The organism is Mucilaginibacter sp. CAU 1740 (assembly GCF_039839285.1).
Lineage (GTDB): Bacteria > Bacteroidota > Bacteroidia > Sphingobacteriales > Sphingobacteriaceae > Mucilaginibacter.
Window position 1 is genome coordinate 1 of sequence record NZ_JBDOQS010000009.1, and the last position, 115,343, is coordinate 115,343.

A 115,343-nucleotide genomic window follows, 5' to 3' on the forward strand; every position below is an offset into this window, starting at 1 on the left:
ATTTACTCAGATAATTCCGCTTTAAGGTTAGATCATTATTGATGTTCCGCATAATTGAATTAACGTTTTTTATTGCTTGTTAATTCTGTTACCGAATTATCTAACCTTTACAGCAATGACGTGATGTAAAAATGACGTTTTCTTTAAGCAAATGTTCGTAAGTTTGGCTTGCATCATGCCATCCTATGAATCCTAAAAAGACCATCCTCGCCATTTCCGGCAGCTTACGTTCCCGCTCATCAAACCATAATATCCTGAAGTTTTTAGGTAGATCGGTACCTGATGAGATTCATTATTTTGTGTACGATAGATTGGCCGAGATCCCTCCTTTTGATCCGGGATTAGATAATGAACGCCCGCCGGAAGCTGTTTCTGAATTAAGACATTTTATGAAAAATGCAGCCGGCATAGTGATTTGTACTCCCGAATATGCTTTCGGCGTTCCAGGTCAGTTGAAAAACATGTTAGATTGGATGGTTTCGAGTGGATCGTTGGTTGATAAACCGGTTGCTTTGGTTACCGCTTCCTCAGTTGGAACGAACGCTCATGCATCGCTGTTATTAACGCTTGGAGCACTTTCGGCTAAGGTTAGTGAGGATGCTACTTTGCTTATTCCCTTTATTAGGAGTAAGATGGACGCGGAAGGAAATGTGACGGATGAGGAAACGAAAAAAGCTTTACTCTCTGTTATAAAGGCATTTTTAAATGAGATAAATTGACACTCTTATTTCAGTAAATTAAAAAACTAATTACCTACGCCTTATAAACAATCGTCATTATAAGGTACGAAGCAATCCCCAACTGTACAGGACGGATTTGCTTGGCCTCTCTGCTTATTGGGGATTGCTTCGTACCTCGCAATGACGTGGAGAATATCCCCCTGCCAATTTGACAATACACCAACAATTGGAACAAGCATTGATGAAGCAGTATCAACAAACATTAAATCAACCATATTAAAATATAGTTATGCAAGAAAAAGGCAGCATTTCGATCCACACCGAAAACATTTTCCCGATAATTAAGAAGTTTTTATACTCTGATAACGAGATCTTTTTACGCGAGCTGGTATCGAACGCGGTAGATGCTACCCAAAAAATTAAGCGCCTGGCCTCATTAGGCCAGTATAACGGCGAACTTGGCGACCTACGTGTTGAGGTTGCATTTGATGCCGACAAAAAGACAATCACCATTAGCGATAATGGCTTGGGTATGACCGCCGAAGAGATCAAGAAATATATCAACCAGATCGCTTTTTCGGGTGCTACCGAGTTTATGGAGAAATTCAAAGAAGCGAAAGACGCGAACGAGATTATCGGTCGTTTTGGCTTAGGTTTCTATTCGGCTTTCATGGTGGCTGATAAAGTTGAGATCCAGACTTTATCGTACCAGGAAGGTGCCGAACCGGCTTTCTGGGTATGTGATGGCAGTACCGAATTTGAAATTGGCGATGGTATTTTAGAAGAGCGCGGCACCGAGATCACCTTGTTTATCAATGAAGAATCGGCCGAGTTTTTAAGCGAGCACAAGCTACAGGAGATCCTGGATAAATATTGCAAATTCCTGCCTGTGCCTATCAAATTCGGCACTAAAACCGAATCTGAAGAAGACGGCGTTGACGAAGAAGGTAACCCAAAATACACTTCGGTTGAGGTTGATAACATCATCAACACCACCAACCCTATCTGGACAAAAGCACCGTCGGAATTAAAAGACGAGGATTACCTTGACTTTTACAAACAGCTTTACCCTTTCAGCGAAGACCCGTTGTTCTGGATCCACCTTAATGTTGATTATCCTTTCAACCTTACTGGTGTATTGTATTTCCCTAAGCTGAAAAACGATTTCGAGTTCCAGAAGAACAAGATCAAATTATTTAGCCGCCAGGTATTTATTACCGACGAGGTAAAAGATATTGTTCCGGAGTTTTTAATGTTATTGCATGGCGTTATCGATTCACCGGATATTCCGCTGAACGTATCACGTAGCTTCCTGCAAGCCGATAGCAATGTTAAACGCATCAGCAGCTACATCACCAAAAAAGTAGCTGATAAATTGGCAGAACTTTATAAAGCCGACCGTAAAGCCTACGAAGAAAAATGGACCGACATTGGTTTGTTTGTAAAATACGGCATGGTAAGCGAAGAAAAATTTGCTGAAAAAGCTAAAGATTTTGTACTGGTTACCAATACCGAAAAACAAAATTTCACCCTGCCTGAATACAAAGATAAAGTTGAGGCTACTCAAACCGATAAAGACGGTCAGCTGGTTTACATTTATACCAACAACCCGGCAAAACAGGATTCGTTCATCCAATCGGCCACTAAAAAAGGTTACGATGTGCTGGTACTGGATTCGCCTATCGACAATCACTTCATTAGCCATTTGGAGCAAAAGCTTGACAAAACTTCATTAAAACGTGTTGATGCCGATGTTGCTGATAAACTAATCAGAAAAGATGATGCGCCTGAAACTGTATTAACCGAAGAACAAAGCACCAAGGTTAAAGACATTTTTAACAAAGCCATCAACAAACCGGCCTACAATGTACAAATTGAAAGCTTAAACCCTGATGAACTGCCTGTAACCATTACAATGGACGAGTTTATGCGCCGTATGAAAGATATGGCAGCTATGGGTGGAGGTATGAGCTTTTACGGCAACATGCCTGATAACTACAAAGTAATTGTAAACGGCAACCACAAACTGGTAAACCGTATTTTACAGGAAGAAGACGAAGCCGTACAGGCTCAGCTTTCAAAACAGGCGTTCGATCTGGCCCTGTTATCGCAAGGTTTATTAACCGGTGCCGAATTAACAGAGTTTGTTAAACGCAGCGTAAGTTTGATATAATAATCAAAAAAGTTCCCCTCTTGAGAGGGGGCGCGATGGGAAGCGCGAGAGCAGGGGTGTGTTATACCAGCGATATGTGCTACATACATGCTGAATAACACACCCCTCCGCCCCTCTCAAGAGGGGAATCGCACAGCCCTCGCTTTTTCCATATTTTTATCAGAAAGCCACTCTTTTCAGGGTGGCTTTTTTGTTTAAAAGATTGTTTAAATTTGAGTGTAATTAAACCTAAACAACTCGTTATCGTCTAACCAATTAAACATTTGTATCATGAAAATCCTAACCAAAATAGCCTTTGTGGCTTCGTTTATATTTATTGGTATCAATATAAGTTATGCGCAAACCAAAGCTGAGAAAAAAGCGGCAGAGCGCGCCAAATTCAAAGAGATGGTTGAGGCGCAAAACTTTATATTTAACGCCACTTATGCCATGCCCATGCGTGGAGGCAGCAGGGCGCTTACTTCAAATTACGATCTGACAATTGGCAAAGATACCGTTGTAGCATTCCTGCCTTATTTCGGCCAGGCCTATGTTGCACCCAACCCAGGCACCACCGATGGCGGCATTAAAGTAAACACCACAAAATTCAGCTATGTATCTAAACCCAAAGGGAGCGGTTGGAATATCACTATCAAACCCAAAGACAAAAATATAGCCGATTGGCGCGACGTGCAAACATTTAACCTTACTCTTTCGCAAGACGGTTACGGTACTTTGCAAGTGATCAGCACCAATCGCGACGTAATTTCATTTAATGGTTATATTGAAGCGAGGAAAAAATAAGTTCTAAGTTTTAAGTCAGAAGCATTAAGTCATTTTGATCTGTTTTGCTTTTAAGACTGTTCAATCAATCCCGCGTTATCCTTTAATTCCACTCCGGATAGCTGTCGTCTAAACGCTTCGCTGATCAGATAAAAGATCTTTTTCGCGGCTTTTTTATAAGTAAGTCCTTTAGGGCGAATGTTTGACACGCAATTACGCGATTCGTCGGTCAAGCCCGGTTTTGGATTGTAGGTCAAATAAGCTCCAAGACTATCGGCCGCACTGAGGCCGGGGCGCTCGCCTATCAGTATTAGCGATAGCCTGGCGTTTAAGCCATGACCGATATCATCGCCAATGGCTACCCTACCCTGTTCAACCAAACTTATGGGGGCAAGCTTGAAACCGCCATTAATTAGTAATGGAATAAGCGCATCCAACAATCCTTTGGTGTTTTCGTTTACAGCTGTTGCCGAGAGGCCGTCTACAACCATAATAGCGACGTCACTATCAGCGCGGTAATCCTGTAATTGTATTATGGAGGCGTGATTAAGTTTACGCCCCAGATCGGGCCTTTGCAGGTATTGACGTCTATCGGTAACCTGGCTATGCAGATGTAGAATTGGCAACTCAAAATGCTTTAGCAAGGTTGTTAGCTTATTAAGATCCAATTCTGAATAAACAGCATCCCGTGCATGGGCATGGGCCAGTTTAAATTCTAAAGATTGTTTGAGCGGGATACTTGTTCCCACACGACCAATAGCTATCCGTGCCGAAGTAAACTCCTGCAAGGCTTTTAATGGTTCAATTTCGTGTGGAATGTTACGTTTCATTTAGTCTTCTTGAATCTCTATCAATCACTGTTTATTATAACCTTTACTATTTTAGGAGGAGTTTTTTAATTCCCTCCTTGGGGAGGGGTGCGTTGGATTGTGTAGTGGCAGGGAGGGGTTTATCCGCTATGTATATCGATTGGCATAGCGTTGAACCCCGCCCTACACCCTCCCAAGGGAGGGAATCGCACATTCCCTCTCTCTTTTTAGCTTCTCATCAAAATCCATCCAACAACCCATGCTCCCTAACCGGCAACATATTTCCTTTATCATCAAGAATCCCCTGCCTAACTAACCATCGCTCAAATTCGGGCGCGGGTTTTAATCCCAATACTTTACGCAGGTACAAGGCGTCATGAAACGATGTTGACTGATAATTCAACATAATATCATCCGAACCTGGGATTCCCATTACAAAGTTACAGCCTGCCACACCTAAAAGCGTAAGCAAGTTGTCCATATCATCCTGATCGGCCTCGGCATGATTGGTATAACAAACGTCAACACCCATAGGCAAGCCTAAAAGTTTCCCGCAGAAATGATCTTCTAAAGCCGCACGGATAATCTGCTTGCCATCATACAAATACTCCGGACCGATAAAGCCTACCACCGTATTTACCAGCAAGGGGTTAAACTTTCGGGCTACAGCATAAGCCCTAACTTCGCAAGTTTGCTGATCAACTCCAAAATGCGCGTTAGCCGAAAGCGCGCTGCCCTGCCCTGTTTCAAAATACATTACATTATTGCCAACAGTTCCGCGTTTTAATGATAGTGTGGCCTGGTAAGCTTCCTCAATCAAACCTAAATTAACACCGAAACTCGAATTGGCTTTTTCAGTGCCGGCGATGGATTGAAAACACAGATCAACCGGTGAACCTTCATTAACCAGTTGCAGCGTGGTAGTGATATGGCTAAGCACACAGGTTTGTGTAGGGATCTCGAACCGATGCCGCAACTCATCCATCAAAGTGAGCAAACTACTCACCGCCGCCGGACTATCGGTTGCGGGATTTATACCGATAACAGCATCTCCGCTGCCAAATAAAAGCCCGTCGATTATACTGGCGGCTACACCGCGGGGATCATCTGTTGGATGATTGGGCTGTAAGCGCGTGCTGAAATGGCCCTTTAAGCCAATGGTATTGCGAAAACGGGTAACCACCTCGCATTTTGCAGCCATAGCCATCAGATCCTGGTTGCGCATCAGTTTGGATACAGCGGCAACCATTTCGGGAGTTAAACCCGGGGCTATGGTTGTTAAGGTGCGGCAATCAGTTTCGTCGCTCAATAACCAATCGCGCAGTTCGCCAACTGTTAGGTGGCTGATGTGACTGAAGGCCAAAGCATCATGTTCGTCAATAATGAGGCGGGTTATTTCATCCTGTTCGTAAGGGATAACAACCTCATTCAAAAAGTTTTTAAGCGGAACATCGGCCAAAGTAATCTGCGCGGCAACACGTTCCTCATAACCATCGGCACATAAACCAGCCAGCTCATCACCCGAGCGATAAGGCGAAGCCTTGCCGAGCAACGTTTTCAGATCGGCAAACTTATAAACCCGGTGGTGTATGGTGTGGCGGTACATTGTTTTGTCATTTACTGCGTGTCATTATTATTATCATTTGCTTCGCGTCATTTGGTCATTAGGTCATTTTTCAGGTCATTGTCAACAGACGAAATACCTCGTGCTAAGCCAATGACCAAATGACTTAATGACTTAATGACTAATCGAATGACTCAATGACATCTTCTTCATGAGGTGCATTCATCATATCCTCGTCCAGCGCTACTTTGTGTTTTCCCATCGCAACAAAAACTATTAGTACTATTGCCAAGCCTCCTGCAAAAATCAAACTCATATCAGGATTAAAATATATTGAGGCGAAAAGGCATACTATACAAATAACCAAAGCTATTGCCGGGAACACCGGGTAAAACGGTGCTGTGAACGGGCGGTTTAAACGCGGTTCTTTTTTACGTAATATAAAAATGCTCAGCATGCTCATAATATACATTACTACCGCGCCGAGTACCGATAGCATAATGATCTGATCTGTTTTAAAATTGTATATAAAAATACAGCTTACAGCGCCGCTAACCACAAGCGCCCAGTGCGGCGTTTTAAATTTATGGTTGATATTAGCCAGCACCCGCGGCAAATAGCCGCTGCGCGCCATAGCGAAAACCTGCCTTGATGAGGCCAGAATGATGCCATGCAAAGAGGCTATCAAACCAAACAAACCAATGCTGGCAAATACTTTGGTAAGGCCGTTGCCTTTTCCCAACACAATCCCAATGGCTTCGGGCAGCGGGTAATCTAAATGGCTTAGCTTATGCCAATCTGTTAGGCCGCCGGTTATTACCATTACGCCTAAAGCCAATACTACCAAAGTTATTATGGCCGATATATAGCCACGCGGAATATTCCGTTTAGGATTATCTACTTCTTCGGCAACCATAGCCACACCTTCAATGGCCAGGTAAAACCAAACAGCATATGGCAAAGCCGCAAACACGCCCGACCAGCCAAAAGGCATTGGGTCGGCAAGGTAATTGGCAGTTTTAAAATGCGGGGATACAATGCCCAGGTAGAGCAATAGCTCTATTACGGCCAGTATGGTAATAAACACCGAAAACGTAGCCGATTCCTTTACGCCCAGCATGTTGAGAAAAATAAACACCGCAACAAAGCCAACAGCGGCTTCCGTTACTGGTATGCCGGGATATAAAAAATGCAGGTAACTACCTAAGGATACAGCAACAGCAGGCGTGGCCACCAAAAAATCGACCAAAGTAGCATAGCCGGCAATCAGCCCGCCAAATGGCCCCATGGCGCGGTAGGCATAGGCGAAAGCCCCGCCGGCATGCGGTATGGAGGTTGTAAGTTCGGTATAGCTAAAAATAAAAGCAATATACATTAAGGTGATAACCAAGGTAGCTATCAGCAAGCCGACTGTACCAGACACAGCCCAACCCAAATTCCAGCCAAAATATTCGCCCGAAATAACTAAACCTACAGCAATGGCCCATAAATGAACCGGTTTTAAAACTTTTTTTAATTGTTCTGTAGATTTTTCTGCCATAAACCGCCCGATTCAAATAATAATTATTGCCTTAAATTACTTAAACGAGAGGTTAAATCAAAATCAGCGCACATTATGGAATTGTTAACAGGCAATATTTCAAAATCACGCCGGATTTATTACACTATAAGTCAATTTAATACCGTCATCTCAGAACAACAATTAAAATTATAGGTTCAAAACAATCGATTAACAAAAACAGCCGGTAATTTTAACCGGCTGTTTTTTTATATCAAAGAAATTTAGAGGTACTGTATTTATACCATCAATTTATTTTTCAAATACCCCATACTGGCAGTGATACTTGCGTAGGCATCTTTAGGCATATCATGTTCTACAAAAAAGTGTTTCATTCCTGCCGATTTTGCTGCCGCGAAAATTGGCTTGAAATCAATAGTACCGCCACCAACTGGCTGAATATTTTCGCGTTTGGCATCCAGATCTTTCACATGCCACAGCGGGAAACGGCCTGGATGCGCCTTGAACATTTCAACCGGATTTTTACCCGCTTTAACTGCCCATGCCAAATCGAGTTCCATTTTTACATTTTGGGCATCAGTTTCGCTCAGCAACAAATCGTAAGGCACTTTACCATCAACGGCCTTAAACTCCATATCGTGGTTATGATAAGCAAACTGGATCCCTGCTTTTTTAGCAGCTTCGCCGGTTTTGTTCAAAACCGATATAGTACTTTTTATTTCATCTAAAGTAGCAGTAGGCGAATTGGCGCATACCAGGTATTTTACACCACCTTCTGCAACTTCGTCAACCACTTGTTGCATGTTATCGCGCAGGTTCAACACAGGCGGCAATACCATTGGCTTACCATCTGCCCCTACCGGCATTTTTGCTCCGGGAGGAAGTTTAAATGGCGCGCCTAATACGTGGTGCGACACCCAGCTTAAGCCCAGGCCGTTTGCCATAGCTTTAAACTCTTTAGGTTTCATGCCATAATAGCCGCCCTTTTTACTAAAGGCCGATTCTAATTCTTTATAGCCGATACCTGCTATTTTAGTGAGCGTACCTTTTACGTCTTCATCAATAATGCCGAAAAAGGTAAATAGCTGTAACCCTATCGGATGATGCTCCATCGGGGTTAAAAAACTTGCCGCCTTGCCAGATAAGGCCACGCCGCCAAGAGCAAGCGCGCCGGCACCTTTAATAAAATTTCTTCTGCTGTAAGTCATGCTTTGATAATGGTTAATAATTAACTGGTACAGTAAAGCTAATTATTAATTATCAGCATTTTAAATTTAATGTGTCTTTTTTACACATTAAATTATCTGGATCAAGAATTTACAGAATTTGAGGATTTGCCGAATGTTTGTCTGAACCGGGATTTGGGTAGATTTTGGGGATGAGTGGGATTATAGAGATGTTTGAAATAAAAGATTATTAAGATGCTAAGCAAATTCAAATTCGGGCGAAATCAACGTAATCAAAAAAATCAACGGTTCTGAATGAGGGCGTTGCCTGCGGCCGGGCTATCCGCTCATACGCCTACAGGCCTTAGCCACAAGGCCGGTATCCGCTCCTATCCCTAACGCAAACGTAGTGCTAACCAACTATATCCGGCAAACTATTGTGCTTCATGGATGATACAATAAAGGCAATAATAGCTATGATCAACCCAAACATGAACACATTATAAGCTGCCCTTAGCAGCCGGTATTTACGCCCAAGTACTACGCCCTGGGTATGGATATCTTTGATCAGCGTTTCGTACAGGTATTCTTTATCATTTAAAACCTGCTTCATGCCTATGGCAAAATCATCCAGCTTCATCCGGTAAAAATTACCGAAAAAGAGCAGGTTAGCCTTCTTATTCTCCAGATCTTTTGCGCTGAACTTTCCGCGGGGGATGGATGGCCGGGTTGATAAAATGGCCAGGATCATGGTAACCAAACTCACGGTAAGTAAAAGGTACGAAGGCACTATCAAAAACGAATTATCCTTCAGTTTGCGCAACACCAAACTAATAATAGCCGATATAATGATGGAGTTAACCGTGATCAGGATCTGCGCTTTATTATCGGCCATATCGCTCAGGCGCTGATCGGTACTGGAAGTAACTTTTAAAAGTGTTTCAATACCTAAATCAACCTCGGCGGGTTGCGGTGTATTTGGTGGTAAAGCATCCTGATCTGCCATTTGGTTTTGATTATAAGCTGATAAATTTAGATTATTTACCTGAACCTAAATTTGTTGAATTGAAAAATTACCCGAATGCCAAACAAATTTGATAAATTCCTTAATTCCATAAATCCCGGTTCAGACAAAATATCCTGACAATCCTCTAATCCTAAAAATCAGGGTTCCTTCTACTCAACATACAAACAATTAGCGATCAACCCAGTCCACCCGGTTTGGTGAGATGCGCCCAGCCCTTTGCCTGTATCGCCATCAAAAAACTCGTAAAACAAAATATGATCTTTAAAATGAGGATCAGTTTGCAGCTTAGTGTTTTTGCCAAATACCGGTCGCTCGCCGTTTCCATTTTGCATAAACAGTTTTGAAACGCGGGCGTAAAGTTCGTTGGCCACCTCTTTCAAGTTCATGAAATTACCCGAGCCTGTTGGGCATTCAATTTTAAAGTCGTCGCCATAATATTGGTGGAAACGGTGCAGGCTATCGATGATCAGGTAATTGATCGGCATCCAGATCGGCCCACGCCAGTTGCTGTTGCCGCCGAACAGACCGCTGTCGCTATCTCCCGGCACATAGCTTATCCCAAACTCAACGCCATTTACCGAAACATGGAACGGATGTTTTAAATGGTACTTTGATAACGAACGAATGCCGTACTCGCTCAAAAATTCGTTTTCATCCAGCATGTATTTTAGCAGCGATTTCATGCGGTAGCCCCTTAGCAAACTAATGAGATGCTTGCCTTCATGCCCCTTTTCGTTCCAGCGGGATACGAGGGAGGCAAGATCTGGCCGTTTTTCGGCAAACCATTTTAGCCTGTCCTGAAAAATGGGGTTATCGATAATATCCTTTTCTTCCAGTACTTCGGTGGCAAACAGCGGGATCAAGCCAACAATACTCCTTACCCGCATTTTTACCGAACCGTCATCCGGAAAGCGGATCTGATCGTAAAAAAAGCCATCCTCATCGTCCCAAAGCCCTTCATCATCCTCGCCAAAGTTCGACATCGCTCCTACTATGTAAATAAAGTGCTCAAAAAATTTAGATGCGATATCAGAATAAGCTTTATCCGTTTCGGCCAATTCGGTAGCTATGCGCAACAGGTTGAGCGAATACATAGCCATCCAGCTGGTACCGTCGGCCTGCTCCAGGTGCTGGCCCCAAGGCAGATGCGTGTTCCTGTCAAATACCCCCACGTTATCCATCCCAAGGAAACCACCTTCAAAAATATTATTTCCGGCTTCATCCTTACGGTTTACCCACCAGGTAAAATTGAGCATCAGTTTATGGAAAACCCGCTCCAAAAAGTAAGTATCTCCTACTCCGTTGTTGGCCTCCTTATCGGCCTCGTAAATATTCCATACCGCCATAGCATGTACAGGAGGATTAGCATCACCAAAATCCCATTCGTAGGCAGGCAACTGACCGTTAGGGTGCATGTACCAATCGCGTGTAAGCAATACCAGCTGATTTTTAGCGAAAGCCATATCTACCGTAGCCAGCGGCAGGCAGTGAAAAGCCAAATCCCAGGCAGCAAACCATGGATACTCCCATTTGTCAGGCATGGATACAATATCGCGCGTGTTCAAATGTTTCCATTTGCTATTACGGGCGTTTTGTCTTTCGGGTGGCGGCTTGGGCATTCCCTTGTCGCCACTTAACCAATGGCGCACATCAGAATAGTAAAACTGCTTGTTCCACAACATCCCCGCGAAAGCCTGGCGTTGAATGAGCCTACGGTCGGCACTCATAGTTTCGCCGTGGATATCATTATAAAACTGATCGGCCTCGGTTAGGCGGGTGGAAAAAATTTGATCAAAATCTTCAAAGCTGTATTTAGCATCTTCAGAGAGACGTAAACGTAAGGTAACGCTTTGCCCCGCGGGGATCACCAAATCATAATTCACGGCCACTTTGGTACCTACTTTTTTGGGATTAACAGAGTCGGCACCATGAATCAGATGATCGTTTATCCCATCTTTATAATACTTGCGTCCGTCGTCGTAATCATACAACCGGCGTGAATTGGTTTCATTATTACAAAAAAGTAATTCGGCCTCGCCATCGATGTGCAGCCACATCTGGCCAAGTTCCTTCTGAAAAATGCTGATCACCTTATTCGAGTGGGCCGTAAGATCGGGTTTACGCGAATCATATCCCCAGCCCCAGGTATTGCGAAACCATAAGGTAGGCATCACATTTAAAGGCGCATCTTTGTCGCTACGATTGTGGATGGTGATCTTAATTAAAACGTCTTCCTGCGCGGCTTTAGCATATTCGGTAAAAACATCAAAGTACTCGTTATTATCAAATATACCAGTGTCCACCAGTTCAAACTCCGCATCTTGCCTGCCACGTCGTTTGTTTTCATCAACCAGCCATTTGTATGGAAACTCGTTTTGCGGATACTTGTACAAGGTTTTCATGTACGAGTGCGTTGGCGTACTATCCAGGTAGTAGTACATTTCCTTCACATCCTCGCCATGGTTACCCTCGGGGTTGCTCAGGCCGAAGTAGCGTTCTTTTATAATGGGGTCTTTTTTATTCCATAGCGCAATGCCGAAGCAAAGATATTGCTGCCTGTCGCAAATACCGGCTATCCCCTCCTCGCCCCAGCGGTAAGCTTTGCTGCGGGCCATATCATGGGTAATGTAGTTCCAGGCATCGCCATTGGCGCTATAATCCTCGCGCACGGTACCCCATTGGCGGTCACTTACATAAGGGCCCCACTTTTTCCAGCTTGTATCTTTTAACCTTGATTGTTCTGCATTCATAGTATAGATGGCAAATTACACTGTACATCAGAGTAAGGTAAGTGTTTTGCAAAGTAGATTTTATTGAGGAAAGTTACGGGTATTAAGGATAGGTTTTTACGGTGCGATGAAGAAAGGGAGGGAATTTATCTTTTTGTCTGAATCAGAATTAACAGAATCTAACCGTGACGTATGAATTCTGAAAATCTTCAAATTCTGTAAATTCTGATTCAGACAACTGTTTACCGCAAACTTAAAACTGCAAACTGAACTATGCCCAGGCCTTCCTCAAAAACCTTAACCAGTTGCCATGCATCATATTTTGAATATCCTCATCGGTATAACCACGTTTTTTAAGCAGATCAGGAACTTTTTGCAGATCGGCAATAGTTTCCAGGTCATAAGGGCATTGCTCACGACCAAATGCGCCATCTAAATCGGTACCCATACCTACGTGTAAAGCGTTACCTGCTATCTGGCAAATATGATCAATATGATTAACCATCACCTCCATATTGCAGTTCATGCCTTTTGGTGTTGATACTCCCCTCACCCAGTTAGGTACCATCATCCAGGCATCGAGGGCGGCACCTATCACCGCACCACGTTCAATCAATACTTTGATCATTTCATCACTGTACTGGCGGTTATGGTTTACCAGTGCCCGGCAGTTGTTATGGCTTGCCCAAACGTGGCCGTTAAAATGATCTAACGCTTCCCAAAAGCTATCATCGCATAAATGGGTGGCATCTAAAATAATATTGAGGCGCTCCATTTCTTTCAACAACTCATGCCCTTTCGGCCCCATGTAACCCGTAGCATCTGTACCCTGAGCATATCTGCCCGGTCCATAATGCGCTGGACCAACAGCCCTTAAGCCATAATTATACGCCCATTCCAAATGCTGAACCGTCACTATCGAATCGGCACCTTCCAAACTTAAAATATAACCTACCGGCTTTTTATCGTTCGGCGTACCATCATCCCATAATTTCAGATGCTTTTCAAGCGATGTGAGATCATTAACCTGCACCATTTCGCCGGCATCTTCCATGGCTTTGTACCAAGCAACCTGCCCCTGCGTTTGTGCCCAGGCCTGCTCAGGAGAGTGCCAGCCAGGTAGCGGGTTATCAAGAGCTACATAACGGCCTATCTGGGTAGCAACCACCAAGCCTATATCACCCTTACGCAATTCCGGCAATGAAACGGTAGCCTTAGCGCGATCTGGTTTATCGGTCAAACCTTCTTCGCGTTGGTTTATTTCGGCGAGGGGACGCGTAAGGTCGCGGTTCCACTCGAGGGCATTCATACTTAGATCAAGGTGGGCATCAACTACAAACATTTTTTAGGGGGATTAAATGGTGATCTTACGGTCGCGGGCTTTGTTGAGCCATTCGCCACTGATATTTTCTTTTTGAATAGTATAAGCGCGCTCATAAAGCGCTACGGTTGGGCAAACGTGGTGCGGAATACCGTACAACACATCGCCAACCTGGTATTTATGATCTTTACCGGCTTCAACAACCAAATGTTCTTCGCTTTGGCTTACCGGGTAAAGTTCGGGCGCGTTTAAAAAGTATATGCGTTTGCTCAACTCGTTCTCGGCCGAGATGGATTTATGGCCAACATCCAAACAAAGTTTTGTAGGGCCAGGCAGGGAAATAACCCGGGTTATTACCAGCGCGGCTGGCAAGAAATCCTGCTCGGGCATGCCTAACTGATAGCCCTTATCCCAATAAACAAATGTACCGGGACTACACTCTACATATGGCCTTTTAGCGTGAATAGGAAAAGTTGGTGAACCTCCGGCCACTATGATCGGCTCAGGATAACCTTTTTGTTTAAGGCTTTGCTGAAGTTTTAAAACCGGATCAAACGCGAAATTGCAGCGCTCGGCACGTTTTTGCAGGTCGACATCATGAATATGACCATCGTATGCATGCAGGCCTACCGGGTTGATGCCGGGCAGCACTTCACAATCCATATACAACTGCAAAGCGTCGAAACCAGCCGGGATGCCTGTACGGTTCATGCCTACATTCAGATCGAGGTAAACATCAATCTTCAGTTTATACCTTTCAGCAGCATCCGAGATCTCTTTGGCAGATGTTGAATTATCAACCAAACAAGCAAACCGTGTTTTAGGATAAGCGTGGATGAGCCTGATAAAACGGTGCAATTTAGGACCTTCGGGTTGATAAGCCAGCAAAACATCCGGTGCTTTACTGATAGCCAATAACTCCGCCTCGGCAATAGTTGCACATTTAAACTTGCTGATACCGGCTTCCAACAGCAGAGCAGTTACCTCGGCATTTTTATACGTTTTAACGTGCGGGCGAAGGCGTGCTACATCATCTATCATACCGGTAATTGCTTCGATATTGGTTTTCACTCTATCGGGATAAACTACCAGCGCGGGGGTATCCAGTTTGTCGAGGTCCTGAATGTTATACCAATTTGCAGACATGGGTTAAAATTATTCAAAATGTAGAGACGCATCACATGCGTCTCCCAGAGGACAATCCGCATACACACTGATCAATCTATCGTGATTTGCATGCGGGAGACGCAATTATGCGTCTCTACAGAAAAAACTTTTTATTCTTGTTCTAATTCAAACAGCGCTTCGATCTCAACCGGGATATTATCCGGTAATGAACCAAAGCCTACGGCACTGCGTACGCCGATACCGTTTTCTTCGCCCCAAACTTTGGCAAAAAGTTCGCTTGCGCCGTTAATAATGAATGGATGTTTCTCAAAATCGGGCGTACAATTTACCATACCCAATACTTTGATAACACGTTTTATTTTATTGAAGCTGCCGATGTTGGCTTTAATTGTTGATAGCATGGTTAAACCTACCTGACGGGCGGCTAATTTGCCATCCTCCTGGTTAATGGTATCGCCAATGCGGCCGATGATCAGACTGGCATCATCCTGAACCGGGCCGTGACCCGACAGGTATAAATATTTACCATCAACTAAACAAGGTTTGTAAACGCCAAGTGGTTTTGGTGCAGGCGGCAGGTTTAAACCCAATGCCGCGAAGTTTTCTTCGGGAGTGTTCATGAACGTAAAACTATTGTTTTTAGATAAAAAAGTACTAAATTTTTAACACGAATTTTTATCTATCGCAGAGAATTTATACGAATTACACGAATGAAAGCGGATGATATGAAGCACCGATCCCCAACGTCATTGCGAGGTACGAAGCAATCCCCGCCTGTACAGGGCGGATTTGCTTAACCGCTCTGCCTCTTGGAGATTGCTTCGTACCTCGCAATGGCGTTTTCTATATGTTTTTGACAACGTCTCAGAAATTCGTGTAATTCGATTCAATTCGAAAAATTGGTGTCTATATAAAACAAAAGAAGCCGGGGATCTCACTCCCGGCTTCACCAATTCAACTAAGTAAAATATATATTCTCAAAATTTAAAAGACACACCAAAATTGATGGCATAATCAGCAAAAGCCGCGTCGCCGATTACATATTGGCCTTGTATGGCCGAGTTTTGTTTATCGGTAACGCTTTGTGTACGATCGCGCCTTAAGGCAATTGGTACGCTTGCAAATACATTAAAACGTTTAAAGGCGTAGTTAACTGATGGCTCTACCGAAATGATATATCCCGGGCGACGGAAAGCATCACTCTTACCGATCAAATCATGCACCGGGATACCTTCTATACGGCCACCTGCCGATAATGTTAATGCTTTTAAATCACCGCCAAAAGTATAGTTAACCCCTAATCTTGCCAGGTACTGATCCGGCACACTCGAAATGGCTTCGTTTGCCAGTGTGGCGCTCAGCGTTTCACGGTAAGTGCGGGTATTGTTGGTATTACGCGGGTTGCTTAGGTAATACAAGTTGGTATAACCGCTAAAGTTGCTATTAAAGTTAAGGTAGCCATTAAACTGTGCAATAAAACCAACGCCGCCGTCACCCAACTGGATCGATTGATCAACCGGGCGTTTTGATGGGATCACGTTATAAAAGTTTGACATGTAGTTGTCATCGCCGGTAGGCAACTTGATACCCAAACCAACCTGGATATTTCCTTTTGTTGCAGTATGGCTATCAAACAACCAACGGCTGGCAATGATCCGGCTATCGCCAAAACCATTTGAATATGATTTATGGCGCTCCTTACCGCCATGCTCATATAACGATGAGCGGGTATTGATCAAATAAGGAACACCTATTGATACCGACCAAAAACGGTCGAAATTGCGGGTAAGGTTTAGATCATACGTACTTTGATGGTTGATCACCTCGTTACCGAGAACCAAACGTTGTTTCTGTTCATCGCTGCCTTTAAAGTGACGGAAAGATTTAAAATACCTGAACGAAGCGGTTAACTCCCAGCTTTGTTCTGATACCGATGAATCTTCCATCGGGTGCTCGATGGTCATTAAACCACCGGTACCTTTAATGGCCACGCAACCTTGCGCGTTGGCCTTTTGCCCGGCGGCGAATATAAAGATGGCGACAGCGCCAATTGCTTTCAGCGTAAAGTTTTTCATAATGTTATTTGTAGGAAGTTTTTGTAGCATTTTGATTGTTTAGATAATAACATAGCAAGGCAGGGTATTTTTCGCCCCTGCAAAACGTGTTAACGAGATTAGTTGAAAGATCAGTAAGCCTTCAGATCCGACGTTTGTTTAAAGGGCCACAGCATAGATAGGGCGGGCGCTTTCTTTACTGCAAACCATAAGGCCAGCAGTACGCCATAACTTCCGCCGCGTTCTATCCACTCAAACATTTCGTATTTTGGATAAAAAAGCTCACTTGTTATTTTCCATATAATAAATACAAGCAGTATATTTTTAAAAGGACGAATAAGTACCATTATTGCAGCCAGCACTTCCAGCAAACCCACCGCCTGCGCAGTTTGGGCAGCATCGGCAAAGCCTAAAGCATGATATTGATTAAGCAAACCTTGTTTTTGAACCAGGTTTAACCAACCATGACCAATCAATAGTAAAAAACCGAAAGCGCGCAAGTAAGCCGTTACTTTGGTAAGGGTGGCGGGGTCAAGTTCTACATGATCGTCCATACGGGCAAACAATTGCTTAAAGTTCATTTTAAACCCACCCTGTAAAAGCAACAAGGCAAAGGGCGCGCCGTAGTTTCCGGCGCGTTCAATAAACTCGGCAAATGGCTCGCCAGATAATGGTCTTAATGATGCAGTGATCAGTCCCCATATCACAAGCCAGCCTGCTACTGCACGGGTTGGATAAACCAACATAGAGATACCCATCAGTATATCAATTGCACCAACCGGGCGCATCAGGATATAGGCCATATCCTTCCCTATCCCAAATACGGCAAAGTAATTACACCATATTTGTTTAGTGATGATACCAAACGCCCCATGACCAATAAAGCACATGGCTACTGCAAGGCGAAGTGTAAAGTATATTTTTTGATCGGTAGTTAAGCTGCGCATTTTTTATTATTCGTCCTCAAAGTCAACATCCTGTTATTTGGCATCTGCGCCATCGGCTTTACCCCTGTTAACGGCGTATTGGCCTACTTTATTTCCGGTTGTTAAACCAACTTCGCAATCGCTGCGGTAGTGGATGGCACCGTATAACCTCGACATGGCAGCCTGGTGCGCCAGATCGTTAAATTTACTGCCTCTATCTGGCAATAAATAAGTTAACACCGTTGCAGCCGCGCCACTAAAATTAGAGTGGCCAGAGGTGTAAGCCGGAAAGTTAGGCACACCTGTAAGTGTTTTAATAATAGGGTTAGCCTGCGATGGGCGTTGGTTAAAGTAAAAATATTTGGTATCCCAGCACACTATCGCGGCATCCATTTCGGCCATGTTTAATAGCGCAAAGTTACGTGCCCAGCGCACTTCACTGTATTTTTGTTTAACAAATTCATCGGCAGCAATAGCATTCCAGTGACCCGGCGGCGTGTAAGTACCAATACCATCAGCCCAAAAAGCAACCAGTTCTTCATGGTCCCGGCTATGGTCTTTACTAAATGAAAGCACCTCTTCGGTTTCCTTTTTAAACTCGGCCGAATTGGTAGCATATGGTGGCCCCGGCCTGATAGCAACAACAGTAAGCGTATCAAACAAAAATGGGATCACTTTTGAAAACAATGGCAGCATCGGCGGCCTTTTTGGTGTTTCTAAACTCACCCAAAATTGTTCGCCTTTAGCAGCTGTGGTTGTTTCAAAGCTTTTCCAGATATCAGGTGTACCAATGGCTTTACCGGCGCGATCGGCACGGGCACGGGCGGCAAATAACAATGCTACCTGCCTGCCTAATGATTCGCCTGCTGCAAATTCGGCACGGGTGTTAGCACCTGATGCTATCCTGTAAAAACGCTCATCATCCACCTTTTGCTGAATGTAAGCGATCTCGGTAGGGAATAAAAGTTTCATGATCTCTGAAGTAGCACCAGATACCACAGCGTCTTCGCTTGGGTATGATGGCAACTCAGAAGCAGGGATCAAAGCTTTTACATTCGAATCATTTTTGTAAGGCGCTGTACGTTTATACTGGTTTTTAAAATGCCAGGCCGCAATCAAAGCATCGTACTGGGTTGCACTTACATAAGCGTAAGCACGGGCCGCGTAAGGTGGATTTGAAAACGGGAACTCCGGATAATTGAATGGATTAGCCGAGTTTGGTGCCGGATAAGTACCATCTGCATTTTGATACGGAGGTAGGTTGTGCTTAGCCACCAATTCGCGCAAAATCTCGTTCCAACGCAAAACCGAACCGGCGCTCCAGTATTGAATTACTTTTTGCTGGGCATCGCTAAGGTTACGCTGATAAGCTTTGATCTCGTTTAAATCGGCCACGTAAGCAGGCGAAGTAACGGCATCTGGCGCGGCTACGGTAAAAGCGTTAAAATCAGAAATTAAAACCGGTTTCCAGGTATCGGCAGTCAGATCCAAACTTGATGGTGCCAGTGCCGGGTACAGTGCAGTACGATCTATAATATCTTTTTTACACGACGTTAAAGCGATCGCGGTTAAAAGAGTACCTGTAAATATGTTTAGTAATGTTCTTTTCATTTTATAATTCTTAAAAAATTGCCCCTCTTACTTTTTCTCACCTTTGGTATTGAATACATAATACACGCTAAGGTATCCTGAACGTGTTTGCCCAACGTTACGGCCGCTTAAAACATAGTTGCCGCCGGCAGTAACCTCAATGCCCATTGGTGTACTGTATTTAAACAAGGCTCCTACTACATTCGAGTTCATTTTATTGCTCGGGAACGGCATATCATTTTTACGGATATCAAAACCGCCTATAGTTGTCATTTTGGTGAAAGTGGCTTCCGCATTAAATCTCAAACTGCGGTAACCGGCACTTGCTAAAAAGTTGGTATAGTTAGGCATTTGAACCTCGTTGGTATAATGCATTTCGGTGGTGTAATATGAAGTTCTGTCGATAGAAATATTGCTGCGGCGTACATACTGACCGGCACCGGCTACAAACAGCCTGCCTATCTGATAGTTCAATAAACCGCGGATACCTACGTTTTTACTGTGTAAACCAACAGAAAGCGGAAGATAATCGGCCTCATAATTGCTCAATGGCACCGAGCCTGTAGCTATGGCATGAAAACTGAAAAGGCCCCGACCTATTTCTTCTTTCACAGCCATCCATTTAATAGCAAACATCAAGTCCTGGAATTTTTTCTCGCCCCTTAAGGTACCTGCCGATGCATTTGTGGTTACAAATGGCACCATCATGATCAGGTTAATGCGGTTTGATAAACCGTAGTTACCGCCCACTGTGTAAGTGTTTGTACTTACAGTACCAAGGTTTGGGTTATCCCTTTTAAATGTACCCTCCCAGTAGTGGTCCCAACTCCCATGGGAATACACCGCGGCGGCACAAAAATAATTTTTAGGGATCATCAAAGCATCGGCATCAGTTTGGGCTTTGGCAAACTGCGATACAACAAGTAAAAAGCAAATAACAATACTACATCTGTAAAAGTACAGTGACATAAATTTCAATTTAAATGATTAAGGAAACAATTGATATAAAAAACTATGAGCAGCCATTGGCTAAAACTATCGCTTTAAGCTTTATATGCTAACACCAGGCATCATTATGTTTACCGAACCGGGGGGTATGGCACCTCCGCAGTAGCAGATAAAACATAAAACACATAGCATTACAGCACACTAAATAGCTGCAAAACAAATACTCACAAAATTTACAGGTAGATTAAATTTAAGCGGTCGGGTTTGGCGGTTTGCCTGGCGACTCGATAAAGGGTGAAGTAGGAAGGTAGAGTAGAGTATTGGGTTTTACCTTTAGCATAGAGCCATAGGTAACAAACTGGTAATGCATAACCTGGAAGCTATAATCAGTAGTAGCCCCTACTTTTTTCATCGGCGCTTCATGGCCGCCTTTTTTACTCAACGGAACATCACTTATCTCTTTGGCAATAATAAGATTAGCAGTAACCAACCGGGTTTTAACCGCGTTGGCTATACAAATGAACGACATGGTATCGCGGGTAACCTTATAGCGCAAATAGTTGTAGTAAACACCTTTTAGCTGCAACTGCCCCTGATCTTTCACATAACCGTTCCAGGTAGTGATATTGGGCAAATGCACCGGAATTTTTATCTCCACAAGCTTGGTAGCATCTACCTTGTTCTCGTAGATCTCTTTAACAATTTGCACTTCTGATTGGTGAATAAAATACTGAAATGCCAAATTGTACCCGCCCAAATTGAACAGATGCACATTTAACAATAGTATGGCGATAAGCCTTTTCACCGTATGGAAATATTAATTGGGTGTATAACTGGGAGTAAATATATTGTAACAATGTTGTTAAAGCAAATAAAATTAAAAATTGTATAACTAACACTTTTCGCTTGCTTTTACTGGTAGTTAAAGCTTTTTATTGGATTATATTTACCAATTAAATAATTATTCACCCAAAAATGGACCTGATAAAACAACCCTGGCCATGGTATGTAGCCGGCCCTTTAATAGGCCTCGTTGTGCCTGCCCTGCTTACTATGGGCAACAAAACTTTTGGCATATCATCATCATTAAGGCACATCTGCGCAGCATGCCTGCCCGCCAATATTCCGTTTTTTAAATACAACTGGAAAAAGGAAAGCTGGAACCTGTTTTTTGTTGCTGGGATTGTTTTAGGCGGATTTATAGCTGCTCAACTTTTAAACGGCAACCATGCGGTTAATATCAACCCGCAAACCCACACCCTACTGCAACAGCAGGGAGTTGAAAACTTTGATGGTTTATTACCTGCCGATATATTCAGTTTTGAGCAGCTATTTACCGTACGAGGCTTAATATTTATGGTGCTTGGAGGCTTTATGGTAGGCTTCGGTACACGCTACGCCGGCGGGTGCACTTCCGGCCATGCCATAATGGGCATCTCTAATCTGCAATGGCCATCGCTGGTGGCAACCTGCTGTTTTATGATAGGCGGCTTTATCATGACCTGGTTTATTTTACCTTATCTTTTACAGTTATAATATGCGCAATATCAAATATTTGTTAGCCGGTTTACTATTCGGTATAATACTGATAAAAGCAGAAGTAATTTCCTGGTTCAGGATCCAGGAGATGTTCAGGTTACAATCATTCCATATGTACGGAATAATTGGCAGCGCCATAGTTGTAGGAATGATCTCTGTGTTGATCATCAAACGTTTCAATATCAAAACTATCCATGGCAAACCTATCATCATCCCTGATAAAAAGTTTAACTGGGGCAATGTTTATGGTGGATTGATCTTCGGACTTGGCTGGGCCATTACGGGGGCCTGCCCCGGTCCGCTGTTTGCGCAGATAGGTAGTGGCTTTTTAGTTACATCTGTTACGCTGTTAAGCGCTATTTGCGGCACCTGGGTGTATGGTTTGCTGCGCGATAAGTTGCCGCACTAAATTAGTTGTGGTGCGAAGCATGCATGTTGAATATATTTAGATAGGTGTATTAAAATGATCCAACGGAAAAAGATATCTGTATCAAACATCATTACTATTTTACTGGCGGCTTTACTGCTGCTGGTTATTTTTAAACCGGAAGCTAAGAGTTATCTCATTCGCGGGCTGATGGCCGTAGGAGTTTTCAATCCAAATACTAATGGCCTTACTGCCGGTACAAAAAAGTACGCCAATACTCCCGATCTGCAATTTAAAAACGCCGATGGCAAACTGACTTCGGTAGGCGGTTTTTATAATAAAGTTGTATTTGTAAACTACTGGGCATCCTGGTGCCCTCCCTGCATAGCCGAAATGCCATCTATTAACCAGTTATATCAAAAGTATAAAAGCAGCGGGCGGGTAATGTTCATTATGGTTGATGTTGATAACGATTTGCCGAAAGCCAAAGCATTTATGCAAAAAAACAGCTACGATTTGCCGATATATACACAAGCCAGCCCCGTACCCGATAGCCTAATGAATGGCACCATCCCTACTACCTTTGTTTTTGATAAACAAGGCAACCTGATTTTTAAACATGCCGGGGTAGCTGATTATAGCAGTAATGCCTTTGATGAATTTATCAGGAATCTTGAATAGATATCTGAACCGGGGTTTGGGGAGATTTTTGGGATTTATAGGATTTTTGTCTGAACCGGAATTTATTGAATTAAGTAATTAATAGAAGGTTAGCAAATTTTTAAATTCCAGTTCACAAAAAAGCTGGCATGCGGTCGTGGAGACACGACCGACGGGGTAGAAATCCTGGTTCAGAAAAAATCATCCCATACCTCGCCAAACAAGCATTAGCGAAATCAACGTAATTACTCCAAAAATCAACGGTGAATTTTTTATTGTTCTTTTAACACTTATTAATATTTTTTTCTTTTCTTTACTGCTCATTCTGTTAAACCTAAGTTTCAATGAAAAAGAACCCGCTTTTAAACCTTGGCGTTATCGCTTTGTCATTCCTCGGCTCGTCGGTATTCGGGCAAACTGGTACACTTAATATCAGTACCGATTCAAAAACAACCATTAGTAAACACATTTACGGTCAGTTTGCCGAGCACCTTGGCCATGGCATTTATGGAGGTTTTTGGGTAGATAAAAACCTGCCTGTAAAAAAACAAGACAGGATCCGCCTGGACATTGTCGACGCGTTGAAAAAGATCAAGATCCCTAACCTCCGCTGGCCCGGCGGCTGCTTTGCCGACGAGTACCATTGGAGAGACGGTATTGGTCCGGCAGCACAACGCCCTCGCATGGTAAACACCAATTGGGGGGGTATTACCGAGGATAATAGCTTTGGCACACACGAGTTTCTGCAGCTTTGCGATCTGTTAGGTTGCGAACCTTATGTGGCCGGTAACGTGGGTAGCGGTACTGTTGATGAAATGTCGAAATGGATTGAATACTTAAACTCAAACAGCAGCAGTACCGTTGTGCAGTTACGTGCCAAAAACGGTCATCCTGCACCATATAAGGTAACTTTTTGGGGTGTTGGTAACGAGAGCTGGGGATGCGGCGGTAACATGACGCCCGAATATTATTCAGACCTGTTTAAACGCTACGCCGCTTTCGCCAAAGATTACCCTGGCGCTAAGCTCAAAAAAATTGCCAGCGGACCTAATGCTGACGATTATCGTTGGACAGAGGTTTGTATGAAAAACATCCCTAACTGGTTAATGTCGGGCCTGTCACTACATTACTATACCATCCCAACCGGTAACTGGGGCAAAAAAGGTTCGGCAACGGCGTTTGACGAGAAAGAATACTTTGGCACCATGGTTAACTGCTTAAAAATGGAAGAGCTGGTTACCAAACACTCGGCTATTATGGATAAATACGACCCAGAGAAAAAAGTGGCTTTAGTGGTTGACGAATGGGGTATCTGGACAGATCCTGAACCGGGAACTAACCCAGGCTTCCTGTACCAACAAAACAGCCTTCGCGATGCTTTGATAGCAGGTACAACCTTAAATATTTTCAATAACCATAGTGATCGCGTGCGGATGGCGGCTTTGGCGCAAACAATCAACGTATTGCAGGCATTGATCCTTACGGATAAAGAGAAAATGATCCTCACCCCTACCTATCATATATTTGATATGTACAAGGTGCACCAGGATGCTAAATATCTTCCTATTAAATTAAACGTACCGGATTATGAAGTTGACGGCAAAAAGATTGAAGCTGTAAACGCCTCGGCATCGCAGGATGCTGCAGGTAAAGTACATATCTCGCTGGTAAACCTCGATCCGCATAATACCATTACCATTACAACCAGCTTAAGCGATGTTAAATGGCAAACAGTAAGCGGCCAGGTATTGACTTCGGCTAATCTTACCGATGTAAATACTTTTAAGGATACTAACAAAATTCATCTAAGCGCATTTAGCGGCGCTAAAAAAGATGGTGATAAACTGGTAGTTGCCCTTCCGGCAAAATCAGTAGTAACACTCGAATTAAAATAATACTCTTTTCCCTACAAACAGCAAAGCCGGGTTATGTGATGAACATCCCCGGCCTTTGTTTTTTTATTAGGTCGATAAGCTTACTTATAAACGACCTTTTTAATAACTTTCAACCTTCCGCATCAGGCTTTCAGCTTGTAAATTTATGCTGATTTTTTGCTGTTGCTGATCAATGCCGATTCGTAAACCGTGCTGATGATATCGCCTGCAGAGAATGTACCTAAAAAGTCCCAATCGATATGGTTGTAAACAACCTGTTTTGACGGCTCGATAACATAGGTAGCCAATAGTGGCGCGTTTTCATCAATACCAGAGAACCTATCCCATACTGGATAATCATCAGAGAAAACACGGAATTGTTGTGCCAGCTCTTTATGCTCGTCGTGATAAAAATTTAATGAAAGGCTGTGCTCCCAGGCCAGTTTATCAAGCACATCAGTACGCTCATCGCTTATAATTAATAAACTGCCGCCGCTTGCTTTTATCTCGTGATGTAAAGCGTTAAGCTGTTTAAGCTGCGCTAAGCCTTGCTCGCCCCAATGGCGCGAGTAAAACGAAATTACCAGTGGCTTGCTCAACAGGTTGCGTAAAATTAAATGCCCATGAGTTTCGGCACCATTGTAAAATTGCTGCCAGCGGCTGTAATCGTTGCTTAATTTAAACTCCGGAACATAGTTGCCCGCTTTTACAGGATTAAGTGTTTTCAACTTACGGAACAACTGATCAGGTTCGGCAACAACTTCAAGCAGATCGAAAAAAGGGTATTTATTTTTATTTGTAGTTTGCATTTTAAAATAGAATTATGTGTTGTTAATTGTGTTTTTCAGGTGGTTGACGGGTTCAGATAGCCTGGCAACAACAACGGCACAATCCATAAATTACCTGGTAACGCATTAGCAGGCCTTGCGTAGGGGCTTTTGTAGCTTTAGTGTTATAGGATGCAATCATTATATATATTTTTAAAAGAGATCAGTAAAATTGAATGAAAACCGGAGGTGGTGAGATGAGATCAACTACAGCAACACAAACACATTAGTCCCTTAACCCTTGTACCGGTTAGAAGCCTGCGATTTTGTATTTTTATACTGTTGTTCATTAGCTGTTTTGAATGTTCAAAGCAAATATACTATAATATCTGTAAACTTAGTAGTATTTATTAAAAAATTATTTCGCCCCTTCTTCCATTTTCATATTCAATACTTTTATTGCTGTTAAAAGCGCTTTTCAATCACAAACAAAACAATAACATTAACAGGTGTGTTGCGTATAACAATTCATTTATATCTATGCAAAACAGGCTAAAACCACTATATCTACTCGTATTCTTTTTAAGTATTTTAGCCTTTAACGCTTGCAAAAACTCAACAAAAAAGCATCATCAATCCAAAGCCGATTCCCTTAAAAAGAAAATGGCTAAAGACTGGACCAAAACCATCCCCGGTAACTTCAGTACCCAAACCGAGCTTGTTTTTGATAGCACCCGCATAGCTACCTTCCTGCAAAACCACCCCGAATTGGTTACCTACGAGAAAGACCTGCGCAATTTTTACCGCAAGCGCAAGTTCGCTTACGCCTGGTACGAGAAAGGCATTTTAATAGAACAAGCCGGTAACCTGAACGACAGGCTGATGAACCTCCGAAACGAAGGTGTTTACAAAGCCATCCCCTATCAAAAAAACCTCGACTCGCTGATATTTGACGGCCATGCAAAAGCTAAAGCCCAAAAGCCAGACGTTAATACCGAATTGATGCTCACCGCGCAATACTTCGCTTTTTCAAAACTCGCCTTCCAGGGCATGAGCGATTCGGTAAGCCGGGCTGTAAACTGGTTCCTTCCACGTAAAAAGATAGCTTACGATGATTACCTGGATACTTTATTAAAGAAACCATCCAAACAAACCGCTTTAAATGAGCCTATTTATCGCCAATATGAATTACTAAAAAACTTCCTGGCCCGATATCGCCAACTGGACACCAGCGAAAAATGGGAACCGATAAAACTTAGCAAAAAATTAAAGCCCGGCGATTCATCGGTTATTATATCCCGCATCAAAACACGCCTTTATAAGTTAAATGACTTTAAAGGTGATACTTTAAGCAGGAAATTCGACGATGAATTTAAAGAGGCGGTTACGAGCTTTCAACAAAGGCATGGCCTTGCAGCTACCGGCATACCCGGCACAGCAACCCTCGCCGAAATGAATGTACCGCTGAAAACCCGGATCAAACAGATCATCGTGAACATGGAACGCTGCCGCTGGCTGCCCGTGAGTTTAGATACTGATTATTTAGCCGTAAACATCCCCGAGTTTAAACTACACGTTTATCATGGCGATAGCCTGCTATGGAGCTGCAATGTAGTAGTTGGCCAAAAAGTGCATCAAACCGTTATATTTTATGGAGAGATGAAATACGTGGTTTTCAGCCCCTACTGGAATGTGCCGGAAAGCATTGTGCAGAACGAAGTACTGCCAGCCATGAGGGCCAATAAAAACTACTTGGCCGAGCATAACATGGTAATAACCGGTAAGGAAAATGGTCTGCCCGTAATTCAGCAAAAGCCGGGGCCATCCAACTCTTTAGGTCTGGTTAAATTCCTGTTCCCTAACAGCTATAATATATATCTGCACGATACCCCTTCAAGGTCACTTTTCGGTGAATCATCACGGGCGTTTAGCCATGGCTGCATCCGCGTTGGCGAGCCGGCCAAACTGGCTTCGTTTGTGTTAAAGTATGATAGCACCTGGACCGCGGCCCGTATCAACAAAGCCATGCACCTGGGCAAAGAGCAAACCGTAACGCTTAAAAAGAAACTCCCGGTTTTTATAGCCTACTTCACCGCGTTTACCGATCGCGACGGAAAACTCAACTTCAGAAAAGATATTTATGACCGTGATGACCAACTGGCCTCAATGATCGTATCGGGCGGCGGTCAGTATTAAAACTCTTTTCTTAGTCCCCTGGAAAAATCCATTCTAAAAAGTACCGAAAATCTAAAAACTAAATCGATTTACGCAATCGATTACTTGTCAGTTTCACAGTTTTAAATACTGTTAAAGAATATTTATAAAATATTTTTTACGGGCTTGTAGGCAATCGCTGAAATTTTATTGTCCTCCCTTTAAATCACGCGTGCGTCCCGATGAGGCGTAATTGTCTTAGCACCGTGATCCGTTAACCAAACTATATGACATTAATTGATAAACCCGGTAAACTGTTGCCTATGTAAAAAAAACTTACTCTCCCGCCACAGGCTATGATCACCCCGGAGGGGTTCCAGGCCACGAAAATGATTTTTGAATGTTTATAACTGCATTGTGCCCCCCGAAGGCGTTTTGCTATTAACTCCCTTTAAATTCAATAAAATATGAAATTTTTCAAACACCCGGTGGGTGTACAGAGGCCGTGGGTTTCAAAATCCCTCAACCTGTGTAAATTTGCCCTTGCTGGTATGGTGCTCCTGAATATGCAGGCTTCGGCTGCTGAAGCTCCAAAAGCAAATGCCAAATCAAACATTAGCTTTAATTTAAACTTCGATAAACTTACCGGTAAGGTAGTTGACGAAAAAGGCGAACCCCTGGTAGGCGTAAGCATCAGGATAAAAGGTACAACAACCGGTACCCAAACCGATGCCAATGGTAACTTCTCGCTTGATGTACAGCCAAATACCGTATTGATATTAAGCTACATCGGTTTTGCTAACAGAGAAGTTGCTGTAGGTGGTAAAACAACATTAACCATTACTTTAACCTCAAACACTAACCTTAACGAGGTTGTGGTAACGGCCTTAGGCATTAAAAAGGACCAACGTAAAGTAGGCTACGCGGTATCAACCGTAAAAAGCGACGTTATGGATAAAGCCCGCGAATCAAACGTAGCCCTTTCGTTAGAAGGCCGCGTTGCCGGTTTGAACGTATCGGGTGCTACAGGTGGTCCGGGTTCATCAGCTCGTGTTTTATTACGTGGTGCTGCAAGCCAAAGCGCAAGTTCTCCTTTATATGTAATTAACGGTGTGCCTTTGGATAATACCCAACGTGGTTCGGCATCAGAATGGGGCGGCGCTGATTATGGCGACGGTATCTCAAATATCAACCCTGATGACATCGAAACCATGACCGTATTGAAAGGTTCTGCTGCATCGGCCCTTTACGGTGCGCGTGCTGCAAACGGTGTAATTTTGATCACTACCAAACAAGGTGAAAAAAACAGCAAAACATCTGTTGAATACAACACCAACCTTTCATTTGATAAAGCAGTTGACAACACCGACTGGCAGTACGTTTACGGCCAAGGCTCTCAAAATAAACGACCTACGGATGTTCAGAGTGCGGTTAACACCGGCAACTCAAGCTGGGGTGAAAAACTTGACGGCGCACCTACTATCGCGCTTGATGGTAAAATGCACCCTTACTCGGCAGTAACCAATAACATCGATAAATTTTACAGAACAGCACCAGCTTTCACCAATACATTATCTGTAAGCGGTGGTTCTGATAAAGGCGTGTTCCGTTTATCGGCTTCAAACCTTACTTACCAATCAATTTTGCCAAACAGTGGCTTGAACCGTAAAACTTTTGATTTAAGCGCAGGTTATGATATCACCAGCAAATTAAACGTAAGCTTTAACGGTAACTACGTTGATGAGCAAAACAAAAACAGGGCTTACTTAAGTGATTCACCGCTGAACGCTAACTTTGCTATTGCATCATTAGCAACCAGCCTTGATCAAAAATTACTTGCTCCTGGTTTTAACTCAGCTACTAATGCTGAAACCGCATGGAGTGATAACCCATACTCAACCAACCCTTACTTCGTAATTAACAAATTGGTTAACAACGTAAGCAGAAGGCGCTTCATTTCATCAACAGCCGCTAAATATAAATTTACCGACTGGATGTTTTTACAAGCACGTATGGGTTATGACGTAATTGACGATAACGTACTAAGTGTAACTCCAACCGGTACTGCTTATTCAAACAAGCTGGAAGGTGGTTTAGGTGCTTTAAACAAGATCACTACTACAGAGTTAAACACCGACGTGTTGTTTAGCGCAAACCACAAAATTGTTAAAGACTTAACGTTCGATTTCTCGGCTGGTGCCAACTACCGTAAACGTCAATACGACCTTACTGGTATTAACGGTGGTAACTTCATTGTTCCTTACCTGTATACACCATCTAACCTTCGTACCACAAGCTATAACTACAGCTTCTCAAAGTTAGAAACTCAATCAGCATACTACACTGTTGATTTTAACTACAAAACCTATTTAACATTAGGTACTACAGGAAGGTATGATATGTATTCAACCTTACCATCAGATAACCGCGGTATATTTGTACCTGCAGTTTCTGGTAGCTTCCTGTTCTCTGAACTTACTAAAGGCGCTGCAGGTTTAAGCTACGGTAAATTAAGGGCCAGCTATGCCAAAACAAGCGGCGAGCCTTTTGCAACCTATACAACTTTTACAGCCTACAGCTTAACAACCCCAATAAACGGTGTTGTTAACGGTACATTTTCAAGAGACTTGCCAAACGCTTATCTGAAGCCTTACACAACTGCTGAGTTTGAGATTGGTACCGAATTAAAATGGTTCCAGGACAGGTTAGGCCTTGATTTCGCGTTCTTCCATCGCAATACTGTTAATGAGATATCTCAGGCACAGATATCTATCGCTTCAGGCTTTAACACCCACTTCATCAACTTAGGTAAAACCAGGAACGTAGGCCAGGAGCTTAACTTAACCGGTGTACCTATCAAAACAAAAGATTTTAGCTGGAATGTAGGATTCAACATTACTCATGTTAAAAATACTGTACTTGATATAGATGGTTCTACCCAATACCAGGTAGTAGGTAACTACCGTCCGTTAAATGCTAACACAGCTTATGTTGTAGGCAAACCAATATTGCAGATCATGGCTTATGATTACAAACGTGATGCAAGCGGCAACATCGTTATCGGTGCTGATGGTGTGCCGGTGCGTGGTGATCTTAAAGCAATGGGCAACACCTTGCCAACTGTTTACGGTGGTTTAAATAACGATTTCCATTATAAAAACTTCACCTTAGGCTTCCTGATCGATTACAAATTTGGTAACAAGATCCTTTCTGCTACAGAAGATTACTCTTATGGCCAGGGCTTGAACAAAGCTACATTGGTTGGTCGTGAAACAGGTGTAGTTGCTGATGGTGTAACTGCAAGCGGTGCTAAAAACACTGTAAATGTACCGGCTTACAGCTACTATGGTAACTTAGCTTCAAACATTTCTGCGTTAGCTGTTGAAGATGCACGTTTCATCAAGTTCCGCCAGGCAACATTAGGTTATACTTTTGGTCAGCAGTTGTTAAGCCACACTCCGTTCCGTGCAATATCGGTTAACCTTGTTGGCAGAAACCTGTTCACTATCATGAAGAAAACCCACAACATCGATCCTGAATCAAACTTCTCAAGTGCTTTGAGTTATTCAGGTATTGAAGGTGCGTCATTGCCGTTCACCAGAACTTATGGTGTTAGCGCTAATTTCAAATTCAAATAAGAAAGAAAAACATGAAAAAGATATTCATTGCCTTTATATCTCTCGCAACTTTAATGCAGCTTAGCTGTACAAAGGAGCACCTTGATCAAACAAATACAGATCCAACCAAAGCAAGCGCGGGTACGTTTGATCCTAACTATTTGTTATCAAACACACAATTCAACTTCGCCAATACCGGTTACGCGCAGCTTTTATACGAAGCTATGATGACACAAGGAATGGCGTCAACATTAAATTATTACGGTAACGGTGATAAATACGTTAACGCGGGTAGCTTTAATGATTATCAGAAACGTATCTGGAATGATGGATACAACGCGGTTTCTGGTGTGCGCGAAATGCAATTACTTGCTAACCAAAAAGGTGCTGCAAGCTACAGCAACCTGATCGCTATCGGCGATATCTGTTTTGTATTGTATATGGAGCGTATTACCGATACTTATGGTGATGTTCCATATTCACAAGCGGCACAGGCAAAAGCAGGTATTACTACCCCTGTTTACGATTCACAGTCGAGTATTTACCCATCAATGCTAAGCACTTTAGAGTCAGCTATAGGCAAACTTGATGCATCGAAAGACAAGCCTACAAGCGATCTTTTCTACAACGGTGATATCACCAAATGGAAAAAATTCGGTTATTCGTTAATGCTGCGCATCGCTATGCGTATGACCAAAATTGATTTGGCTACAGCAAAAACATGGGCAGAAAAAGCTTCTACCGGCGGTACGTTCGAGTCAATTGCTGATAACGCTTTAGTGGCTACAGATGCGACAAACAGCGCTCTTTTTAACTCGAACGCTAACGATTTATTAACAGCTACGGATTATGTTGAGGTAAAATGGGGTAAAACCTTTATCGATATGCTTAAAGCCAATGCCGATCCAAGGATAAGCTATATATCAGAAGTTCCACAAGCTGGTTTGGCAAACGGAGCTGATAACACTACCGTTAAACCAGGTAATACTGCAGCTACTGCACAACTTGGCTTGCCTAATGGTTATGACCTGCTTGGTGGTGCTACAGATATCCGCAAACGTTCGGATTATCCAGGAAGTACTGGCACTGGTTCTGATACTTATATAACAGGTAAGTACTCTCGTCCAGTCACTTCAGTTTATCTGAACAGGAACAACCCTAACTTTGTATTCACTTATGCTGAAACTGAGTTTTTACTTGCAGAAGCAAAAGTGAGAGGCTTTAACGTAACCGGAACTGCTGCCCAGCACTATGCTAACGGTATTACAGGTTCGTTACAATCATTAGCGCAAATGAACAGCGGAGCTACTATTCCTGCTGCCACTATAGCTACATACGCCACTGCACATGTGTTAGATGTTACTTCGACAGAAAACTCGATAAAGGATATCAACAACCAGTACTGGATCTCAACTGTATCAACTTTCAGCTTTATGGAAAACTGGTTTAACTGGAAACGTACTGGATACCCAGTGCTTACACCGGTTGTTTATACAGGTAACGTAACCAACGGGACTATCCCTCGCAGGATGCCTTACCCGACTGACGAGCCGTTGAAAAACCCAACCAACTACAATGCTGCTGTAGCTAAACTACCGGCTGGCAATACCTTAACTGGTCGTACCTGGTGGGATAAATAGTTAATTACTCCTATTAAAAAATGGCAGGCCTTAAAAAGCCTGTCATTTTTTGTTTAGGGTTGATCCCTATTATATTACGCTATAAATGTTATCTTTAAGTTTTTCAAAAACAGTGTGCATGAATAAACGGGGGCTTTGGTGTTATTTTTTTGTATCAACGGTGTTGTTATCCGCTTGTACCAAAAACTTCGACAAGATAAATACCGACCCCAACGCCACCACTGCCGATCAGTTTAACCCAAACTTCCTGATAGCCCAGGCGCAGCTTACTTATTCGCAAACCGGTTATTCTCAATTGTTATTTCAAAGCATGTGGACACAATCATTAGCATCAACATTTGCCTATTATGGCAATGGCGATAAATATGTGCAAAGCGGCTCGTTCAATGATTATATAGGGCGTGTTTATAGCGAAGGTTACGTATCTGAAACCAACGCCCAGGAAGCTAAAAACCTCACCGAAAGCAAAAGTCAATACGCCAATATCAATAAAATTGCCACCATAATGAAGGTATTGACACTGCAACGTGTTACCGATACATATGGCGATGTACCCTATTCGGAAGCGGGAATGGCCAAACAGGAGATCTTTTTCCCAAAGTTTGATAAGCAGCAAAGCATATATAACGCCATGCTATCAGACCTTGAAGTGGCCGTAGGCGGATTGGATGAAACGAAAGACAAACCAAGCTCTGATCTTTTTTATGGCGGTGATATAGCCCAGTGGAAAAGATTTGGCTACTCCTTAATGCTACGCGTTGCCATGCGCCTTACCAAAGTAGATGAAGCAACCGCTAAAAAATATGCCGAAAAGGCCTTTGCCGGTGGCACCATGCAAAGCATAGCCGATAATGCCAAGGTTAAAACAGATAATGCCAACGGCTATCCCAACGCTATTGTTAATGCCCTGCTCACTACTGATGATTTCAGGGAGGTGCGCTGGTCAAAAACATTGATCGATTTGATGAAGCAATCTGCCGATCCTCGTATCCCCGCCATAGCCGAAATTACCATTGGTGACGGTAAAGCAGCTAACGAAAACGAAAAGAAACCCGGCGATAATACCTTCGCCCTGCAATTAGGTTTACCAAACGGTTACGACCTTAACGGCGGAGCAACAGATATTACAACCGCACCAGGCTATCCGGGTGCTACCCCTGCCGATGCATCGCTGGATAAAGACAGCCCTGCACCTTTAGGCAAGTATTCGCGCCCACGGTTACAGGTTTACTATACATCAACCGATAATTTTAACCCGGTTGATAAAAGCACCATCAATATGGTACTCACCTATGGCGAAACCGAACTTTTACTGGCTGAAGCATCTACAAGGGGATGGAATACAGGCGTAGCGGCAACGCATTTTGCAAACGCCCTACATGCCAATATTGCTTCGCTGGCCCAGATCAACGCGGCGGCAGCTATAAAAACCGAAGATGAAAATGCCTACGTAAGCGCCCACCCACTATCACCGGCTACTGCTTTACAGCAAATTAATACCGAATACTGGGTTGAAACATCAACCATGTTTATGTTTAATGAAAACTGGTGCAACTGGCGACGATCGGGCTATCCGCTGTTAACCCCGGTAAAATATCCTGTCCAGTTTGATACCGAGATCCCAAGGCGCGTTATTTACCCGATAACCCTGGCAGCAACCAATCCTAACGGACTGGCAAGCGGCGTAGCTTCCTTAGCCGGTGGCGATAAGTTTTCGTCGAGGGTATGGTGGGACAAATAATATAAATATTAAATCAACGGTACTTTTTCACAACGAAACAATATCGATATAGTGATAAATACCGATCAAAATCAGTAAATTTAAATCCCCTGCAACCAGAATTTTTTTAATCTGTTGATGATGTGTTGTACTCCTCTCCTATTTAATTTGATCCCTAAAAACTCAAAAAAAGCAGCTTTAGGTATTGTTACCGCTTTGAGCTTTGCCGGCTTTAAAGCCAATGCCCAGCAAACGCTGTTTAAACTGCTCACTCCTGATGAAACCAATATTAAGTTTCGTAACGATGTGGTTGAAGATGAAAAACTCAACGTACTCTCGTACGAATACCTGTATAATGGTGGCGGTGTAGCAGTTGGCGATATCAACAATGACGGCCTTGAAGACCTGTTTTTTACCAGCAACCAGGGGCAAAACAAACTTTACCTTAACCAGGGTAAACTAAAATTTAAAGATATTACGTCGCAGGCGGGCGATGGCCTTGCTGGTCGCCCCGGCGATTGGAAAACCGGTGTCACCATGGCCGATGTTAACGGAGATGGGCTGCTGGATATTTATGTATGCTACTCGGGCCTTGGCGATAATGCCAAACGCCGCAACCAGCTTTTTATTAATAAAGGCAACAATAAATTTGTTGAACAGGCTAAGGAATATGGTCTCGACGATCCGGGTTACAGCACCCAGGCCGTATTTTTTGATTATAACAACGATGGTAAGCTGGATATGTTCCTGCTTAACCACAACGTAAAAAAGATCAGCAATTTGGAGTTTGCCCAAAACAAAACCCAGGTAGATGAACTGGCCAGCAACCGCCTGTTCGAGAACCAGGGCGGTCATTTTGTTGATGTATCTAAAAAGGCTGGCATCATTCAAAACCCTTTAACCTTTGGTTTGGGTGTTGCTATTGCCGATATCAATAAAGATGGTTACCAGGATATTTACGTAACGAACGATTATAACGAACCCGACTATCTCTACATAAACAATGGCGACGGTACTTTTACAGAAGACAGTAAGAAATGCTTCCGTCACCTCTCGCAGTTTTCGATGGGAGTTGATATTGCGGATATCAACAACGATGGCAACGCCGATGTGATGACATTGGATATGCTCCCGCCCGATAACCGCCGCCAAAAGCTGCTGCAGCTACAGGAAAACTACGAATCGTTCGAGCTGATGATAAACCAGGACCTGTACAAACAGTACATGCGTAACATGCTGCAGCTTAACAACGGCGACGGCACCTTCAGTGAGATAGGTCAGATTGCGGGTGTATCCAATACCGATTGGAGCTGGTGCCCCCTCATTGCCGATTTTGACAACGACGGATATAAAGACATTTTCATATCCAACGGCTACCTGCGCGATTATACCAATAAAGATTTCTTGCGTTATTGGGGCGATTACAAGCTAAAAAAAGCCATGGCCCGCGAGCCATTCCTCTTGATGGATCTGGTGAAGGCCATGCCTTCTACCACCCTATCCGATTATATTTTTCAAAACAATCATAACTTAACTTTTACCGATAAAAAGCAGGATTGGGGCATCAACCGCTCGGGCATATCAAGCGGTGCCATTTACGCCGACCTGGATAACGATGGCGACCTTGACCTGGTAACCAACAACATCAATGCCGAGGCATCCATATTCCAAAACACAGCTATGGAAACCGGTAAAAACAGTTACCTGGCTATCAACCTTAAGCAACCGGGAGGTAACGCCTATGCTATAGGCTCGAAAGTATTTGTTTATAACGGCAAACAGGTACAATACCAGGAGGTTAATCCTAACCGGGGCTATTTATCTCGCGTATCAACCATTTTAAACTTTGGTTTAGGCAGCAATAAGCAGGCAGATTCGGTACGGGTGATCTGGCCGGATAAAACATCGCAGCTGTTAACCGGCGTTAAGGCCAACCAGCGCCTTGATATTGTTTATAAAAGCGGTAGTTCGGCATTTAACGCGGCTAATCCTGTTAATACCAAACCTTTGTTCAGCCTAAGCAAACCGGTTATTGATTTTAAACACACCGAAAATACCATTAACGATTTTAAGCGCCAGCCTTTAATGCTGTTCATGAGTTCCAAAACCGGGCCTGTGATAGCCAAAGCAGATGTAAATAAAGATGGGTTGGAAGATGTGTTTATAGCTGGCGATCAAACATCACCATCGCGCATTTACCTGCAAAAAGCAGGCGGTACATACACCATTCAGGAAATTTCCGATCCTAATAAAGAAAACACTTCCGCCGCAGCATTTTTTGATGCCAATGGCGATGGCTTCCCTGATCTGTACATAGCCAAAGGCGGTTACGCTTTGCTGGAACCGGGTGCAAATGAATTTCAGGATAAGCTTTATTTGAATGATGGCAAGGGCAACTTTAGCTACTCCGGTGTTTCTTTGCCAGTGTTAACCGGCAGCAGCAAATCATGCGTTCGCCCTTGCGATTATAATGGAGATGGCAAGATTGATGTTTTTGTGGGATCGGGCATTGTACCGGGCGCCTACCCTACGGCCCCTAAAAGCTACCTGCTTACCAATATTGGCAGCGGCCAGTTCCAGGTTACCGATGTTCCATTCGCCAACATCGGCATGATCAAAGATGCGCAATGGGCCGATCTGGACGGCGATGGTCGTAAAGATCTTATCCTGTGCGGTGAGTTTATGCCAATAACGGTATTCAGCAATAAAAAAACAGGTTTTGTTGATGAAACCGCCAAATACTTTGATCATCCCGAAAGCGGCTTCTGGAACAACATTACCCTTGCCGACGTTGATGGCGATGGTAAACCAGACATCATAGCAGGCAACCTGGGGCAAAACACCCAGATCCAGGCCAGCGCTACACAGCCTGCCGAAATGTATTTCGCCGATTTTGACGGCAATGGTTCTATCGATCCGTTCTTTAACTTTTACATACAAGGCGTAAGCTACCCTTTTGTAAGTCGTGATGAACTGAACGACCAGATCTACCCGATGCGCAAGCGCTTTACATCGTATAAAGCCTATTGCGACGTAACCATGAAAGAGCTTTTAACGCCCGAAGAATTAGCCAAGGCAACCAAACTAACTGCTAACACAGTACAAACAAGCCTGTTCCTGAACAGGGGCGGCAAATTTGTAAAAGCTGAACTACCGCTGCAAGCGCAATTTTCGTCGGTATCCAATATCCTTACAGGTGATTTTAACCATGATGGTAAAACGGATCTGCTACTGTTCGGCAATCACTCAGATAACCGCTTGAAATTAGGAAGCTTTGATGCCAACTACGGATGCCTGCTTACAGGCGATGGCAAAGGCGGTTTTACCTATCAAGCGCAAACCACATCAGGCCTGTGTGTAACCGGCGATGTAAAATCGGCCTCGGGAATAAAAATAAATGGTGCAAAATACCTGATGATAGGTGTATCTGGCGAGGCGCTGCAGTTTTATAAAGAGAATTAATGCAATCTCAGCTTCGAAAAACATCAAAAAAACCGTCATTGCGAGGTAGAATAATCTTTTATTTTGATTAGAACTTCAAAGAACATGATCAAACGAATATCCATACTCATATTAGCGCTGATAGCCACATCGGCCTACGCGCAAAAAAACAAAAAACAGCCACTTCCATATCTGCAGGTTGATAAGGCCATCAATGCGATTTCGGCGGTGATGATCCATGATGTGGTGAACCCTCCGGCTGCATCGCGCTATTACGCTTATGTAACTATGGGCGCTTACAATTTGGTAAGCCTGAACAATAAAGACATTGTACCGGTTAACAATTTTATTAAAAGCTATAACCAGGATAACCAGATCAGCATCCCGCAGGATAAATATGACCATAGCATTGCTGCCATGTACTGCATCCTCGAAACCGGTAAACAGATGCTGCCATCAGGCTATATGATCCAGGAAGATGAGGATAAATACATAGTGCTATTGAAAGAGAGCGGCATTAACGATGAAGTGATCAAACAATCAATAGCTGCCGCTACCGAGATGGCGGCCAAGGTGATCAAGTACTCCAAATCTGATAACTATGGCAAGCTGAGCGGCAGGTTAAGGTATTCTCCTATAAAAGGTGGTAAAAACTGGTTCCCTACCCCACCTATGTACATGGAAGCTGTTGAACCTAACTGGAAAACCATCAGGCCGATGTTTATCGATTCATCTAACCAGTTTATACCGGTTAGGCCGGCAACTTTCAGTACCGATAGCACCAGCGAGTTTTATAAGGAAGCCATGGCTGTTTACAAGGTATCGAAAAACATGTCGGTTGAGCAAAATATGATCGCCAATTTTTGGGATTGTAACCCGTTTGCAGTAACCACATCGGGCCATATGATGATCGGGTTTAAGAAGATCAGTCCGGGAGGGCATTGGATGAATATTGTTGGTATAGTAGTAAAAAAGGCGGGCTTGAGTTTTGATAGGTCTATCCAGGTTGCTACTCTGGTGGCCATGACCGAAATGGACGCTTTTATTACCTGTTGGGACGAGAAATACCGCAGCAACGGCATCCGCCCCGAAACTTTTATCAATAAATACATCGACATAAAATGGACTCCTTTGTTGCAAACCCCACCATTTCCGGAGTATCCGAGCGGGCATGCGGTATTGTCAAACTCGTCAGCCGGTGTGTTAAGTTATTTATTGGGCGATAAGTTTGCTTTTACTGATGATTCGGAGATACCTTATGGCGTTGGCCCAAGGGATTTTAAATCATTTAAGCAAGCAGCCGAAGAGGCTTCGTTATCCCGTTTTTACGGTGGGATCCACTTTAAAGATGCCATTGTTAACGGTAACCAGCAGGGCCGGGATGTAGCCGCTGCAGCAGTAAAAAAATTAAAAGCCGCGGGAGTAAACCCTTTAACTTATTAAAACGTAGTTTAGAAGGATATATAACTTCTGACTATGAAATTGAGGGGAACGATTTTAGCGTGTATTTTTATAATTACCGGGTTGATCACACTCAACTCGTTCACCATAAAACATAAAAACAGTGCCCGGCTATCTGATGACGATGGACGGGCCTTGTTTTTAAGGTATTGTACGCTTTGCCACCTGGCCCCTGATCCGGCAAGTTTAACCAAAACTATATGGGAAAGCCATGTTTTACCGGTTATGGCATCCCGCATGGGGATCGTCTACCCAAATTACGATCCCTTAAAAGGCCTCTCGGCCGAAGAGCGGGCAGTAGTAGCCAAACATAATATCATCCCTGCCGATCCTTTTTGCAGCCAAAGCGAATGGGCCAAAATAAAAGATTACATCATTAACAACGCACCGGATAGCGCGCAGGCCGAAGAAAAACGAGCAGATCGCGACCAGCCCTTAACACAATTTTTGCGGGAAGATGTGCAACTTGATAATAAAGCGCCATCGTTAATTACAGGTATAAAATACAATACCACAACAAAAACGCTCTGGATAGGCAACTACTATAACCAGATTTTGAACTGGCAATATGGCAAAGGTGTTACCAAAAAAATAAGTACAGGCAGCCCTGTTGTGGATTTTAACTTTCATCAAAACAACACCTACGTAACCGAAATTGGCAAACTATACCCTACCGAATTAAGTATCGGAGCCTATGCGCAGGTTAATGATACAACCGTTTCGCCTATTCTACAACAACTACATCGCCCCGTGAGCACCAGGATAAACGATTTAAACAATGATGGCGTTCCCGAAATAGTGGTATGCCGGTTCGGGAATAAAACCGGCGGCTTATCACTGTTTAAAAAGAAAAAGAACGGGAGTTATGCAGAAGATGAGCTATTGAGTTTGCCTGGCGCAATTAAATGTTATATAAAGGATATGGATGGCGATGGCAAAAAGGATATCGTGGCCATGTTTTCGCAGGGGGATGAAAGTGTTTATATCTTTTATCAGAAGGATAACCTGAAGTTTAAGGCCAAACGCGTTTTACGCTTCCCCCCTAATTACGGCACTACCGATATGCTTTTAGTAGATTACAATAACGATGGTCTTACCGATATAGTAACCGTGCACGGCGATAATGCTGATTATTCCTATATCCCCAAAAACTACCATGGTATCAGGTTGCACATAAACCAGGGCGGCAATACATTTAAAGAGAAATTCTTTTTCCCGATGTATGGCGTTACCCGCGTTTTAGCCGAGGATTTTGACAAGGATGGCGATATTGATTTCGTGGCCACAGCCTTTTTCCCAGAGTTTGGCAAACTGATCAATGAATCGTTCATCTACCTGGAAAATGTAGACAAAGACAAATTCAGTTTTAAAGCCTACACTCAAAAAAGGGGCGTCCCCATTAAAACCCTCACCCTCGAAAAAGCCGATGTTGACGGCGATGGCGATATGGATATCATTACCGGAAATTTCGCTCAAAGCCCCGGCCCCGTGCCACCCGAGCTTGACCAGCAATGGAAATCGGCAAAGTATGGGTTGAGTATTTTTTATAACCAGTTGTATCAACCTAAAAAGCAATAGGTTAAACCTATAAAACACCACTTACTTTTCATAGAAGCTGTCTAAAAACATATCGAAGCCGTCATTGCGAGGCACGAAGCAATCGCGAACTATACAGGGCGACTCTGCTTCCGTGCGATTGCTTCGTACCTCGCAATGACGTGAAATATATAGCAGTTTTGTTTAATTGTTTTTAAACGGCTTTTTAGCGTCTTTGCGCCCTTGCGTGCTTAAAAATCTTCATCTGGCATACACCTATAGCCGATTCAAAACAAAGCGTTCAACATTCAAAAACCAAGTGTTCAATCTTTTAAAAACGGATGTTCAACTTTTCGAAACAAAAAACCATAAACAATTGGCTATCAAGAACAACTTGTTCAATCCAACAGAATCAGTCATTTCAACAAGAAAACAAAATACTGACTATCAAATACTTAAAAAAAAGTAAAAAATCGGAGGTGTTTACACTTTAAAAAATTGAATACTATATTATTTAAACACCGTTACCACCGTAACACCCTTGTTACCACATGCCTACTTTACATTTCGCTGACTTTTAAAGGTTGACATTCCTTAACGGTCAACCTAACTTCACGTCACAAAATCCATCTACTTATGAAATACAATTTTTTAGGCGGTACCGGCTTGCTGGTATCCGAAATTTGCTTTGGCACCATGACCTTTGGCGGCGGGACAGGCATCTGGTCGGCCATTGGGGATCTTAAACAAGAGAGCGTTAACCAACTAATGAAAACCGTTGTTGATTCGGGCATTAACTTTATCGATACAGCCAACGTTTACTCGCAGGGCGAATCAGAAAGCCTGTTGGGTCAATCTATCATTGATCTGGGCTTTGATCGCAGCGAACTGGTTATAGCTACCAAAGTACGCGGCAAAATGGGCGAAGGTGTTAATAGCATCGGCCTGTCGCGTTTTCATATTTTCAATTCGGTTGATGCCAGTTTGAAACGGTTACGGTTAGATCATATCGATGTACTGTATGTTCACGGTGTTGATTTGCGTACCCCGGTTGAAGAAACCATGCGCGCTCTTAACGATATTGTGCTTACAGGTAAAGTACGCTACATAGCCTGCTGCAACTGGCCTGCCTGGATGATAATGAAAGCTGCAGGCATTGCCGAAAAGAACGGCTGGAATAAGTTTGTTGGCCTGCAGCACTACTACTCGCTGGCCGGTCGTGACATTGAGCGCGAGGTATTACCCGTAGCCGAAGATCTGAACCTGGGCGTAATGCCATGGAGCCCGTTAGCTGGTGGCTTCCTATCGGGCAAATACACCCGCAATGCCGAAAAAGCTGGTGGTTCGCGCAGGGATACGTTTGATTTCCCTCCGGTGAATAAAAACAAAGCTTATGATATTATTGATGTAATAGCCGAGATAGGCGCGCAACACAATGTATCTGCAGCACAGGTAGCTTTGGCCTGGGTACGTTTGCAAAAAGGCGTTACCAGCACTATTATCGGAGCAAAAACTATTGATCAGTTGAATGATAACCTTAAATCAATAGAGCTTGAATTATCGGCCGATGAATTGAAACGCATTGATGAGGTAAGCGCGCTTACAAAAGAATATCCGCAATGGATGGTTGAAAGGCAGGGGGCTGATAGAGGATAAAACAATAGATAATATCTAAAACTACGTCATTGCGAGGTACTGGTGAGCAGTCTTTTTAGACTTACGAAGTTTTAAAAACTTCGTAAGTCTGGCTTTGCAAATTTATAATCCTTTCAAAACCTCCACCGTGTATTCCACCTGCTCCGGATGCACATCCAGGTGCGTAACAAAGCGAATGCGGTTTTTACCGGTATCACTCGCCTTAATTCCTTTTTCAGCAAGCTTAGCCAATACAACAGCGGCTGGTTCAACAGTATCAAAAAGCACAATGTTTGTTTGTACCGGGATCACGGTAGTTACCCATGGTAAACGGGCCAGTTCTTCTCCTAAAACAGCGGCGTGGGCGTGATCGATCTTCAATCGCTCCACATGATGATCTAAAGCGTAAATAGCAGCAGCAGCTAAAAAGCCGCCCTGACGGATTCCTCCACCTAAAACCTTACGGATACGGCGGGCGTATTTGATAGTCTCTTTATCGGCCAGTAAAACCGAACCTACCGGCGCGCCCAACCCTTTGGATAAGCAAACCGAAATACCATCGAAGTATTTGCCATAATCTAAAGCCGCGTCGCCGGTATGAGCAAGGGCATTAAAAATGCGGGCACCATCAAGGTGTAGCTTCAGCCGTTTATCCCGGCAAAGATCGGCTATGGGCTTGATATCATTTAGTGTGTAGCAGCTACCGCCGCCTTTATTAACAGTGTTTTCGAGCACAACCAAACTGGTATGCGGGTAGTGGATATTTTCGGCATTGATCTCCGGCTCGATCATTTCGGCAGTTATGATACCGCGGTAACCTTCAAGCAGGCGGGTTGATACACCCGAGTTAAAGGCTATGCCCCCACCTTCGTAGCGGTAAACGTGCGCGGTTTGGTCGGCAATTAACTCATCCAATGGCTGGGTAAAGCATTTAATGGCTATCTGGTTGGTCATGGTGCCTGAGGGGCAAAAAATGCCTGCTTCCATGCCAAACATGGCGGCAACTTTAGCCTCGAGGGCGTTTATAGTTTCGTCTTCACCAAACACATCATCGCCTACTTTGGCGCTCCACATAGCTTCGAGCATACCGGGGGTTGGTTTGGTTACGGTATCGCTTCGTAAATCAACGGTCAATTGCATTTAAATATTTATTTTTGTCTCAAATATCTAAATCTTATGCGGACTATTTTTCTATTGTTGTGTATTTTAAGTGTTACCGTTATCTCCCAGGCTCAAAGCAAACGCTTTGATAAATTTGTTCCCGGTTCGTTTGTTGATACTACCAATAAAATTTACAAAGGCTACGTAAGCTGGACTATTGCCGACCAAAATCTTTTTGGTAAAGGCAAAGGTGGCTGCATCAGCTACAAAGAGAGCAAGGATGGCGATTTTGTGTATGTATCTACCAATTTTATGAAAAGCTTTACTATGGAGGCCGATACCTTCGCGGTGATCAAAAACAAGGATTTTAAATTGAACCCGATCATCAAAATTGTTCTGAACAACAATTCCTCGAAATTATACAGCTATTTACCATATACACAAGGCAGCGGCGGAGGTTCTTTTTCAGTAGGCATGAATAGGATGCCTGGATATAGTAGTCCCGGCGGCATTGATTTAAATTATTCGGTTTTTTACGCAGGGCCGGATGCCGAGCACCTTACGCGTATCACTAAAGACAACTTCACCGAGCTGTTATCAAATATCATGGGCGACAAGCCAGAAGCATTAGCCCGCATTAACGATAAAACATTTGATCACAAACACATCGCCGACCTTGTTAAATATTATAAAACCGGCGAATTACCAAAAAACGCGAAATAGTTTGGCTGATATTAAAAAGCTGAAATTTGCGTTATTTGTACAAGTACATAGAAATATTATGCGATCCGTTTTAACACTTTTATTTTTCATAGCGTTTTCAGTATCCGCCTATGCCCAAAAATGGCAGCAAGGCAGCTTTACCGATGTAAAAGGCAACCGGGAAACCGGTCTAATCCGCACCAACCCTCCCGGTAAAGGCCCCATAAAAGACGAAGGTTTTATTGAATTTAAGGAGAACGAAAAAAACAATCCCTATAAGCTAAGCGCCAGCGACCTGCAATCGTACGTAGCAGGAAAAGACAGCTTTGTGGTAGCTCATGCTCCAGCCAATGAATCGTGGGCTAAAGAAGAAACTGACTTTGTACAGGTAGTGCTTGACGAACCAGTAAAACTATACATGACCAAAGGCGGTAAAGGCGGCGGCGGAAGCGGTTTCGGTATCTCGCCGGGCATATCGGCAGGCTACGGAAGCGGTGGCTATGGCGGCGGACTTGGAGGCGGCATAGGCATTAACCTTGGTGGCGGAGGTGGCCGTGGTGGCAGTTCGAAAACCGTTTACTATTACGGCGAAAACACAGCCGGTATGAAACGCCTTACCGATCAAAATTTTGAAGATATTATGAGCGATGTAATGGGCGATGAACCCGATGCCGTTGATAAGATCCACGAACACAAATACACTTTGAAAAGTATAGATAAGCTGCTTGCTTACTTTGCCGAGTTGCAAAAGGCGAGAAAATAGGGAAGCATGAAATATGAAAAAGCTAAAGTTTTTTATTGTAAGTGCCACAGCGTTTGCAAGCTTGAATATTGCTTTTAAACCCTTCAATCCTGATAAGCATGCCTTCGGCAGATTTACTTTTTTTGATAAAAAGGCTACTGTATATCTTGACCCAGTTGATTACAAACTGTTACGTGATAGCGAAATATCTCCCTGGATATCCATCACAAACATAAAAAAGCTTGATAGTATTAAACTGTTAACCAACCCTGCAATTGAGTTCTATATGGATCAAATTAAATACAAAGCCGGTGGGATAGATCAGTATAGCTCGGCAGTTCCTCAGGGAATAGATTATTTTTTTCCGTTGACTCACGAAAAAAACAATATCCTGCTCTCTAAGGATAATTCTATTGCCTTGATCAGCAACAGGAAATAACTATTTCACCCTTAAAAAAAGCCCGTTTAAAACAAGTTTAAACGGGCTTTTTTGTTCCTCTGCCTCACGGTGTTACCTACAAATATCAATTAATTTAAAACCATTTTGCGTACTTATAAGTTATTAAACTATTGTAATTAACCAATTAAATAACTTTTAATTAATCATATCGACAAAAACTGATACTCATTACATTTTAATTTACTAACAAAAACAGAAAGAAAGATGAACATGAAAAAGTCAGTTTTAATAGCCGTTACTTCGGTAGCCATTGGATTTTTTACTACAAATGCCATGGCTCAAACACAGGATACAACCAAAAAAGATACTGCTAAAACAACTGCCGCTCCTGCTGCAACAACATCAACAGCTGCATCGGGCGATGTGGTTGGCACGATGGCAACTTCAACTAATTACGCGCCTATGGCCCTTGCAGTAAAATCGGCTCAGTTAGAGCCTACTTTACAAGGCCCCGGTCCGTTTACCATATTTGCACCAAATGATGTAGCATTTAGCAAATTGCCAAAAGCACAGTTTGACGCCTTAATGAAAGATCCGGCAAAATTTGCCCCGATCCTGAAATACCACGTGGTTGCTGGTAAATATACCAAAGCCGATATCATTAAAGCTTTAGGTGCAGGAAAAGGCAAAGCAGATTTGAAAACTATCGACGGGCAGACACTGCATTTATCGGTAAATGATAAAAGCAACCTGCAAATTGTAGATGCAAAAGGCAACGCCGTATTGGTTACCGCTTTTGACACCGAAGCCAGCAATGGCGTGATACACGGTATTAATGGCATCATGATGCCTTAATGATCAGTACATGTTTTATTAAATTTTAAATCCAGGAAGGGCCCGGTTATTTAGCCGGGTCTTTTCTTTTATGGGGTGATGGATGGGTTGGAAAGCCGGTAATCAAGATGTCTATTTCCGGTCTCCTTATCTATAAAATCTCCTGCAAGTACAAAACCGATTCGATCCAATAGCTTTGCAGAACTCAGGTTATGTGCAACCGGGCAGGCAGTTATCAGTTTAAAATTCAAACTTTCAAACCCGAAGGCTAATACAGCATCAACCGCCTCGGTCATATATCCCTGGCCTTGATAATCAGGAAGAAGTTCATAACCAATTTCGGCTTTATCTTCGGCCGGTTCAAGGTTCCAATAGCAAATAGTTCCTATCAGCTCGTGATTCTCTTTTAAAGTTATCGCCCAATAAAAACCGCCGCCATCGGCTACTAAATTTTTTATCTTGCCAATAAACGCTATGGCATCATTAAGTGTACAAGCATTGGAGCGCCCAACGTATTTGTTTACTTGTGGATTGGAACGGATAGCCATAATACCGGGAGCATCTACATCCGTCAGCTGCCTTAAATGCAAACGTTCGGTATCAAGCTTTTTTTGCAACATGATTATCCGTTTTCTTTTTATTCTGCCTGTCGGCTATTAACACAACTGGTAGCCCAATGCAAATGATCAGCGTTGCCATTCCGGTTAATATAGTTGCAACGGGGATACGGTAACCCGGCGGCATGGTGATCTTACTATGAGGCACAACACCAATATTCATTACTATCCAGGCTGCCATACCGTAAATAAAAGCTACTGCATATTTGTTCCTTAATCCGTTTATAAAAAACGGATAAGCCAAGTAAAACGCTGCGCTAAACGCAAACGCTATGATATAGTGAAACAGCACGCCGGCAACTATCATTTCGGCACCACCGCCAAAAGCGGCCTTGCCAAACGCACCGCTGGCAATAAACTTAAAAACAAACGCCGGATTAACTTTATAGTTTATCAGCATGGCGGCAAGCCCATCCAGCGTTCCTGTAATAAAACCGGTAAAAAGGATATTCTTTATTGTACTTTTTTGCTCGGGGTTCTGTTTTATCGGCATGGCACATTAACAAGGCTATAAAGTTATAGTTTTTACAGGCCTGTTTAAGTATTATTTCTTTTACGCATTACTGAATGTTAATGCTGATGAGTATTTTTACATCATAATGCAACCGGTCACAACCATCAAAATATCAAAGCTATTTGGCAGCAAAACTTTAAAGGCTGTAAATTTTGACGCGGTTGAATTTAATATCCTAAAAAATGGCAATATCGATAATGCCATTTCCATCCCGGTTGAAAAACTAAACGCTTTCAGATATGGCTACAGGCGCATTAGTGGCTACGCGTTTACCATTGGCTGGCATTATTTTGTAGAGGTAAAGGATGACGACAAGCAAATCACATCTATAAAATTTAACAGCTACTACCACATTAAAAAGCACGAATATTATAAAACGTGGACGGAGCTGATAAACCAGCTATGGAATAATTATTTTGCAAGCAACGCCAGTTATTACCACGAACTTTATAAGATAGGTCAGCCGTTTGAACTTTGCGGTGTTAACTTTTTTGATTCAGGCATCCGCTGGGACGACAAAAACGTGTTGCTATGGCATGAAATAGGCATCAGCAATTATGCCAATTACTTCATGATCTATAACACGCAAAACAAGCGTCAACATAAAAGCTACAGCTTCGCTAACGATTGGAATGCCGCTGTATTACAAAATGTACTAAAAGCTGTTGTTGCTGAACGGAAACTGGCCTGATCCTCTACTTCAGATAAGTATCCATAAAATAAAACACCCGCTTCCTGATATCTTCCGCATCAAACATCACCCCGTAATGCGGCGCGTTAGGTACAATGATCAATTCATTTTTTACGCCCGAGAGTTTTAAATAAGAGCTTAATAAAACGGATTGCGTGTAATTAACAGATTCATCCTTTTCGCCCTGTACAATTAAAAACGGTGGATCATTTTTATCAACATAAGTAACCGGGCTGGCAATATTAGCCAGATCGGGCCTATCAATAGCATAAGCGCCCAATAACAAACTCACCGGGCTTTTAGGGTCGTTAACATCAGCGCCTTTTAACGATAAAAAGTTTGACGGTCCATAAAAATCAAGCGCCAGTTTTATTTTAAAATGAGGTTTGTTGCCTTCGGGATAAAACTGTTTGATATTGTTATTATTGGATAAAGCGAGCAGCGAAGCGAGGTGCCCTCCTGCCGAAAAACCGATCACACCTAATTTATCTTTGTTGAGTTTATACTTCGATGCGTTTTGATACAGAAATTCAATAGCCTGGTTACAATCCTGAATTTGCGCGGGGAACGGCGCGGTGGTACTCCAACGATAATCGATAGAAGCGACGGCATAGCCGTTATCAATAAATCCCTGAACGGTTTTCTGCATATAGCCCATATCGGCATATTTATCGTTCAGCATCCAGGCTCCGCCATGGATCCAGATAATAACCGGGTAGCTATCTTTTACAACAGGCGGCAGGTAAATATCCAACAGGTGCTTCTTAAGGGTATCTCCGGTGTAATTGATATCACCGTATAAAATAGTCCCTTTCGGAAAAAATGGCTGTTTGGGTGTTGATGTTTGCGCTTCCGCGGATAAGGTAGCAATGCCGATAAGCACAGCAAGTATAGGATAGACGATTTTTTTCATAACTGGTTAATTGCTTAAAGATAAGAGATATCCCTAATCAAATACCTATCGAAAAATATAATACCCAGGCGATAAATAAAACCTGCAAAGGGATACGAAACCAAAGATAGCCCGTACCACTACCATTGTAGGTGGCCTTTTCAAAATCGACATGTTTGATGGCTGCGTTGATATTGGCAGGGAGCATAACAACAAGCATCAACAATAAGATGATCCCGGCTGTATGCCTTGTGGCGTTAACAATAAGCAAAGGGCCAAGCACAATTTCCATGATGCCTGTTAGGTAAACCAATGCACCTTTAAATGGGATGAATGATGGCATCATCATTACCATCCCTTTGGTAAACATAAAATGCCCTAAGGATGCAAACCAGAGCATCAGCATCATGGCTACATTTCCGCTAAGCGTGAGGTTCCAATCGCCCATGAAAAAGCGGGACAATGTGGCGGTTAGGATAAAACTTATGATGAGAACGAGCAGGACTTTCATAAGATGGAATTTAAGATATATTTTCGGGGAAGAAACTAATCCTTTATCAAACTTTGTATAAAAGAATAATCGTCATCTTTCAATTCGAAATCGTTTGCGATATCCGCAATTAAGCCATAAAACTCTGTATCTATCGCAATATCAAACTCGTATATCTGGGTTATAATCTGATCAAAGCATAGCCCCCACTCATTAACTTCAAGATACGCTAATGCGATTTTGCAGTCACTATCGCTTAAACCTAAATATTTAGCCGCGGTTATCAACGATGATAACTTGCGTCTAACTGCTTTATTCTTAAATAGATTGAGCATTTAGGCTTTGATCAATTGCTCTGTCTCAATCTTTTTCTGCAATTCCAAAATAGCACCGATCAAGGCTTCAGGCCTTGGCGGACAGCCTTGCACATATACATCAACAGGGATCACCCTATCAACTCCTTTTACCACATGGTAACCATGTTGCCAGTAAGGGCCGCCACAGTTGGAGCATGACCCCATCGAGATCACGTATTTAGGATCGGGCATTTGCTCGTACAGACGTTTAATGCGTTCGGCCATTTTGAAGGTAACGGTACCGGCAATGATGATCACATCGGCCTGGCGGGCAGATGGGCGCGGGAATACGCCAAAGCGATCAAGATCATACGTTGAAGCCATCGAACCCATCATTTCGATAGCGCAGCAGGCAATACCGAAACTTAAAGGCCATAGCGATGACAAACGAGCCCAGTTAAGCAGATCGTTCATTTTGGTTATCACTACGCCACCGTTTTCGCTGGTTATATCGTTACTCATTTGCAGGCTTTTTAAAGGCGGGTTTAAACATAGGTTTGCGGGGTTCTGTAGCAGTAGCAGCAGGGGCAGTAGCAGTGGCAGTTGAAGAAGTTGCGGCTACAGTTGCAGCTGTCTCTATACTGAAAGGTTTTACAGTATAAGTGCTTTGCTCCTGGTTTAATTGCTCATACAGCGATGCCGGGATGATCACATCAGTTTGTGGCAGCACGGGATTGGGTTTGATCCAGTCCAGGTCGCCTTTTTTCCAAACGTAAACAAGGCCCAGTATCAGAATGCCTAAAAAAACAAACATTTCGGTAAGTGAAAGCCATCCCCAGCGGGCATCCTGCGCGGCAATTTCATGACTGCCAAATACCGTTGCCCAAGGAAAAATAAACACCATCTCTACATCAAACAGTAAAAAAACCAGCGCTATTACATAAAAACGAGGGTTAAATGGTAGCCAGGCATTGCCGGTTGGCTCTTCACCACATTCATACGAGCTTAGTTTTTCGGGATTGGGGTTATTGGGGGCCAAAAGCCTGTTGATAAAAAATATCACGCACACCATTATTATCCCCGTAATAATAAAGATGAGTATCTTTCCAAATTCTGATATTTGCGAAACATCCGTCATGAGTACAAATTTAGTAAAACAAACAGATTTCGACGCTATAATAATTGGCGGAGGCGCGTGCGGCCTCATGTGTGCCGTACAGGCAGGCTTTTTAGGCAAACGTGTGCTGGTATTGGAGAAAAACGACCGTGTTGGCGCCAAGATCCTCATTAGCGGTGGCGGGCGTTGCAACTACACTAACTTGTACGCTACAGATCAGCAATTTATATCGCAAAACCCTCACTTCTGCAAATCAGCGTTTTCGCAATGGACGGTTGATGATACCATCAGTTTTTTTGAAACCTACGGCATCAGCGGGAAAGAAAAAACTTTAGGTCAGCTTTTTCCGGAGAGTGATAAAGCGAAAGATGTGGTGGAAGTTTTCACTAACCTTTGCGATGACCTCGGCCAGGAAATTTGGCTTAACGCCGAAGTTAAAACGGTTGAGAAAACTGAAAATGGCTTTACCGTTCGTGTCGAAGTGAATGGCAAGCAGGAATACATCAGCGCTGGCAGTGTGGTAATGGCAGCTGGCGGTTTGCCTATCCCCAAGATGGGGGCTACCGATTTTGGCTTGCGTACAGCGCGTAATTTCGGTCTACAGATAATTGATACTGCTCCCGCCCTGGTACCGCTTACCATCACCGGTAAAGATCAACCCTGGTACGAGCAGCTATCTGGTAACAGCATTTTCTGTCGCGTTTGGAATGATAGGGCAAGCTTTGAAGAAAATATCCTCTTCACCCACTGGGGCCTCAGCGGACCAGCAATTTTACAGATCTCATCGTATTGGAAGCCCGGCGAGTTGATTTACATAGATTTGCTCCCCAACCAAAACATAGCCGACCTTATTCAACAGGAACGGGAAGCCAACGGCAAAAGAATGCTACTGGCCTTCATAGCCGGCCTATATACCCGCAAATTTGCCGAGGCATTAAGTGATAAACTGCCGGTTGAAAAAAACATGGCATCATTAACAAAAACCGATATTGAAGAGATCAGCGCGTTGATCCACGAGTTTAAGGTGAAGCCTGCCGGCGATAAAGGTTATGACAAAGCCGAAGTAATGCGCGGTGGGGTTGCAACTGATGAACTTTCGTCAAAAACGCTGGAAGCCAAAAAGGTTCCCGGGTTGTTTTTTGGTGGGGAATGCGTGGATGTTACCGGATGGCTGGGCGGATATAATTTTCAGTGGGCCTGGGCAAGCGGATTTGTGATTGCGCAGAATATTTGACCGTTGATTGGTTTGATTACTCTGATTTGACTTTTGAGGATTTCACGGATTTACTTTCGAACATTTTCTAATACATCATGTCATTGCGAGCGTAGCGTGGCAACCGCATGCTATACAGAGCGGTTTTGCTTCCGTGCGGTTGCTTCGTACCTCGCAATGACAAGGAGGAGAAAGTTGACTCCTACCGCTCCACAATCTTATAGTTTTTATACTCGCTCACCCTCCAGCCCGTTAAATCTTCAACCTTCTGAAGTAGTTTGCGCCTGAAACTCATATTCTTTTTAATTTTTTGAGGATCAAACTCAATATTCCAGTTGGTGGCGGCTATACGCTTTTGCATGGGTTGCGGGTGCGTATCGGTGAAGCGGATCAACCTATCGGCATTGCCGTAATCAAACTCATAGGTTTCGGGGGGCTGTTGCTCCTCCCAATTTGGGCCGTGATAAAACTGGTTAAAGTTGCGCACTTTGTTGGTTAAACCTTTAGGTGGCTTTGCCCAACCGTAGTGGTAAACATAGGCATCAATAAGTTTCACTTTTATCTTACGATCATCCAGTCTGAAACCCTGGGCATCACGATAAGAATGGATGCCTTTAATATTTTTTACCAACCTAATCTCGCGGCGGTACCAGCGCCTGGAGTGTCCGTAATAATCGTACGAGCCATAAAAGTGCAGGTATTTAAACAGCAGGCCTTCAATATTGGGTTTGTTCAAAGCTTCCTGCATTTCCTTTTTTATTAGCGGGTGATATTTTTCGTGCACCATCTCATCACCCTGGATATAAAAACACCAATCGGCATCTGGCGATATGGCGGCGAAAGCTTTATCAGTCTCTACCGCGAAAACCTTCCCTCCTTCTCTTAAAGACTCATCCCAAACCGAGTCAATAATTTTTATAATAGGCGAATTAATACCTTCAATCAATCCGCGGGTGCCATCGTCGGAGTTACCTACAACTACAATAAACTCATCGCAAAGCGGCAGTATGGATGTTATAGCCTCAACAATAGGATAATCATTACGTACAGCGTTCCTGATAAAGGTAAAACCGGATACTTTCATATATGGGGTAAAGATAGCAAGAGAATCAAGACTTGGAGAGTCAGGAAACAAGATATTAAAACGCAAAAATGGCCTGGGGGATTACCCCCAGGCCATTAAAATTATAGTACTTAGCTAATTATTGGCCCTGAGCCAAAGTATAACCAATTTTACCGCCAAAATTCATCAGGAACTCGGCAGAGCATACTTTTACTTTATCAGAGAACTCAGCAGCTATCAGCAATAATTCTTTTTGGGTGATGGCTTTGCCGTCTTTTTTCTCAAAACGAACGCGGTATTCGTTTACCAGTTCGGTAAAAATCGATCCGGTTGGCCATACCTGTGTACCACGGTTAGAGATCATTACCAGGTTAAAATTATCAGTAAGCACCGCTTTCGCCAATTCGGCAAGCTCGGCAGGCTGAAGATCGCTTTGTACGAATACGTCAATACCGATCATCTCTTCTTCAATACCAGCTGTTGAAGTCAATTTATTTTTTAGAGGTTTAAACGCTTCGCCTCTTTCTTCAAAGCCTTGGGTAGCCACAACAGCACCGTTAGCAGGAGTTTGACCTAAATTGGCAATTACTGCATTGGCAAACTCGGTAGTGTTTGAAGCAGGGATAGTTTTATCACCAAAGTCGCCGGTATGTACGCCTTGCTCTAAGGTGTATAATAACGCGTTCTCGATTTTAGCCGCATTAACCGAATCGCCAAGGAAACGGAGCATCGAAATACCAGATAACAACAAAGCTGTAGGGTTAGCGATACCTTTACCTGCAATGTCAGGTGCAGTACCGTGTACAGCTTCAAAAATTGAAATATTATCGCCAATGTTAGCAGATGGAGCGAAACCTAAACCGCCAACTAAACCGGCACAAAGGTCAGATACGATATCGCCCTGTAGGTTGGTTAACACAATAGATTGGAAAGTTTCGGGGCGGGATACCAATTTCATACACAGATCATCCACAATGATATCTGATGCCTGGATCTCAGGGAAATCTTTCGCTACTTCATAAAACACCTCTAAAAACATACCATCGGTAAGTTTCATGATATTGGCTTTATGACCGCAAGCCAGTTTGGTATAACCTTTACGGCGTGCCATCTCGAAAGCATAACGGATCACCTGCTCCGAACCCGGGCGGGTGATGATCCTACGACCAACAGCAACATCATAAGTTAACAAGTGCTCAATACCGCCGTAAGTATCTTCAATATTTTCGCGAATGATAGTTAAGTTGATAGGGATACCGGCTTTTGAAAACACGGTATCAACGCCGTTCAAACTGCGGAAATCGCGTTGATTGGCGTAGGTATTCCAAACTTTGCGGGCAGTTACATTTATACTTTTTACACCTTTACCTTTAGGGGTTTCCATTGGGCCTTTAAAAAGGATGCCCAATTTTTCGATGGTATCTTTAGCAAGCGCTGTCATACCGGTTGAGTGGCCTGCATCAAAATAAGATTTACCCATTTCAACAAACTCATACTCAAGCTGTACGTTACTTGCTTCAAAAATATTCAAAACGGCGTTCATGATCTCCGGCCCAATGCCATCACCGTTTGCTACTGCTATTTTAGTTTTCATTAAAAAAAGACGTTAAAAGTGTAAAAACGGCGCAAAGGTACGGCTTTTTGAGGTTGCCGCGGGCGATGTACTATCAATTTGTGACATTGCGATTAGCGCATTTCGCCTGCTGATGCGTTAATTTGCATTTTTAAATACCGGAAAACACCGGTCTGCACTTATCAAATCAAAATCACTATGAAGCCAATTGCAAGGCAACTTTTTAAAACGTTCCTGTTTTCAGTAATCATATCTATTGTAGTAAGCTGCGCTTATTACGCCATGCAAAACAAAGGCCTGGACCAGGACCTTAAAAGCATTTTACCATCGCTAAGCGAAAGCGTAGCTTTTTTAAATATCATCATTTTTGTAATGAGCCTGCCTACGCTGTTTTTAGCTAATCCGGCCTACTACAATAACCTATCGGTAAGGTTGGTGCTTTACTACGCGGGGTCGATAGTGTTCCTGATCACAGCTTTCAGGCTGGAGCAGTTGAGCCCTCAAAACAAAGCGCTCTATTTCATTACCGCCGCAACTTTTATTGTTGTGCACAGTGTATTTTATTACCTGATGACAAAAAAGCGCAGTCTGAAACGCTGATGTTTGCTCATTTTATAGGCTTTTTAAAAGATTTAGGCTAAACTTGCATCTTCAAAAATATGAAAGCATTTTACGGAGACTTAAAACTGGGTATTTTAGGCGGAGGACAATTAGGCCGCATGCTGATACAGCAAGCCATAAACTATAACGTTACTGTTAAAATACTCGATCCCGATCGCGAAGCCCCATGCCGTAAACTATGCGATGAGTTTACCGTTGGCTCATTGGGCGATTATGAAACCGTTTACAACTTCGGTAAAACTGTCGACCTGTTAACTATCGAAATAGAAAAGGTTAATGTTGACGCCCTTGAACAACTGGAAAAAGAAGGGGTATTGGTTTACCCGCAATCGCGCGTTATCCGCCTGATCCAGGATAAAGGACTGCAGAAACAGTTTTTTAAAGAGAACGATATCCCCACTGCCGATTTCCAGATCATCGCCTCTCCGCAGCAATTACAACAAAGTTTGATTCCTTTTCCATATATCCAAAAGCTGCGTAAAGACGGCTATGATGGTAAAGGCGTATATAAAGTTATTGACGAAAGCTACCTGGCCGGAGCGTTCAAAGAGCCAAGCCTTATAGAGCAATGGATAGATTTTGAAAAGGAAATTGCGGTAATAGTTGCCCGTAACGAAAACGGCGATATCAGCACCTTCCCTATGGTTGAGATGGAGTTTAACCCAAAAGCCAACCTTGTTGAGTTTTTGATAGCGCCATCTACCCTACCTTTCGCCGTACAGCAAAAAGCCGAACAGATAGCCAAAAAGATTGCCGACAACCTGAAAATTGTGGGCTTGTTAGCTGTTGAGATGTTTTTGGACAAGCAAGGTAGGATTTTAGTTAACGAGCTTGCTCCACGCCCACATAATAGTGGTCACCAAACTATTGAGGGTAACGTAGTATCACAATTTGAACAGCATTTAAGGGCGATATTTAACCAGCCATTAGGTGATACAGCTTGCCTTAACAACGCCATTATGGTAAACGTTTTAGGTGAAGCCGGTTACGAAGGCCCAGCCATTTACCAGGGCATTGAGAAAGTGCTGAAAGTACCGGGAGTGTATATTCACCTTTATGGTAAAGCGTTAACAAAGCCGTTCAGGAAAATGGGGCATGTTACTATTGTTGATGCTGACCGTGAGAAGGCTATTGAAAAGGCGAAATTTGTTCAGAAAACTCTAAAAGTAATCAGTTAATAAAGAAATCACCACGCGTTATTGCGAGGCACGAAGCAATCCCCAATTAGCAGGTTCGCCCTTGCATGTTCGCAATTGCTTCGTACCTCGCAATGACGTTTAAAAATAAAAGCATGAGTACAAAAGTCGCCATTATAATGGGCAGCAAATCCGATTTGAATGTAATGCAGGATGCTGCCGATGTTTTAGCCGAATTGGGCGTTGAATACGAAATAACCGTAGTATCGGCCCATCGCACTCCCGACAGGATGTTTAGCTACGCCCGCGCAGCTGCCGATCGTGGTATTAAGGTGATCATTGCAGGTGCCGGTGGTGCAGCGCATTTGCCTGGTATGGTTGCTTCGTTAACTCATTTGCCGGTAATTGGCGTGCCTGTAAAATCAAGCAATTCTATCGATGGCTGGGATTCCATCCTGTCTATCCTCCAGATGCCAAACGGCATCCCGGTAGCAACTGTAGCTTTAAACGCGGCTAAAAACGCGGGTATCCTTGCAGCGCAGATCCTATCAATAGCTGATGAATATCTGGTAAAAAACCTTATCGACTTTAAAGAAAATCTTAAAAAGAAGGTTGAAGAATCGGCAAGGGAAATGGAAGATAGTGATTAGAGGTTAGAGGTCAGAGATTAGGTGTCTGATCGAAAAAACTCATTAAACAAATAAGGTCGCGGATAAACCGCGGCCTTATTTGTTTAATGATATACTGCCTAATCTCTAATCTCCAACCTCTAATCACTTTAAAACTCAATTCAACGCCGGATTTTCCGGAAAATTAGCGATATGGGCGTAGCGCTGGCCGAGGTTAACCACTACGTGCTTCCAAAGTTCCTGCTCATCTAACGTAAACAGGCTTTCTACATCAAATTTGTTGGCTACTATCCAGCTGTCTTCTTTTATCTCTTCATCAAGCTGTTGAGGTGTCCAGCCGGAGTAGCCTGCAAAAAACTTGATCTCGTTAGGGCCTAACTGGTAATTGGATACCAGTTGTTTTACCTGCTCAAAATCGCCGCCCCAGTAAAGGCCATCGGCTATTTCAATGCCGTCGTCAATTTTATCGGGAGCACAGTGGATAAAGTGCAGGGTATTTTTAGCTACAGGGCCGCCTTCGTAAACGGCTATTTCAGAGTAGGAAACGTCTGGCAGCACATCACCCAATAAATATTCGCTCTGGTGGTTCAGGATAAAGCCCATAGCACCATCTTCAGAGTATTCTGTTAAAATAATTACCGATCTTTTAAAATTCGGATCCATCATAAAGGGCTCCGAAATAAGTAAATGGCCTGCCGCGGCCGATATAGGACTAAGCATAAAGTTTAGCTGTTTAAATACACAACAAGCATAGCAAAAATATGTTCAATTGTATATAATGATTTACATCATTATATACGGGGTAATTAATTTGTAAGTTTGCATAATAATGAATCAGCAGGAAATACAAAATTTAAGGCAGGATTACAGCGCATCTACGCTATCAGAAAACACAACCAAGGCCGACCCTATAAAACAGTTTGAACAATGGTTTAACGATGCCCTGGAAGCGAAATTGCACGAACCTAACGCCATGACGCTTTCAACAGCCACCATAGGCGGCAAACCATCGGCTCGCATTGTGCTTTTAAAAGGTTTTAATAAAGATGGCTTTATGTTTTTCACCAATTACCTTAGCCGCAAGGGTAAGGAGATCGCTAAAAATCCGCATGGCGCATTAACCTTTTTTTGGTCGGGCTTGGAACGCCAGGTACGGATTGAAGGGACTATTGAAAAAGTAAGTAAAGAAGAGTCGGAGAAATATTTTCACTCACGCCCTAAAGGAAGTCAGGTTGGTGCTGTGGCCTCTCCGCAAAGCCAGGAAATTGACGGCCGCGAAGCACTTGAGCAAAAATGGAACGAACTGGAAGCCGAATACGCCGATAAGGAAGTACCTAAACCATCGTATTGGGGCGGTTATATTGTGAAGCCACAACTGATCGAGTTTTGGCAAGGTCGCCCGAGCCGGATGCACGATCGTATCCTGTATAAAAAAACTGATAAAAAAACCTGGAAAAAAGTACGCCTTGCACCATGAGTTTTGAAGATATTAAAAACCTGCTTATTGAAAAATTTGGCGACGGCGTAGTTGTTGGTGAAGAAACCAATGGCTTACAGCCTGCGTTGATTATCAATCCGGATGATATTGCTGCTGTATGCCTCGAGTTACGCAATAACCCGAAAACTTATTTCGATTTTCTGTCGAGCCTTACTGGTGTGCATTATAACGATGAAACTAACCGTTACGGTGTGGTTTATCATCTGGCATCTATCCCCTACAAAACACAGCTTACTTTAAAAATAAGCAAACCACATGATAAGGAAAGCACCGTATTGCCTGAGTTTTTGAGTATAAATCAGGTTTATCGTACGGCCGATTGGCATGAGCGTGAAACCTACGATTTGGTAGGTATCTACTTTGAAGGCCATCCGGATCTCCGCCGGATTTTATTGCCGGATGATTGGGAAGGTTTTCCGTTGAGGAAAGATTATCAGAATGCCGAGTATTATAAGGGCATCAGGATTGATTGAGTTATCGATAAGATATTTTTTGCAGGGACGCATTACATGTGTCCCTTTTTATTTGTCCAAATCCAGGTGTTATTACTATGCCTCTATCCGTAAGTAAAAAAAGTTGTCATCCTGAGTAAGGTTTATTTGCGAGCAAATAATAGCATTGCATATGACATTTTTTCGCATTTGATTATCAACGCGTTATAGACTTGTCAATGGCAGCGATAGCGAAGGATCTTCTTCAACACGCATGGCCGCTATACAGGGCGAAGAAGATGCTTCGTGCCTCAGCATGACAAATGGGCGAATGCCACATTTCCTTAAGAGAACTCAATTTTTACTTACCCGCAATGACGTTGGAGATCAAACTCTCCCCCCACATGAAATTTTCATGAATATTAAAATTCATCCTTAACTATTTGAGCAGCATACCGTATAATCTCCCATAGTTTAATTAAATCTTTTTAGTAAGATTGTATAACCCAATTTTTTAAACCATGGACATTATCAAGAGAGATAACATCACTTACGAGGAATTTATTGAGGAGCATTATAAACCCGGCATTCCGCTGGTGTTTACCAAAGCTGCCAAAGTTTGGAAAGCCAATGGGCTCTTCACCCCCGATTGGTTCCGTGAAAATTATCCCGACCGTAAAACTGATGTTCGTGGTACAACTTACACCATGAAGCAGGTAATGGATATGGTAGAGGCCAGTACTGAAGATAAGCCGGCCCCCTATCCCATGATATTCGATATACCATCAACCATCCCCGAGTTGATGCCGCTATTAGATCCCCTGGATTTGAATTATGCCTCGCCTAACTGGTTGCGCAACAAAATGTTCAACGTTGGCAAATGGGGTGGTGCTATCGAAATGTTTGTTGGTGGCCCCGGTGGCAGGTTCCCGTACATGCACATCGATTATTATCACCTTAACGCATGGATCACTCAACTTTACGGCGAAAAACGTTTCACCGTATTCCCTCGCGGACAGGAAGAGATGCTATATCCCCGCCCGGATGATCCATGGCGCTCTGAACTGAACATATTTGAGCCTGATTACGAAAAGTATCCTAAATATAAAGATGCCACCCCTATTCATTTTGTTGTAGGCCCAGGCGAAACTTTGTTTATCCCCTTTGGCACCTGGCATTCGGCTTATTCATTAACCCCAACCATTTCGGTGGCTTTTGATACGCTGAACAACAAAAACCATAAGGAATTTATGAAGGATGTGTGGACGTTTAAAAGCCGCGATAGCAAGGCCAAAGCCATTGCTATGTATGGCTACGCGTGGGTTGCCACACAGTTAAGCAAACTGGCCGACAAGTCGACCGTTAAATAATTACCCGGTTTTGATCAATTTAAGGCTTCAACAGCCGGATAATTGAAAAAAAAAACTGATTTTTGATACCCGGTAAGTAACCCATATATGGGTGAATTACCGGGTATTCATTTAACCGGAGAGCAGAAATTGGTTATCACAAACTCTAAATACGAAGAAGCCCTAATCAGGTACAACAAAAAAATAGCCGAAGCCAGTGTTGAGGATATGGTACTTAACATGGGGCCACAGCATCCATCAACCCACGGCGTACTGCGCCTGGAGCTGATCACTGATGGCGAAATAGTTAAAGAAGTTATCCCCCACATAGGTTACCTGCACCGTTGTTTTGAAAAACATGCCGAATCGTTAACCTACCAGCAAACCATCCCTTTTACCGATAGGCTTGACTACCTGGCCTCGATGAACAACAGCCATGCCTTTGTAATGGGTGTTGAACGGATGATGGGCATTGATAAAGACATCCCCAAACGTATTGAATACATCCGCGTACTGGTTTGCGAACTTAACCGTATTGCATCACACCTGATAGCTATCGGTACTTATGGTATTGATATTGGTGCCTTTACCCCTTTCTTGTGGTGTTTCCGTGATAGGGAGCATATTATGGGGATGCTGGAGTGGGCATCAGGCTCGCGCATGCTGTATAACTATATTTGGGTAGGTGGCTTGTTTTACGATCTACCGGTTGGCTTTGAAGAGCGCTGCCGCGAATTTGTCGACTATTTTAAACCTAAAATGGTTGAGCTTAACCAATTGCTTACCGATAACCAGGTATTTATATCACGCACCGCCAATGTTGGCGTTCTGCCACTTGACGTGGCTATAAACTATGGGTGTTCTGGCCCTATGCTTCGCGCATCCGGTTTAAAATGGGATCTGCGCCGTATTGACAATTACTCTGCTTACCCTGAAATCGATTTCGAGATCCCCGTTGGTAAAGGCCTAATGGGCCAGGTTGGCGACTGCTGGGACCGTTATAAAGTACGTGTTGATGAAATTGAACAATCGGTACGCATTGTTGAGCAATGCTTAGATCGCCTGCAGAAAGAATTGAAACGTACACCAGATTTTGATCCGCGTGCTAAAATGCCGCGCAAAACCATCCCTAAAGCACAGGATTACTATGTGCGCTGCGAAGGGGCCAAAGGCGAACTCGGCTTTTATTTCATGACTGATGGCAAATCCGAGATCCCTACCCGTGTTAAATCCCGCGGACCGAGCTTTAATAATCTGTCTGTACTTCCTGAGTTATCAAAAGGTGTTCTAATTGCCGATTTGATTGCGATTGTTGGCTCGATTGATTTTGTTTTGGGAGAAGTGGATAGGTAGGCAAACTGCTGCCTCCTCGTCTCGTCATTGCGAGGTACGAAGCAATCCCCGACTATACAGGGCGGATTTGCTTAGCCCCTCTGCCTCTTGGGGATTGCTTCGTACCTCGCAATGACGTGGTGGAGAAAATCCTCATTCAACAAAAAAGGGAAACACCTCTCGGCATCCCCCCTCTCACTTAATTATTAATTTTTATTGGAACTTGGGCTAATTATTACTGGTTATATACTTTAACCATAAACACGTAGTTTTTAAGCTTTTTAAGCTGCTGCTTACGACTTAAACCTGCAAGCGTGTTTTTATTGTTCAGGTTCAATGTTTTTGATAATGAATCTGTTGGGATATTCTGTATTGTTTTTAACAGGTAGGCTGATTTTTTAGCGAACGATGCTCCTGCCATTTGTGTTTGTCTTGCTGTTATGATACCAATAACGTTACCTTTTTCGTCAAGCAATGGTCCACCGCTATTGCCTGGGTTTACAGGTAGCGATACCTGGTATTCGGTAGTATCATTTGAGTAACCTACTGCTGATGATAGAGAGCCTGTGCTAAATACTACATTATCACCAGGATAGCCCCAGGTATAAACGTTTTCACCTAAATCGCTCTCCGATTTTTTAAGGTTATAAGGTACGGGGCCAAGGTTTTTAAAGGTAGAATCATTGATCTGTAAAATAGCCAGATCATACTGAGGTTCGGTATAAATTACTTTTGCGTGGAAGGATTCACCTGCCGCATTTTGTACATAAACAGAATCTGCATTTTTAATTACGTGATAGTCGGTAACCAAATAACCGTTTGAGGTTAAAGCAAAACCTGTACCCCTGAAATTAGCCGGAGGTGTTTTCGCAGCTTTAGGTTTTATTGACGACGGATGGCCTCCCGCGCCAATATGAGTAACCTCAGTTTTTAATGAATTAATTTGACCTTTTAGCTCTTCATACTTCGATTTTTCGTTGCTCAGTTTCCCGGTAACAATTAATACGCTCAATACAGCAAATATCAATACAGAAGCAGCCACCGATATTTTTGAATGATGATTACGCCATAAACGTACAATCCAAGCCGGATGAATAGTTACTTCCTCTACCAGGGCATGCACATCAATCTCATCATGAATAGCGTTAAGCCGCTTTTCAAGCTCCAGGCGTTCGCCGTATTGCTTCATTAAAGCAATAAACTGAACGTGTTCGGCAAACTTGCTTTCAATAGCAGCGTCGTTTTTTCTGAGCAGTTCAAACTGAGTACGCTCGTCGGCATTCATGCTGCCATCAAGGTAACGCTCAATAAATTCGGTAAGTTGGTTATCACTCATCTCTCGGTCCTTTATTTTTGCTGAAAAAATAATTTCTTCAGCCTTTGCAGGCATTTATACTTCTGGGTTTTGGCATTATCTGCGTTGGTATAGCCAAACCGCTCACAGATCTCCTGCATCGATCTGTTTTTTATATAAAAATCTTCCATAATGGTTTTACAGGGTTCGCCTAATAATTGGAGTGCACTCTCCATTTTACCAAACTGTATGTCCCTGTCATTATGGTCGTCAACTTCCTCTTCAACGGGCAGGTGCTCTTCAAAATCCCTGATATCGCCCCCGTAGCGGTTCATCTGGCTCAGGCGTTTAAGCCAAAGCCTCCTGCATACAGAGTATATATAGGTTTTAAGCTTACTGTTAAGCTCAAAATCGCCCGATTTAATTTTATTGTAAAGAACTATAATGGCTTCCTGGTAAATATCCTTGGCATCGTCCTCATCGCCATTATTATTAATGATCAACTGTAATATCATCGGGAAGTAGGTTGTGTACAACCTTTTTAATACAACTTCCGAGTTATTCAGTATCCCGAGTACTATCTCGCTATCTGTTGGTGCCGAAGCTTTTAAGTCTTTATTCACTCTTAATACTATTTAGGCGAAATTGTAACCCATCAATCTCAAAAAAAATCAAATAAATGCCATCTGTTAACACACAGATGACATTTCCGGTTTAGGTTTAAAGCCACATACCTTGCGACAAATTTACACTTAATACCGCCCAATTGAATAAGGTAACCCACTGTTTACAATAAAAACCGGCGTTTTTAACTATATTTTTTTTGTGGGTTACCTTTTTTTGAAAGCAGGTATTAAGCTTCAAAAACCAAAAAAAATTAACTTTTAAAATTCAACAAAATGAAAAACTCACTCAAATTAAGCCTTGTAGCTTTAACTATTGCCGCTTCTTTTACCGCTTGCGATCCCCCAAAAGGAACAGATTCGTCTAAAGCTCCGATTGACACTGCTAAAAACGCTGTCGATACAGCCAAAGGTACCGACACAACCAAAACGCCTGCCGACACTATAAAAAAAGATTCGGTTAAATAATAACTGCCGAATTAAGGGAAATGGCTTATAAAAGGGTCGCTAAGAAATTCCCACAAGAATGTTTGTGATTATCGAATTACACGAATTTTATTTGATCAGAATTTAAATTCGTGTAATTCGAATAATTGAGGACTGACTGAAAATCAATTCGTGTGAAAATTTCTCAACACTCATTTCTCGAATAGCTACAATTATTTTAGAGGCAATTTCTTTGTCGTTGTAAAAAAGACTGGTGATTTAATAAAATTTTTATTTCTTTTGCATTGTTTTATTGCCTGATTATCAACAAAAAAGGCAGTCCGTAATTTTTTTTGAAAAAAAATTAAAAATTGTGGGTTACCTTTTTTGATTTACGGTATTAAGGTTAAACTATTAAATCACTTATTTAAAAAATTAAAAATGAAAAACTTCAAATTAGGCTTTTTAGCTTTAGCTATCGCTGCTTCTTTCGCTGCTTGTAAAGGTTCATCTTCAGCTTCTTCAACTGATTCAACTGCTGCTAAAGCTGATTCAGCTGTTAAAACTGATTCTGCTAAAGCTGATTCAGCTGTTAAAACTGATTCTGCTAAAACTGATTCAGCTAAAACTGACTCTGTAAAAAAATAATTTCCCCTAAAGGAAATTTCTAAAAAATGCTCCCGATTTTTCGGGAGCATTTTTTTTGCTCCATACCTGGCAAACAATTACCATATGCTATTGCTTAATGTGAAAAGCAATAACATATGAAATATTCCGAATGGAAATCGCTCGATGCCGACGAGCGTAAAAATATCAGCTGGCACCGTCGCCCTCATATCCGTACAGCAACCCTATTCACTATTGCCTTTGGGGTGGCTTTCATCATCATCGTATTAGGGATCAGTAAAAACAGCACTGTTCATATTAACCGCAAGCCAACCAAAACAGAGGCTTATAGCATTGCCAAAACATTTGCAAAAGACAAACTTAAACAACCCGAAAAAGCCGTTTTTGCAAATACGGCCGATCAATTAGTTACCGACACGGCTACCAATACCTACAATATAAGTGCCTGGGTAAAGATCGAGAACAACAGCGGGAAGTTAGAACGATCGGCCTGGGAGGTTAAAATGCGATACATAGATGGAGATTGGGCCGAAAAAAGCAGTTGGCAGGTAATATCAATAACCGTTACCCCTCAACCATAAAAACAAAAAAGGGATAATTGTTAGTTATCCCTTTTTTATTAAAGAATTTTTTATTCTTAATGAACACTGTCGCGTAATGCTTTGATCTCATCATGAGCTTCAAGCAATTCGCTTTCCTGTTGGCTTACAGTTTCGCGCAGATAAGCCGGTAAATTTTCGTCTTGTAAGGCAGTACGATAAGCTTTCAAAATAGCATCTTCGCCAAATTCGCACTCTTCAAGTATATCATGCGCATCGTGGCCTGTAAACGCCGCTTTAACATCCAACCAGGCACGGTGTATTTTACCGCTGGTTGTAGTACTTGTTTCAATATCCTTTCCAAAAGCGCTTACCTCGGTACCCAATGCCAACTTAAAGTTTTGGCTTTGAGCAATCAGGCGATTAAAAACAGCCCTTAGTTCGGTGTGCTCATCTTTCAAATCTTTCGAAGCGCGTTGATAGCCTTCAATCCTGTCGTTATTGATCTGTACCAGATCATTTAAAATTTCTACTGTTGCTTGTGTATTTTCCATGGTTAGTTGTTTTATATTAATAACAACCCATGAATTTCGAGATTGTTTAATTTATTAATTAATAATTTTCACAATAAGAAATTTAGTTTTTCCCTCTAAACATCGAGAAGATCCAGATAATAATAGCGATAACCACAACAACGGCTATGATACCGGTAATAGCCCCGGCTTTAAAAATACCGGTGATTACAGAACAGCTGCTAAGGGCAAACAGCATAAAAGCGAATAATAAATAGTGTACGTTTTTCATGATTGATATTTTATAGGTTGATAATTTTAATGATGGTTTATCCGTCATTAAGCTGATAGCCGAATATCAATAATCAAGCCTATTTGGTGAAACATTAATAGGGCGATGTTTTAATAGGCATATACCCGGATATATGCTGATACTGTATAATTATATATACAGTAAAATAATAAAACGAAGGTCACGTAAATTTCAAAAGCGCTAAGTAGTACCTAATTATTTATCACAACCATCTCCTTGCATTTTCGCATAAAAAAATAACCAGTAAGTAAAAAATTAACGCTCCGATTAAATACTATTACAAATAAGATTACACCCCAATTATCCAGATATTTTTTCCGGGCCTTACAAAACACATGCCCCAGCTATTATTAGCTGGGGCATGTGTTTTGTAAGGCCATTTACAATTCTATTTTTATTTAAAATGATACTACAAATACAACCTAATTTTCCTTGCGAAAATTGCATCAAATGTGGCAAACGTCCGCACGTTGAACAACATAAAGAAAAGTGGACTGTAGCCTGTCCTGATAAAAACTGCAAAAACCAGGTAAAAAGTACCATTGCCGATTTTACAACATGGAACAGACTTAATAAAAAAGCTACAACAATTACTGTTGATAAAAAATCAGAAAAGCTGAAGCAAACTGCTTAAACTGACTAAGTGTATGAGCGGATGAATCAATAAAAAAATTTATTGTTTTTAGGGTAGATGAGTACATTTACGCGCTACTACCCTACTTTATATTATGCTTACTACACTCCTATCGATAAATAAAGCTACCGTACGCTATTTAAATACGACACTTTTTACCGGTTTAACCTTTAAAATAAATAAGGGCGAAAATTGGGCACTGATTGGCGAGAGCGGATCGGGCAAGAGCGCCTTGCTACAAACCATAGCGGGGCGCTTTAATATTACCGGTGGTGAGATCCATTATCATTTTTGGGAGGAGTTTTTAAGCCTACACGAGCCAAATGAACTGGCTACCCCGCACAAGCTGATAGCCTTGGTTGAGCCACGGCACCACTTCCGCAACCTTTCAAACACCAGCGATTTTTATTATCAGCAACGTTATAACTCGTCTGATTCGGAAGATGCGCTTACCGTTGCCGATCATCTTAATTCAATACAACACGTTGCGGGTAGCGGCAGCTTCTGGACGCTTGATAAAGCGGTAACCCTTTTACGCCTCGATGCTTTGCTGGATAAACAGATCATCAAACTATCAAACGGCGAAACCAAACGGCTGATGATCGCTGCCGCCTTACTCAAAAACCCGGTATTGCTGATGTTGGATAACCCGCTGACCGGCCTTGATGTAAAAACACGCGAAGAGTTTAACAGCATCATAAGCCAGGTTACGGCATCGGGCATTAACGTTATTATAGCCACATCTATTCATGAAATACCTTCGGTTATTACCCATGTGGCAGTGTTAAGTAAAGGTGCTATTGTGCACCAAAATAAAAGGGAAGATTTTAAGCCCGAACTTTTTGAGCAGGATAAAACAGACTCGATAGATACCAGCGAGCTAAGTGCTCTCCTTAACATTAATAAAAACCCTACTGCTTATAACCTTATTGTTAAAATGAATAATGTACACATCCAATACGGCGATAAGGTGGTTTTAAATAACATTAACTGGCAAATAAATCCGGGCGAACGCTGGGCTTTACTTGGCCCGAACGGTGCTGGGAAATCAACTTTATTAAGTTTGATAAATGGCGATAACCCACAGGCCTACGCCAATCACATTGTTTTATTTGATAAAAAACGCGGCACAGGCGAAAGCATCTGGGATATAAAAAAGAAGATCGGCTTTGTATCGCCCGAACTGCACCAGTACTTTCCTACCGATAACAGCTGTTTGCAGGTAATAGAATCTGGCTATTATGATACACTCGGCTTGTTCCGCCCAAGTAATAAAGAGCGTGCTGATATCGCATTGCGCTGGATGAAGGCTTTAGAGATAGAGAAATATGCCCGTGTGCTATTAAAAAACATCCCCGCAAGCGCTCAACGCCTTTGCTTACTGGCTCGCGCGCTCATCAAAAACCCTGCTCTGCTTATTTTTGATGAGCCTTGCCAGGGAATGGATGATCATCAGCAATTACATTTTAAAAACCTGGTTGATACCATTTGTAGCTTGAGTAACGTTACGCTGATCTATGTAACGCATTATCAGCATGAGATACCTAACAGTGTTGATAAAGTTTTGAGGTTGGAAAAGGGGGAAGTGGCTAATTAGAGGTTAGAGGGCAATGCTTTTTGAAGTTGATTGTTTTAATTATTTTAGTACAATGAAAGCCTTTATCTTATCCCTTTGTTTTATCCTATCATCAGCTATAGCGTCGGCGCAAGGCTATGCTGTTATTAATGATAAAGATGGTTTTGTAAATATCCGGAAAGGCCCTGGTATCAACACCAGCATCATCGGGAAACTTTATACAGATGATATTTTTGGTTACGATGATTTGGCGAAAAATAGCGGTGAGTGGATCAAAATTTACCGGGTTGTATCTGAAAACCCAGACGGAAATATTGAGCTGGGCTTTATCTCGAAAACAAGAACAACCCCCATAAGCAGCTTTGCAAGTATCCACCATAAAAATATAAGCGGGCAACAAGCAACTATTAATAATGATAGTGTTAAGGTAACGATAACAACAACAGCTTTTAAAAAAGCTCAACATAAATTAGCCTATCAAAAAACCGCTACTGAAAAACCGTGGTTAAATAAGATTGACAGCAAGCCTTTTTGGGGCACCGACGGCGAAATACCTAAAAAATCTATTTCTTCAGTTTTGGTAACTGTTAATAACGTGCCGGTGGTTATCCCCCAAACTGCCTTTAATGACCTTTATGAACCGGCATTCAGATCTTTCGATGTTTATCTCGGCCCTAAAAACACTATCTATATACAAATGAATAACAGTGATGGCGCAGGCGCATACACTGTGATCTGGATCATCAAAAACAATAAATATCTAAAGCGCTTTATTGATAACAGCGAAGTTTAAGCTACCACTGCCCTCTCCTTACATTTATTTGTCAATTATTTAACAAGGGCTAAATCAAATTACCAACTTACGTATATTTGCGTGATATGAATACAGCCGATCTGTTGCAGCGCGCTTTGCGATTTGATTTTTTAACGCTTGAAGAAGGCGTTTACCTGTATAACAACGCTTCAACTGCCGAGTTAATGTACACAGCCAACGAACTTCGTAAAATACAGGTTCCGCACGGCAAGGTCACCTGGCAAATTGACCGTAATGTTAATACCACTAATGTTTGTATAGCCAATTGTAAGTTTTGTAATTTCTTCCGTCGCCCAGGCCACGAAGAAAGCTACATTACCGACATTGAAACTTATAAAAAGAAGATAGAGGAAACTTTCCGCTACGGCGGCGATCAGCTTTTATTACAAGGCGGTCACCACCCGGATCTTGGCCTGAAATTTTATACCGATCTGTTTAGCGAACTGAAACAGCTTTATCCTAAGTTAAAACTGCATTCATTAGGTCCGCCGGAGATAGCACACGTTGCTAAACTGGAAGGTATGGCCCATATTGATGTATTGCGAGCCATGAAGGAAGCCGGTTTAGATTCATTACCAGGTGCAGGTGCCGAGATATTGAACGATCGTGTTCGCCGTTTAATTTCGAAAGGTAAATGCGGTGGTAAAGAATGGCTGGATGTAATGCGTGCAGCCCATCAGCTTAACCTGCCAACATCAGCTACGATGATGTTTGGCCACATCGAAACTATTGAAGAACGTTTTGAGCATTTGGTTTGGATCCGTGAGGTACAAGCCGAAAAACCAGAAGGACATTACGGGTTTATCGCCTTTATCCCATGGCCTTTCCAGGATGACGGCACACTTTTACGTAAAGTACGCGGTATCACCAATAATGTAACCGGCGACGAATATATCCGCATGATAGCCTTGAGCCGTATTATGCTGCCCAATGTTAAAAACATCCAGGCTTCATGGCTTACCGTTGGTAAACAAGTGGCACAATTGTGCTTACATGCAGGCGCTAATGATTTCGGTTCGATCATGATCGAAGAAAACGTAGTATCTGCAGCAGGAGCCCCACACAGGTTTACCGCCAAAGGCATCCAGGAATCCATAAAAGAAGCCGGCTTTGAGCCTCAGCTCCGCACCCAACGTTACGATTGGCGCGACATCCCGGTTGAAATTGAAGAACAGGTCATTAACTATTAGTTTGCAGTGCGCAGTAAGCAGTTTGCAGTTATAAGAACTAACCAACTGAAAACTGCCTACTATAAACTGCCAACTGAAAAAATATGGAACAATACATAGAAGCATTGATTTTCGCATCGGAACAGGCTATCCGTATGGAGGAGATCATGTACTGTTTGCAGGCGGCTTTTGAGCGTGATTTCACTAATGAGGAAGTTACTGACGCCATTAACCGCATCCATGAAAAATATAAGCACCATAGTTTAGCTATCGAATTGGTAAAAATTGGCAACGGCTACCAGTTTTTAACCAAAAAAGAATACCATGCGGTTATTAACCTGTTGCAGCTGCAACGCTCGAAGAAAAAGCTAAGCCAGGCCGCTCTGGAAACATTGGCCATCATTGCCTACAAGCAGCCGGTAACCAAACCGGATATCGAACAGATCCGTGGGGTTAACTGCGATTATTCGATCCAAAAACTGCTGGAAAAAGAGCTTATAGCTATAGTTGGGAAATCGGAAGCCATCGGAAAACCTATTCTTTATGGTACCAGCAATATGTTTATGGACTATTTTGGCATCAATAGTATTGACGAATTACCTCAACTTAAGGAGCTTACAAACAACACCGCCAGCATAGGCGAACAATCGGAATAATTTTAATTTCTGTTTTTAAAAAAAATCAATTTTAATTATTTTTACTATTAAATCGGTAGGGATAAAAGATTTGAAAAATCACTTTTTACTTATCTGATTAAATTACTATTATTGATTAAGTTTAATTTATAAAATCCATTACAATGGGAGCGCCAAAGAAACCGAACACTAAGAAGATCCAGGATTCAGAAAACGATGAAGAAGATGATGATCTTGAACCACAAGTGAAAAAAAAGGCAGTTGATGACGATGATGACGACTTTGACGGACCGTTAGATGACGATCTGGGCCGCGGTGGTTACGAATCATTTGATGATGACGACGACGACGATTATTAATCGTTAAACATATAGTACTTTTATAAAAGCATTCAGACTATGCCTCTGGATGCTTTTTTTTATTTTCGCCCCTACCTGGCAAAGCTGATATGACTATAACCGAAGTAAAGGACAAAAAATCAAAAAAGGCGTTTTTAGATGTAGCGCGCATCATTTATAAAAATGACAACAATTGGGTTTGCCCGTTGGATAATGATATTGAAGCAGTATTTGATCCCGCAAAAAACAATTTCCATCAACATGGCAAATGTACCCGTTGGATCTTACTGAATGATGCCGGTGAATTAATTGGTCGTGTAGCAGCCTTTGTTAACGAAAAAAAAGCCTACAACTACGAGCAACCAACCGGTGGTATGGGCTTTTTTGAATGCATTGATGATAAGCAAGCTGCCTTTTTACTATTTGATACCGCTAAAAACTGGTTAAAACAACAAGGCATGGAGGCTATGGACGGCCCCATCAATTTTGGCGAAAATGATAACTTTTGGGGCTTGCTGGTTGAAGGATTCACACAACCATCGTACGGGATGAACTACAACCACCCCTACTATCAATCTTTTTTTGACGATTACGGCTTTGTTACCCAATACGCGCAGATCACCAACCATGTAGATGCACATAAGCCTTTTCCCGAAAGGTTTACTAAGATAGCTACCTGGGTTTCCAAAAAGCAAGGCTATGAGTTCAAACATCTCGAGGCAAAAAAGATAGCCCAGTTCGCGGCCGATTTCATGGAGATCTATAACGATGGATGGAAGGATTTTGAAAACTTTGTACCCATCAATCATAACACCATTATGGAGAGCTTTGAAAAGATGAAGCCACTGATGGATGAAAACCTCATTTGGTTTGCTTATGTAGATAATGAACCGGCATCGTTCATGATCATTTTGCCTGATGCCAACCAAATGATCAAGCCGCTTAATGGTAAGCTTAACCTGATAGGAAAACTGAAGTTTTTATATTATCGTTGGAAAGGCGTTTCGCGCATGCGCGCCATTGTGATGGGTACCAAGCAAAAATTTCAGAAACACGGCCTGGAATCGGGCATGTTCATTAAACTGAAGGAGTATGTATTGCCGTTAAAGCGTTATGATGAGCTGGAATTATCGTGGGTGGGAGATTTTAACGATAAAATGATTGCCATTCATGAAGCGGTTGGCGCAACTTTTGGCAAAAGGCATTTAACAATGCGTTATATATTTAAATAGCCCGGGCAAACCGGGCTATCAAATTTATGCTGTTACTTTTGAGTGACGAAGTTCTTCAAATAGCTCGATCACCTTCTTCTGTAAATCGATAACCTCGGTTTCACGATCCATTAAACGCTTGTTAACAGTTTCCAATTCGTTTACAAATTTCTGATCCTGCTCGGTATCATTAAATGTAAGTAACTGAACTACTGTCATTTCAAACAGGTTGGCAATTTGCTCCAGCCTTGAAAGGTTGATATCGGTTATCCCGGTTTCAATCTTTGAAAAAGCGGGAATTGAGATGTCTAAACGTTTAGCAACATCTTCCTGGCTCCAACCTTTTTGATGCCGTAATAATCTGATTTTTTTTCCGAGTGTCTTCATTTTGTTTATTTAATTGTGTAGGTTTCGCAAAAGTTAATTACTTTACAATATTATTTATTATCACGCTAATTATCAACTAATTTGCATAATTTTTTATCTAAAAGTGTAGTTAATTGTAACGGTTAGCAAATCATTTAAAGTACTGTAAATAAATTACCTTAAAACATACCTATAACAGGGTATTTTTGCTAAAATCGTAACAATCAATTCTCATTGCAATGTAACTTAGCGGGCAAAAAACCGCAAAAAATTTTTCTTTTTAAAATTTAAATCACACTTTTGTACTGTAATATTTTTTATTACAGATAAATGAACGGACAATTTCAAATAGCAACCCACGTACTCACCCTGTTGTGCAAACAGCCAGGCGAATTGTTATCCTCTGATTATGTGGCAGGTAGCATGAATGTAAACCCCGTTTTAGTACGTAAAGAGATGCGTAAATTACGCGCCTGCGGATTGATTGAAAGCAAGGAAGGCAAAGCCGGCGGTTATTGCCTTGCCCTCTCTCCTAAAAATGTTACATTGGCCGATGTTTATAAAGCGGTAAAACTCCCTCCTGCTTTAGGTCAGGCCAAAAACAAACCCAATCCGGATTGCCCCGTTGGCCGGCAGATCAATGCTCACCTTGATCATTTGGCCGATGATGTGGAAGCTGCCATCATCAAAAAACTAAGTACCATCACCATTTTTGATTTTGTAAATCAATTCGATTAAAAAAATTTAAAACAAACTGTAACATATTTAATTACAATTAAAACAAACAACAAAATGAAAATCGCACTAATTGGAGCAACAGGCTTTGTAGGCAAAGCAGTATTGAACGAAGCCGTACAACGTGGCTACGAAGTAACAGCCATAGCCCGTAACCCAAAAACAGATATTGAAAGTGATAAGATCAGTTTAAAAACCGCCGACGTTTACAATGTTGATGAACTGGCCGAAGCACTAAAAGGTAACGACGCAGTAGTAAACTCGTTTAACGCTGGTTGGGGCAACCCGAACTTATATGCTGATTTTATTAAAGGATCAGAAGCGATACAACAAGCTACCAAACAAGCCGGTGTAAACCGCCTGTTGGTTGTTGGCGGTGCGGGAAGCCTTTTCATAGGCGGTCAGCAATTGGTTGATAGTCCGCAATTCCCGGCCGAGTGGAAAGAAGGCGCTACCGCTGCCCGTGATTATTTAAACATCATTAAAAAAGAAGAAGAGTTAGACTGGACTTTCCTTAGCCCGGCTATAAACTTACATCCAGGCACCCGCACCGGTGTTTACCGCACAGGTACCGACGAACCGGTATTTAACGATAAACACGAACACGAAATTTCAGTAGAAGATTTGGCTGTTGCCATTTTGGATGAACTGGAGAATAACCAGTTTGTGAAAAGAAGGTTTACTGTAGGGTATTAATCTGAACCTATAAAAACAAACCACGTCATTGCGAGGTACGAAGCAATCGCACGGAAGCAGGTTCGCCCTGTATAGTTCGCGATTGCTTCGTACCTCGCAATGACGTGATGTTATAATGCCGCAATGTTATTGAGTTCGCTACTTAATAAACTTAGCAGCCACCCATTCTTTATCTTTTTTATGGGTGATGTATTTCAAACCATACTTACGGGCCTCATCAGTAATAATATCCAGATCCGGCGACTCATAGAAACCGCTGAAATAGATTTCACCATCAGCTTTTAAAACTTCGGCGTAGCGCTCCATCTGGTCGAGCAGGATATTGCGGTTAATGTTAGCCAATATGGTATCGTATTGCTCATCAGGGATAACCTCTTTCGATCCGCAGAGCGGTTTAATATAATCAACCTTGTTTAACGCTGAGTTTTCGATGGTACTTTCGTAGCAAACAGGATCGTAATCAATCGCTGTAATATCCGTCGAACCTAATTTGGCAGCCATAATAGCAAGGATACCTGTACCGCAACCCATATCTAATACTTTTTTACCGGCAAATTCATTCTCCAGCATTAAGCCAAGCATCATGGCCGTGGTTTGATGATGACCGGTACCGAAAGCCATTTTCGGATCGATCACTATTTCGTATTCAAACTCAGGTTTAGGCTCGTGGAAGGTTGCCCTTACGTAGATTTTGTTCCCTATCTCAATTGGCTCGAAATTACTTTCCCATACTTCGTTCCAGTTTTTTTGTGGGATGAGGGTTATCTCGTAGCTAAAAGTAAACAGATCTTTATAAGGCAGTAGTTGCTCATCAAGCACTTCCTGGTTAAAAATATCCTCGGGAACGTAAGCCTTAAAACCAAGTTCAAGCTCTTCAAAAGTATCAAAACCGATCTCGCCCAAAGCATTGATCAGCAGGTCCTGCTGATAATCTTCGGTGGTGATGGTTGTAAAAAGTAATTCGTAATAATTCATGTCAAAAATATTTCGTGATCCGCTATCGGGATAAACCTTTTGTTCAAAAAAGCTTAACTAACAGCGATCTCTACCTCATCTGTTTCAGGAGTTTCGGTTGTTTTCTTTCTATCAATCAGATACAATACTGCAAAGTTAATTAACCAATAAATAGCTTGTATCTCGGTCATGTACCACCAAAAACTTAGTAAGGGATCATAACCTTCTTCAGGAAGCCAGATAATGTAACTCAAAGCGCCCGCAAACGATACGCAAACCAGGGCAATGCAAACGCCTACAACAAAACGGAACATCGGACCTTTTTGTCGGGCCTTGTTCCACAGCGGGGTAATGATCAGATATTGGGTAAGGATACCATCGGCAAGCAGCAATCCCCAAAACAAGTGAAAGTAAGCCATAAGGCTGTATAAGTTACCGTTACCTATTTCGCCAATGCGCATAGGATGGTCTGGCATATTGTAATATACCACCAATCCGAAAATGCCAAAGTCTACCAAAACAGGTAAAAGAACTTTTAAAAGCTTCATTGCTTTTTTAGATTTGAGACGTGAGATTTGAGATATGAGAATTCATTTACGATAAACACTCATGCCCTATTTCTGTTTGAGCATGTCTCAAACCTCATATCTCACGTCTCCTATCTAACTACTAATTGAAAGTTTTCACGATGTCTAAGAAATCGCGGGATTTTAAAGATGCGCCGCCTATTAATCCGCCATCGATATCTCCCTGGGCAAATAACTCAGCAGCATTTTTAGGGTTGCAGCTACCACCGTAAAGGATAGTGGTTGCATCAGCAACTTCCTGGTTGTATTTAGCGGCAATTTCCTTACGGATAAACTCGTGGATCTCTTGAGCTTGTGCTGATGTTGCAGTAACACCGGTACCGATAGCCCAAACAGGTTCGTAAGCGATAACCAGTTTACCAAAATCTTCAGCGCTTAAATGAAATACACCTTCAGCTAATTGAGTTTTGATCACATCAAAGTGAGTATCAGCTTCACGCTCTTGCAGGGTTTCACCAATGCAGAAGATAGGAGTTAAATCATGCTTCAAAACAGCATCAGTTTTTTGAGCAAGCAAAGCATTGGTTTCGCCAAAATACTGACGACGCTCCGAGTGACCAAGGATCACATAAGCTGCACCTGTTGATTTGATCATTTTTGCAGAGATCTCGCCGGTGTAAGCACCACTTTCGGCCTGGTGAGCGTTTTGCGCGCCAACCGCTACTTTATTGTAACCTTTAGCCAATTGTACAAGGCTATGGATGTGAATAAACGGACTGCAAATTACAGCTTGCTGTGTACCGGTAATTTCATCATTTACCATATTGATGATCTCTGAAAACAAAGCTAAACCTTCGTTGTAGTCAAGGTTCATTTTCCAGTTTCCGGCAACAATTTTCTTTCTCATGTTGTTTTATGTTGTTTAGTGAATGGTTGATTATGTTGATTGAGTGAGTGGTTGGATTAGCTTGGTAAACAGATGATAACTACTCACCTGATCAACCCAATCAACCACTCACCTTTACATAAAAATTTGTCTGTATTCTTCTGTTTGTTCAAATACCGCTTTCAATAGGTTTTGCTCTACCTCATTAAAAGCACGGTGCTCGCGGCGGTCAAAAACCCGTTGCGTTGTTTCCAACATTTTATTAAAGGCGTAAACCTCAAAACCCTGTGCGCCTCCCCACGAAAAATCGGGCACAAAATTATTAGGGAAGCCCGCGCCAAAAACATTGGCACTCACCCCTACTACCGTACCGGTATTAAACATGGTGTTGATGCCGCATTTGGCATGATCGGCCATGATCAAGCCGCAAAACTGCAAACCTGTTTTTCGGAAACGGGTTGTGGTATAATCCCAAAGCTTTACTTCGGCGTAGTTATTTTTCAGGTTCGAATTGTTCGAGTCGGCACCTATGTTGCACCACTCGCCCATTACCGAGTTACCTAAATAACCCTCGTGCCCCTTCGACGAATATCCCCAGATCACGGCGTTATTGATCTCGCCGCCAACTCTGGAGTATGGTCCTACGGTGGTAGCACCATAAATTTTAGTCCCCATTTTTACCTGCGAGTGCTCGCAGATGGCAAATGGGCCACGGATATGGGTACCTTCCCAAACTTCGGTATTGGCCGAAAGATAAATTGGGCCGTTGGTGGTATTAAAGGTTGAACACTCGGCTACAGCACCTTCCTCCGCAAAAAAATCATTACCGATTATGGTATTGGTAGTACTGACAGCAGCACTGGCACGGCCGTTTGTTAGCAGTTTAAAATCCTTACGGAGTTCGATGTCGTTTTTCCTGAAAATATCCTCTGGGTATTTTAAAGCTACAAACAGGTTGGTATAAGCTACAAGATCGCCAAATTCAGCCTGGTAATTAAATGCCTTTGCATCGGTTTCGTTAAGCCTAACGGCTATGAGCAACTCATTATATTTTAACGCCTGCCCTACCTGTAGCTTATCAATGGCTTCAAGCAAGCCTTCATCCGGGCAAACAGAGCCGTTAATAAAAATATTATCGGCTTCGATTTTCACAGGGAATTTAGCCTGCAAATAGTCAAGCGTATGAAAAGAGTATTCGCTGTTTAAATATTTAGCCCATTTTTCGGCAATGGTCATGATGCCTATCCGCAGATCGGCAACCGGCCGGGTATATGTTAAAGGCAGCAGTGAATGGTGAGCGTTATCGTCGAAAAGGATAATTGCCATGGCGCAAAAATAAAAAAAGTCCCGACTGCAAAGCCGGGACTTGTAAATATTTAATCACACAAAAATTACTTTTTAGCGTAACGTGTGCGGAATTTATCGATACGACCTGCAGTATCAACCAGCTTCATTTTACCGGTGTAGAAAGGGTGCGAAGTGTGTGAAATCTCTAATTTAACCAGTGGATATTCGTTACCATCTTCCCATTTAACGGTTTCGCGGGTATCGATGCAAGATTTAGTGATAAAAGAGTAGTCGTTAGACATATCTTTAAATACAACTAATCTGTAATTTGATGGGTGCAGATCTTTTTTCATTATCTATATATAAACTTACCTTCTTTACTTCTATTTAAAAGAGGTGCAAATATAGATATATTTTTCAGGAAAAATAAAACCAAATTTAAAATAAAAATAAACCCGATATCCCCCCGGCTCATTCCTTTAAATCTATATTTGTAAAAACGGCCTCCTGCATTATTTTAATAGCTTTTTTTAACCATATCTATAATAAAACCGGCTGTTTGCTGTTTTACATTAAAACTTAAACCATACCGTTAATATGAATTCAAAAAGAACCATCCCCTTTTTATTAATCATTAGCATTTCAGCCTCTGTAACACTATTTAGCTGTAGCAAAGATAAAGCAGACACGCATGCGGATGATAGCCCAAAATTAGAAAACCTGCCGGGAAACACGTACACATTGGCCGGTAATAGCAATTATGCTTTTGTTGATGGCTTACGGGGAAATGCAGCCTTTAATAATCCGAATGGCGTAGCTGTTGATGCAGCAGGGAATATTTATGTTACCGACCAGGGTAATAATGCTATCCGTAAAATTACACCCGAAGGCGCGGTAACTACTTTTGCCGGAGGTACAGGATCTGGATGGGTTGATGGTCCTTCTAAATTATTGGCAAAATTCAACAATCCAATAGGCATAGCGCTCGACTCGAAGGGCAATGTTTTTATAACCGACTTTGGCAACAACGTGATCAGAAAAATAGCCACAAACGGCAATGTAACCACTTTTGCAGGCTCGGGAGCTATTGGCTTTGCCGATGGAAAAGGCACAACGGCAACCTTTAACGGCCCGACAGGTATAACAATTGATCATGCCGATAACTTATACATAGCCGATAATCATAACATTATCAGAAAAATTACCCCGGCACAGGATGTAACAACATTTGCAGGCAATGTACATTCGGGTCCCGGCTTTGCCGACGGAACCGGACCTGAAGCTAATTTCCGACTACCGGAGGGTTTAGCTATTGATGCCGCCGATAATATTTATGTAGCCGACGCCAGCAATAATATGATCAGGAAGATAACCCCTGCTGCGGTAGTTACAACAGTAGCAGGGAAACTTGCACCCGGATCTGACAATGGCACCTCAGCAGATGCAACCTTTAACGGGCCGCTGGGAGTAGCTGTAGATAAAAGCGGAAATATTTATGTAACCGACACTCAAAACAGCCTGGTGAGAAAAATAGCCGCCAATGGCGATGTAACCACATTAGCAGGCACAAAAGAAAGGGCCTTTTATGATGGTCTAAACCTGCAAGCCAAATTTAACGACCTGCATGGTATAGCAGTAGATGGCAGCGGCAACGTATATGTTGGCGATGAGCAAAACGCCAGGATCAGGAAAATTATTCCACCTGCAAAATAATATCAATGCAGGTTATATTTCCTGGCACAGTTCTATAAGTACACCGTTGGTGCTTTTGGGGTGTACAAAACAAACCAGCTTATTATCAGCTCCTTGTTTTGGCTTATCATTAAGTAACACAAAACCCTCGGCTTTAAGGCGTTGCATTTCAGCTTCAATGTCATCAACATCAAAAGCTATATGATGCAGCCCCTCCCCCTTTTTCGCTATAAACTTAGCTATAGCACTATCCTCGTTCAGTGGCTCCAGCAATTCTATTTTGTTGGGGCCATTTTGCAGAAAAGCGGTGAGCACATGTTCACTCTCAACGGTTTCGGTTTTATATACCGGTGTATTGAGCAGTTTTGAGTAGATCTCGCCTGCTTGTTTAACACTGTTAACCGCTATGCCTATGTGCTCAACTTTGTTCATGTCCAAATATTGTAAATTATTGGTCAGCTTTGATTGTTTGCGAAGTATTTTAGCTGAATTTCAATAAAAACTTGCTTATCTTTGTTCTGTTAATATTTCAGAAGGAACTATGAATATCCCAATTTATTTAGATAACAATGCAACCACCCCAATGGACCCAAGGGTTTTGGAGGCCATGATACCATATTTTACTCAAAAATTTGGTAACGCGGCAAGCCGTAACCACGCTTTTGGCTGGGTTGCAGAGGAGGCAGTTGATTACGCACGCGAACAGGTAGCCAAACTTATTGGCGCATCTGAAAAAGAGATCATCTTTACCTCTGGTGCTACAGAATCAGATAACCTTGCTATTAAAGGGGTATTTGAAATGTATAAAGACAAAGGTAACCACATCATAACTGCAGTTACCGAGCATAAAGCTGTGCTTGATGCCTGCAAACACGTTGAAAAAATGGGCGGTAAGGTAACTTACCTTGCTGTTAAAGAAGATGGTTTAGTTGACCTTGCCGAGCTTGAAGCAGCTATGACCCCTGAAACTATCCTGGTATCTATCATGTATGGTAACAACGAGATCGGTGTTATTCAACCGGTTAAGGAAATCGCTGCTATCGCTCACAAACATGGCGCTTTATTCATGACTGATGCTACACAGGCAGTTGGTAAAATCCCTGTTGATGTTAACGCCGATGGTATCGACCTGTTAGCATTATCAGCACATAAAATGTATGGCCCTAAAGGTGTTGGCGCGTTATACGTTCGCCGTAAAGGACCAAGGGTTAAAGTTACCGCCCAGATGGATGGTGGCGGCCACGAACGCGGCATGCGTTCAGGTACCCTTAACGTACCAGGCATTGTTGGTTTAGGTAAAGCCTGCGAACTTTGCATTGCAGAAATGGAAAGCGAAGCAAAACGCCTTTCAGCTTTACGCGATAAATTACAGGCAGCATTAACCGTATTGGAGGAAAGCTACGTAAACGGTAACGTTGAACACCGCTTACCACACGTAGCCAACATTTCATTTAAATATGTTGAAGGCGAAGGTTTGATGATGGCTATGAAGGATCTGGCTGTATCATCAGGTTCGGCTTGTACTTCGGCTTCTTTAGAACCATCTTATGTATTGAAAAGCTTAGGTCTGTCTGATGATTTGGCACACTCTTCAATCCGTTTTGGTTTAGGCCGCTTCACTACCGAAGAGGAAGTTGATTACGCTGTTGAAGTAACTAAAAAAGCGGTTACCCACCTGCGCGACCTTTCACCACTTTGGGAAATGTTTAAAGAAGGTATCGACCTTAACTCGATTGAGTGGGCAGAACACTAAATAAATATGCAGATGTGCAGATTTTAAATGTGCAGATGCTTCTAATATAAAAAGATATACGAGTAGAATTAAATCACTAATTCAATAACTCATTAATTCAATAATTAAGAAAATGGCATATTCAGATAAAGTAATTGATCACTACACTAACCCCCGCAATGTGGGCACTTTGGATAAAAGCAGCCACAAAGTAGGTACCGGCTTAGTTGGTGCACCAGAGTGCGGCGACGTTATGCGCCTGCAAATTCAGGTTGATGATAACAACGTTATCACCGACGCGAAATTTAAAACTTTTGGTTGCGGTTCGGCAATAGCTTCTTCATCTTTAGCTACCGAGTGGCTTAAAGGTAAAAGTATCGACGACGCGATGAAAATCGACAACATGGATATCGTTGAAGAGCTTGCCCTTCCACCGGTAAAAATTCACTGCTCGGTATTGGCAGAAGATGCTATCAAAGCAGCGATCAACGATTATCGCGTTAAAAATGGCTTAGAGCCAATTGAAAGCGAAAAAGTACATCATTAAGAAAGATTTGAGATATTAGATGTGAGATTTGAGATCTTGTTTGGCTCTTAAAAAGGTTTTTGATCTCTCATATCTAACGTCTCACATCTCATATCTAATTTATTGATTTGATGTTTTGAAATTGGGCTTTGTCTCACATCTCACATCTCAAATCTCATATCTCAAATCTAAAAAAATGGTAACTGTAACTGATAAAGCAAAAAGCAAAATAGATAACCTGATGCAGGATGCAGGGCTTGATGCCTCGTATTTTCTGCGTGTATCTGTTCAGGGTGGTGGCTGCTCGGGTTTATCATACAATCTGGATTTTGATAACGAAGAGAAAAAAGGCGACCAGTTTTTTGAAGACCAGGGCGTTCGTATGGCATTAGATATGAAATCGTTCCTGTACCTTGCCGGTACTGAACTTGATTTCTCTGATGGCTTGAACGGCAAAGGCTTCAATTTCCATAACCCTAACGCCAGCCGTACCTGCGGTTGCGGCGAAAGTTTTTCGGTATAATTTATTTAACCAGAAAATATATAAAAAGAGGCGCGATGAGCGCCTCTTTTTGTTTACAAAAAATAGCTGCCGCGGGTTTAGCGTAGCGTAACCCGTGGTGAATCATCGTTTCAGTCTCTGACTGAAACTCCTAAAACATATCCTCAGCTTTCACACCATCCGGAACAATCTGCTCCACACTCCAATGCTCGGCAATTTGATTGTTAGCTATCCGATAGATCTCATAAAACAAAAACACTATCCCTAAACGATTAAATTGCGATTGTACCATCACAAAATCGCTTTCGGCCACAAACCTGTGCAGCTTTATATTTCTATCGGGCGTAGATAAAAAGGAAGCCAAGCCTGAAGCAAGTATTTCTGAATTATGTTCAACATAATCTGATGCTATAAAATTCGCGGCTCCGCTCTTCTCAATTATCGCATCATAAAAATTCATAACAACTTGCTTGCTATGTTCAGATAAAGCCACTTCGTCAATCTTTGCGGTGCCATTGGTAGCAGTTATTTCTTTGCCGCTTTCATCTGGTAAAGCTTGTATAGCATCCCAATGCTCGGTAAGCATTCCATCTTTTAATTTAAAAAGATCAATAACCGCCATCCGTTTCCCCATGAACTGGATATCCAGGTGGGTTACAACAAAGTCACCCTCTTGTATTGCCCTTACAATTGGCGATTTAGCATTTTCGGGTGGCGGAGGTAAAGTTTTCAGATAATTGATCATTTCGGTTATGCCAGCTCTCCCCTGCTTAACAATAGGGTTATGTTGTTTATAATCTTCTACTATAAACTCCGGGATCAACTCTGTTTTACGTTGCCCTACTATCTGTTTATAAAATGATAATACCTTTTGTTTATTGCTGATGGTATCCATATAAATATTTGCTTTTGCGGATGGGCTAATGCATGCCAATATGCAGCCAAAAGTCCATGCCAGTATTTGAGTAATTTTCATTACCGTTTAAATAAGTTGATTAGAACTTTTTAGATAATACAAAACACCACCGCTATTTGCAGCGTGTTACCGAACCTGCACCGCAGGCCGGGCCTTAAACGACCCTTGTTTGATATGGAGAGATAGTAATTATGTAGTGAAGATATGGAAAGTTTGGGATATCTAAAAGATATTTCACGCAAAGCCGCAAAGCCATAAAGCTTTTTGTTTATCAGCCCTGCATCTTCTAAACTATCGAGCTCTGTACAGAAACATTTTGCGTCTTAGCCTCCTTTCGCACTTAAAAACTCTTAATCCATAAACAAAAAGACTTAGCGCCTTAGCGTCTCTGCGTGCCCAAACTATTAAACTCTGCAAAAACAATACTTAGCAGCTTAGCCCAAAACTTTGCGTTTGTCAAATACCTGTGTCAATGTTTTATTTATAAAAAATAGGATTAGATTTGCTTACAATATCCAATTATCATCAATGACCAACAATCCCGAACTTTCAACCGTTCCGAGTTTTATTCGTAATACCGTTGCCAATATCCATCCTTTAGATCATACCTTCCTGTTACACAAAGTTAAAGACGAGTGGGTGGAGATAAGCTATGGCGAGGTTTTAGAAAAGGTTGATGCTATTTCGGCCTGGTTTCTGCATATCGGCATCAAAAAAGGCGACAGGCTTTCGCTCATCATCGAAAACGGTCCGAATTATGTTTATTACGACCAGGCCCTGCAACAGATAGGTGCGGTAAACACATCGATATACCCTACCCTTACCGAAAACGAAATAGAGTATATTCTGAACGATTCAGGCGCGCGAACCATTATTTGCGGCAACCCCTTTCTGTTCCGCAAAGTGCTGAAGGTAGCCAATAACTGCCCCGAACTGATCCGCCTGATCCCGGCCTTTGATGACTATGAAAAATTTAGCGATAAGGTAAACCTGAACGCCGGCGTAATTGGCTTTGACGAAGTAATTGAAGAAGGCCGCAAACTGGTTGAACAATACCGCCATGCCATTAACGCGGCACGTGAGGCCATTTTAACAACAGATACCTCATGTCTTATCTATACATCGGGTACTACAGGAGTACCTAAGGGCGTGGTATTAACGCACCATAACCTTACACAAAACGCCATCAATAGCCTCATCCAAATCCCTTACGTGGAGAAAACAGACAGATTTTTATCTTTCCTGCCACTATCACATGTATTTGAGCGTACCATTTACCATATAGCCATTTACCAGGGATCGCAAATTGCCTTCGCGCAAAGCTTAGAGTTGTTAGCGAAAAACATGGCCGAAGTTAAACCTACCATTCTTTGCTGTGTACCGCGACTACTGGAGCGCATTCATGACCGCGCTATAAAAACCGGCACATCTGCTGGCGGCATCAAAACCAAAATTTTCCTTTGGGCATTTGAGGTTGGCAAAAAAGTTCGCCACGCGCAGGAAGCAGGCAAAACTCCGGGTGCTATCCTGAAGGCTAAACATGGCATTGCCGAGAAGTTAGTATTCAGTAAGATCAAAGAAAAAACCGGCGGACGGTTAAAATTCATGGTATCGGGCGGTGGTGCCTTACCTAAAAATATCGGCGAGTTTTTTGGAGATCTGGGTATTGTGATATTAGAAGGTTTTGGCTTAACCGAAACTTCACCGGTGATGGCTGTTACCGAACGCCACAGGGTAATTTACGGCACAGTAGGCCGCATTATTCCGGGCATTGAGGTGGCTATCCAGAATGTCGATACCAAACAGATCTACAGCATCCAAACACACGATAATTTTAAAGAAGATACCCTTACCGAGGAAGGCGAGATCATTGTACGCGGACACTGTGTAATGAAAGGCTACTGGAACAAGCCCGAAGAAACCGCCAACGTTATTGACAGCGACGGCTGGTTCCATACAGGCGATATCGGCCGTTTCTTCCGTGGAAACCTCCAAATTACCGACAGGCTTAAAAATATGCTGGTAAATGCCTACGGTAAAAACATTTACCCAACCCCGGTTGAAAACACCTACCTCAAAAGCCCTAAAATTGAACAGATATTTTTAGTGGGTGATAAACGCGAATATATCGCCGCCATTGTAGTCCCTGCCAAAGAAACCCTGCAGGAAGCATTCAACCTAAAAAATGAATTCTTCGAAAAGCCGGAACTCTTCATCACCGAAAAAGAAATTGTAGACTGGATAGGTGCCGACATTCGCAAATACAGCAACGAACTGGCCAAATTTGAGCGCATCAAATCGTTCAAAGTAAAACGTAACCTGTTCAGTATTGAAGAGGGCGAGCTTACCCCTACAATGAAAGCAAAACGCAAAGTTATAGAGAAGAAATTCGCCACGAATATCGATGAGATGTATGCTGGAGAAGCGGAGGAAGATTAACAGAACCATGATTTTTAGGATTAAAGGATTTCTTGATAGATAGGATTTAATTATCAAGAAATCCTCTAATCAAGCGCATCAAGGTTTTGTTATTTTTTGCTAAATTTGTTAGTATGAAGCGATCCGGCTCTGCTGACTTACCTTTACATTATGGCTATGTACCGCAATGGCTTGCCGAGCGTATGGCAAAGCTTGGTCTTGCTGTGGTTGAAACCATTGTTATGGATTATGGTAAGGAGGAGGTATTGACCCGACTTGGCGATCCGTTTTGGTTTCAAAGTCTCGGAGCAGTTATGGGCATGGATTGGCATTCTTCGGGTATTACTACTTCGGTGATGGGCGCTTTGAAAAAATCTATCAACCCGCATAGTAAAGAGTTGGGTATTTACATTTGCGGCGGCAAGGGCAAGCACTCTACCCAAACACCTGCCGAGCTGCTTAAAGTTGGCGAAACTACCGGGCTTGATGCCGATTACCTGGTGAAATGCAGCAAGCTAAGCGCCAAGGTTGATAATACCGCTATTCAAGACGGCTTCCAGCTTTATACCCACAATTTTATTTTAAGCGATACCGGCAAATGGGCCGTAGTACAACAAGGCATGAGCGATGCAAGCGGCACCGCCCGCCGATACCACTGGCATTCGGAACAATTAAAATCTTTTGTAGATGATCCGCATACATTTATTTATGGAAAAAATGGCGGTTACATCCTTAACATGACGGATAAGCAGGCAGATATTTCACGTGCTGGCGTAATGCAAATAGCAGCCGAAAATCCGGGTACGATGATCAATGAGATCAATAAACTGATAATGCCGTCTCACCACCAGGTACATGCTAAAGATGTTGATTTGAAACGGCTTGGCGCTGTGCTTTGGCTGGCCCATGAAAAACAACCTAAAGATTTTGAAGATCTGTTGTTGTTGCAGGGTTTGGGGCCACGTACTTTGCAATCGCTGGCATTGGTGAGCGAGGTAATTCATGGTACGCCATCACGGTTTAAAGATCCGGCGAGGTTTTCATTTGCGCATGGCGGTAAGGATGGTGCGCCTTTCCCGGTGCCAACCAAAGTTTATGATGAAACATTGGGCGTTTTGCAAAACGCTATTCAGAAGGCCAAACTGGGCAACAGCGATAAAAACGAAGCTATAAAGCGTCTTTCAAAAATAGCTGAGAACGCCGAAAAGGATTTTACGCCCAATGCTAATTTTGATAAAGTGGTTGAACAGGAACGCAATGATTCGTGGAAATATGGCGGGCGTACGGTGTTCGGTAAAGCCAAACCTCCGGTTGAACCGCAACTGAAATTATTTTAAAGTTGTATTGATCAGCTTAGCTGTATCCAGATGCGCCTGTAAGCTGGGTAGCATCTTTTTAGCAAAATCGGCTACTTCAACATTTTTCTTATCCTCAATAACAGTTTTGTACAGTGCTATCTGGTCGGTGTGGTCTTCAATAACAATCTGAATATAGGCTTTATCAAAAGTACCCGCTTTTTTTAAATCCAGATCTTTGATCTGCTGCTCATGTATTGGCGTTATTGCAATGGAGTCGGTTATGGAATTATCACTCCTTAGCTTTCTAAAATCGTCGGCCAGCATGGTGTGATCATCTATCATGAGTTTGGCAAACTGGATCACCTTTTGATTTTTAGAATTAGCGATGGCCAATCCGGAAGCTTTTACCGACGCAATGCTTGATTCTTCGCCGTTTTTAATAAAGTTTACCGAGTTATCGTCGGCCTGTTTATCGTTATAATTGGCCGCCTTGCGATTGCTTTGGCAAGCTTGCAACATGCCCAAAAGGGCCAGGCAAATAAACAGATAGGTTGAACGGCTCATGGTAGTTTGATTTAGCATTATACAAGTTAAACAAAAAAACGTAGTTGTAGTTTCGTTTGCCCTATATCACCATCTTTTACGCTAAGCCGCCTGGCAATGTTATCTTTGCAGGATGGATTATTTTGAAAAGCTGCTCGCCCTATTGCAAACCGAACAGGACGAAGACAGGCAAGCCTACCTCAAACAAACTGAAACATCATCAAGCGCCGAACGCCGCACAGCCGGGTTAACCTGGTACCCTATAGCCATAAGGGGCACAGAGATAGGAAGGGGCGATTATTTAACTATAGAGGTTGAACGCCCATCGCACCAGGACGTAGCCCACCAATTCAGGTTTGGGGCTTCGGTAGCATTATTTTCAAATCACGATCCAAAAACCGACCGCATCAACGGCACTGTAGCCTACCAGGGCGGCGACCGACTAAAACTCACCCTAAACACCGATGAACTCCCCGACTGGACCCGCCACGGTAAATTAGGCATCGACCTGTTGTTTGATGATAACAGCTACGACGAAATGCGCAAAGCCCTCAAAGCTGCTACAAAACTCATCGACGATCAAAAACAAGGAAATTTAGCACGAGTGCTCACGGGCAAACAAGCTCCGATATTTACATCCGAAGTAAAACACTACTCCATAAATAACCTTAATGCGTCGCAACAGGAAGCCGTTAACAAGATCATCGACGCGCAGGAGCTTGCTATAGTACACGGCCCGCCGGGAACGGGGAAAACCACCACATTGGTGCAGGCCATTAAAGCGCTCATTAAACAAAATGGCAGGCAAATCCTTGTAACCGCCCCAAGCAATACCGCGGTAGATCTGCTAAGCGAAAAACTAAGCGCCGAGGGCTTAAATGTGCTACGGATAGGCAATCCGGCAAGGGTATCGGAAAGGCTGATGTCTTTAACTTTAGATAGCAAGATAAGCACTCATGCCGATATGAAGGAGATCAAAAAGCTAAAAAAGCAGGCCTCCGAATACAAAAACATGGCGCACAAATACAAGCGCAACTTCGGCAAAGCTGAGCGAGATCAGCGTAAAGCTCTGTTCGATGCCGCACATCAATTGATAAAAGAGGTTGATAAAACAGAACAATTCATTACCGACGATCTCTTAAATAAAGCGCAGGTAGTAACCGCCACATTAGTAGGTGCAAACCACTATACTATTCGCGACAGGAAATTTCATACAGCTATCATCGATGAAGCCGGTCAATCGCTCGAACCAGCTTGCTGGATCCCGATATTGAAGGCTGAAAAACTTATCCTCGCCGGCGATCATCTGCAACTTCCGCCAACTATAAAATCGCAACAGGCGGCAAAAGAAGGATTGAGCACTACCTTACTTGAGAAATGCGCGGCTTTACATCCTGAAGCGATAGTACTACTGGAAGAACAATACCGTATGAATGAAGCCATCATGGGCTTTTCCTCAAAAGAGTTTTACGAAAGTAGATTGAAAGCCCATGCGTCTGTAGCAATCAGATTATTATTTCCGGCTGATGTTCCCGTTAGTTTTATTGATACCGCCGGAAGTGGATTTGACGAAAAACAAGAGGGAACAAGCACTGCCAATCCCGAAGAAGCTGCATTTTTATTCAAACATCTGCGTAAGCTAACCAGTGATCTGAAAGCCCATTATAATGAGCAGGATTTCCCAACCATTGCTGTGATCTCCCCTTACAAAGAACAGATCAGGATCATGAACCAATTGCTGGTGGATTCGCCGGAGCTACAGCCTTATGTAGCAAAAATTTCTGTTAATACAATAGACAGCTTCCAGGGTCAGGAACGCGATATAGTTTATATCAGCCTTACCCGAAGCAATGCCGATGGCGAGATTGGATTTTTGAGCGATATCCGCAGGATGAACGTAGCCATGACCCGCGCACGTAAAAAGCTGGTGGTTATTGGTGATAGTTCAACGCTGGGTTATTCATCTTTCTATGCTGATATGATAGCTTATGCCGAAAAGTTAAATGGGTACCAAAGCGTTTGGGATTATGCGGGGGATGAATAACTTACGCTGGTAAGTTGAACCCCTCTGGGGTTCGCTACTTAGTCTGGACATTTTCTACAAAGCTTGATTCCCTCTGGGGATTCATGAACCTTAAAAATCCCCAGAGGGAATCAAGCTTTGTAGCATTCAATTCCATCTAACCGTTTGCTCCAGAGGGGCACAACAACCGTGAGGATAATTGGGAATAACAAAATCAGGGGATAACGGTTAAAAATCCAACTGTAAAAACAACCTGTCAAACCTTTGTTACATAAGCTTTAATATATAGATGCAAAAGGATAATAATTAAATTTATCCTTTCACCTCTCATTATTATTAATGCTCTTATGAACTTAAAAACATTAACCTTACCTAAATGCCTTGCTATCGCGGCCTTGTTGTTCGCCGCTTTTCAAACTGGAAAAGCATCGGCTCAAACAACAACCGATAACCCACACATGGGTATCATCCCGGCTCCTGCATCCGTAACTAAAAATACCGGCAGCTACACTTTTAGCCAACTAACGCTGATCAAAGCTGATAACCCAAAAGATAAAGCTGTTTTATGGTTAAAGGATTACCTGCAAAGTAACCGGCACCTCAATAACAAGATCAGCAAATTCAATTCAAAACTAAAACCGGCAAAAAGCGCGGGGCTAATCCTAACCGCCAAAGGCGCGGATAAACTCCCTAAAGAAGGCTATAAACTAACCATCACCAACCATAACATCACTATTGTAGGTAAAGATGCCGGATTGTTTTATGGCATCCAAACCCTGCTACAGCTTTTCCCGGTTGAAACTTCGGGCTCGTATAAATTGCCTTGCGCCGTTATTGAAGATTCGCCGAGGTTTGGTTATAGGGGGATGATGTTGGATGTATCACGCCATTTTTTCAGCATAGCTGAGGTTAAAAAGGTTATTGAACTCATCGCCTCGTACAAATTGAATACTTTCCATTGGCATCTGGTTGATGGCCAGGGCTGGCGCATCGAGATCAAAAAATATCCTAAACTAACCCAAGTGGGCGCATTCCGCCAGCAAACCATGTTTGGCAGCAACCGCGACTGGCCAGATTCATTAAGCTATGGAGGCTTTTATACCCAGGACCAGATTAAAGAAGTTGTAAAATTCGCGGCCGATAGATATATCAATGTAATTCCCGAAATTGAAATGCCGGCCCATTCTGAAGCTGCCCTTCGCGCCTATCCAGAATTGAAATGCGATACCGTAGCTGGCCAGCCCCCCCCCCGCGATATCAACAACCTGTACTGCCCTACCGAGCAAACTTTCACTTTTTTGGAGGATGTACTAACGGAAGTGATGGCTCTATTCCCAAGTAAATATATTCATATCGGCGGCGATGAAGCGGGTAAAGAACCATGGAAGCAATCGGCGTTTTGCCAGGCCTTGATGAAAGAAAAAGGCCTGAAAGATGAAAAAGAACTGCAAAGCTATTTTATCCAAAGGATAGAAAAATTCATTAACTCGAAAGGTCGCAGCATTATTGGCTGGGATGAGATATTGGAGGGCGGCCTTGCCCCTAACGCCACAGTGATGAGCTGGCAGGGTGAAGAAGGTGGCATTAACGCGGCCCGCCAACATCATAACGTAATCATGACCCCACAAACCACCGGCAATTACTTCGATCATTACCAAAGTGGTTCGCCGCAGGAGCCGGTATCATTTGGCAGGTATGCCACCTTGCAGGAAACTTACAATTATGATCCCGTTTCAAAACAATTGACTCCCGACGAGCAAAAATATGTAATAGGTACGCAAGGTAACCTATGGACGGAGTATGTACCAACCGTAGCCAAACTGCAGTACCAGATCTTTCCAAGAGTTTTCGCCTTGTCTGAAGTAGCCTGGAGCCAGCCGAAGAATAAGGATTACACCAATTTTTCGGAAGTGAGACTGGCCAAACACTTTGCAAAGCTGGATGCCATGAATTACAACTATCGGGTGCCAACAGCTTTAACTACCATTGATACTATGGTTGTAGGTCCTCATTTTGTTTATACATTAACATCGGTAGTACCAGGCGCTAAGATCTATTATACATTAAATGGCCGCGACCCGCTGGATACCGATCTGCAATATGATAGCCCCCTCACCTTTGCTATCCCCCAAAATGAAAAACGCGAACTGCGTACCCGGGTTATCACACCCTCCGGTCGCCGGAGTATTGCTACACGCACTTTGATGTATAACAAAGCGCCGTTACCTGCTGGAAGTTACACCGCCAACAAACAAGGGATTAAATATAAATTGGCTAAAAATACGTTTACTTCACCTGATCAATTGAGTTACGTTGCCTTCACAGATTCAGCTACCGTGGCAAAAATTGATGCAGAACCCTTGAAAAAAGACAATCCTAACTTCGGCGTGGTTTATGACGGTTATTTGAATATTTTGGCCGACGGTACTTATAACTTTACCTTAGCAAGTTATGCCGCCAGTCAGTTGTTTATTGATGGTGTGCAGTTAACCGAATCAGAATACGCGTTGCCACTGGCAAAAGGTTTTCATCAGATCAGGATCAAATACATATACAATGCTCCGCCACCGGCAACCGGCAGGTACAGGCCTCGCGTAGCACCGCTTAAAGTATATGTTACCGCTCCCGGAACTTTTGAAAAGAAAGAGCTGAACGCGGCCGATCTTTATAATTAAAAATGGAATTAGGAATAAGCACCTTTGGTGAGGTACACCCCGACGGAACAAGCGGCAAAGCCGTTAACGCCCACAAACGGGTACAGGAATTATTGGAAGAAGTAAAACTGGCCGACGAAGTTGGCCTGGACGTTTATGCTTTCGGCGAACATCACCGGCCCGATTTTGTGATCTCAGCACCAGAGATATTGATCTCGGCCGCGGCGGCTATCACCAAAAATATCCGGCTGTCGAGTTCAGTAACCGTATTGAGCTCAGCCGATCCGGTGCGCACTTTTCAAAACTTTGCCACTGCCGACCTGGTTTCGGGTGGCCGAGTGGAGATGATTGCCGGTCGTGGTTCATTTATTGAATCGTTCCCATTGTTCGGATTTGATCTGAATGATTACGACGCGCTGTTTACCGAAAAGCTTGAAATGTTTTTGCAAATCAACAAACAGGAAATTGTATCGTGGAAGGGTAACTTTAGGGCACCTATACGTAACCAAGGCGTATATCCAAGGCCGTTGCAGCAGGAAATACCAGTATGGATAGGCGTTGGTGGTACCCCGGCTTCGGCTAAACGTGCTGGTGCTTTAGGCTTGCCCATGATCATTGCTATTTTAGGGAGCGCGCCGAAACACTTTGTAACCTTTGTTGAGCTTTACCGCGAATCCGCAGCCAAGGCCGGGCACGATGTGAGTAAGCTTCAGTTGGGCATCAGTTCACAATTTTATGTAGCTGAAAACTCCCATCAAGCAGCCGATGAATTTTACCCAAGTTATGAAGCCTTGATGACCCGTGTTGGCCGCGACAGGGGCTGGTCGCCTATGACGAGGGAACAGTTTGAGTATTTACGCGATTTTGGTCCGCTGGTAGTTGGTGATACGCAAAAGGCTATCGATAAGATCATGGCACAGTATGAGCTTTTTGGCAACACCCGTTTTGTAGCGCAGCTGGTTACTGGGTTTACGCCACATAAGAATATTTTAAAGGCTATCGAAATTTATGGAACTAAAGTGGCTCCGGTTGTGCGGAGGGAAACGGGCAGTAAGGCCTAAGTTCGCATCGTTGCATAGCCAGACTTACGAAGTTTTAAAAACTTCGTAAGTCACACTTGAAATCATATCGTTTTGTTTTACGCTTTACCGCCTGTTAGAAACTCTTCAATAATAGCTACCGCCGGATACTCCTTCTCGTCCGCAACCTCATCTATATCGCCAATATAATCACCATGCCCCGCAGGCAATATACAAAGCTGCGCATTAGGCAACATGCGGTATAACTCAAGCGAATGCTCAGGTACTATTACATCCTTATCTCCGGCTATCACCAAGGCCGGCATGGTAATAGAACGAATGGCATCGTCCTCCCAATCCTCGAAAATCAACATCCGGTCACGATCACGGTTATGCATAGTTTCTAAAGCTTCCTGATCATTATTTATAGCAAGATAAGCGTCCTTTAAAAACTGTGGCATAGTATCAAAGCCACCATTCCGCATAAAATCCCAGAAGCCGGGAAAAAAACCCGAGCGCTTATAAAACGACGAGGCGATCACAATTTTGTGAACCAATTGCGGATGCCTGATGGCTACCTGCATGGCGGTGTTACCGCCATTACTAAAACCTAAAATATCAGCCTGTTTAATATCAAGACTTTTCAATAGAGCCGCGACGTCATCGGCATCTTGCTCAAAAGAAGTAGGCACTCCCCTGTCCGGCGTGCGGCCATGGGCTTGAAGATCTACCGCTATAACCTGGTGTTTTTGCGCAAACAAGTGCAGAACCCGGCCAAAAGTAACATAGATGTCCGAACCGCCTCCGTGGATGAGTACCAACGGAAAGCCCTCGCCATGAACTTCGTAATACATTTTCAGGCCGTTAACAACGGCGTAGTTTCCGGCATTATTGGTTAATGTCATAATCCATAGGTTTTTATTTCATTACAAACTTAGTTGTATGAAGATAAGGCTCCGGGTGGCAATTACGACAATTTGAGGTATAAAAAATGCCAGTAATTATTGCTGAGCCATCGCTGTAACAGCTTGCAGATACCAGGCAGCATGTGGTAACCATTGCTCCGTCCAGCGCCACTCGTTGCCGTCATCCTTCATTTTAAAGTCGATACCGCTACCATCCGCGTTTTCTTTTTTTCCGGTGATACCGTTGGAGATACCACCTTTGCCGGATCCATGGCCAAAATTCGAACTCATGTAAGGCACATTGTTTTTACCATATTGGTACATAAAGCACATTTGGTAGGGGTTACAACCCAAGATCCAGGCTATTTGGTGCGATGCGTATTCGGCCAGTTCCTTTTTAACGCCCCAACCGCCTTTTTCAGGATAAACTAATCTTCCGCCCACTAATGCAGCTGTAGCTAATGAGCCAAGGCGGGCATTCTCCCCCTGCCACCACCAACCGGTCTCGTTTTCGTGAGGGATAAAGAAGCCATCTTTTACGGCACTTTTAAATTTGAACGATTGACGGGCATAACCGAAAGGATTATCTACATTGGAGGTTACTTTCAAATTGTAATCTAAAGCTTTTTTTATGGTTGATAGCGCGGCAGCTCTTTCGTTGCTGTCTTTTTCTTTATCCAAATAACGGGATAAGGCTACTATTGGCATTCCCGCATCTGATGCATGCCAGAAAGGCCTGTCGCCATCATCGGCAATAAAATAACCGGCAGGGCTCATTCTTTTTGTAAGATTCTGCGCACGCTTGCGAGCTTGATCGCGGTAAAAGGTACTATCTGTTGCTATCCATAATTCGGTGGCTGCCATAAGGGCGCAGTAGTCGTCGATAATATTTTCTTTGCCATCGTCATCGTATTTTGTGTTGTTTACTAATAGATGAGCAAAGGCCCGTTTAGCGGCAGCAAGATATTCGGCCGATTTAAAATCGCCATCTTTTTTTAGTTGTGAGACCCTCGCCAATGATGCTATCGCCATACCTCCGCCTTCGCGAAAGGCGGCTTGGTATTCATCCGTGGTAACGCTGTTAGCCTTCAATCCTACCACCCGACGAGCTTTAGGATCTTTATTAAAATAGCTGAATACGATCATGTAGAAATAATCGTCTTTAGATAATGCCCGCATCATGTAATCGGCTCCCCAAAAGGCTTCATTCACCATGCCATCATAAACCTTCAACTTATTCAATAATCCCGGCGCAGTTTGCACGGTATTGATCATAGACCAGGTAACCAACGGGATCTGTTGCGGCGACATAAAATTGGCATAAGCTAAGTGCGAAAAATACTTACTTACATCTCCTGAAGCGTCACACCAGCCTCCACGTAAGTCAACCTTCTTATCGCTCCCGTAAAGCTGCACTGCCGAATCGGACTTCCATTCGGTTGGAGTGTTGGCCCGCTGCCTGTTATAATAGCTTAATACCGATGGGATAGTGGTAACGGCAAGGGCATTCTCCTTGATCTCGAACCAATCGGAAAGCGCTTTGCCAATCGCTATACGGTATTTACCGTCTGTTTTGAAATTTGAAAAATCGGCTTGGTAAAAACTGGCTCCTTTCGCCCATTCTTCCACATGTAATACGGCGCTTAACTTTCCTGTAAAAACCGCTTTACCTGTCGCGTTTTGTAATTGGAAAGTTGTGCCTTGTTCAAATTTACCGTCGTTTCGTACCACTATGGTTTTGGCTCCGCGGGCATCATAAGCCACTTGGTTCATGTAAAAAACAGGATCGGCTTTGCACAGGTAGCAAAACAGGGTAAAAAAAATTGAAAGGATAATTTGGCGTGTTAACAGGTTCATGTAAATGCGGGTTTAAATGGCAATACCGGATGGGCGCAATTTACAGCATTTATTAGCCTTACGTTGTTGGCATGGTGAAACTCTGCCACTAATTTACCACTACAAACGGCACTGTTTACCTCATCTGCCGCAGGTTTAGTGCAGCGTAACCTGTGGTTGGCCATCACTTAAGTTTATAACTTAAGTTCGTCTTAAATCTCACTTGGGTCAGAGACCCAAACTGTTTTACACCACGGGTTACGCTGCGCTAAACCCGCGACAGTTATTGAGCGGCAGTTATAGATCAGATCGTAAAACAAACTGATACTACTTCGGTATTTTACCCGTTTTATTTAAGTAACTTTGAAACTCATGAAAATCAGCCCCCGGCTTATCTTCATAAATCACAATCAAAACATTTAAGGAGATTCATATCCTCCTGAACTTAATAACCTAAAGGCCCTTGTATGAAACACTACAAGGGCCTTTGCTTTTACAAAACATTATGGACGAAAGAAGTTATTTAGCCACCTGGCAAAAGTATATGCCGGTTATCCGCCTGCACATTAAAAGGAGCCTTACAGAAGATCAACAGTTTAAATTAAACATTACCGATTTTGAATCGGCCGGCGACAAAGGGAAATCCGGTTACATGTTTAATATTAATATCGAAGATGGTAAGGTAACCAACAAGATCAGCACATCGGCCGTTGCGCGCGATCTGTACGAATTGTTAAAAGCCGATGAGGTGATCAGGGGGCTATTTAAAGATAAAAACGTAAAAATAAGCGTGGGCAAATCATTCATCCTCGCCATTAAAACCACGCACTTGTCTACGTACAGATAAGCACCGGTACAACTCATTTTTGAAAGGGAATAATCGTTTAGTTGATTATTCCTTTTTTTTATGGAACAAGCATTTGCCGCGGGTTTAGCGCATCGTAACCCGTGGTTGGCCGTGACTTAAGTCGCTATTAAATTCTACGCGGGTCAGAGACCCGGATTATTTCACACCACGGGTTACGCTGCGCTAAACCCGCGGCAGCAAAGGGGCAGCTAAGAGAGTAAAAAGAAAAGAGGTGTGACTTCCTTGCGGAAATCACACCTCTTTTCTTTTTGCTATCGTGTTTTATCTTTTCTTTTTATGCGATGACTTTTTGCTTTTGCTTGAAGAAGAAGATTTTTTTGATGACGATTTCTTCGAAGACGAATGTTTTGAAGATGAATGTTTCGACGAAGAATGCTCTTTCTTCGAAGATCTTCCATGCCTGCGCCTTCTCGGTCTGTCCTCATCACTGTAATCTACCGATTCAGGCTTAGGCATCCTCCTGATCTTCGGACCAAAATCTATTGCCTCATCATGGAAAAACTTATCGAATGGATTGAAATAGTAAATATTGGCTGCATCGTAAATTTTGATACTTGCTTTTAAGCGGTTATCAAATGCCTCTTCATCTTTCAACTCTGGTGCCGTCCAACCAGCTTCGGCCAAACCGGCAATACGCGGGAACAGCATGAAGTCCAAACGTTTTTCGGAAGCGATCATTTCTGTCCAGATATTTGCTTGTACACCTATGATCTGTTTTGATTGCAGATCTTCATTGCTTTGCAGTTGTTTCTCCGGAAAACCATAAACGCTGCCAACAGTATTATAAACACCTTTCCAACGGCGACCAGAAATATGATCCGCATCCTGCACAAAATCAAAATACATAGGCAGGCGCGGGCAAAGCACCACCTGGTAACCTTTTTGGATAGCGAGGTGTAATTGGCCGGGTAGGTTCTGTCTCCACCAAAAAATAATAGTTTTATCAGCAGGCAGGTTTGTGCCGGTTGCTTCATCCCATGCTAATACTTTGCTGCCTGTAGCGAGAGCAGAATCGGCAACACGTTTAAAGAAATAGCGCTCCAGTTCACCAACATCAGCAAAATTATTCTTCTGCATAAAGCCGGCGATTGACGGGTTAAGCGACCAAGCTTTTACGCCTAATACAACCTCGTCTCCGCCAAGGTGCATCATTTTAGATGGGAATAGAGAAGTAGTTTCTTTTATGATATTACCGAGGAATTGGTAGGTGCTATCGATTGCAGGGTTAAAGGTAAAATTCTCATATCCTTCAACACTACCGCCGCTAAATTGCGGATAAGCTTTATTGGCAGCCGTAGCATGGCCGGGCATATCAATTTCGGGGATTACTGCGATCGATCTTTCGGACGCATAAGCGATGATCTCCTTAATTTGCGTTTGGGTGTAATATTGCGGATCGGCGGTTGAATCGGTATGGTTGCCCTTACCTCCAACTAAAGTAAGCTTAGGGTATTTTTTGATCTCCAAACGCCAACCCTGCGCATCGGTTAAATGCCAGTGAAATTTGTTCAGCTTATAGTAAGCCATCCAATCCAAAATCTGCTTCACCTTTTCCATCCCGAAAAAATGGCGGGATTCATCCAGCATCAAACCTCGCCATTGATAGCGGGGCAAATCTGTAATAGTAAGTGCCTGGATATTGATCGTTTCTCCACGGGGCTGATCACGAAGCAATTGCAGTAACGACATCGCACCATAAAATACACCATCACGGTTTGATGAAGATATAGTAATTTCTTCAGGTGATATTTTAAGCGAATAAGCGCCCGGTGTAGGGTCGCCATTGGTTAGCAATAGGTGAATAGTGCTGCCGGCATCCTTGTTATCTACATTAAGCGTTAAACCTGTAGATTGGTTAACCTGCTTCTGGAAATAACGCGCAACTGGTAGTAACGATGCATCGTTTACACCAACACTTGATCGACCATTAAAAGTGAATTGCCCGGTGCCATTAGTAATAGACTTTGGTAGCGGAATTATATTGACGTTTTGCGCTTTTAACGTACCGCAAAACAAAATAAATACAAGTACGAATTTGATTTTCATTAGAATATAGCTCAAATCATTTTGGGCTGCTATGATATGAATTTTCTTTGAAATTATTGTTATCACAATTGTAACAAATGCCGAAAATGAATATTGAATGAGGGTATAATTCAAAAAAGAAAATGTCATTTCGATCGAGCAGCGAGGGATGGAGCGTCGGGGCGATAGAGAAATCTTGTACGCCATATTTTTACGGAAGCATAGTCAGCATTGCATGGCGTACAAGTTCTCCTCACGCCTCTCGCTCATTCCCACCTCGTTCGTCGAAATGACAAGTGGGTTAGGCAGATAGCTTTAAAACAAAAAAAAGCGGCCCTGATTACTCAGTGCCGCTTTATGTTTTCATAGGGGTAGATAAGCTTATTTCCAGCCGCCACCTAATGAGCGGTAAAGCTCGGCGTTGGCGCTAAGTTGTGCCATTTTAATTGAGGCAAGCTCTAACTCACCTTGCAGCACATTGCTTTGAGCGGTTATTACTTCAAGGTAGTTTGCAAGGCCGTTTTTAAACAACATGCTTGCGTTGCTGGTAGCTTGTTGCAGGGTCTTAACACGGTTAGCAGCTATAGTTTGTTGCTCTTTCAGTTTTTGCAACCTTACCAAAGCATCAGATACTTCGCCTACGGCAGTTAACACCGACTGGCGGAACTGGATCACCGATTTTTCGCGGTTAACTTTAGCAACCTCGTATTGGGTACGCAATTGTTTACGCTGCAATAAAGGTTGTGCTATACCACCCGCAACTGTACCGAACAGTGAAGCCGGGATATTAAACCAATTGCTCGATTTAAAAGAGTTTAAACCACCCTGACCGGTTATAGTTAATGATGGATAAAGTTGCGCTTTGGCAATACCAACCCTCGCGTTAGCAACATTCAAAGCCAATTCAGAACTACGTACATCTGGTCTGCGGCTCACCATTGCTGATGGTACACCAGCCGAAAGTGTTTCAGGGAAACTGATATCGCTCAGGGTAGCGCTACGCTCAATAGCATCAGGTAATTTACCAGCTAAAATGCTTAAGCCATTTTCCTGAACATTGATATCACGTTCAAACTGAGGAACCAACTGTGCAGCAGCTTCCAATTGAGCCTGTGCCTGTTGTACACCTAATAGAGTTACCTGGCCTGCATCATATTGCAATTTGATAATGCGTAAAGTGCTATCGTTCAGTTTTACGTTTTTCTTTGCTATGTTCAGTTGCTCATCAAGCATCAGCAAGTTGTAGTAACCTTGTGATACGCTTGATACGATATTAGTTTGAACAGCTCTTTTAGCCTCATTAGTTTGCAGGTACAGCGCTAAAGCCTCACGGTTTTGGCTGCGGATCTTTCCCCAGATATCAGCTTCCCATGAAAGGGCAAGGTTAGCATTATAATCTTCGATGTGTTTAGTACCGATGTTATATTGTTTAATGCTTAAACCGTTGATGCTGTTATCAGATGGACGGTTAGTACTCGCGGTAACATTTAAGCCAACTGTAGGTGCATAGTTCCATTTTACCTGTTTAAACTGTAGCTCGGCAGCTTCAATGTTTTTAACAGCCACCTGCATATCGTAATTTTTAACAATGGCGCTGTCAATCAATTTTTGAAGGGCGGCATCGGTAAAAAAGTTTTTCCATTGTAAGTCGGCAATGCTGCTGGTATCACCGGTGGTAACCGCGTTCCTGAAAGTTTCAGGCTGGGCGTCCGTTGGCGTAGCAACATCTTTCGAAACTTTACAGCCTGCCAGCACTACCAGTGCAATGGCCAAACTGCCTAATATATTTTTCATTGTTGTATCTTTTTTAAACTATCGCGGGTTATTAGCCCGCGATAGTTTTAGTTGATATTTGATTGATTAAGCTGAAACTTCGGTTTCCAATACCGGTACGTTTTTGCCGTGACCATCACCATGATTGGTTGGCGTTGGTTTACCGCTAATGCGTTCCTGCAAAGCCTGGAATATTACGTATAATACAGGGATGATGAACAAACCTAATATTACACCCGAAACCATCCCGCCGGCAGCACCGATACTGATAGAGTGGTTACCCTGTGCAGAAGGACCGGTTGCAATACTCATCGGGAATAGACCGAATACGAAAGCTAACGAGGTCATGATGATTGGACGGATACGGAGCTGAGCAGCTTCAATAGCCGATTGCACCAATCCATGCCCTGCCTTACGCCTTTGTACCGCGAACTCTACAATCAGGATGGCGTTCTTCGCTAACAAACCGATGAGCATGATGAGCGCTACCTGTACATAGATGTTGTTTTCGATACCGGTTAAGCCCAACACCACAAACACACCAAATAAACCTGTAGGTATTGAAAGGATAACTGCCAGTGGCAGGATATAACTTTCATATTGTGCAGATAACAGGAAGTATACGAACACCAAACATAAGATGAAGATCACGGTAGACTGACCACCTGAAGAGATCTCCTCGCGGGTTTGGCCGGTAAACTCATAGGCAAAACCTTGTGGCAATTGCTCTTTAGCTGTTTCCTCAATCGCTTTGATCGCATCACCAGAACTATAACCTGGTTTAGGGATAGCGTTGATCTCGATAGAGTTAAACAGGTTATAACGTGAGGCTGTTTCCGAACCGTAAACACGGGTTAATTTAACCAGGGTGTTGATAGGTACGTTTTGGCCTTGTTTGTTTTTAACAAATACACGGTCGATAGTTGAAGGATCGGTCCTATCCGCAACATCAGCCTGTACAACCACACGATAGTATTTACCAAAGCGGTTAAAGTCTGATGCTTGCGCGGTACCGAAGTAAGCCTGCATGGTGGTTAAGATATCCTTAACGCTTACACCTAACTGGTTGGCTTTTTCGTCATCAACATCTAATTGCAACTGAGGATAATCAGCTTTGTATGAAGTAAAGGCGAAAGCTACAGCAGGTTTCTGCATCAACTTGCCGATAAAGTTATTGGCCACGCCGCTAAATTTATCCAAACGGCCGTTGGTTTTATCTTGTAACATTACGTCCAATGCTTCTACGTTACTAAAACCAGGAACGGTTGGGAAACTGAACACGAAGAAGGTACCACCCGGTATGCCGGCCAGTTTACCACGAACAATGTTCTGGATAGCATCGATGTTTTTAACCTCGCCCCTTTCCTCATTCGGTTTTAATAAAAGGAAGATAACACCTGCAGACGGGCTGCTTGATTGGGTAAGGAAGTTGAAACCAGACAACGCAGTTACGAACCTTGCTGATGGTAACACTTTCAACTGCTCTTCAGCATCATGGAAAATTTTATTGGTTCCGCTTAATGAAGTACCAGATGGGGTATTCACGGCGATAGCCACGAAGCCCTGATCCTCTGTAGGGATAAAGCCTGTTTTAGTTCTGCCCATCATGATAACGGTAGCAGCAACTATAATTACAAGCCCAAGTACACCTAACCATTTTTTCTTCATCAGGAACTTCAAACCGCCAACGTATTTGTTGGTCATGTAGTTGAAACCACCGTTAAAGCCGGCGTAGAATTTATCAACAAAGCCTTGTTTATGCGCGCCGTGACCATCAGCATGTTTGTTCTTTAAGAACAAGGCAGCCAAAGCAGGGCTTAATGTTAACGCGTTAACAGCTGAGATAATAATGGAAATAGCCATGGTTAACGCGAACTGGCGGTAGAAAATACCGGTAGAACCCGTCATGAAACTTACCGGTAAAAATACCGCCGCCATAACTAACGTAATGGATATGATCGCACCGGTAATTTCGTTCATCGCTTCGGTAGTGGCAGCTTTTGGAGTAAGGGTTGGATCCTGCTCCATTTTGGCATGCACCGCCTCCACCACCACAATGGCATCATCCACCACAATACCGATGGCGAGAACCAAAGCGAACAGCGTTAACAAGTTAACCGAGAACCCGAACAGGTTCATAAAGAAGAAAGTACCAAGAATAGCTACCGGTACCGCGATGGCCGGAATCAGGGTAGACCTGAAATCCTGCAAGAAGATAAACACCACGATAAATACCAGGATAAAGGCCTCAACCAAAGTATGTTCAACCTGGTTGATAGATTCATCAAGATCTGTTTTGGTACGATAGAATTGGTTGTATTTGATACCAACAGGGAAATCTTTTGATAATTTCACCATCAGGTTATCGATAGCGATCTGGATTTCGTTAGCGTTTGAACCTGACAACTGGATAAGACCGATAACGATACCATCGTGACCGTTCAGGTTACTTTTACTATTGTATGAGTAAGCGCCTAATTCAATCCGGGCTACATCTTTTAAATGCAGTACAGAACCATCAGAGTTTGCGCGGATAGCGATATTCTCGTATTCTTCGGGTTTGGTAAGCTTACCTTTATATTTAATTACGTATTCAAATGCCTCGTCGCTGCGCTCACCAAATTTACCTGGGGCAGCCTCCAAGTTTTTGTCTTGAATAGCAGCGGTAACTTCGGCTGGGGTAACATTGTGGGCTGCCATTTGGGCTGGGTTCAGCCAAACGCGCATCGAATAATCTTTAACACCACCAAAAATACTGGCCGAACCTATACCCGGGATACGTTTAATTTCGGGAATGATGTTGATCTGCGCGTAGTTGGCTACAAATGTGGCATCGTATTTTTTAGGATCTTCGGTATAGATAGCCATCGCGCCGATGAAGCTGTTTTGCTGTTTGGTAGTTGTGATACCATATTGCAATACCTCGGCAGGTAACTGACTTGAAGCCTGTGATACACGGTTTTGAACGTTTACCGCAGCCTGATCGGGGTTAGTACCTTGCTTAAAGTAAACGGTGATACCTAATGTACCGTCGTTACTGGCGGTAGATGTCATATAGGTCATATTTTCCACACCGTTAATAGCCTCTTCTAACGAAGGTGTAACGGAACGTAAAATAGTTTCGGCGTTGGCGCCAGGATATACTGCCGATACCAATACTGCCGGAGGGGCAATATTCGGGAACCTTTCCAGGGGCAGTTTGGTTAAACCAAGTACACCCACTATCACCAATAATATGGAGATAACAGTTGAGAGTACCGGTCTTTCTATAAATTTCTGAAACATGACTTTTAAAGTTTAAGTGTATGTATTAGTGTTTAACTACAGCAGCTACTTTATCAGCTTGCTTTTGAGGCTGGATCACCATACCTTCCTGTAGTTTATCGATACCGCTCAATACGATCTGGTCGCCGGCTTTAATAGCCTCTTTATCTTTAACCAGGTAGTGATCGCCCGATTTACCAATGATATCGATAGGTTGTTTTTTAACCTTGCTGCTATCGCCAACAGTAAATACGAATACTTTATCCTGCATCTCGATAGTTGAAGCTTCCGGTACAATCAAGGCATCTTTATGGGCAAGGCTTAAACGGATCTTGCCGGTGTTACCAGAGCGTAACAAACCATCAGGGTTTGAGAAATTTGCCCTTAAGGTAATAGCACCGGTAGTTTTATCAAACTGACCATCAACGATATCAATTTTACCTTGTTTAGCGTATTCGGTGTTATCGGCCAGTAATAATGATACTGAAGGAACATTTTTCAGTTTATCTTTCAGGCTGGCACCAGGATATTGCTCTTTAAAGGCTACGAAATCTTTTTCGCCCAATGAAAAGTAAACGTGTACATCATGTACATCTGATAATTGGGTAAGCGCTGCAACATCTGCAGGGGCAACCAGGCTACCTTGTTTTTTAGCCAACAGGCCAATGTAACCGCTAACCGGTGCTTTAATTAAAGTATAACCTAAGTTGATTTGCGCGGTAGCTACGTTTGCTTTAGCCGATTCGATATTGGCTTTAGCAACATCTGCTGCTGCTTTGGCTGTTTTTAACTGGTAGTCTGATACTACTTTGTTGGCAACAAGCGGAGTTAATTTTTCAACTTCCAGTTGCGCGTTTACCTGTGCGGCTTCGGCAGCGTGTAAGCTTGCTAAAGCGTTGTTTAAGGCAGCGCGGTAAGGTTGTTCGTTAATTTTAAATATTGGCTGACCGGCAGATACAAACGCGCCTTCGTCAACAAATACTTTATCTAAAGTACCACTTACCTGTGGCCTGATCTCTACGTTAACAGTACCTTCTATTGATGCAGGATATTCCTGGTAAGTAGTTTCAGAGCCTGAAGTGATGGTTGCTACCGGTAATGCCGGCGGCGGTGGCGCGGTTGGCGCCTGAGGTGCAGATGAACATCCATATAATGTTAAAGCTGCAACTGCTGCTAATACGAGTGTTTTCATGAGTGATGATTTAAAGAGTGATGAATGAACAGGATTGTGGGTTGTTATACCCGTTGTATATGATGAATTGATTGTTTTCATTTTCTTATTTAATGATCTTTTCAACAGCGATGCCAATTATTTAATTTACTGGCTATCAATTATTTATTATTTAACAGAGCAATTTTCAGTCGTTATATATCGTGATTACACGGTTTTTTATCACGAGCGGCGCTAATTGCAGTAATTAGATGTTACAACACCGTTAAATTGTTTAACACTGTTAAATGCTGGATGCGGGTTGTGAGTGAGCTTGTTCATTGTATTAGAGTGTTTGAGTTAAAAATATGCTTAATAATTATTTAACGCCGTTAAACAGTTTAACAGCGTTAGTGATAAGGCACAAGAAAGATCAATCTTTCATCGACCTGATAATCCCGCCTATGGTATCTTTCAATACCTGGCGGTTAACTTCGTCAGAGAAACCTCTGCTTAGTAAGTTTATGGATACCAACCCGTGCACAACCGACCAAAAAGTGTAGTATTTGGTGCAGATCACTTCGTCGTTGATATCTTCAATTTTCATGAGTTGTTTAATTGCCTCGCTAACCAGTGTTGTTTGCATTTGAGCCTCGGGGAGTGACTTGATCATATCGCAACAACAGCAGTTCATTTGTACACCAAACATCACCTGGTAAAGTTCCTTGTTTGCAAAGGCGAAGTTCCAATAGGCCAGCCACATGGCTTCCAGTTGGTCTTCAACACGGCTATGCTCGTTTTTAGCTGCCGTCATATCTTTACCTAAAATAGCGTAGCCCTTGCGGGTAAGCTCAATAAGGATAGCATCCTTATTGGCAAAGTATTCATATATAATGGGTGCGGTGTACTCAATTACGTCGGCAATTTTGCGCATGCTCAAGGCTTGCCAGCCTTCATGCTTTACTATCTGTAGCGCGGCGTCCAGAATATTGATCCTGGTCTCCTCTTTTAAGCGCTGAATTCGTTCTTTACTTGCCATTTTACTTACACTGGTAAATCATTTAACAGTGTTAAGCAAAAGTATAACGGTTTTTAATTTTATTTACCATCGGTTTGTAAAAAACGTTTCACGCAATTGTCATGGATTAAACCTTCTCGGTGCAATCCAGTCGCCTAAACGCTTACTTTTTTACCAGGTACACCAATTGCCCAATATGGTAACCCTGGTGAATAGTTCTGTTAATCAGGATATTTAACCTATTACGATGAGGTTCCTTTTCAAAAGCATCTAAAGCAATTTCGCTGTGCGGTTTAAACCAGTCGTCTGGTTGCATGGCGTTCATTTTTTCGGTAAGTACCTCATTTACTTTAGTCCAGTACTCCTTTAGTTCGGCCAGCGAAGGTTTATCAAGGCCGGCACTTTCAGGATTTTTAAGGAATATATGATCGAGTTGGGGATAGAGCTTCTCGCCCAAACCTAAGTAAGTAAACATCCCGTCGCTAACAGCAGTAAGGTGGCCCAGCAGGTAAACGCCGCTGTTACGGCCCGGTGCTGTTTCGGCGGCCAACTCTTCGTCGGTTAGTTTATCAAGCAAACCGTTAAGGCGGCTGTTTTGTAATTCCCAGTTAGAAACTACCATTTTGATAAATAACTCAGTTGACGGCTGAACGCTGATATCGGTAATGTTTGTGCTCATTTTTTGTAGATGTAATAACAAACCTGCAGATTTGATGCCACAATTATAAGCCAAAACCTATTCGATGCAACCGCGTAATCCCTTATTTGACAAAACTATGATACCGCGGAGTGTTCGTCATCGATTTTTGTAACCATCCAGATCATCATGGCAGCGAAACCGGCAACCACAAAAAAGGCCACCTGCAAGTTTGCAGCCTGCGCTATGAAACCAACAATAGGCGGTACAATTACAAAGCCGAGGTAACCAACCGTGGATATTGCCGCCAAAGCCTGGCTGCTGTTCATTGTAGTTGATTTGCCTGCCATGCTAAAAACTAACGGCACAATGCACGATACCCCTACCCCTATCATCCCATACCCTAAATAAACGGTAAGCGTAAAAGGCAGGAACACCGCTACCAGCAAACCCGCCAATACCAATATCGCGCTATAATTTAAAACCTTTTTTATGCCGATGGCCGATACCACCTTATCGCCCGCAAAACGGCCGATGGTCATGGTAACCATATAAACCACAAAACCGGCCTCGGCGAAGGATTTTGTGGCATGTACAACTTTCTCAAAATAAACCCCGCTCCAATCGTACAAAGTATTTTCGCAGGCCATGGAGGCGAAAGAGATGAGCGCGAACTTAAGCAGGTGTTTATCGGGCATCGAGAACACCGATTTACCCGGTGTTTCCGGCGGACGATAATCATAAGTGGTAGGATAAAAGATGAAGGAAAGGATCATCATCGCAATTCCTACACCTAATAAATGATACGAGGGGGCGATATTGAACAACACCATTAAATAACCGGTAGCAGCCCCTCCAAAGCCAGCCAGACTCCAGATGCCGTGAAAGGTTACCATGATAGATTTATCGTAAAGTTTCTGCAGCCCCACGGCCTGTGCATTCATGGATAAGCCTAAAATATTACGGGTTGAACCTACAAAAAACAGCACTACCATCAGTTGCCACATATAAGCCATAAAACCCGGCAAGCATAACACCAGGCAAAAGGCAATCGCACCTATCATCATCATAACACGGCTGCTATAATGTTTGATCATTTTGGAAGTTAGCGGCATGGTAAGCATCAGGCCGATAGGCATAGCCAATAGCACCAACCCCAATTGGGCTTCATTTAAGTTAAGCTGATTTTTAATGGATGGAATACGCGAGGCCCATGATGAGTATCCGAAGCCCGAAACGAAGAAGAATACGCTGTTGGCAATTCGCATTTTTGATTTGCCAGCTGCCGATAGTTGGTCCATGTGGCGAATTTAACTATAAATTGCCTCGGCGGATGTGCTATCTGCAATTTGTTAGCTGCTTACATACAAGGCTGCAACTCGCCACAAGGATTGTTTTGAGGTTCTGGCTTATGGAACACTTTTTTAAAACCTTGTTGTACGTAGGTTAAACCCAAGTTTAAAAGTGCCGATACCTGCAATGGTGTTGTATCTGGCAGCGTGAGTGATATGATGTGTGATAGAAGTTTCATGATTACATTATCGTTTCCGGGTGCAAAAGTGTTATAATCATTTCGAAAAAAAATTAATGTAGATTAACAACTGACGCTGGGGAGATAATTGTAAGGAAGTATGATAAACGTTTGACAATGAAGCAAAAAATCATCGCCCGTATATTTACTCACCCCGACTTCGCTGCGCTTGCCACCCCTCTCTAAGCTGCGCTTAAAGAGGGGATTTGTAGTTTTACTTTTTCTTTTCCCACCCTCTTTGCGGCTTGCCCAAGAGAGGGTAGTCCAGCGTAGCGTAGACCGGGTGAGTTAATTATTCGGCATGCTATTTTAGTATATTCGCAAGTTCAAGTTAGCAAGTTCAAGCGTCTACGCTTGAATTATCCGGGGTTGGAGCGTCCACGCTCCCGGTACATCGTAAGCGTGGACGCTTACTATTCGAACGGTTCGAGCGTGGACGCTCAAACCTGCGCTCCCCCAACTCATCCAATTGCAATATTGATGCAGTTGTTTGCTTGCCTGTTTATTTAACTTTACTTTTGAGATAAGTATTTAAATGAAAGACATCACCAAAACTTTGAGTTCAGGCCCTACATATAAAGCAGCCGGTAAAGTGGCAACCATTATTGAAAGGCATTTCAGGCATTTCCATGCCAAAGCCCTTGCCGATAATGATGAGATTGACCTTGCCCCTACGCCAAGCTGTACCACTATCGAATCGCTTATCGATATCTCATTCTGGGCCAGTTTACGCCGGGAAGAAGGTTTCTCGCCTAAATTTACCCTTGCCTTCTTACCGCCTGAGGCTGCCGGTCAGCCGTTGTTATTTGGCGGGAAGATCAAACTTGCACCTAATATCCTTACCAAATTCGCTTCAGCTGTTCAACAACCGGGTATTCATTTGGGTATCTGGATAGAAGATGATGAACTATACATTTGGGGTACCACCCTTGCTATCCCAGCCTATTGCTTTGTATTAGAAGTTATTGAGCCTGGCTTACTGGTGATCAAGCATCGCCGCATTGAAGGCTTCGGCAAATTTGTAAACATAGCCATATTAAAAGGCGACGATATAAAAGTGGTTGATGAGCACGGCTCCAGCATTTCCGATTGCCCGAATGTGCTTTCGGCCATGCTTGATTTTACGCTGCCTTCATTATGGAATGATCCGGTAAACGTATTAGTGCAACTGGCTACCTCTATGCAAGCCCACAAACGCGGCGGTATATTATTAGTTGTACCCTCAGGCAGTGAAGAATGGCGCGAATCTATCATCACCCCGATCTCCTACCCTGTCGATCCACCGTTTTCAGGCCTTACAGATCTGATGATCCATGAAGGCATCGACCGCTACCATACCTCCTGGCAGGAAAAAATGCGCCGCGCGGTTGATACCATTGGCGGCCTAACATCTATAGATGGAGCAACGCTAATAAATGATAAACATGAGCTGTTAGCCTTCGGTGCCAAAATAGGCCGCTCGGAAAAAAGCTCACCTGTTGAAGAGATCGTAGTTACCGAACCGATAGTAGGCTGCTCAACCCGCGTTATCCACCCTGCCCAAAACGGCGGCACAAGGCACCTGGCAGCAGCACAGTTTGTTTATGACCAGAAGGATGCTTTGGCTCTTGTAGCCTCGCAGGATGGCAGGTTTACGGTTTTTGCATGGTCGCCAATGGTGGGGATGGTGCATGCACATCAGATTGATATTCTTTTACTGTAGGTCAGAATCAGAATTTACAGAATTTTAGAATTTTTAGAATAGAATGTTCAGATGCAAAAGCATTCTGTTAATTTTAAAATTCTGTAAATTCTGATCAATCACAATTCAACAACAAATCATAATATTTCTTCATCAGCACCGTATCGTAATTCACTAAGGATTGATAGGCTTCTGATACCAGTTCATTTAGGATGGATGAACCTAATTGACCGCCTCCATTGGGAATGGAGTCGTAATAAACAATAATTTCTTTAACCCTGATAATTTCATACAAAAGCTGCTGCACCAGATCGGTCGAGCCAGCCGACTGCATCCCGGGTGGGTTGCTGTGCAGAAAGTCTAAAGGATCGTTATTAGTAGCAGGGGTCATTTTTTTATCAAACAGGATCGGATTTTTGGTTTTACCAACTATATCTTAACTGCTAATAAGTTTAAATATTCGCTTTTTGTTTTAAAAAAATAAAAATATTTTAAAACAAAATAACAAAACCCTCTTAAAGAGGGTTTTGTATTATTAAAAAACTTCTGATAGTTTATTTCTGCTCCGGTTTTTCCGGTTTAGGCAATAATACTTTTCTTGAAAGCTTCAGTTTACCTTGCTTATCAACATCAAGTAATTTTACCCTTACCTCGTCGCCAACCTGGAAAATACCATCCATCGTTTCGAAACGACGGTGATCGATCTCAGAGATGTGTAACAAACCATCTTTACCTGGCATGATCTCGATGAACGCGCCAAATGGCATTATCGATTTCACTTTACCTTCGTAAATTTCGCCAACTTCTGGTTTAGAAGCGATAGCGCGGATACGGCCTAAAGCAGCGTCGATAGATGCTTTGTTATCGGCAAATACCTGAACGATACCCTGGTTATCTTTCTCTTCGATAGAGATAGTAGCACCGGTTTCGCGTTGCATTTCCTGGATAATTTTACCACCGGGCCCGATAACTGCACCAATAAATTCTTTGTCGATTTTGATGGTAACGATACGCGGAGCGTGTGGTTTGTAGTCGGCACGGGCCTCGGTAATGGTTTTAGCCATTTCGCCAAGGATATGTAAACGACCATCTTTAGCCTGGTTCAAAGCGTTAGTTAACACTTCGTAAGAAAGACCATTGATCTTCAAGTCCATCTGTACAGCAACGATACCGTTTTTAGTACCGGTTACTTTAAAGTCCATATCACCTAAGTGATCCTCGTCGCCAAGGATATCAGAAAGGATAGCGTATTTGGTACCCATTTCGTTGGTGATCAAGCCCATTGCGATACCTGATACCGGCTCTTTAATTTTAACACCAGCATCCATCAAAGCTAATGTACCTGCGCAAACGGTAGCCATTGATGATGAACCGTTTGATTCCAAGATATCAGAAACCACACGGATAGTGTATGGATTTTCATCCTCAGATGGCAATACTTGTTTCAATGAACGCATAGCCAGGTTACCGTGACCGATTTCGCGGCGACCAGCACCCCTGTTAGGCCTAACCTCGCCGGTTGAGAAACCTGGGAAGTTGTAGTGCAACAGGAATTTTTGGTAACCGTTAATGAATGCACCGTCAATCATTTGCTCATCATCCTTAGCGCCTAAGGTAACGGTAGTTAATGATTGAGTTTCGCCACGTGTAAATACTGCCGAACCGTGAGCAGATGGCAAATAGCCAACTTCGCTCCATATAGGGCGGATCTGGGTAGTAGTACGACCGTCTAAACGTTTGCCTTCATCTAATACAAGGTTACGGATAGCATCGTACTCAACATCGTGGTAGTATTTTTTAGCAAGGCCTTTAGTGATATCATCGATCTCTCCTAAAGTTTCGATATAAGCGTCACGTACTTCTTTAAATTTAGCACCACGCTCTTCTTTTGCCGAAGCAGCAGAAGCAATAGCGTAAACCTGATCATAAGTGGCAGCGTAGATGGCTTTTTTCAAATCCTCGTTGCTGTGCTCGTGGCTGTAAACACGTTTTTCGGTTTTACCAACTTCAATGGTTAGTTCTTTTTGAGCTAAACACTGAACTTTAATGGCAGCATGGGCAAATTTGATGGCTTCAACCAATTCAGCTTCCTGAATTTCTTTTGATTCGCCTTCAACCATGTTGATATCATGCTCGCTACCTGCTACAATAAATTCTAAAGTAGCGTTTGCAAGCTGGCTTAAAGTAGGGTTAATTACTAACTGACCGTCAATTTTAGCAACACGTACTTCAGAGATAGGACCGTTAAAAGGAATATCAGATACTGATAAAGCTGCAGATGCTGCCAAACCGGCCAATGCATCAGGCATGATATCTTTATCGGCAGATATTAAAGAGATCATCACCTGGGTATCAGCGTGATAATCTTCAGGGAATAAAGGACGTAAAGCGCGGTCAACCAAACGAGAGATCAAAACCTCATAGTCTGATAAACGTGCCTCACGGCGTAAAAAACCACCTGGGATACGGCCTGTGGCAGCATATTTTTCCTGGTAGTCAACAGATAATGGCAAGAAGTCAACGCCTTCTTTTGCCTCAGGCGATGATACAACAGTAGCCAATAACATGGTGTCACCCATTTTAATTACTACCGAGCCATCAGCTTGTTTGGCCAGTTTACCTGTTTCGATCTCGATTGTGCGTCCGTCGCCCAGATCGATAACTTTTTTAATTACGTTTAAACTCATCTTTTTTTGTTTGTGATGCACTTTTCATCTTCGGGAGCGCATCGATTTTTATGTGTGTAAATATATGTTTCAAAAGTAAAAAAGCCATCCTAAAATGGGGATGGCTTTTAAATAAAAAAGGAGAGAATTACTTAATGATATCCCTAAGCTGTAAAGCTTTGATGATAGCACGATATCTTTCAATGTCTTTTTTGTATAAGTAAGCAAGTAACGCGCGACGTTTACCTACTAATTTTTGCAGTGATAACTGGGTTGAAAAATCATGTTTGTTTTTTTTCAGGTGACCAGTTAAATGCGCGATACGAGTGGTGAATAAAGCTACCTGTCCTTCTGCAGAACCTGTGTCTGTAGCTGATTTACCGTGTTTTGCAAAGATCTCTGCCTTTGCTTCTTTACCTAAATACATTACTTGAATAATATTAAAGCGTTAATTATTTTGTTATTTGTGGGTGCAAAGATAGTGATTAATTATGCAAATGCAAGCGGGTAAGTTGATTTGTTTTTTGTTGCTGGTGAGTAGGTTATTGGGTTGGATTAGGTGAGCGGTTGGGTTTGAAAAGGTGAATAGTTGATTGGGCTGAATAAGTGAGTGGGTGGTAGAATTTATGTTCGTTAAAATTGTCTGAACTCGAATTTTAAGAAATTTTGAGAATTAACAGAATGATAAGCAAATTCGAGAAATTCTAAAAATCCCCCCAAATTCGAGTTCAGACAACAAACTACAAACTGCCGACTCATAACTGCAAACTGAATATGGGCGTTACCTCCGGCCCGCGCTATCCGCTCATACGCCTGCAGGCCTTAATCACAAGGCTGGTATCCGCTACTATCGCTAACGCAAATTTCGTTAAAACTTCAACCAAACACTCACTTAATCCAACTCAATAAACCACTCACCTACAATAAATACTCTCCTGCCCTGCCATACTTTTCTAACTGCCTGATGCCTGTGCTGGAAATATGCTCAAACTCCATATCGCAAAAAATGGCGGTTACGTTGATGTTTTTATTGCCCAACTCCTGGAGGTAACGGTATTGGTTCAGTTCGTATTGAAGATCGGAGCCATTCCTTAATCCACGGATGATGGTGATATCATAACCCAGGCTATCAATAAATTCGGTCAGTAAACCTTCGTATATTTCTGTTTGGTGATAACGCAAGGCTTCGGGCAACTCATAGGTGGCTTTATCCTTGCCAGGATTAGCACCGCGGGCAATAATGACCTTATCAAAAATACGTTCGGCTTTTTGCAGGATGTTGAAGTGACCTTTATGGAAGGGGTTAAAACTGCCCGGATAAACTGCGATGCTTGGTTTAAAGTTTTCTACATAAGTTATCAGGTAATTTAAAGCAGGATTATCAACGCCCTGCTTTAAATTCCTTAGTACTTCGGCCCGTTTTTCACGGTATATTTTATGATCAACAAATTGAAACTCTTTAAATATCTGCCGCTCATAAACCAACAGTTTATCAAAAGGCTGATAAAGTATATTCAAATCGGCCGCGCTAAATACCTCCGATAATGCCGAACCCGGTTTATGATGTTTGGTATCCAATATAATATCGCTCACCAAAGCTTTAAGGGCTGCATCACCGGTAAACACCTCATTAAAATACTGCGCCGAATCTTCTTCATTAGTAGCCGACCGCGGATCATAAATAATATCATGAAACACCGTAGCAAGCAAAAGCACATCATTGTCGCCATATCCCTGCGCTTCCAATTGCTGCCAAATCTCATCCAAATGATCGAGCGTGTGATAAAACCTGTGTGGTTCACAATATCTATTCAAAACGACAGGATCGATACCCAATATATTCAACCGTTCTGCTTTTTCAATGATCTTCATAAGCGATATAATTGAGGGTAAGATTACAAACCATCCCAAACAATAGCAAATGATATTTTGGCCAATTAAATTCTGACCATAGCAAACCAACCACTCACCTAATCAACCCAATCAACCATTCACGTAAAGACTAACGCCCTCCCTCTGTCCAGCTTTTAAATATCTCGGCCTGCAATTTATCCGGATTAGGCAGCGGGGTTATTTTAAACGATTTCTCACGCTTTTTTCCAAGCGTTACGTTAATATCTTTAGTAACCCCATCTTTCAATATCGTAAATTTCACTACATCTCCTTCTTTGCGATTATCAAGCGCCTTGCCCAATACCGCTGGAGTAGCAGCCTCGTCATCGACCTTTAAAACAACACTACGGCCACGGATACCTGCATTCCAGCCTGGTGATTGGTAGCTTACCGTAGTAACCCGCATGGTATCGCGCACATATCGCATATTTAACCCACCCCAGGCGTTAGATACGGTTTGAGTTGTGGTATCAACGGCGAGGCCACCGTAAGCAAAATATTTAGGATAATCTGGCGGTTTAACGGTTGAAGCATATTCAAATACTTCGGTTAATGGCACGCCG

The 115,343-nt window shown here is 42.8% G+C and carries 105 protein-coding genes (1 of these 105 running past the window's edge); 50 read left to right on the plus strand and 55 right to left on the minus strand.

All coding sequences use genetic code 11. From position 1 onward, the window contains the following. Nucleotides 1-185: 185 nt before the first annotated feature. From AAFN85_RS19075 to AAFN85_RS19085, 3 genes are all read left to right on the plus strand, one after another. Nucleotides 186-719 (plus strand): NADPH-dependent FMN reductase, encoded by a 534-nt coding sequence (locus tag AAFN85_RS19075; protein ID WP_347529202.1) that lies wholly within the window; start codon nt 186-188, stop codon nt 717-719. A gap of 250 nt (nt 720-969) precedes the next feature. Then, nucleotides 970-2,853 (plus strand): molecular chaperone HtpG, encoded by a 1,884-nt coding sequence (htpG, locus tag AAFN85_RS19080; RefSeq protein ID WP_347529203.1) that lies wholly within the window; start codon nt 970-972, stop codon nt 2,851-2,853. A 270-nt stretch (nt 2,854-3,123) separates the two neighbouring features. Then, the gene (locus AAFN85_RS19085; protein WP_347529204.1) at nt 3,124-3,636 is read left to right on the plus strand and encodes a DUF4251 domain-containing protein; all 513 of its coding nucleotides are present in this window, start codon (nt 3,124-3,126) and stop codon (nt 3,634-3,636) included. Between the two features lie 50 nt (nt 3,637-3,686). Here AAFN85_RS19085 and eutC read toward each other — a convergent pair whose 3' ends face one another. The 14 genes from eutC to AAFN85_RS19155 all read right to left on the minus strand — a co-directional run bounded on the left by eutC (nt 3,687) and on the right by AAFN85_RS19155 (nt 21,201). Then, nucleotides 3,687-4,445: an ethanolamine ammonia-lyase subunit EutC gene (eutC, locus tag AAFN85_RS19090; RefSeq protein WP_347529205.1), complete on the minus strand. Its 759-nt coding sequence runs from the start codon at nt 4,443-4,445 to the stop codon at nt 3,687-3,689. A gap of 217 nt (nt 4,446-4,662) precedes the next feature. Further along, nucleotides 4,663-6,030: an ethanolamine ammonia-lyase subunit EutB gene (locus tag AAFN85_RS19095; protein WP_347529206.1), complete on the minus strand. Its 1,368-nt coding sequence runs from the start codon at nt 6,028-6,030 to the stop codon at nt 4,663-4,665. Nucleotides 6,031-6,169: 139 nt separating this feature from the next. Then, the gene (gene eat / locus AAFN85_RS19100) at nt 6,170-7,528 is read right to left on the minus strand and encodes an ethanolamine permease (protein WP_347529207.1); all 1,359 of its coding nucleotides are present in this window, start codon (nt 7,526-7,528) and stop codon (nt 6,170-6,172) included. Nucleotides 7,529-7,785: 257 nt separating this feature from the next. Beyond that, the gene (locus tag AAFN85_RS19105) at nt 7,786-8,715 is read right to left on the minus strand and encodes a sugar phosphate isomerase/epimerase (RefSeq protein ID WP_347529208.1); all 930 of its coding nucleotides are present in this window, start codon (nt 8,713-8,715) and stop codon (nt 7,786-7,788) included. 370 nt (nt 8,716-9,085) lie between these two features. After that, the gene (locus AAFN85_RS19110; protein WP_347529209.1) at nt 9,086-9,679 is read right to left on the minus strand and encodes a Pycsar system effector family protein; all 594 of its coding nucleotides are present in this window, start codon (nt 9,677-9,679) and stop codon (nt 9,086-9,088) included. A 170-nt stretch (nt 9,680-9,849) separates the two neighbouring features. Continuing rightward, entirely contained in the window at nt 9,850-12,450 is a 2,601-nt protein-coding gene (locus AAFN85_RS19115; protein ID WP_347529210.1) for a glucosidase, read from the minus strand. Nucleotides 12,451-12,700: 250 nt separating this feature from the next. After that, a complete protein-coding gene (locus AAFN85_RS19120) occupies nt 12,701-13,771 on the minus strand; it encodes a membrane dipeptidase (protein ID WP_347529211.1) in 1,071 nt (356 codons plus the stop codon). Nucleotides 13,772-13,783: 12 nt separating this feature from the next. Then, nucleotides 13,784-14,896: a D-TA family PLP-dependent enzyme gene (locus tag AAFN85_RS19125; protein ID WP_347529212.1), complete on the minus strand. Its 1,113-nt coding sequence runs from the start codon at nt 14,894-14,896 to the stop codon at nt 13,784-13,786. 131 nt (nt 14,897-15,027) lie between these two features. Further along, nucleotides 15,028-15,498: a RidA family protein gene (locus tag AAFN85_RS19130; protein ID WP_347529213.1), complete on the minus strand. Its 471-nt coding sequence runs from the start codon at nt 15,496-15,498 to the stop codon at nt 15,028-15,030. A gap of 357 nt (nt 15,499-15,855) precedes the next feature. Next, nucleotides 15,856-16,953: a hypothetical protein gene (locus AAFN85_RS19135; RefSeq protein WP_347529214.1), complete on the minus strand. Its 1,098-nt coding sequence runs from the start codon at nt 16,951-16,953 to the stop codon at nt 15,856-15,858. Nucleotides 16,954-17,063: 110 nt separating this feature from the next. Then, complete coding sequence (locus AAFN85_RS19140; protein ID WP_347529215.1) at nt 17,064-17,879, minus strand: hypothetical protein; 816 nt, start codon at nt 17,877-17,879, stop codon at nt 17,064-17,066. A 33-nt stretch (nt 17,880-17,912) separates the two neighbouring features. Further along, nucleotides 17,913-19,469 carry a phosphatase PAP2 family protein gene (locus AAFN85_RS19145; RefSeq protein WP_347529216.1) on the minus strand — a complete coding sequence of 519 codons (1,557 nt, stop codon included), beginning with the start codon at nt 19,467-19,469 and terminating at the stop codon, nt 17,913-17,915. Nucleotides 19,470-19,496: 27 nt separating this feature from the next. After that, complete coding sequence (locus AAFN85_RS19150; RefSeq protein ID WP_347529217.1) at nt 19,497-20,417, minus strand: hypothetical protein; 921 nt, start codon at nt 20,415-20,417, stop codon at nt 19,497-19,499. 229 nt (nt 20,418-20,646) lie between these two features. Further along, nucleotides 20,647-21,201: a hypothetical protein gene (locus AAFN85_RS19155; protein WP_347529218.1), complete on the minus strand. Its 555-nt coding sequence runs from the start codon at nt 21,199-21,201 to the stop codon at nt 20,647-20,649. Between the two features lie 170 nt (nt 21,202-21,371). Between AAFN85_RS19155 and AAFN85_RS19160 the strand changes: the two genes are divergently transcribed. The 4 genes from AAFN85_RS19160 to AAFN85_RS19175 all read left to right on the plus strand — a co-directional run bounded on the left by AAFN85_RS19160 (nt 21,372) and on the right by AAFN85_RS19175 (nt 24,857). Beyond that, nucleotides 21,372-21,932 (plus strand): YeeE/YedE thiosulfate transporter family protein, encoded by a 561-nt coding sequence (locus tag AAFN85_RS19160; RefSeq protein ID WP_347529219.1) that lies wholly within the window; start codon nt 21,372-21,374, stop codon nt 21,930-21,932. Nucleotide 21,933: 1 nt separating this feature from the next. Next, nucleotides 21,934-22,344 carry a DUF6691 family protein gene (locus tag AAFN85_RS19165; protein ID WP_347529220.1) on the plus strand — a complete coding sequence of 137 codons (411 nt, stop codon included), beginning with the start codon at nt 21,934-21,936 and terminating at the stop codon, nt 22,342-22,344. 54 nt (nt 22,345-22,398) lie between these two features. Then, on the plus strand, nt 22,399-22,983 hold the full coding sequence (locus AAFN85_RS19170) for a TlpA disulfide reductase family protein (RefSeq protein WP_347529221.1): 585 nt from the start codon (nt 22,399-22,401) through the stop codon (nt 22,981-22,983). A gap of 323 nt (nt 22,984-23,306) precedes the next feature. Continuing rightward, nucleotides 23,307-24,857, plus strand: coding sequence for an alpha-L-arabinofuranosidase C-terminal domain-containing protein (locus tag AAFN85_RS19175; protein WP_347529222.1), 1,551 nt, complete (start codon nt 23,307-23,309; stop codon nt 24,855-24,857). Between the two features lie 143 nt (nt 24,858-25,000). Here AAFN85_RS19175 and AAFN85_RS19180 read toward each other — a convergent pair whose 3' ends face one another. Beyond that, nucleotides 25,001-25,645 carry a redoxin domain-containing protein gene (locus tag AAFN85_RS19180; RefSeq protein WP_347529223.1) on the minus strand — a complete coding sequence of 215 codons (645 nt, stop codon included), beginning with the start codon at nt 25,643-25,645 and terminating at the stop codon, nt 25,001-25,003. A 498-nt stretch (nt 25,646-26,143) separates the two neighbouring features. Between AAFN85_RS19180 and AAFN85_RS19185 the strand changes: the two genes are divergently transcribed. The 8 genes from AAFN85_RS19185 to AAFN85_RS19220 all read left to right on the plus strand — a co-directional run bounded on the left by AAFN85_RS19185 (nt 26,144) and on the right by AAFN85_RS19220 (nt 42,828). Beyond that, nucleotides 26,144-27,799, plus strand: coding sequence for a L,D-transpeptidase family protein (locus AAFN85_RS19185; protein ID WP_347529224.1), 1,656 nt, complete (start codon nt 26,144-26,146; stop codon nt 27,797-27,799). A 425-nt stretch (nt 27,800-28,224) separates the two neighbouring features. Continuing rightward, complete coding sequence (locus tag AAFN85_RS19190; RefSeq protein ID WP_347529225.1) at nt 28,225-31,395, plus strand: SusC/RagA family TonB-linked outer membrane protein; 3,171 nt, start codon at nt 28,225-28,227, stop codon at nt 31,393-31,395. An 11-nt stretch (nt 31,396-31,406) separates the two neighbouring features. After that, on the plus strand, nt 31,407-33,014 hold the full coding sequence (locus AAFN85_RS19195) for a SusD/RagB family nutrient-binding outer membrane lipoprotein (protein WP_347529226.1): 1,608 nt from the start codon (nt 31,407-31,409) through the stop codon (nt 33,012-33,014). A 118-nt stretch (nt 33,015-33,132) separates the two neighbouring features. Beyond that, nucleotides 33,133-34,755, plus strand: coding sequence for a SusD/RagB family nutrient-binding outer membrane lipoprotein (locus AAFN85_RS19200; RefSeq protein ID WP_347529227.1), 1,623 nt, complete (start codon nt 33,133-33,135; stop codon nt 34,753-34,755). 147 nt (nt 34,756-34,902) lie between these two features. Beyond that, nucleotides 34,903-38,196: a VCBS repeat-containing protein gene (locus AAFN85_RS19205; RefSeq protein ID WP_347529228.1), complete on the plus strand. Its 3,294-nt coding sequence runs from the start codon at nt 34,903-34,905 to the stop codon at nt 38,194-38,196. An 84-nt stretch (nt 38,197-38,280) separates the two neighbouring features. Then, the gene (locus AAFN85_RS19210) at nt 38,281-39,618 is read left to right on the plus strand and encodes a vanadium-dependent haloperoxidase (protein ID WP_347529229.1); all 1,338 of its coding nucleotides are present in this window, start codon (nt 38,281-38,283) and stop codon (nt 39,616-39,618) included. Between the two features lie 81 nt (nt 39,619-39,699). Continuing rightward, entirely contained in the window at nt 39,700-41,214 is a 1,515-nt protein-coding gene (locus tag AAFN85_RS19215; RefSeq protein WP_347529230.1) for a VCBS repeat-containing protein, read from the plus strand. Between the two features lie 594 nt (nt 41,215-41,808). Beyond that, nucleotides 41,809-42,828, plus strand: coding sequence for an aldo/keto reductase (locus AAFN85_RS19220; protein WP_347529231.1), 1,020 nt, complete (start codon nt 41,809-41,811; stop codon nt 42,826-42,828). Between the two features lie 102 nt (nt 42,829-42,930). Here the strand turns inward: AAFN85_RS19220 and AAFN85_RS19225 are convergent, their stop codons facing one another. Next, a complete protein-coding gene (locus AAFN85_RS19225; protein ID WP_347529232.1) occupies nt 42,931-43,947 on the minus strand; it encodes a GntG family PLP-dependent aldolase in 1,017 nt (338 codons plus the stop codon). Between the two features lie 36 nt (nt 43,948-43,983). Between AAFN85_RS19225 and AAFN85_RS19230 the strand changes: the two genes are divergently transcribed. From AAFN85_RS19230 to AAFN85_RS19245, 4 genes are all read left to right on the plus strand, one after another. After that, entirely contained in the window at nt 43,984-44,631 is a 648-nt protein-coding gene (locus AAFN85_RS19230) for a hypothetical protein (RefSeq protein WP_347529233.1), read from the plus strand. A gap of 58 nt (nt 44,632-44,689) precedes the next feature. Next, the gene (locus AAFN85_RS19235) at nt 44,690-45,373 is read left to right on the plus strand and encodes a hypothetical protein (RefSeq protein ID WP_347529234.1); all 684 of its coding nucleotides are present in this window, start codon (nt 44,690-44,692) and stop codon (nt 45,371-45,373) included. A 13-nt stretch (nt 45,374-45,386) separates the two neighbouring features. Then, nucleotides 45,387-45,791 (plus strand): hypothetical protein, encoded by a 405-nt coding sequence (locus AAFN85_RS19240; RefSeq protein ID WP_347529235.1) that lies wholly within the window; start codon nt 45,387-45,389, stop codon nt 45,789-45,791. Nucleotides 45,792-46,022: 231 nt separating this feature from the next. Then, entirely contained in the window at nt 46,023-46,607 is a 585-nt protein-coding gene (locus AAFN85_RS19245) for a fasciclin domain-containing protein (RefSeq protein ID WP_347529236.1), read from the plus strand. A 68-nt stretch (nt 46,608-46,675) separates the two neighbouring features. Here the strand turns inward: AAFN85_RS19245 and AAFN85_RS19250 are convergent, their stop codons facing one another. Both AAFN85_RS19250 and AAFN85_RS19255 read right to left on the minus strand, forming a co-directional pair. Beyond that, the gene (locus AAFN85_RS19250; protein WP_347529237.1) at nt 46,676-47,206 is read right to left on the minus strand and encodes a GNAT family N-acetyltransferase; all 531 of its coding nucleotides are present in this window, start codon (nt 47,204-47,206) and stop codon (nt 46,676-46,678) included. After that, entirely contained in the window at nt 47,187-47,696 is a 510-nt protein-coding gene (locus AAFN85_RS19255) for a hypothetical protein (RefSeq protein ID WP_347529238.1), read from the minus strand. Before AAFN85_RS19255 ends, AAFN85_RS19250 begins: the two co-directional genes overlap by 20 nt. A 106-nt stretch (nt 47,697-47,802) precedes the next feature. Between AAFN85_RS19255 and AAFN85_RS19260 the strand changes: the two genes are divergently transcribed. Further along, the gene (locus tag AAFN85_RS19260; RefSeq protein ID WP_347529239.1) at nt 47,803-48,408 is read left to right on the plus strand and encodes a hypothetical protein; all 606 of its coding nucleotides are present in this window, start codon (nt 47,803-47,805) and stop codon (nt 48,406-48,408) included. Between the two features lie 4 nt (nt 48,409-48,412). Here the strand turns inward: AAFN85_RS19260 and AAFN85_RS19265 are convergent, their stop codons facing one another. The 4 genes from AAFN85_RS19265 to AAFN85_RS19280 form a co-directional block, all read right to left on the minus strand. Further along, nucleotides 48,413-49,321: an alpha/beta hydrolase gene (locus AAFN85_RS19265; RefSeq protein WP_347529240.1), complete on the minus strand. Its 909-nt coding sequence runs from the start codon at nt 49,319-49,321 to the stop codon at nt 48,413-48,415. Between the two features lie 37 nt (nt 49,322-49,358). After that, nucleotides 49,359-49,811 carry a hypothetical protein gene (locus tag AAFN85_RS19270; protein ID WP_347529241.1) on the minus strand — a complete coding sequence of 151 codons (453 nt, stop codon included), beginning with the start codon at nt 49,809-49,811 and terminating at the stop codon, nt 49,359-49,361. Between the two features lie 314 nt (nt 49,812-50,125). Beyond that, nucleotides 50,126-50,608 carry an NADH-quinone oxidoreductase subunit B family protein gene (locus AAFN85_RS19275; RefSeq protein WP_347529242.1) on the minus strand — a complete coding sequence of 161 codons (483 nt, stop codon included), beginning with the start codon at nt 50,606-50,608 and terminating at the stop codon, nt 50,126-50,128. Further along, complete coding sequence (locus tag AAFN85_RS19280; protein WP_347529243.1) at nt 50,601-51,224, minus strand: NADH-quinone oxidoreductase subunit A; 624 nt, start codon at nt 51,222-51,224, stop codon at nt 50,601-50,603. Before AAFN85_RS19280 ends, AAFN85_RS19275 begins: the two co-directional genes overlap by 8 nt. Here AAFN85_RS19280 and AAFN85_RS19285 point away from each other — a divergent pair. Further along, entirely contained in the window at nt 51,223-52,437 is a 1,215-nt protein-coding gene (locus AAFN85_RS19285; RefSeq protein WP_347529244.1) for an NAD(P)/FAD-dependent oxidoreductase, read from the plus strand. The two genes, AAFN85_RS19280 and AAFN85_RS19285, sit on opposite strands and share 2 nt — an antisense overlap. Before the next feature lie 181 nt (nt 52,438-52,618). Here the strand turns inward: AAFN85_RS19285 and AAFN85_RS19290 are convergent, their stop codons facing one another. Together AAFN85_RS19290 and AAFN85_RS19295 are read right to left on the minus strand one after the other, a co-directional pair. Next, nucleotides 52,619-53,500, minus strand: coding sequence for a glycosyltransferase family 2 protein (locus AAFN85_RS19290; protein ID WP_347529245.1), 882 nt, complete (start codon nt 53,498-53,500; stop codon nt 52,619-52,621). Between the two features lie 118 nt (nt 53,501-53,618). Beyond that, nucleotides 53,619-55,073, minus strand: a complete 1,455-nt coding sequence (locus AAFN85_RS19295) for an isocitrate/isopropylmalate family dehydrogenase (RefSeq protein ID WP_347529246.1) — start codon at nt 55,071-55,073, stop codon at nt 53,619-53,621. 177 nt (nt 55,074-55,250) lie between these two features. On the opposite strand from AAFN85_RS19295, the gene AAFN85_RS19300 reads away from it, so the two are divergent. The 3 genes from AAFN85_RS19300 (at nt 55,251) to purE (ending at nt 57,459) form a co-directional block, all read left to right on the plus strand. After that, a complete protein-coding gene (locus tag AAFN85_RS19300) occupies nt 55,251-55,652 on the plus strand; it encodes a hypothetical protein (RefSeq protein WP_347529247.1) in 402 nt (133 codons plus the stop codon). Between the two features lie 59 nt (nt 55,653-55,711). Continuing rightward, nucleotides 55,712-56,851, plus strand: coding sequence for a 5-(carboxyamino)imidazole ribonucleotide synthase (locus AAFN85_RS19305; RefSeq protein WP_347529248.1), 1,140 nt, complete (start codon nt 55,712-55,714; stop codon nt 56,849-56,851). Between the two features lie 113 nt (nt 56,852-56,964). Beyond that, nucleotides 56,965-57,459, plus strand: a complete 495-nt coding sequence (gene purE / locus AAFN85_RS19310) for a 5-(carboxyamino)imidazole ribonucleotide mutase (protein ID WP_347529249.1) — start codon at nt 56,965-56,967, stop codon at nt 57,457-57,459. Nucleotides 57,460-57,594: 135 nt separating this feature from the next. Here the strand turns inward: purE and AAFN85_RS19315 are convergent, their stop codons facing one another. Then, nucleotides 57,595-58,158 carry a YqgE/AlgH family protein gene (locus AAFN85_RS19315; protein WP_119409659.1) on the minus strand — a complete coding sequence of 188 codons (564 nt, stop codon included), beginning with the start codon at nt 58,156-58,158 and terminating at the stop codon, nt 57,595-57,597. 109 nt (nt 58,159-58,267) lie between these two features. Here AAFN85_RS19315 and pdxH point away from each other — a divergent pair, with 109 nt between their 5' ends. The 4 genes from pdxH to AAFN85_RS19335 all read left to right on the plus strand — a co-directional run bounded on the left by pdxH (nt 58,268) and on the right by AAFN85_RS19335 (nt 62,069). Continuing rightward, nucleotides 58,268-58,915, plus strand: coding sequence for a pyridoxamine 5'-phosphate oxidase (pdxH, locus tag AAFN85_RS19320; protein WP_347529250.1), 648 nt, complete (start codon nt 58,268-58,270; stop codon nt 58,913-58,915). Next, the gene (locus AAFN85_RS19325; RefSeq protein WP_347529251.1) at nt 58,912-59,409 is read left to right on the plus strand and encodes an NADH-quinone oxidoreductase subunit C; all 498 of its coding nucleotides are present in this window, start codon (nt 58,912-58,914) and stop codon (nt 59,407-59,409) included. Before pdxH ends, AAFN85_RS19325 begins: the two co-directional genes overlap by 4 nt. A 479-nt stretch (nt 59,410-59,888) precedes the next feature. After that, the gene (locus AAFN85_RS19330; RefSeq protein ID WP_347529252.1) at nt 59,889-60,737 is read left to right on the plus strand and encodes a cupin-like domain-containing protein; all 849 of its coding nucleotides are present in this window, start codon (nt 59,889-59,891) and stop codon (nt 60,735-60,737) included. Nucleotides 60,738-60,944: 207 nt separating this feature from the next. Beyond that, complete coding sequence (locus AAFN85_RS19335; RefSeq protein WP_347529473.1) at nt 60,945-62,069, plus strand: NADH-quinone oxidoreductase subunit D; 1,125 nt, start codon at nt 60,945-60,947, stop codon at nt 62,067-62,069. A gap of 214 nt (nt 62,070-62,283) precedes the next feature. Here the strand turns inward: AAFN85_RS19335 and AAFN85_RS19340 are convergent, their stop codons facing one another. Both AAFN85_RS19340 and AAFN85_RS19345 read right to left on the minus strand, forming a co-directional pair. Continuing rightward, on the minus strand, nt 62,284-63,384 hold the full coding sequence (locus AAFN85_RS19340; RefSeq protein ID WP_347529253.1) for a serine protease: 1,101 nt from the start codon (nt 63,382-63,384) through the stop codon (nt 62,284-62,286). Between the two features lie 11 nt (nt 63,385-63,395). Beyond that, nucleotides 63,396-63,965: a sigma-70 family RNA polymerase sigma factor gene (locus tag AAFN85_RS19345; protein ID WP_347529254.1), complete on the minus strand. Its 570-nt coding sequence runs from the start codon at nt 63,963-63,965 to the stop codon at nt 63,396-63,398. A gap of 276 nt (nt 63,966-64,241) precedes the next feature. On the opposite strand from AAFN85_RS19345, the gene AAFN85_RS19350 reads away from it, so the two are divergent. Then, entirely contained in the window at nt 64,242-64,433 is a 192-nt protein-coding gene (locus tag AAFN85_RS19350; protein ID WP_347529255.1) for a hypothetical protein, read from the plus strand. Nucleotides 64,434-64,810: 377 nt separating this feature from the next. On the opposite strand, the gene AAFN85_RS19355 is transcribed toward AAFN85_RS19350, so the two are convergent. Continuing rightward, on the minus strand, nt 64,811-65,089 hold the full coding sequence (locus AAFN85_RS19355) for a hypothetical protein (RefSeq protein WP_347529256.1): 279 nt from the start codon (nt 65,087-65,089) through the stop codon (nt 64,811-64,813). Nucleotides 65,090-65,155: 66 nt separating this feature from the next. Between AAFN85_RS19355 and AAFN85_RS19360 the strand changes: the two genes are divergently transcribed. Then, the gene (locus AAFN85_RS19360) at nt 65,156-65,599 is read left to right on the plus strand and encodes a hypothetical protein (RefSeq protein WP_347529257.1); all 444 of its coding nucleotides are present in this window, start codon (nt 65,156-65,158) and stop codon (nt 65,597-65,599) included. A gap of 56 nt (nt 65,600-65,655) precedes the next feature. Here the strand turns inward: AAFN85_RS19360 and AAFN85_RS19365 are convergent, their stop codons facing one another. Together AAFN85_RS19365 and AAFN85_RS19370 are read right to left on the minus strand one after the other, a co-directional pair. Further along, entirely contained in the window at nt 65,656-66,111 is a 456-nt protein-coding gene (locus tag AAFN85_RS19365) for a PA2169 family four-helix-bundle protein (RefSeq protein WP_347529258.1), read from the minus strand. A gap of 82 nt (nt 66,112-66,193) precedes the next feature. Further along, complete coding sequence (locus AAFN85_RS19370) at nt 66,194-66,361, minus strand: phosphatidate cytidylyltransferase (protein WP_347529259.1); 168 nt, start codon at nt 66,359-66,361, stop codon at nt 66,194-66,196. Between the two features lie 424 nt (nt 66,362-66,785). On the opposite strand from AAFN85_RS19370, the gene AAFN85_RS19375 reads away from it, so the two are divergent. The 7 genes from AAFN85_RS19375 to AAFN85_RS19405 all read left to right on the plus strand — a co-directional run bounded on the left by AAFN85_RS19375 (nt 66,786) and on the right by AAFN85_RS19405 (nt 72,780). Next, on the plus strand, nt 66,786-67,016 hold the full coding sequence (locus AAFN85_RS19375) for a hypothetical protein (RefSeq protein ID WP_347529260.1): 231 nt from the start codon (nt 66,786-66,788) through the stop codon (nt 67,014-67,016). A gap of 94 nt (nt 67,017-67,110) precedes the next feature. Beyond that, nucleotides 67,111-68,613 (plus strand): ATP-binding cassette domain-containing protein, encoded by a 1,503-nt coding sequence (locus tag AAFN85_RS19380; protein WP_347529261.1) that lies wholly within the window; start codon nt 67,111-67,113, stop codon nt 68,611-68,613. Between the two features lie 52 nt (nt 68,614-68,665). Next, the gene (locus AAFN85_RS19385) at nt 68,666-69,385 is read left to right on the plus strand and encodes an SH3 domain-containing protein (RefSeq protein ID WP_347529262.1); all 720 of its coding nucleotides are present in this window, start codon (nt 68,666-68,668) and stop codon (nt 69,383-69,385) included. A gap of 86 nt (nt 69,386-69,471) precedes the next feature. Then, entirely contained in the window at nt 69,472-70,596 is a 1,125-nt protein-coding gene (locus AAFN85_RS19390; protein WP_347529263.1) for a CofH family radical SAM protein, read from the plus strand. 83 nt (nt 70,597-70,679) lie between these two features. After that, nucleotides 70,680-71,231: an SMC-Scp complex subunit ScpB gene (gene scpB / locus AAFN85_RS19395; protein WP_347529264.1), complete on the plus strand. Its 552-nt coding sequence runs from the start codon at nt 70,680-70,682 to the stop codon at nt 71,229-71,231. A 143-nt stretch (nt 71,232-71,374) separates the two neighbouring features. Next, nucleotides 71,375-71,569 carry a hypothetical protein gene (locus AAFN85_RS19400; RefSeq protein ID WP_347529265.1) on the plus strand — a complete coding sequence of 65 codons (195 nt, stop codon included), beginning with the start codon at nt 71,375-71,377 and terminating at the stop codon, nt 71,567-71,569. An 89-nt stretch (nt 71,570-71,658) separates the two neighbouring features. Then, the gene (locus AAFN85_RS19405) at nt 71,659-72,780 is read left to right on the plus strand and encodes a GNAT family N-acetyltransferase (RefSeq protein WP_347529266.1); all 1,122 of its coding nucleotides are present in this window, start codon (nt 71,659-71,661) and stop codon (nt 72,778-72,780) included. Nucleotides 72,781-72,804: 24 nt separating this feature from the next. Here AAFN85_RS19405 and AAFN85_RS19410 read toward each other — a convergent pair whose 3' ends face one another. Further along, nucleotides 72,805-73,146 (minus strand): helix-turn-helix transcriptional regulator, encoded by a 342-nt coding sequence (locus AAFN85_RS19410; protein WP_119409674.1) that lies wholly within the window; start codon nt 73,144-73,146, stop codon nt 72,805-72,807. Between the two features lie 309 nt (nt 73,147-73,455). Between AAFN85_RS19410 and AAFN85_RS19415 the strand changes: the two genes are divergently transcribed. Next, a complete protein-coding gene (locus AAFN85_RS19415) occupies nt 73,456-73,863 on the plus strand; it encodes an Rrf2 family transcriptional regulator (RefSeq protein ID WP_347529267.1) in 408 nt (135 codons plus the stop codon). 54 nt (nt 73,864-73,917) lie between these two features. Then, entirely contained in the window at nt 73,918-74,556 is a 639-nt protein-coding gene (locus AAFN85_RS19420; RefSeq protein ID WP_347529268.1) for an NAD(P)-dependent oxidoreductase, read from the plus strand. Nucleotides 74,557-74,694: 138 nt separating this feature from the next. Here AAFN85_RS19420 and prmA read toward each other — a convergent pair whose 3' ends face one another. The 5 genes from prmA to AAFN85_RS19445 all read right to left on the minus strand — a co-directional run bounded on the left by prmA (nt 74,695) and on the right by AAFN85_RS19445 (nt 78,563). Further along, a complete protein-coding gene (gene prmA / locus AAFN85_RS19425; protein WP_347529269.1) occupies nt 74,695-75,531 on the minus strand; it encodes a 50S ribosomal protein L11 methyltransferase in 837 nt (278 codons plus the stop codon). Between the two features lie 53 nt (nt 75,532-75,584). After that, a complete protein-coding gene (locus AAFN85_RS19430) occupies nt 75,585-76,058 on the minus strand; it encodes a hypothetical protein (protein ID WP_347529270.1) in 474 nt (157 codons plus the stop codon). Nucleotides 76,059-76,179: 121 nt separating this feature from the next. After that, nucleotides 76,180-76,944, minus strand: a complete 765-nt coding sequence (gene tpiA, locus AAFN85_RS19435) for a triose-phosphate isomerase (protein ID WP_347529271.1) — start codon at nt 76,942-76,944, stop codon at nt 76,180-76,182. Nucleotides 76,945-77,058: 114 nt separating this feature from the next. After that, complete coding sequence (locus AAFN85_RS19440) at nt 77,059-78,249, minus strand: putative sugar nucleotidyl transferase (protein ID WP_347529272.1); 1,191 nt, start codon at nt 78,247-78,249, stop codon at nt 77,059-77,061. A gap of 65 nt (nt 78,250-78,314) precedes the next feature. Continuing rightward, the gene (locus AAFN85_RS19445) at nt 78,315-78,563 is read right to left on the minus strand and encodes a type B 50S ribosomal protein L31 (protein WP_294795251.1); all 249 of its coding nucleotides are present in this window, start codon (nt 78,561-78,563) and stop codon (nt 78,315-78,317) included. Nucleotides 78,564-78,807: 244 nt separating this feature from the next. Between AAFN85_RS19445 and AAFN85_RS19450 the strand changes: the two genes are divergently transcribed. Continuing rightward, on the plus strand, nt 78,808-79,923 hold the full coding sequence (locus AAFN85_RS19450; RefSeq protein WP_347529273.1) for an NHL repeat-containing protein: 1,116 nt from the start codon (nt 78,808-78,810) through the stop codon (nt 79,921-79,923). Between the two features lie 12 nt (nt 79,924-79,935). Here the strand turns inward: AAFN85_RS19450 and mce are convergent, their stop codons facing one another. After that, the gene (mce, locus tag AAFN85_RS19455) at nt 79,936-80,334 is read right to left on the minus strand and encodes a methylmalonyl-CoA epimerase (RefSeq protein WP_347529274.1); all 399 of its coding nucleotides are present in this window, start codon (nt 80,332-80,334) and stop codon (nt 79,936-79,938) included. A 109-nt stretch (nt 80,335-80,443) separates the two neighbouring features. Between mce and AAFN85_RS19460 the strand changes: the two genes are divergently transcribed. The 3 genes from AAFN85_RS19460 to AAFN85_RS19470 all read left to right on the plus strand — a co-directional run bounded on the left by AAFN85_RS19460 (nt 80,444) and on the right by AAFN85_RS19470 (nt 82,683). Continuing rightward, a complete protein-coding gene (locus tag AAFN85_RS19460) occupies nt 80,444-81,655 on the plus strand; it encodes an IscS subfamily cysteine desulfurase (RefSeq protein ID WP_347529275.1) in 1,212 nt (403 codons plus the stop codon). Nucleotides 81,656-81,767: 112 nt separating this feature from the next. Then, on the plus strand, nt 81,768-82,181 hold the full coding sequence (iscU, locus tag AAFN85_RS19465) for a Fe-S cluster assembly scaffold IscU (RefSeq protein WP_119409683.1): 414 nt from the start codon (nt 81,768-81,770) through the stop codon (nt 82,179-82,181). Nucleotides 82,182-82,356: 175 nt separating this feature from the next. After that, nucleotides 82,357-82,683: an iron-sulfur cluster assembly accessory protein gene (locus AAFN85_RS19470; protein WP_330859803.1), complete on the plus strand. Its 327-nt coding sequence runs from the start codon at nt 82,357-82,359 to the stop codon at nt 82,681-82,683. Nucleotides 82,684-82,813: 130 nt separating this feature from the next. Here AAFN85_RS19470 and AAFN85_RS19475 read toward each other — a convergent pair whose 3' ends face one another. Continuing rightward, entirely contained in the window at nt 82,814-83,638 is an 825-nt protein-coding gene (locus AAFN85_RS19475; protein WP_347529276.1) for a nuclear transport factor 2 family protein, read from the minus strand. A gap of 468 nt (nt 83,639-84,106) precedes the next feature. On the opposite strand from AAFN85_RS19475, the gene AAFN85_RS19480 reads away from it, so the two are divergent. Both AAFN85_RS19480 and AAFN85_RS19485 read left to right on the plus strand, forming a co-directional pair. Then, nucleotides 84,107-86,017, plus strand: coding sequence for a long-chain fatty acid--CoA ligase (locus AAFN85_RS19480; RefSeq protein ID WP_347529277.1), 1,911 nt, complete (start codon nt 84,107-84,109; stop codon nt 86,015-86,017). A gap of 113 nt (nt 86,018-86,130) precedes the next feature. Further along, nucleotides 86,131-87,333 (plus strand): DUF763 domain-containing protein, encoded by a 1,203-nt coding sequence (locus tag AAFN85_RS19485; protein WP_347529278.1) that lies wholly within the window; start codon nt 86,131-86,133, stop codon nt 87,331-87,333. On the opposite strand, the gene AAFN85_RS19490 is transcribed toward AAFN85_RS19485, so the two are convergent. Further along, nucleotides 87,325-87,876, minus strand: coding sequence for a DUF4142 domain-containing protein (locus AAFN85_RS19490; protein WP_347529279.1), 552 nt, complete (start codon nt 87,874-87,876; stop codon nt 87,325-87,327). The two genes, AAFN85_RS19485 and AAFN85_RS19490, sit on opposite strands and share 9 nt — an antisense overlap. A gap of 94 nt (nt 87,877-87,970) precedes the next feature. Between AAFN85_RS19490 and AAFN85_RS19495 the strand changes: the two genes are divergently transcribed. From AAFN85_RS19495 to AAFN85_RS19505, 3 genes are all read left to right on the plus strand, one after another. Beyond that, on the plus strand, nt 87,971-89,881 hold the full coding sequence (locus AAFN85_RS19495) for an AAA domain-containing protein (RefSeq protein WP_347529280.1): 1,911 nt from the start codon (nt 87,971-87,973) through the stop codon (nt 89,879-89,881). Between the two features lie 326 nt (nt 89,882-90,207). Continuing rightward, complete coding sequence (locus AAFN85_RS19500; protein ID WP_347529281.1) at nt 90,208-92,535, plus strand: family 20 glycosylhydrolase; 2,328 nt, start codon at nt 90,208-90,210, stop codon at nt 92,533-92,535. A 2-nt stretch (nt 92,536-92,537) separates the two neighbouring features. Beyond that, nucleotides 92,538-93,575 carry an LLM class flavin-dependent oxidoreductase gene (locus AAFN85_RS19505; RefSeq protein WP_347529282.1) on the plus strand — a complete coding sequence of 346 codons (1,038 nt, stop codon included), beginning with the start codon at nt 92,538-92,540 and terminating at the stop codon, nt 93,573-93,575. A gap of 77 nt (nt 93,576-93,652) precedes the next feature. Here the strand turns inward: AAFN85_RS19505 and AAFN85_RS19510 are convergent, their stop codons facing one another. From AAFN85_RS19510 to AAFN85_RS19520, 3 genes are all read right to left on the minus strand, one after another. After that, entirely contained in the window at nt 93,653-94,438 is a 786-nt protein-coding gene (locus tag AAFN85_RS19510) for an alpha/beta hydrolase (protein WP_347529283.1), read from the minus strand. Between the two features lie 96 nt (nt 94,439-94,534). Next, the gene (locus tag AAFN85_RS19515; RefSeq protein ID WP_347529284.1) at nt 94,535-96,295 is read right to left on the minus strand and encodes a glycoside hydrolase family 9 protein; all 1,761 of its coding nucleotides are present in this window, start codon (nt 96,293-96,295) and stop codon (nt 94,535-94,537) included. After that, nucleotides 96,292-96,459, minus strand: coding sequence for a hypothetical protein (locus AAFN85_RS19520; RefSeq protein WP_347529285.1), 168 nt, complete (start codon nt 96,457-96,459; stop codon nt 96,292-96,294). Before AAFN85_RS19520 ends, AAFN85_RS19515 begins: the two co-directional genes overlap by 4 nt. A 320-nt stretch (nt 96,460-96,779) precedes the next feature. On the opposite strand from AAFN85_RS19520, the gene AAFN85_RS19525 reads away from it, so the two are divergent. Next, a complete protein-coding gene (locus AAFN85_RS19525; protein ID WP_347529286.1) occupies nt 96,780-97,121 on the plus strand; it encodes a hypothetical protein in 342 nt (113 codons plus the stop codon). 282 nt (nt 97,122-97,403) lie between these two features. Here the strand turns inward: AAFN85_RS19525 and AAFN85_RS19530 are convergent, their stop codons facing one another. From AAFN85_RS19530 to AAFN85_RS19565, 8 genes are all read right to left on the minus strand, one after another. After that, nucleotides 97,404-99,188, minus strand: coding sequence for a beta-N-acetylhexosaminidase (locus AAFN85_RS19530; RefSeq protein WP_347529287.1), 1,785 nt, complete (start codon nt 99,186-99,188; stop codon nt 97,404-97,406). Nucleotides 99,189-99,548: 360 nt separating this feature from the next. Then, a complete protein-coding gene (locus AAFN85_RS19535) occupies nt 99,549-100,961 on the minus strand; it encodes an efflux transporter outer membrane subunit (RefSeq protein ID WP_347529288.1) in 1,413 nt (470 codons plus the stop codon). A gap of 66 nt (nt 100,962-101,027) precedes the next feature. Further along, on the minus strand, nt 101,028-104,225 hold the full coding sequence (locus AAFN85_RS19540; protein ID WP_347529289.1) for an efflux RND transporter permease subunit: 3,198 nt from the start codon (nt 104,223-104,225) through the stop codon (nt 101,028-101,030). Nucleotides 104,226-104,250: 25 nt separating this feature from the next. Further along, nucleotides 104,251-105,396: an efflux RND transporter periplasmic adaptor subunit gene (locus tag AAFN85_RS19545; protein WP_347529290.1), complete on the minus strand. Its 1,146-nt coding sequence runs from the start codon at nt 105,394-105,396 to the stop codon at nt 104,251-104,253. Between the two features lie 391 nt (nt 105,397-105,787). Continuing rightward, the gene (locus tag AAFN85_RS19550; RefSeq protein ID WP_347529291.1) at nt 105,788-106,393 is read right to left on the minus strand and encodes a TetR/AcrR family transcriptional regulator; all 606 of its coding nucleotides are present in this window, start codon (nt 106,391-106,393) and stop codon (nt 105,788-105,790) included. A 142-nt stretch (nt 106,394-106,535) separates the two neighbouring features. Continuing rightward, the gene (locus tag AAFN85_RS19555) at nt 106,536-107,051 is read right to left on the minus strand and encodes a DinB family protein (protein WP_347529292.1); all 516 of its coding nucleotides are present in this window, start codon (nt 107,049-107,051) and stop codon (nt 106,536-106,538) included. Between the two features lie 95 nt (nt 107,052-107,146). After that, the gene (locus AAFN85_RS19560) at nt 107,147-108,310 is read right to left on the minus strand and encodes an MFS transporter (protein ID WP_347529293.1); all 1,164 of its coding nucleotides are present in this window, start codon (nt 108,308-108,310) and stop codon (nt 107,147-107,149) included. Nucleotides 108,311-108,369: 59 nt separating this feature from the next. Beyond that, complete coding sequence (locus AAFN85_RS19565; RefSeq protein ID WP_347529294.1) at nt 108,370-108,540, minus strand: hypothetical protein; 171 nt, start codon at nt 108,538-108,540, stop codon at nt 108,370-108,372. Between the two features lie 535 nt (nt 108,541-109,075). On the opposite strand from AAFN85_RS19565, the gene AAFN85_RS19570 reads away from it, so the two are divergent. Then, entirely contained in the window at nt 109,076-110,242 is a 1,167-nt protein-coding gene (locus AAFN85_RS19570; protein WP_347529295.1) for a putative sensor domain DACNV-containing protein, read from the plus strand. Between the two features lie 94 nt (nt 110,243-110,336). Here AAFN85_RS19570 and AAFN85_RS19575 read toward each other — a convergent pair whose 3' ends face one another. The 5 genes from AAFN85_RS19575 to AAFN85_RS19595 form a co-directional block, all read right to left on the minus strand. Next, entirely contained in the window at nt 110,337-110,612 is a 276-nt protein-coding gene (locus tag AAFN85_RS19575; protein ID WP_347529296.1) for a hypothetical protein, read from the minus strand. Nucleotides 110,613-110,775: 163 nt separating this feature from the next. Beyond that, on the minus strand, nt 110,776-112,908 hold the full coding sequence (gene pnp / locus AAFN85_RS19580) for a polyribonucleotide nucleotidyltransferase (protein ID WP_347529297.1): 2,133 nt from the start codon (nt 112,906-112,908) through the stop codon (nt 110,776-110,778). Nucleotides 112,909-113,035: 127 nt separating this feature from the next. After that, nucleotides 113,036-113,314, minus strand: coding sequence for a 30S ribosomal protein S15 (rpsO, locus tag AAFN85_RS19585; protein ID WP_112571906.1), 279 nt, complete (start codon nt 113,312-113,314; stop codon nt 113,036-113,038). 491 nt (nt 113,315-113,805) lie between these two features. Continuing rightward, nucleotides 113,806-114,759, minus strand: a complete 954-nt coding sequence (locus AAFN85_RS19590; protein ID WP_347529298.1) for an adenylyltransferase/cytidyltransferase family protein — start codon at nt 114,757-114,759, stop codon at nt 113,806-113,808. 130 nt (nt 114,760-114,889) lie between these two features. Continuing rightward, nucleotides 114,890-115,343, minus strand: the 3' portion of a protein-coding gene (locus AAFN85_RS19595) for a hypothetical protein (protein ID WP_347529299.1). Its footprint extends 1,352 nt past the window's final position; the window shows 454 of its 1,806 coding nt (coding positions 1,353-1,806); its start codon lies beyond the right edge, outside the window; the stop codon is at nt 114,890-114,892.

What these genes read in the sequence shown, in the direction of transcription:
- AAFN85_RS19075 (WP_347529202.1), top strand. Translation starts at nt 186, where the DNA reads ATGAATCCTAAAAAGACCATCCTCGCCATTTCCGGCAGCTTACGTTCC.
- htpG (WP_347529203.1), top strand. Translation starts at nt 970, where the DNA reads ATGCAAGAAAAAGGCAGCATTTCGATCCACACCGAAAACATTTTCCCG.
- AAFN85_RS19085 (WP_347529204.1), top strand. Translation starts at nt 3,124, where the DNA reads ATGAAAATCCTAACCAAAATAGCCTTTGTGGCTTCGTTTATATTTATT.
- eutC (WP_347529205.1), bottom strand. Translation starts at nt 4,445, where the DNA reads ATGAAACGTAACATTCCACACGAAATTGAACCATTAAAAGCCTTGCAG.
- AAFN85_RS19095 (WP_347529206.1), bottom strand. Translation starts at nt 6,030, where the DNA reads ATGTACCGCCACACCATACACCACCGGGTTTATAAGTTTGCCGATCTG.
- eat (WP_347529207.1), bottom strand. Translation starts at nt 7,528, where the DNA reads ATGGCAGAAAAATCTACAGAACAATTAAAAAAAGTTTTAAAACCGGTT.
- AAFN85_RS19105 (WP_347529208.1), bottom strand. Translation starts at nt 8,715, where the DNA reads ATGACTTACAGCAGAAGAAATTTTATTAAAGGTGCCGGCGCGCTTGCT.
- AAFN85_RS19110 (WP_347529209.1), bottom strand. Translation starts at nt 9,679, where the DNA reads ATGGCAGATCAGGATGCTTTACCACCAAATACACCGCAACCCGCCGAG.
- AAFN85_RS19115 (WP_347529210.1), bottom strand. Translation starts at nt 12,450, where the DNA reads ATGAATGCAGAACAATCAAGGTTAAAAGATACAAGCTGGAAAAAGTGG.
- AAFN85_RS19120 (WP_347529211.1), bottom strand. Translation starts at nt 13,771, where the DNA reads ATGTTTGTAGTTGATGCCCACCTTGATCTAAGTATGAATGCCCTCGAG.
- AAFN85_RS19125 (WP_347529212.1), bottom strand. Translation starts at nt 14,896, where the DNA reads ATGTCTGCAAATTGGTATAACATTCAGGACCTCGACAAACTGGATACC.
- AAFN85_RS19130 (WP_347529213.1), bottom strand. Translation starts at nt 15,498, where the DNA reads ATGAACACTCCCGAAGAAAACTTCGCGGCATTGGGTTTAAACCTGCCG.
- AAFN85_RS19135 (WP_347529214.1), bottom strand. Translation starts at nt 16,953, where the DNA reads ATGAAAAACTTTACGCTGAAAGCAATTGGCGCTGTCGCCATCTTTATA.
- AAFN85_RS19140 (WP_347529215.1), bottom strand. Translation starts at nt 17,879, where the DNA reads ATGCGCAGCTTAACTACCGATCAAAAAATATACTTTACACTTCGCCTT.
- AAFN85_RS19145 (WP_347529216.1), bottom strand. Translation starts at nt 19,469, where the DNA reads ATGAAAAGAACATTACTAAACATATTTACAGGTACTCTTTTAACCGCG.
- AAFN85_RS19150 (WP_347529217.1), bottom strand. Translation starts at nt 20,417, where the DNA reads ATGTCACTGTACTTTTACAGATGTAGTATTGTTATTTGCTTTTTACTT.
- AAFN85_RS19160 (WP_347529219.1), top strand. Translation starts at nt 21,372, where the DNA reads ATGGACCTGATAAAACAACCCTGGCCATGGTATGTAGCCGGCCCTTTA.
- AAFN85_RS19165 (WP_347529220.1), top strand. Translation starts at nt 21,934, where the DNA reads ATGCGCAATATCAAATATTTGTTAGCCGGTTTACTATTCGGTATAATA.
- AAFN85_RS19170 (WP_347529221.1), top strand. Translation starts at nt 22,399, where the DNA reads ATGATCCAACGGAAAAAGATATCTGTATCAAACATCATTACTATTTTA.
- AAFN85_RS19175 (WP_347529222.1), top strand. Translation starts at nt 23,307, where the DNA reads ATGAAAAAGAACCCGCTTTTAAACCTTGGCGTTATCGCTTTGTCATTC.
- AAFN85_RS19180 (WP_347529223.1), bottom strand. Translation starts at nt 25,645, where the DNA reads ATGCAAACTACAAATAAAAATAAATACCCTTTTTTCGATCTGCTTGAA.
- AAFN85_RS19185 (WP_347529224.1), top strand. Translation starts at nt 26,144, where the DNA reads ATGCAAAACAGGCTAAAACCACTATATCTACTCGTATTCTTTTTAAGT.
- AAFN85_RS19190 (WP_347529225.1), top strand. Translation starts at nt 28,225, where the DNA reads ATGAAATTTTTCAAACACCCGGTGGGTGTACAGAGGCCGTGGGTTTCA.
- AAFN85_RS19195 (WP_347529226.1), top strand. Translation starts at nt 31,407, where the DNA reads ATGAAAAAGATATTCATTGCCTTTATATCTCTCGCAACTTTAATGCAG.
- AAFN85_RS19200 (WP_347529227.1), top strand. Translation starts at nt 33,133, where the DNA reads ATGAATAAACGGGGGCTTTGGTGTTATTTTTTTGTATCAACGGTGTTG.
- AAFN85_RS19210 (WP_347529229.1), top strand. Translation starts at nt 38,281, where the DNA reads ATGATCAAACGAATATCCATACTCATATTAGCGCTGATAGCCACATCG.
- AAFN85_RS19220 (WP_347529231.1), top strand. Translation starts at nt 41,809, where the DNA reads ATGAAATACAATTTTTTAGGCGGTACCGGCTTGCTGGTATCCGAAATT.
- AAFN85_RS19225 (WP_347529232.1), bottom strand. Translation starts at nt 43,947, where the DNA reads ATGCAATTGACCGTTGATTTACGAAGCGATACCGTAACCAAACCAACC.
- AAFN85_RS19230 (WP_347529233.1), top strand. Translation starts at nt 43,984, where the DNA reads ATGCGGACTATTTTTCTATTGTTGTGTATTTTAAGTGTTACCGTTATC.
- AAFN85_RS19235 (WP_347529234.1), top strand. Translation starts at nt 44,690, where the DNA reads ATGCGATCCGTTTTAACACTTTTATTTTTCATAGCGTTTTCAGTATCC.
- AAFN85_RS19240 (WP_347529235.1), top strand. Translation starts at nt 45,387, where the DNA reads ATGAAAAAGCTAAAGTTTTTTATTGTAAGTGCCACAGCGTTTGCAAGC.
- AAFN85_RS19245 (WP_347529236.1), top strand. Translation starts at nt 46,023, where the DNA reads ATGAAAAAGTCAGTTTTAATAGCCGTTACTTCGGTAGCCATTGGATTT.
- AAFN85_RS19250 (WP_347529237.1), bottom strand. Translation starts at nt 47,206, where the DNA reads ATGTTGCAAAAAAAGCTTGATACCGAACGTTTGCATTTAAGGCAGCTG.
- AAFN85_RS19255 (WP_347529238.1), bottom strand. Translation starts at nt 47,696, where the DNA reads ATGCCGATAAAACAGAACCCCGAGCAAAAAAGTACAATAAAGAATATC.
- AAFN85_RS19260 (WP_347529239.1), top strand. Translation starts at nt 47,803, where the DNA reads ATGCAACCGGTCACAACCATCAAAATATCAAAGCTATTTGGCAGCAAA.
- AAFN85_RS19265 (WP_347529240.1), bottom strand. Translation starts at nt 49,321, where the DNA reads ATGAAAAAAATCGTCTATCCTATACTTGCTGTGCTTATCGGCATTGCT.
- AAFN85_RS19270 (WP_347529241.1), bottom strand. Translation starts at nt 49,811, where the DNA reads ATGAAAGTCCTGCTCGTTCTCATCATAAGTTTTATCCTAACCGCCACA.
- AAFN85_RS19275 (WP_347529242.1), bottom strand. Translation starts at nt 50,608, where the DNA reads ATGAGTAACGATATAACCAGCGAAAACGGTGGCGTAGTGATAACCAAA.
- AAFN85_RS19285 (WP_347529244.1), top strand. Translation starts at nt 51,223, where the DNA reads ATGAGTACAAATTTAGTAAAACAAACAGATTTCGACGCTATAATAATT.
- AAFN85_RS19280 (WP_347529243.1), bottom strand. Translation starts at nt 51,224, where the DNA reads ATGACGGATGTTTCGCAAATATCAGAATTTGGAAAGATACTCATCTTT.
- AAFN85_RS19290 (WP_347529245.1), bottom strand. Translation starts at nt 53,500, where the DNA reads ATGAAAGTATCCGGTTTTACCTTTATCAGGAACGCTGTACGTAATGAT.
- AAFN85_RS19295 (WP_347529246.1), bottom strand. Translation starts at nt 55,073, where the DNA reads ATGAAAACTAAAATAGCAGTAGCAAACGGTGATGGCATTGGGCCGGAG.
- AAFN85_RS19300 (WP_347529247.1), top strand. Translation starts at nt 55,251, where the DNA reads ATGAAGCCAATTGCAAGGCAACTTTTTAAAACGTTCCTGTTTTCAGTA.
- AAFN85_RS19305 (WP_347529248.1), top strand. Translation starts at nt 55,712, where the DNA reads ATGAAAGCATTTTACGGAGACTTAAAACTGGGTATTTTAGGCGGAGGA.
- purE (WP_347529249.1), top strand. Translation starts at nt 56,965, where the DNA reads ATGAGTACAAAAGTCGCCATTATAATGGGCAGCAAATCCGATTTGAAT.
- AAFN85_RS19315 (WP_119409659.1), bottom strand. Translation starts at nt 58,158, where the DNA reads ATGCTTAGTCCTATATCGGCCGCGGCAGGCCATTTACTTATTTCGGAG.
- pdxH (WP_347529250.1), top strand. Translation starts at nt 58,268, where the DNA reads ATGAATCAGCAGGAAATACAAAATTTAAGGCAGGATTACAGCGCATCT.
- AAFN85_RS19325 (WP_347529251.1), top strand. Translation starts at nt 58,912, where the DNA reads ATGAGTTTTGAAGATATTAAAAACCTGCTTATTGAAAAATTTGGCGAC.
- AAFN85_RS19330 (WP_347529252.1), top strand. Translation starts at nt 59,889, where the DNA reads ATGGACATTATCAAGAGAGATAACATCACTTACGAGGAATTTATTGAG.
- AAFN85_RS19335 (WP_347529473.1), top strand. Translation starts at nt 60,945, where the DNA reads ATGGTACTTAACATGGGGCCACAGCATCCATCAACCCACGGCGTACTG.
- AAFN85_RS19340 (WP_347529253.1), bottom strand. Translation starts at nt 63,384, where the DNA reads ATGAGTGATAACCAACTTACCGAATTTATTGAGCGTTACCTTGATGGC.
- AAFN85_RS19350 (WP_347529255.1), top strand. Translation starts at nt 64,242, where the DNA reads ATGAAAAACTCACTCAAATTAAGCCTTGTAGCTTTAACTATTGCCGCT.
- AAFN85_RS19355 (WP_347529256.1), bottom strand. Translation starts at nt 65,089, where the DNA reads ATGCTCCCGAAAAATCGGGAGCATTTTTTAGAAATTTCCTTTAGGGGA.
- AAFN85_RS19360 (WP_347529257.1), top strand. Translation starts at nt 65,156, where the DNA reads ATGAAATATTCCGAATGGAAATCGCTCGATGCCGACGAGCGTAAAAAT.
- AAFN85_RS19365 (WP_347529258.1), bottom strand. Translation starts at nt 66,111, where the DNA reads ATGGAAAATACACAAGCAACAGTAGAAATTTTAAATGATCTGGTACAG.
- AAFN85_RS19370 (WP_347529259.1), bottom strand. Translation starts at nt 66,361, where the DNA reads ATGAAAAACGTACACTATTTATTATTCGCTTTTATGCTGTTTGCCCTT.
- AAFN85_RS19375 (WP_347529260.1), top strand. Translation starts at nt 66,786, where the DNA reads ATGATACTACAAATACAACCTAATTTTCCTTGCGAAAATTGCATCAAA.
- AAFN85_RS19380 (WP_347529261.1), top strand. Translation starts at nt 67,111, where the DNA reads ATGCTTACTACACTCCTATCGATAAATAAAGCTACCGTACGCTATTTA.
- AAFN85_RS19385 (WP_347529262.1), top strand. Translation starts at nt 68,666, where the DNA reads ATGAAAGCCTTTATCTTATCCCTTTGTTTTATCCTATCATCAGCTATA.
- AAFN85_RS19390 (WP_347529263.1), top strand. Translation starts at nt 69,472, where the DNA reads ATGAATACAGCCGATCTGTTGCAGCGCGCTTTGCGATTTGATTTTTTA.
- scpB (WP_347529264.1), top strand. Translation starts at nt 70,680, where the DNA reads ATGGAACAATACATAGAAGCATTGATTTTCGCATCGGAACAGGCTATC.
- AAFN85_RS19400 (WP_347529265.1), top strand. Translation starts at nt 71,375, where the DNA reads ATGGGAGCGCCAAAGAAACCGAACACTAAGAAGATCCAGGATTCAGAA.
- AAFN85_RS19405 (WP_347529266.1), top strand. Translation starts at nt 71,659, where the DNA reads ATGACTATAACCGAAGTAAAGGACAAAAAATCAAAAAAGGCGTTTTTA.
- AAFN85_RS19410 (WP_119409674.1), bottom strand. Translation starts at nt 73,146, where the DNA reads ATGAAGACACTCGGAAAAAAAATCAGATTATTACGGCATCAAAAAGGT.
- AAFN85_RS19415 (WP_347529267.1), top strand. Translation starts at nt 73,456, where the DNA reads ATGAACGGACAATTTCAAATAGCAACCCACGTACTCACCCTGTTGTGC.
- AAFN85_RS19420 (WP_347529268.1), top strand. Translation starts at nt 73,918, where the DNA reads ATGAAAATCGCACTAATTGGAGCAACAGGCTTTGTAGGCAAAGCAGTA.
- prmA (WP_347529269.1), bottom strand. Translation starts at nt 75,531, where the DNA reads ATGAATTATTACGAATTACTTTTTACAACCATCACCACCGAAGATTAT.
- AAFN85_RS19430 (WP_347529270.1), bottom strand. Translation starts at nt 76,058, where the DNA reads ATGAAGCTTTTAAAAGTTCTTTTACCTGTTTTGGTAGACTTTGGCATT.
- tpiA (WP_347529271.1), bottom strand. Translation starts at nt 76,944, where the DNA reads ATGAGAAAGAAAATTGTTGCCGGAAACTGGAAAATGAACCTTGACTAC.
- AAFN85_RS19440 (WP_347529272.1), bottom strand. Translation starts at nt 78,249, where the DNA reads ATGGCAATTATCCTTTTCGACGATAACGCTCACCATTCACTGCTGCCT.
- AAFN85_RS19445 (WP_294795251.1), bottom strand. Translation starts at nt 78,563, where the DNA reads ATGAAAAAAGATCTGCACCCATCAAATTACAGATTAGTTGTATTTAAA.
- AAFN85_RS19450 (WP_347529273.1), top strand. Translation starts at nt 78,808, where the DNA reads ATGAATTCAAAAAGAACCATCCCCTTTTTATTAATCATTAGCATTTCA.
- mce (WP_347529274.1), bottom strand. Translation starts at nt 80,334, where the DNA reads ATGAACAAAGTTGAGCACATAGGCATAGCGGTTAACAGTGTTAAACAA.
- AAFN85_RS19460 (WP_347529275.1), top strand. Translation starts at nt 80,444, where the DNA reads ATGAATATCCCAATTTATTTAGATAACAATGCAACCACCCCAATGGAC.
- iscU (WP_119409683.1), top strand. Translation starts at nt 81,768, where the DNA reads ATGGCATATTCAGATAAAGTAATTGATCACTACACTAACCCCCGCAAT.
- AAFN85_RS19470 (WP_330859803.1), top strand. Translation starts at nt 82,357, where the DNA reads ATGGTAACTGTAACTGATAAAGCAAAAAGCAAAATAGATAACCTGATG.
- AAFN85_RS19475 (WP_347529276.1), bottom strand. Translation starts at nt 83,638, where the DNA reads ATGAAAATTACTCAAATACTGGCATGGACTTTTGGCTGCATATTGGCA.
- AAFN85_RS19480 (WP_347529277.1), top strand. Translation starts at nt 84,107, where the DNA reads ATGACCAACAATCCCGAACTTTCAACCGTTCCGAGTTTTATTCGTAAT.
- AAFN85_RS19485 (WP_347529278.1), top strand. Translation starts at nt 86,131, where the DNA reads ATGAAGCGATCCGGCTCTGCTGACTTACCTTTACATTATGGCTATGTA.
- AAFN85_RS19490 (WP_347529279.1), bottom strand. Translation starts at nt 87,876, where the DNA reads ATGCTAAATCAAACTACCATGAGCCGTTCAACCTATCTGTTTATTTGC.
- AAFN85_RS19495 (WP_347529280.1), top strand. Translation starts at nt 87,971, where the DNA reads ATGGATTATTTTGAAAAGCTGCTCGCCCTATTGCAAACCGAACAGGAC.
- AAFN85_RS19500 (WP_347529281.1), top strand. Translation starts at nt 90,208, where the DNA reads ATGAACTTAAAAACATTAACCTTACCTAAATGCCTTGCTATCGCGGCC.
- AAFN85_RS19505 (WP_347529282.1), top strand. Translation starts at nt 92,538, where the DNA reads ATGGAATTAGGAATAAGCACCTTTGGTGAGGTACACCCCGACGGAACA.
- AAFN85_RS19510 (WP_347529283.1), bottom strand. Translation starts at nt 94,438, where the DNA reads ATGACATTAACCAATAATGCCGGAAACTACGCCGTTGTTAACGGCCTG.
- AAFN85_RS19515 (WP_347529284.1), bottom strand. Translation starts at nt 96,295, where the DNA reads ATGAACCTGTTAACACGCCAAATTATCCTTTCAATTTTTTTTACCCTG.
- AAFN85_RS19520 (WP_347529285.1), bottom strand. Translation starts at nt 96,459, where the DNA reads ATGGCCAACCACAGGTTACGCTGCACTAAACCTGCGGCAGATGAGGTA.
- AAFN85_RS19525 (WP_347529286.1), top strand. Translation starts at nt 96,780, where the DNA reads ATGGACGAAAGAAGTTATTTAGCCACCTGGCAAAAGTATATGCCGGTT.
- AAFN85_RS19530 (WP_347529287.1), bottom strand. Translation starts at nt 99,188, where the DNA reads ATGAAAATCAAATTCGTACTTGTATTTATTTTGTTTTGCGGTACGTTA.
- AAFN85_RS19535 (WP_347529288.1), bottom strand. Translation starts at nt 100,961, where the DNA reads ATGAAAAATATATTAGGCAGTTTGGCCATTGCACTGGTAGTGCTGGCA.
- AAFN85_RS19540 (WP_347529289.1), bottom strand. Translation starts at nt 104,225, where the DNA reads ATGTTTCAGAAATTTATAGAAAGACCGGTACTCTCAACTGTTATCTCC.
- AAFN85_RS19545 (WP_347529290.1), bottom strand. Translation starts at nt 105,396, where the DNA reads ATGAAAACACTCGTATTAGCAGCAGTTGCAGCTTTAACATTATATGGA.
- AAFN85_RS19550 (WP_347529291.1), bottom strand. Translation starts at nt 106,393, where the DNA reads ATGGCAAGTAAAGAACGAATTCAGCGCTTAAAAGAGGAGACCAGGATC.
- AAFN85_RS19555 (WP_347529292.1), bottom strand. Translation starts at nt 107,051, where the DNA reads ATGAGCACAAACATTACCGATATCAGCGTTCAGCCGTCAACTGAGTTA.
- AAFN85_RS19560 (WP_347529293.1), bottom strand. Translation starts at nt 108,310, where the DNA reads ATGGACCAACTATCGGCAGCTGGCAAATCAAAAATGCGAATTGCCAAC.
- AAFN85_RS19565 (WP_347529294.1), bottom strand. Translation starts at nt 108,540, where the DNA reads ATGAAACTTCTATCACACATCATATCACTCACGCTGCCAGATACAACA.
- AAFN85_RS19570 (WP_347529295.1), top strand. Translation starts at nt 109,076, where the DNA reads ATGAAAGACATCACCAAAACTTTGAGTTCAGGCCCTACATATAAAGCA.
- AAFN85_RS19575 (WP_347529296.1), bottom strand. Translation starts at nt 110,612, where the DNA reads ATGACCCCTGCTACTAATAACGATCCTTTAGACTTTCTGCACAGCAAC.
- pnp (WP_347529297.1), bottom strand. Translation starts at nt 112,908, where the DNA reads ATGAGTTTAAACGTAATTAAAAAAGTTATCGATCTGGGCGACGGACGC.
- rpsO (WP_112571906.1), bottom strand. Translation starts at nt 113,314, where the DNA reads ATGTATTTAGGTAAAGAAGCAAAGGCAGAGATCTTTGCAAAACACGGT.
- AAFN85_RS19590 (WP_347529298.1), bottom strand. Translation starts at nt 114,759, where the DNA reads ATGAAGATCATTGAAAAAGCAGAACGGTTGAATATATTGGGTATCGAT.